Annotated in this window: 111 protein-coding genes, 1 tRNA gene, 1 pseudogene and 2 riboswitches (1 of these 115 cut by a window edge); of the genes and pseudogenes, 82 read left to right on the forward strand and 31 right to left on the reverse strand. The window is 42.9% G+C overall.

Translation table 11 applies throughout. The annotated features are described in order from the left end of the window. Positions 1 to 41: 41 nt before the first annotated feature. The 3 genes from JKM87_RS04275 to JKM87_RS04285 all read left to right on the forward strand — a co-directional run bounded on the left by JKM87_RS04275 (position 42) and on the right by JKM87_RS04285 (position 2,779). Positions 42 to 1,334 carry a hypothetical protein gene (locus tag JKM87_RS04275; RefSeq protein ID WP_202078316.1) on the forward strand — a complete coding sequence of 431 codons (1,293 nt, stop codon included), beginning with the start codon at positions 42 to 44 and terminating at the stop codon, positions 1,332 to 1,334. 150 nt (positions 1,335 to 1,484) lie between these two features. Then, positions 1,485 to 2,192, forward strand: coding sequence for a pseudouridine synthase (locus tag JKM87_RS04280; protein ID WP_202078318.1), 708 nt, complete (start codon positions 1,485 to 1,487; stop codon positions 2,190 to 2,192). A gap of 116 nt (positions 2,193 to 2,308) precedes the next feature. After that, positions 2,309 to 2,779 (forward strand): CotD family spore coat protein, encoded by a 471-nt coding sequence (locus tag JKM87_RS04285; protein ID WP_202078320.1) that lies wholly within the window; start codon positions 2,309 to 2,311, stop codon positions 2,777 to 2,779. 407 nt (positions 2,780 to 3,186) lie between these two features. Here JKM87_RS04285 and JKM87_RS04290 read toward each other — a convergent pair whose 3' ends face one another. Continuing rightward, complete coding sequence (locus tag JKM87_RS04290; RefSeq protein ID WP_202078322.1) at positions 3,187 to 4,446, reverse strand: helix-turn-helix transcriptional regulator; 1,260 nt, start codon at positions 4,444 to 4,446, stop codon at positions 3,187 to 3,189. Between the two features lie 313 nt (positions 4,447 to 4,759). On the opposite strand from JKM87_RS04290, the gene JKM87_RS04295 reads away from it, so the two are divergent. Further along, on the forward strand, positions 4,760 to 5,890 hold the full coding sequence (locus JKM87_RS04295; protein WP_202078324.1) for a S8 family peptidase: 1,131 nt from the start codon (positions 4,760 to 4,762) through the stop codon (positions 5,888 to 5,890). A gap of 88 nt (positions 5,891 to 5,978) precedes the next feature. Here the strand turns inward: JKM87_RS04295 and JKM87_RS04300 are convergent, their stop codons facing one another. Next, entirely contained in the window at positions 5,979 to 6,689 is a 711-nt protein-coding gene (locus tag JKM87_RS04300) for a gamma-glutamyl-gamma-aminobutyrate hydrolase family protein (protein ID WP_202078326.1), read from the reverse strand. A gap of 167 nt (positions 6,690 to 6,856) precedes the next feature. On the opposite strand from JKM87_RS04300, the gene JKM87_RS04305 reads away from it, so the two are divergent. From JKM87_RS04305 to JKM87_RS04315, 3 genes are all read left to right on the forward strand, one after another. Beyond that, the gene (locus tag JKM87_RS04305; RefSeq protein ID WP_202078328.1) at positions 6,857 to 7,648 is read left to right on the forward strand and encodes an HAD family hydrolase; all 792 of its coding nucleotides are present in this window, start codon (positions 6,857 to 6,859) and stop codon (positions 7,646 to 7,648) included. 77 nt (positions 7,649 to 7,725) lie between these two features. Next, a complete protein-coding gene (locus JKM87_RS04310) occupies positions 7,726 to 8,544 on the forward strand; it encodes a DUF2935 domain-containing protein (protein ID WP_236838589.1) in 819 nt (272 codons plus the stop codon). A 144-nt stretch (positions 8,545 to 8,688) separates the two neighbouring features. Continuing rightward, complete coding sequence (locus tag JKM87_RS04315) at positions 8,689 to 9,519, forward strand: SPL family radical SAM protein (protein WP_202078330.1); 831 nt, start codon at positions 8,689 to 8,691, stop codon at positions 9,517 to 9,519. Positions 9,520 to 9,589: 70 nt separating this feature from the next. On the opposite strand, the gene JKM87_RS04320 is transcribed toward JKM87_RS04315, so the two are convergent. From JKM87_RS04320 to cysK, 3 genes are all read right to left on the reverse strand, one after another. Then, positions 9,590 to 10,300, reverse strand: a complete 711-nt coding sequence (locus tag JKM87_RS04320) for an N-acetylmuramoyl-L-alanine amidase family protein (RefSeq protein ID WP_202078332.1) — start codon at positions 10,298 to 10,300, stop codon at positions 9,590 to 9,592. Positions 10,301 to 10,476: 176 nt separating this feature from the next. After that, on the reverse strand, positions 10,477 to 10,842 hold the full coding sequence (locus JKM87_RS04325) for a rhodanese-like domain-containing protein (protein WP_202078334.1): 366 nt from the start codon (positions 10,840 to 10,842) through the stop codon (positions 10,477 to 10,479). 81 nt (positions 10,843 to 10,923) lie between these two features. Then, entirely contained in the window at positions 10,924 to 11,862 is a 939-nt protein-coding gene (cysK, locus tag JKM87_RS04330; RefSeq protein WP_202078336.1) for a cysteine synthase A, read from the reverse strand. Positions 11,863 to 12,042: 180 nt separating this feature from the next. On the opposite strand from cysK, the gene trmB reads away from it, so the two are divergent. The 3 genes from trmB to JKM87_RS04345 all read left to right on the forward strand — a co-directional run bounded on the left by trmB (position 12,043) and on the right by JKM87_RS04345 (position 14,014). Next, positions 12,043 to 12,714 carry a tRNA (guanosine(46)-N7)-methyltransferase TrmB gene (trmB, locus tag JKM87_RS04335; RefSeq protein WP_202078338.1) on the forward strand — a complete coding sequence of 224 codons (672 nt, stop codon included), beginning with the start codon at positions 12,043 to 12,045 and terminating at the stop codon, positions 12,712 to 12,714. A 43-nt stretch (positions 12,715 to 12,757) separates the two neighbouring features. Next, positions 12,758 to 13,603 carry a YtnP family quorum-quenching lactonase gene (locus JKM87_RS04340; RefSeq protein ID WP_202078340.1) on the forward strand — a complete coding sequence of 282 codons (846 nt, stop codon included), beginning with the start codon at positions 12,758 to 12,760 and terminating at the stop codon, positions 13,601 to 13,603. Positions 13,604 to 13,711: 108 nt separating this feature from the next. After that, the gene (locus tag JKM87_RS04345; protein WP_202078341.1) at positions 13,712 to 14,014 is read left to right on the forward strand and encodes a hypothetical protein; all 303 of its coding nucleotides are present in this window, start codon (positions 13,712 to 13,714) and stop codon (positions 14,012 to 14,014) included. 104 nt (positions 14,015 to 14,118) lie between these two features. Here JKM87_RS04345 and JKM87_RS04350 read toward each other — a convergent pair whose 3' ends face one another. Continuing rightward, on the reverse strand, positions 14,119 to 14,307 hold the full coding sequence (locus tag JKM87_RS04350; RefSeq protein ID WP_202078343.1) for a hypothetical protein: 189 nt from the start codon (positions 14,305 to 14,307) through the stop codon (positions 14,119 to 14,121). A 190-nt stretch (positions 14,308 to 14,497) separates the two neighbouring features. Here JKM87_RS04350 and JKM87_RS04355 point away from each other — a divergent pair. From JKM87_RS04355 to JKM87_RS04370, 4 genes and pseudogenes are all read left to right on the forward strand, one after another. After that, a pseudogene (locus JKM87_RS04355) lies at positions 14,498 to 14,704 on the forward strand (SelT/SelW/SelH family protein); the annotation flags it as partial. Positions 14,705 to 15,153: 449 nt separating this feature from the next. Continuing rightward, positions 15,154 to 16,245: a 4-hydroxyphenylpyruvate dioxygenase gene (hppD, locus tag JKM87_RS04360; RefSeq protein WP_202078347.1), complete on the forward strand. Its 1,092-nt coding sequence runs from the start codon at positions 15,154 to 15,156 to the stop codon at positions 16,243 to 16,245. After that, entirely contained in the window at positions 16,245 to 17,198 is a 954-nt protein-coding gene (locus JKM87_RS04365) for a fumarylacetoacetate hydrolase family protein (protein WP_202078349.1), read from the forward strand. Before hppD ends, JKM87_RS04365 begins: the two co-directional genes overlap by 1 nt. A 40-nt stretch (positions 17,199 to 17,238) precedes the next feature. After that, a complete protein-coding gene (locus JKM87_RS04370) occupies positions 17,239 to 18,402 on the forward strand; it encodes a homogentisate 1,2-dioxygenase (RefSeq protein WP_202078351.1) in 1,164 nt (387 codons plus the stop codon). Between the two features lie 5 nt (positions 18,403 to 18,407). Here JKM87_RS04370 and JKM87_RS04375 read toward each other — a convergent pair whose 3' ends face one another. Both JKM87_RS04375 and JKM87_RS04380 read right to left on the reverse strand, forming a co-directional pair. Next, a complete protein-coding gene (locus JKM87_RS04375; RefSeq protein ID WP_202078353.1) occupies positions 18,408 to 18,731 on the reverse strand; it encodes a PepSY domain-containing protein in 324 nt (107 codons plus the stop codon). Then, entirely contained in the window at positions 18,728 to 19,840 is a 1,113-nt protein-coding gene (locus tag JKM87_RS04380; protein WP_202078355.1) for a GGDEF domain-containing protein, read from the reverse strand. Before JKM87_RS04380 ends, JKM87_RS04375 begins: the two co-directional genes overlap by 4 nt. Before the next feature lie 121 nt (positions 19,841 to 19,961). Between JKM87_RS04380 and JKM87_RS04385 the strand changes: the two genes are divergently transcribed. The 6 genes from JKM87_RS04385 to JKM87_RS04410 all read left to right on the forward strand — a co-directional run bounded on the left by JKM87_RS04385 (position 19,962) and on the right by JKM87_RS04410 (position 25,885). Beyond that, positions 19,962 to 20,738, forward strand: coding sequence for a 7-carboxy-7-deazaguanine synthase QueE (locus JKM87_RS04385; RefSeq protein ID WP_202078357.1), 777 nt, complete (start codon positions 19,962 to 19,964; stop codon positions 20,736 to 20,738). Between the two features lie 41 nt (positions 20,739 to 20,779). Further along, a complete protein-coding gene (gene queC / locus JKM87_RS04390; protein WP_202078359.1) occupies positions 20,780 to 21,454 on the forward strand; it encodes a 7-cyano-7-deazaguanine synthase QueC in 675 nt (224 codons plus the stop codon). Positions 21,455 to 21,676: 222 nt separating this feature from the next. Beyond that, positions 21,677 to 22,327, forward strand: coding sequence for a cell wall hydrolase (locus JKM87_RS04395; RefSeq protein ID WP_236838590.1), 651 nt, complete (start codon positions 21,677 to 21,679; stop codon positions 22,325 to 22,327). Positions 22,328 to 22,603: 276 nt separating this feature from the next. Beyond that, positions 22,604 to 23,674: a M42 family metallopeptidase gene (locus tag JKM87_RS04400; protein WP_202078361.1), complete on the forward strand. Its 1,071-nt coding sequence runs from the start codon at positions 22,604 to 22,606 to the stop codon at positions 23,672 to 23,674. Positions 23,675 to 23,807: 133 nt separating this feature from the next. After that, positions 23,808 to 25,127: a stalk domain-containing protein gene (locus JKM87_RS04405; RefSeq protein WP_202078363.1), complete on the forward strand. Its 1,320-nt coding sequence runs from the start codon at positions 23,808 to 23,810 to the stop codon at positions 25,125 to 25,127. Between the two features lie 200 nt (positions 25,128 to 25,327). Continuing rightward, positions 25,328 to 25,885 carry a DUF84 family protein gene (locus JKM87_RS04410; RefSeq protein ID WP_202078365.1) on the forward strand — a complete coding sequence of 186 codons (558 nt, stop codon included), beginning with the start codon at positions 25,328 to 25,330 and terminating at the stop codon, positions 25,883 to 25,885. Here the strand turns inward: JKM87_RS04410 and JKM87_RS04415 are convergent. After that, positions 25,864 to 26,310 carry a YtoQ family protein gene (locus JKM87_RS04415; RefSeq protein ID WP_202078367.1) on the reverse strand — a complete coding sequence of 149 codons (447 nt, stop codon included), beginning with the start codon at positions 26,308 to 26,310 and terminating at the stop codon, positions 25,864 to 25,866. The genes JKM87_RS04410 and JKM87_RS04415 overlap by 22 nt on opposite strands. A gap of 396 nt (positions 26,311 to 26,706) precedes the next feature. On the opposite strand from JKM87_RS04415, the gene JKM87_RS04420 reads away from it, so the two are divergent. Further along, positions 26,707 to 29,217, forward strand: coding sequence for a transglycosylase domain-containing protein (locus tag JKM87_RS04420; protein ID WP_202078369.1), 2,511 nt, complete (start codon positions 26,707 to 26,709; stop codon positions 29,215 to 29,217). Between the two features lie 149 nt (positions 29,218 to 29,366). Here JKM87_RS04420 and selB read toward each other — a convergent pair whose 3' ends face one another. Beyond that, a complete protein-coding gene (selB, locus tag JKM87_RS04425; RefSeq protein WP_202078371.1) occupies positions 29,367 to 31,292 on the reverse strand; it encodes a selenocysteine-specific translation elongation factor in 1,926 nt (641 codons plus the stop codon). 16 nt (positions 31,293 to 31,308) lie between these two features. Then, the gene (locus tag JKM87_RS04430; RefSeq protein ID WP_202078373.1) at positions 31,309 to 32,145 is read right to left on the reverse strand and encodes an alpha/beta hydrolase family protein; all 837 of its coding nucleotides are present in this window, start codon (positions 32,143 to 32,145) and stop codon (positions 31,309 to 31,311) included. 249 nt (positions 32,146 to 32,394) lie between these two features. On the opposite strand from JKM87_RS04430, the gene JKM87_RS04435 reads away from it, so the two are divergent. The 5 genes from JKM87_RS04435 to JKM87_RS04455 all read left to right on the forward strand — a co-directional run bounded on the left by JKM87_RS04435 (position 32,395) and on the right by JKM87_RS04455 (position 37,145). After that, positions 32,395 to 33,408, forward strand: a complete 1,014-nt coding sequence (locus tag JKM87_RS04435) for a GGDEF domain-containing protein (protein ID WP_202078378.1) — start codon at positions 32,395 to 32,397, stop codon at positions 33,406 to 33,408. A gap of 44 nt (positions 33,409 to 33,452) precedes the next feature. Beyond that, a tRNA-Sec gene (locus tag JKM87_RS04440) sits at positions 33,453 to 33,549 on the forward strand. A gap of 544 nt (positions 33,550 to 34,093) precedes the next feature. After that, positions 34,094 to 34,468 carry a BlaI/MecI/CopY family transcriptional regulator gene (locus JKM87_RS04445; RefSeq protein WP_202078380.1) on the forward strand — a complete coding sequence of 125 codons (375 nt, stop codon included), beginning with the start codon at positions 34,094 to 34,096 and terminating at the stop codon, positions 34,466 to 34,468. Next, entirely contained in the window at positions 34,469 to 35,752 is a 1,284-nt protein-coding gene (locus JKM87_RS04450; RefSeq protein WP_336885128.1) for a M56 family metallopeptidase, read from the forward strand. A gap of 241 nt (positions 35,753 to 35,993) precedes the next feature. Continuing rightward, positions 35,994 to 37,145 carry an endo-1,4-beta-xylanase gene (locus tag JKM87_RS04455; RefSeq protein WP_202078382.1) on the forward strand — a complete coding sequence of 384 codons (1,152 nt, stop codon included), beginning with the start codon at positions 35,994 to 35,996 and terminating at the stop codon, positions 37,143 to 37,145. Between the two features lie 87 nt (positions 37,146 to 37,232). On the opposite strand, the gene JKM87_RS04460 is transcribed toward JKM87_RS04455, so the two are convergent. Further along, on the reverse strand, positions 37,233 to 38,414 hold the full coding sequence (locus JKM87_RS04460; RefSeq protein ID WP_202078383.1) for an ROK family transcriptional regulator: 1,182 nt from the start codon (positions 38,412 to 38,414) through the stop codon (positions 37,233 to 37,235). A 213-nt stretch (positions 38,415 to 38,627) separates the two neighbouring features. Here JKM87_RS04460 and JKM87_RS04465 point away from each other — a divergent pair, with 213 nt between their 5' ends. The 6 genes from JKM87_RS04465 to JKM87_RS04490 all read left to right on the forward strand — a co-directional run bounded on the left by JKM87_RS04465 (position 38,628) and on the right by JKM87_RS04490 (position 46,819). Next, the gene (locus JKM87_RS04465) at positions 38,628 to 40,388 is read left to right on the forward strand and encodes a sensor histidine kinase (protein WP_202078385.1); all 1,761 of its coding nucleotides are present in this window, start codon (positions 38,628 to 38,630) and stop codon (positions 40,386 to 40,388) included. Further along, the gene (locus tag JKM87_RS04470) at positions 40,363 to 41,127 is read left to right on the forward strand and encodes a response regulator (protein ID WP_202078387.1); all 765 of its coding nucleotides are present in this window, start codon (positions 40,363 to 40,365) and stop codon (positions 41,125 to 41,127) included. Before JKM87_RS04465 ends, JKM87_RS04470 begins: the two co-directional genes overlap by 26 nt. A gap of 238 nt (positions 41,128 to 41,365) precedes the next feature. Then, positions 41,366 to 42,628: an extracellular solute-binding protein gene (locus JKM87_RS04475; protein ID WP_202078892.1), complete on the forward strand. Its 1,263-nt coding sequence runs from the start codon at positions 41,366 to 41,368 to the stop codon at positions 42,626 to 42,628. 135 nt (positions 42,629 to 42,763) lie between these two features. Then, positions 42,764 to 43,642, forward strand: a complete 879-nt coding sequence (locus JKM87_RS04480) for a carbohydrate ABC transporter permease (protein WP_202078389.1) — start codon at positions 42,764 to 42,766, stop codon at positions 43,640 to 43,642. Positions 43,643 to 43,662: 20 nt separating this feature from the next. Continuing rightward, complete coding sequence (locus tag JKM87_RS04485) at positions 43,663 to 44,559, forward strand: carbohydrate ABC transporter permease (protein ID WP_202078391.1); 897 nt, start codon at positions 43,663 to 43,665, stop codon at positions 44,557 to 44,559. 97 nt (positions 44,560 to 44,656) lie between these two features. After that, positions 44,657 to 46,819: a glycoside hydrolase family 52 protein gene (locus tag JKM87_RS04490; RefSeq protein ID WP_202078393.1), complete on the forward strand. Its 2,163-nt coding sequence runs from the start codon at positions 44,657 to 44,659 to the stop codon at positions 46,817 to 46,819. A 129-nt stretch (positions 46,820 to 46,948) separates the two neighbouring features. On the opposite strand, the gene JKM87_RS04495 is transcribed toward JKM87_RS04490, so the two are convergent. Beyond that, the gene (locus JKM87_RS04495; protein WP_202078394.1) at positions 46,949 to 47,893 is read right to left on the reverse strand and encodes an aromatic acid exporter family protein; all 945 of its coding nucleotides are present in this window, start codon (positions 47,891 to 47,893) and stop codon (positions 46,949 to 46,951) included. A gap of 606 nt (positions 47,894 to 48,499) precedes the next feature. On the opposite strand from JKM87_RS04495, the gene JKM87_RS04500 reads away from it, so the two are divergent. Both JKM87_RS04500 and JKM87_RS04505 read left to right on the forward strand, forming a co-directional pair. Next, the gene (locus JKM87_RS04500; protein WP_202078396.1) at positions 48,500 to 50,341 is read left to right on the forward strand and encodes a cation:proton antiporter family protein; all 1,842 of its coding nucleotides are present in this window, start codon (positions 48,500 to 48,502) and stop codon (positions 50,339 to 50,341) included. A 312-nt stretch (positions 50,342 to 50,653) separates the two neighbouring features. After that, positions 50,654 to 51,496 (forward strand): DUF116 domain-containing protein, encoded by an 843-nt coding sequence (locus JKM87_RS04505; protein ID WP_202078398.1) that lies wholly within the window; start codon positions 50,654 to 50,656, stop codon positions 51,494 to 51,496. Between the two features lie 63 nt (positions 51,497 to 51,559). On the opposite strand, the gene JKM87_RS04510 is transcribed toward JKM87_RS04505, so the two are convergent. Further along, on the reverse strand, positions 51,560 to 52,093 hold the full coding sequence (locus JKM87_RS04510) for an acyl-CoA thioesterase (protein WP_202078400.1): 534 nt from the start codon (positions 52,091 to 52,093) through the stop codon (positions 51,560 to 51,562). Positions 52,094 to 52,330: 237 nt separating this feature from the next. Further along, a riboswitch (cobalamin riboswitch) is annotated at positions 52,331 to 52,527 on the forward strand. A 268-nt stretch (positions 52,528 to 52,795) separates the two neighbouring features. Between JKM87_RS04510 and JKM87_RS04515 the strand changes: the two genes are divergently transcribed. The 3 genes from JKM87_RS04515 (at position 52,796) to JKM87_RS04525 (ending at position 57,433) form a co-directional block, all read left to right on the forward strand. Beyond that, entirely contained in the window at positions 52,796 to 55,051 is a 2,256-nt protein-coding gene (locus tag JKM87_RS04515) for a ribonucleoside-diphosphate reductase subunit alpha (RefSeq protein WP_202078402.1), read from the forward strand. A gap of 76 nt (positions 55,052 to 55,127) precedes the next feature. Beyond that, positions 55,128 to 56,165, forward strand: coding sequence for a ribonucleotide-diphosphate reductase subunit beta (locus tag JKM87_RS04520; RefSeq protein WP_202078405.1), 1,038 nt, complete (start codon positions 55,128 to 55,130; stop codon positions 56,163 to 56,165). Positions 56,166 to 56,365: 200 nt separating this feature from the next. Next, positions 56,366 to 57,433, forward strand: coding sequence for a WD40/YVTN/BNR-like repeat-containing protein (locus tag JKM87_RS04525; protein ID WP_202078407.1), 1,068 nt, complete (start codon positions 56,366 to 56,368; stop codon positions 57,431 to 57,433). A 67-nt stretch (positions 57,434 to 57,500) separates the two neighbouring features. Here the strand turns inward: JKM87_RS04525 and JKM87_RS04530 are convergent, their stop codons facing one another. Next, on the reverse strand, positions 57,501 to 57,821 hold the full coding sequence (locus JKM87_RS04530; RefSeq protein ID WP_202078409.1) for a winged helix-turn-helix transcriptional regulator: 321 nt from the start codon (positions 57,819 to 57,821) through the stop codon (positions 57,501 to 57,503). A 290-nt stretch (positions 57,822 to 58,111) separates the two neighbouring features. On the opposite strand from JKM87_RS04530, the gene JKM87_RS04535 reads away from it, so the two are divergent. After that, a complete protein-coding gene (locus JKM87_RS04535) occupies positions 58,112 to 59,005 on the forward strand; it encodes a metal-dependent hydrolase (RefSeq protein WP_202078411.1) in 894 nt (297 codons plus the stop codon). Positions 59,006 to 59,337: 332 nt separating this feature from the next. Here JKM87_RS04535 and JKM87_RS04540 read toward each other — a convergent pair whose 3' ends face one another. The 3 genes from JKM87_RS04540 to JKM87_RS04550 all read right to left on the reverse strand — a co-directional run bounded on the left by JKM87_RS04540 (position 59,338) and on the right by JKM87_RS04550 (position 60,836). Further along, positions 59,338 to 59,517 carry a hypothetical protein gene (locus JKM87_RS04540; protein WP_202078413.1) on the reverse strand — a complete coding sequence of 60 codons (180 nt, stop codon included), beginning with the start codon at positions 59,515 to 59,517 and terminating at the stop codon, positions 59,338 to 59,340. Positions 59,518 to 59,650: 133 nt separating this feature from the next. Further along, positions 59,651 to 59,818 carry a hypothetical protein gene (locus JKM87_RS04545; protein WP_202078415.1) on the reverse strand — a complete coding sequence of 56 codons (168 nt, stop codon included), beginning with the start codon at positions 59,816 to 59,818 and terminating at the stop codon, positions 59,651 to 59,653. 34 nt (positions 59,819 to 59,852) lie between these two features. Beyond that, complete coding sequence (locus JKM87_RS04550; protein WP_202078417.1) at positions 59,853 to 60,836, reverse strand: hypothetical protein; 984 nt, start codon at positions 60,834 to 60,836, stop codon at positions 59,853 to 59,855. Positions 60,837 to 61,304: 468 nt separating this feature from the next. Here JKM87_RS04550 and mgtE point away from each other — a divergent pair, with 468 nt between their 5' ends. Next, a complete protein-coding gene (mgtE, locus tag JKM87_RS04555) occupies positions 61,305 to 62,666 on the forward strand; it encodes a magnesium transporter (protein WP_202078419.1) in 1,362 nt (453 codons plus the stop codon). Between the two features lie 168 nt (positions 62,667 to 62,834). Here the strand turns inward: mgtE and JKM87_RS04560 are convergent, their stop codons facing one another. Both JKM87_RS04560 and gerPC read right to left on the reverse strand, forming a co-directional pair. Continuing rightward, the gene (locus JKM87_RS04560; protein WP_202078421.1) at positions 62,835 to 64,490 is read right to left on the reverse strand and encodes a peptide chain release factor 3; all 1,656 of its coding nucleotides are present in this window, start codon (positions 64,488 to 64,490) and stop codon (positions 62,835 to 62,837) included. Positions 64,491 to 64,534: 44 nt separating this feature from the next. Further along, complete coding sequence (gene gerPC, locus JKM87_RS04565) at positions 64,535 to 64,858, reverse strand: spore germination protein GerPC (RefSeq protein WP_202078424.1); 324 nt, start codon at positions 64,856 to 64,858, stop codon at positions 64,535 to 64,537. 83 nt (positions 64,859 to 64,941) lie between these two features. Here gerPC and JKM87_RS04570 point away from each other — a divergent pair, with 83 nt between their 5' ends. Beyond that, entirely contained in the window at positions 64,942 to 65,367 is a 426-nt protein-coding gene (locus JKM87_RS04570; protein WP_202078426.1) for an Hsp20/alpha crystallin family protein, read from the forward strand. A gap of 104 nt (positions 65,368 to 65,471) precedes the next feature. Here JKM87_RS04570 and JKM87_RS04575 read toward each other — a convergent pair whose 3' ends face one another. Next, positions 65,472 to 65,690 (reverse strand): hypothetical protein, encoded by a 219-nt coding sequence (locus tag JKM87_RS04575; RefSeq protein ID WP_202078427.1) that lies wholly within the window; start codon positions 65,688 to 65,690, stop codon positions 65,472 to 65,474. Between the two features lie 21 nt (positions 65,691 to 65,711). Next, on the reverse strand, positions 65,712 to 65,927 hold the full coding sequence (locus JKM87_RS04580; protein ID WP_202078430.1) for a spore germination protein: 216 nt from the start codon (positions 65,925 to 65,927) through the stop codon (positions 65,712 to 65,714). Between the two features lie 155 nt (positions 65,928 to 66,082). On the opposite strand from JKM87_RS04580, the gene JKM87_RS04585 reads away from it, so the two are divergent. The 20 genes from JKM87_RS04585 (at position 66,083) to JKM87_RS04680 (ending at position 83,719) form a co-directional block, all read left to right on the forward strand. Next, positions 66,083 to 66,385, forward strand: coding sequence for a hypothetical protein (locus JKM87_RS04585; RefSeq protein ID WP_202078431.1), 303 nt, complete (start codon positions 66,083 to 66,085; stop codon positions 66,383 to 66,385). A 193-nt stretch (positions 66,386 to 66,578) separates the two neighbouring features. Then, positions 66,579 to 67,475, forward strand: coding sequence for a phenylacetic acid degradation operon negative regulatory protein PaaX (gene paaX / locus JKM87_RS04590; RefSeq protein ID WP_202078434.1), 897 nt, complete (start codon positions 66,579 to 66,581; stop codon positions 67,473 to 67,475). 2 nt (positions 67,476 to 67,477) lie between these two features. Beyond that, complete coding sequence (locus JKM87_RS04595; RefSeq protein ID WP_202078436.1) at positions 67,478 to 67,906, forward strand: PaaI family thioesterase; 429 nt, start codon at positions 67,478 to 67,480, stop codon at positions 67,904 to 67,906. A gap of 151 nt (positions 67,907 to 68,057) precedes the next feature. After that, positions 68,058 to 69,026, forward strand: coding sequence for a 1,2-phenylacetyl-CoA epoxidase subunit PaaA (paaA, locus tag JKM87_RS04600; RefSeq protein ID WP_202078438.1), 969 nt, complete (start codon positions 68,058 to 68,060; stop codon positions 69,024 to 69,026). 11 nt (positions 69,027 to 69,037) lie between these two features. Next, complete coding sequence (gene paaB, locus JKM87_RS04605; RefSeq protein WP_202078440.1) at positions 69,038 to 69,367, forward strand: 1,2-phenylacetyl-CoA epoxidase subunit PaaB; 330 nt, start codon at positions 69,038 to 69,040, stop codon at positions 69,365 to 69,367. Between the two features lie 13 nt (positions 69,368 to 69,380). Continuing rightward, positions 69,381 to 70,211, forward strand: coding sequence for a 1,2-phenylacetyl-CoA epoxidase subunit PaaC (paaC, locus tag JKM87_RS04610; RefSeq protein WP_236838591.1), 831 nt, complete (start codon positions 69,381 to 69,383; stop codon positions 70,209 to 70,211). Between the two features lie 51 nt (positions 70,212 to 70,262). After that, positions 70,263 to 70,739 (forward strand): 1,2-phenylacetyl-CoA epoxidase subunit PaaD, encoded by a 477-nt coding sequence (paaD, locus tag JKM87_RS04615; protein ID WP_336885130.1) that lies wholly within the window; start codon positions 70,263 to 70,265, stop codon positions 70,737 to 70,739. A 174-nt stretch (positions 70,740 to 70,913) separates the two neighbouring features. Continuing rightward, the gene (locus JKM87_RS04620) at positions 70,914 to 72,371 is read left to right on the forward strand and encodes an aldehyde dehydrogenase family protein (RefSeq protein ID WP_202078897.1); all 1,458 of its coding nucleotides are present in this window, start codon (positions 70,914 to 70,916) and stop codon (positions 72,369 to 72,371) included. Positions 72,372 to 72,495: 124 nt separating this feature from the next. After that, positions 72,496 to 73,704 carry a 3-oxoadipyl-CoA thiolase gene (gene pcaF, locus JKM87_RS04625; protein ID WP_202078444.1) on the forward strand — a complete coding sequence of 403 codons (1,209 nt, stop codon included), beginning with the start codon at positions 72,496 to 72,498 and terminating at the stop codon, positions 73,702 to 73,704. A 42-nt stretch (positions 73,705 to 73,746) separates the two neighbouring features. Further along, entirely contained in the window at positions 73,747 to 74,517 is a 771-nt protein-coding gene (locus tag JKM87_RS04630) for an enoyl-CoA hydratase-related protein (RefSeq protein ID WP_202078446.1), read from the forward strand. 86 nt (positions 74,518 to 74,603) lie between these two features. After that, positions 74,604 to 74,909, forward strand: coding sequence for an EthD family reductase (locus tag JKM87_RS04635; protein ID WP_202078448.1), 306 nt, complete (start codon positions 74,604 to 74,606; stop codon positions 74,907 to 74,909). A 19-nt stretch (positions 74,910 to 74,928) separates the two neighbouring features. Then, entirely contained in the window at positions 74,929 to 75,702 is a 774-nt protein-coding gene (locus tag JKM87_RS04640; RefSeq protein ID WP_202078450.1) for an enoyl-CoA hydratase-related protein, read from the forward strand. An 8-nt stretch (positions 75,703 to 75,710) separates the two neighbouring features. Beyond that, positions 75,711 to 76,490, forward strand: a complete 780-nt coding sequence (locus tag JKM87_RS04645; RefSeq protein ID WP_202078452.1) for an enoyl-CoA hydratase-related protein — start codon at positions 75,711 to 75,713, stop codon at positions 76,488 to 76,490. A 4-nt stretch (positions 76,491 to 76,494) separates the two neighbouring features. Beyond that, positions 76,495 to 77,355 carry a 3-hydroxyacyl-CoA dehydrogenase NAD-binding domain-containing protein gene (locus JKM87_RS04650; RefSeq protein ID WP_202078454.1) on the forward strand — a complete coding sequence of 287 codons (861 nt, stop codon included), beginning with the start codon at positions 76,495 to 76,497 and terminating at the stop codon, positions 77,353 to 77,355. Then, on the forward strand, positions 77,342 to 78,100 hold the full coding sequence (locus tag JKM87_RS04655) for a 3-hydroxyacyl-CoA dehydrogenase family protein (RefSeq protein WP_202078456.1): 759 nt from the start codon (positions 77,342 to 77,344) through the stop codon (positions 78,098 to 78,100). The genes JKM87_RS04650 and JKM87_RS04655 overlap by 14 nt, the downstream gene beginning before the upstream one ends. Continuing rightward, positions 78,093 to 79,061, forward strand: coding sequence for an NAD(P)H-dependent flavin oxidoreductase (locus JKM87_RS04660; protein WP_202078899.1), 969 nt, complete (start codon positions 78,093 to 78,095; stop codon positions 79,059 to 79,061). The genes JKM87_RS04655 and JKM87_RS04660 overlap by 8 nt, the downstream gene beginning before the upstream one ends. A gap of 4 nt (positions 79,062 to 79,065) precedes the next feature. Continuing rightward, positions 79,066 to 80,223 (forward strand): Glu/Leu/Phe/Val family dehydrogenase, encoded by a 1,158-nt coding sequence (locus tag JKM87_RS04665; protein ID WP_272899173.1) that lies wholly within the window; start codon positions 79,066 to 79,068, stop codon positions 80,221 to 80,223. Positions 80,224 to 80,243: 20 nt separating this feature from the next. Beyond that, positions 80,244 to 81,296 carry a pyruvate dehydrogenase (acetyl-transferring) E1 component subunit alpha gene (pdhA, locus tag JKM87_RS04670; RefSeq protein WP_202078903.1) on the forward strand — a complete coding sequence of 351 codons (1,053 nt, stop codon included), beginning with the start codon at positions 80,244 to 80,246 and terminating at the stop codon, positions 81,294 to 81,296. Between the two features lie 2 nt (positions 81,297 to 81,298). Further along, positions 81,299 to 82,339 (forward strand): alpha-ketoacid dehydrogenase subunit beta, encoded by a 1,041-nt coding sequence (locus JKM87_RS04675; protein WP_202078458.1) that lies wholly within the window; start codon positions 81,299 to 81,301, stop codon positions 82,337 to 82,339. Between the two features lie 15 nt (positions 82,340 to 82,354). Next, positions 82,355 to 83,719, forward strand: a complete 1,365-nt coding sequence (locus JKM87_RS04680) for a dihydrolipoamide acetyltransferase family protein (protein ID WP_202078461.1) — start codon at positions 82,355 to 82,357, stop codon at positions 83,717 to 83,719. Between the two features lie 138 nt (positions 83,720 to 83,857). Here the strand turns inward: JKM87_RS04680 and JKM87_RS04685 are convergent, their stop codons facing one another. Then, complete coding sequence (locus JKM87_RS04685; RefSeq protein WP_202078463.1) at positions 83,858 to 84,376, reverse strand: gamma carbonic anhydrase family protein; 519 nt, start codon at positions 84,374 to 84,376, stop codon at positions 83,858 to 83,860. A gap of 160 nt (positions 84,377 to 84,536) precedes the next feature. Here JKM87_RS04685 and JKM87_RS04690 point away from each other — a divergent pair, with 160 nt between their 5' ends. From JKM87_RS04690 to tenA (JKM87_RS04750), 12 genes are all read left to right on the forward strand, one after another. Further along, the gene (locus JKM87_RS04690; protein ID WP_202078465.1) at positions 84,537 to 84,686 is read left to right on the forward strand and encodes a hypothetical protein; all 150 of its coding nucleotides are present in this window, start codon (positions 84,537 to 84,539) and stop codon (positions 84,684 to 84,686) included. Continuing rightward, positions 84,687 to 85,928: a dihydrolipoyl dehydrogenase family protein gene (locus JKM87_RS04695; RefSeq protein WP_202078467.1), complete on the forward strand. Its 1,242-nt coding sequence runs from the start codon at positions 84,687 to 84,689 to the stop codon at positions 85,926 to 85,928. A gap of 93 nt (positions 85,929 to 86,021) precedes the next feature. Beyond that, positions 86,022 to 86,741 (forward strand): 2,3,4,5-tetrahydropyridine-2,6-dicarboxylate N-acetyltransferase, encoded by a 720-nt coding sequence (gene dapD / locus JKM87_RS04700; RefSeq protein ID WP_202078468.1) that lies wholly within the window; start codon positions 86,022 to 86,024, stop codon positions 86,739 to 86,741. A gap of 394 nt (positions 86,742 to 87,135) precedes the next feature. Then, entirely contained in the window at positions 87,136 to 88,260 is a 1,125-nt protein-coding gene (locus JKM87_RS04705) for an N-acetyldiaminopimelate deacetylase (protein WP_202078470.1), read from the forward strand. Beyond that, on the forward strand, positions 88,257 to 89,423 hold the full coding sequence (locus tag JKM87_RS04710) for an aminotransferase A (protein WP_202078472.1): 1,167 nt from the start codon (positions 88,257 to 88,259) through the stop codon (positions 89,421 to 89,423). Before JKM87_RS04705 ends, JKM87_RS04710 begins: the two co-directional genes overlap by 4 nt. 121 nt (positions 89,424 to 89,544) lie before the next feature. Continuing rightward, a complete protein-coding gene (locus tag JKM87_RS04715) occupies positions 89,545 to 90,489 on the forward strand; it encodes a hypothetical protein (protein ID WP_202078474.1) in 945 nt (314 codons plus the stop codon). Positions 90,490 to 90,683: 194 nt separating this feature from the next. Then, positions 90,684 to 90,785, forward strand: a riboswitch (TPP riboswitch). Positions 90,786 to 91,005: 220 nt separating this feature from the next. Then, positions 91,006 to 92,295: an acetylornithine deacetylase gene (locus tag JKM87_RS04720; RefSeq protein ID WP_336885131.1), complete on the forward strand. Its 1,290-nt coding sequence runs from the start codon at positions 91,006 to 91,008 to the stop codon at positions 92,293 to 92,295. A gap of 28 nt (positions 92,296 to 92,323) precedes the next feature. Further along, positions 92,324 to 93,016, forward strand: coding sequence for a thiaminase II (gene tenA / locus JKM87_RS04725; protein ID WP_202078908.1), 693 nt, complete (start codon positions 92,324 to 92,326; stop codon positions 93,014 to 93,016). Between the two features lie 51 nt (positions 93,017 to 93,067). Next, positions 93,068 to 93,655, forward strand: coding sequence for an ECF transporter S component (locus tag JKM87_RS04730; protein ID WP_202078476.1), 588 nt, complete (start codon positions 93,068 to 93,070; stop codon positions 93,653 to 93,655). A 47-nt stretch (positions 93,656 to 93,702) separates the two neighbouring features. After that, positions 93,703 to 95,373, forward strand: coding sequence for an ABC transporter ATP-binding protein (locus JKM87_RS17845; protein WP_236838592.1), 1,671 nt, complete (start codon positions 93,703 to 93,705; stop codon positions 95,371 to 95,373). Further along, positions 95,358 to 96,158 carry an energy-coupling factor transporter transmembrane component T family protein gene (locus tag JKM87_RS04745; protein WP_202078478.1) on the forward strand — a complete coding sequence of 267 codons (801 nt, stop codon included), beginning with the start codon at positions 95,358 to 95,360 and terminating at the stop codon, positions 96,156 to 96,158. Before JKM87_RS17845 ends, JKM87_RS04745 begins: the two co-directional genes overlap by 16 nt. Before the next feature lie 77 nt (positions 96,159 to 96,235). After that, positions 96,236 to 96,919, forward strand: coding sequence for a thiaminase II (gene tenA / locus JKM87_RS04750; RefSeq protein ID WP_202078480.1), 684 nt, complete (start codon positions 96,236 to 96,238; stop codon positions 96,917 to 96,919). 18 nt (positions 96,920 to 96,937) lie between these two features. Here tenA (JKM87_RS04750) and uvsE read toward each other — a convergent pair whose 3' ends face one another. Then, positions 96,938 to 97,891 (reverse strand): UV DNA damage repair endonuclease UvsE, encoded by a 954-nt coding sequence (uvsE, locus tag JKM87_RS04755; protein WP_202078482.1) that lies wholly within the window; start codon positions 97,889 to 97,891, stop codon positions 96,938 to 96,940. A gap of 237 nt (positions 97,892 to 98,128) precedes the next feature. Between uvsE and JKM87_RS04760 the strand changes: the two genes are divergently transcribed. Further along, positions 98,129 to 98,494 (forward strand): AbrB/MazE/SpoVT family DNA-binding domain-containing protein, encoded by a 366-nt coding sequence (locus tag JKM87_RS04760; protein ID WP_202078484.1) that lies wholly within the window; start codon positions 98,129 to 98,131, stop codon positions 98,492 to 98,494. After that, entirely contained in the window at positions 98,494 to 98,895 is a 402-nt protein-coding gene (locus JKM87_RS04765) for a type II toxin-antitoxin system death-on-curing family toxin (RefSeq protein ID WP_202078486.1), read from the forward strand. Before JKM87_RS04760 ends, JKM87_RS04765 begins: the two co-directional genes overlap by 1 nt. Positions 98,896 to 99,219: 324 nt before the next feature. Here the strand turns inward: JKM87_RS04765 and JKM87_RS04770 are convergent, their stop codons facing one another. Further along, positions 99,220 to 100,545, reverse strand: coding sequence for a Na+/H+ antiporter family protein (locus JKM87_RS04770; protein ID WP_202078488.1), 1,326 nt, complete (start codon positions 100,543 to 100,545; stop codon positions 99,220 to 99,222). A 333-nt stretch (positions 100,546 to 100,878) separates the two neighbouring features. Here JKM87_RS04770 and JKM87_RS04775 point away from each other — a divergent pair, with 333 nt between their 5' ends. Continuing rightward, the gene (locus tag JKM87_RS04775) at positions 100,879 to 101,946 is read left to right on the forward strand and encodes a D-alanine--D-alanine ligase (protein ID WP_202078490.1); all 1,068 of its coding nucleotides are present in this window, start codon (positions 100,879 to 100,881) and stop codon (positions 101,944 to 101,946) included. Between the two features lie 165 nt (positions 101,947 to 102,111). Here JKM87_RS04775 and JKM87_RS04780 read toward each other — a convergent pair whose 3' ends face one another. Further along, entirely contained in the window at positions 102,112 to 103,479 is a 1,368-nt protein-coding gene (locus tag JKM87_RS04780; RefSeq protein ID WP_202078492.1) for a UDP-N-acetylmuramoyl-tripeptide--D-alanyl-D-alanine ligase, read from the reverse strand. Between the two features lie 89 nt (positions 103,480 to 103,568). Here JKM87_RS04780 and JKM87_RS04785 point away from each other — a divergent pair, with 89 nt between their 5' ends. Beyond that, positions 103,569 to 104,144 (forward strand): glycerol-3-phosphate acyltransferase, encoded by a 576-nt coding sequence (locus JKM87_RS04785; RefSeq protein WP_202078494.1) that lies wholly within the window; start codon positions 103,569 to 103,571, stop codon positions 104,142 to 104,144. 542 nt (positions 104,145 to 104,686) lie between these two features. Further along, positions 104,687 to 104,854: a sporulation histidine kinase inhibitor Sda gene (locus tag JKM87_RS04790; RefSeq protein WP_202078496.1), complete on the forward strand. Its 168-nt coding sequence runs from the start codon at positions 104,687 to 104,689 to the stop codon at positions 104,852 to 104,854. Positions 104,855 to 105,169: 315 nt separating this feature from the next. Here JKM87_RS04790 and JKM87_RS04795 read toward each other — a convergent pair whose 3' ends face one another. The 4 genes from JKM87_RS04795 to JKM87_RS04810 all read right to left on the reverse strand — a co-directional run bounded on the left by JKM87_RS04795 (position 105,170) and on the right by JKM87_RS04810 (position 110,506). Next, entirely contained in the window at positions 105,170 to 105,370 is a 201-nt protein-coding gene (locus JKM87_RS04795; protein WP_419761834.1) for a DUF378 domain-containing protein, read from the reverse strand. Between the two features lie 226 nt (positions 105,371 to 105,596). Beyond that, entirely contained in the window at positions 105,597 to 108,560 is a 2,964-nt protein-coding gene (locus JKM87_RS04800; protein WP_202078498.1) for a HAMP domain-containing methyl-accepting chemotaxis protein, read from the reverse strand. A gap of 128 nt (positions 108,561 to 108,688) precedes the next feature. Continuing rightward, positions 108,689 to 110,089: an L-seryl-tRNA(Sec) selenium transferase gene (gene selA / locus JKM87_RS04805; protein WP_202078500.1), complete on the reverse strand. Its 1,401-nt coding sequence runs from the start codon at positions 110,087 to 110,089 to the stop codon at positions 108,689 to 108,691. Between the two features lie 27 nt (positions 110,090 to 110,116). Next, a complete protein-coding gene (locus JKM87_RS04810; protein WP_202078501.1) occupies positions 110,117 to 110,506 on the reverse strand; it encodes a hypothetical protein in 390 nt (129 codons plus the stop codon). A 100-nt stretch (positions 110,507 to 110,606) separates the two neighbouring features. Between JKM87_RS04810 and queF the strand changes: the two genes are divergently transcribed. Further along, a complete protein-coding gene (gene queF / locus JKM87_RS04815; protein WP_202078504.1) occupies positions 110,607 to 111,032 on the forward strand; it encodes a preQ(1) synthase in 426 nt (141 codons plus the stop codon). A gap of 59 nt (positions 111,033 to 111,091) precedes the next feature. Beyond that, a complete protein-coding gene (locus tag JKM87_RS04820; RefSeq protein WP_202078506.1) occupies positions 111,092 to 111,919 on the forward strand; it encodes a DUF1444 family protein in 828 nt (275 codons plus the stop codon). A 169-nt stretch (positions 111,920 to 112,088) separates the two neighbouring features. Here JKM87_RS04820 and JKM87_RS04825 read toward each other — a convergent pair whose 3' ends face one another. Beyond that, positions 112,089 to 113,213: an SDR family oxidoreductase gene (locus JKM87_RS04825; protein WP_202078509.1), complete on the reverse strand. Its 1,125-nt coding sequence runs from the start codon at positions 113,211 to 113,213 to the stop codon at positions 112,089 to 112,091. 246 nt (positions 113,214 to 113,459) lie between these two features. Here JKM87_RS04825 and JKM87_RS04830 point away from each other — a divergent pair, with 246 nt between their 5' ends. The 3 genes from JKM87_RS04830 to JKM87_RS04840 all read left to right on the forward strand — a co-directional run. Next, entirely contained in the window at positions 113,460 to 114,344 is an 885-nt protein-coding gene (locus JKM87_RS04830) for a BsuPI-related putative proteinase inhibitor (protein WP_202078511.1), read from the forward strand. 148 nt (positions 114,345 to 114,492) lie between these two features. Beyond that, the gene (locus JKM87_RS04835; protein ID WP_202078513.1) at positions 114,493 to 114,837 is read left to right on the forward strand and encodes a hydrolase; all 345 of its coding nucleotides are present in this window, start codon (positions 114,493 to 114,495) and stop codon (positions 114,835 to 114,837) included. Positions 114,838 to 114,920: 83 nt separating this feature from the next. Beyond that, on the forward strand, positions 114,921 to 115,343 hold the start of the coding sequence (locus tag JKM87_RS04840) for a CBASS cGAMP-activated phospholipase (RefSeq protein ID WP_202078515.1). The gene runs 510 nt beyond the window's last position; 423 of the gene's 933 nt are visible here — the first part of the coding sequence; it begins with the start codon at positions 114,921 to 114,923; its stop codon lies beyond the right edge, outside the window.

The raw sequence follows: 115,343 nt of genomic DNA on the forward strand, positions 1-115,343 counted from the left end.
TAAAGATAGTCTTATTAATTAGAGTATGAGGAGGTACGATGATGGGACAAATTACCTTACGACCAGAGCTTGTCACATCGAGCGGTGAAGCTTGCGGCATTATGTTAGATGATCAATATGTTGGTTCTTTAACCTTATTGTATAGAGAAGCCGATCGCATTTGGGGAGCTGTACAATTAGATGAAGATGTATTAACCGTTGATGAGAAGGAGGAAGTTGATCTATTCATCCATCAATATGTGGAGAACATGATTGACGCTGCAGGAGCAGTTGAGTGCTTTATCACCACCACATACAGTCCGTATGATCATGTCATTTCCACTGATCAAGTGGGTCACGTAGAGGAGCTTGTAGAAGTGGAATCAAACGAGCTCCCTGACGGTTATGAAGATTATGAAGCATTAGAGGATGACGTTGATACGTTTTACGAATACGATGATCTCGGGGAAGACGATTTTGATGAAGGGATAGATTATGAGTACGTGGATGATTTGTCTGATGAGGATGAGTATGAACTTGATGAATACGACTTAGCTGAATTTGATAATGGCGTTTACGATGATGTGTACTTAGAGGAAGATGATGAAGACCTCGCTTTACAAATTGTAGGGGAAAGTCGAAATCGTGTTGAATACCAGCTCCTAGATCAGTACAACAATATTTTAGCCGAAGCGATTATGTATATTGACCGTACAGACGTGTTAGGAGATATATTCTTCCACGAAAATCCAAGTGAAGAATCGATCGATGAAGTGACGCATGTTCTCGTATCAGATTTTGATCAAGATCTCATCGATTCTTTTGAATTCCGTATGTTCTTTGATGACGTTGAAATTGCGAACATTGAACTCACACATGAAGACCTTATTGAAGAAGAAGACGTATATGATGATGACATGATGTTCGAAGAAGATGTGTACATTGATGACGGATACAACATTGAAGATGACGAAGGATATGAAACAGCTTATATCGATGGTGAACGTGATCTTTATGTTGATGTGTATGAAGATGAACGTGTTCGTTTACATTTTGAACTGATTAGAGATGACATCGATACGATCACCTTTGACATTTACGAGGATGGTCGTCGTCGCAGTACTCGTCTCGGAATGGCGACTGTTGATTTAGCAGGGGAACCTAGCGCATTGATTGATTTTATTAATCCGAGAGATGCTCACCTCAGACAACAGGTTGCATATCAGTTGATGGAAGAACTCGATAAAGAAACGGACTACAACACATTTGGGGTCACCATGCAGTATCAAGGAGATATTATCGACGAGTATACATTCGATATTGAAGATCAAAGAGAAGAACTGGTGTATACTTGATTGACTGTCATTAACATCTTTTACTCATGCTTAAAAGGCCAGGAACTCTTCCTGGCTTTTTACTTTTATCCTCACAGACCATCGTATACAATGGGGATATATTTTCGAAAAAGGCAGAATTATAAAGAATGAGAAACGGAGAACGATGACATGAGACTAGATAAATTATTAGCAAATATGGGCTACGGCAGTCGTAAGGAAATGAAAAAATGGCTAAAATCTGGTCAAGTGACCGTGAATGGTGAAACCATAAAAGATGGGAAAGTACAAATCAACACAGAATATGATGTGGTCATGTTTCAAGGAGAACAGGTCGTCTATCGGCAGCATGTATACCTCATGCTAAATAAACCGGCAGGTGTCATTTCCGCAACGGAAGATACGACAGAGGAAACTGTGTTGGACTTAGTGCCAATCGAGTTTCAACATTTTCAACCATTTCCGGTTGGCAGACTGGACAAGGATACAGAAGGTCTTCTAATTCTAACTAATGACGGACAACTGGCCCATCAGCTTCTCTCTCCAAAAAAACATGTCCCTAAGACGTATGTGGCATCCATCGATGGTCAAGTCACAGAAGCGGATAAAATAGCGTTTAGTGAAGGGGTACAACTCGAGGATGGCTATGTATGTTTACCTGCAAAGCTACATATTGAAGAGTCAGGTATGAATTCACACATCCGGATCACGATCTTTGAGGGTAAATTTCATCAAATTAAACGTATGTTCCAAGCCCGAGGGCACCAAGTGACGTACCTGCAACGCGTACAAATGGGATCACTTTCGTTAGACCATAACCTTGAGTTGGGAGAAGTAAGAGAATTAACAGAGGAAGAACTCGTCCAGCTTCAACAATAGACAGTAGACAAATAACTATTTATGAGGATATATATCTAAAATAGACCAATGTCTAGGACAAAGGTGGGGTAAATGTCATACATGTATAGTGACGACATGTAAAAGGAGGAATACATGTGAACCAAAAACGTCACCGGAGTGACATGGCTGGTTATGGTTCGAAAAAGCCAATGTTCCCCACCCAAAAGAAAAAGGGAGCTAAACACCCGACACAACAACAATTACCTCAACAACAACCCATGATGCAGCAACCCCAACCGATGCAACCGACACAACCGACACAAGTCGCACCAGCGACCACAGGACCTGGAACGCAACCGGGTACTATGGCACCTATGGGAGGCTTTCCACAGGGAGCGCCTGCACAAGTGGCCCCTGTTAGACGTGTTCAGCACCCGACTCAAGTACTTGAGAATCATACAGTGACACGTTATCCTGTCGTTAATGTCTATCCGACACACGTGCGCAACGTGAGACATCACGTATGTGAATATTATTGTGAGTGCCCCGTCACTCAAAGTGTAGAAGATTGCTATCATGTGGTAGACCATTGTAACCGGCCACCCAGACGCCCCTACAGACGCTAACAAGATTTGATAACTAGCCTGAGCGTCAATGTACTTTTAGCTTATTCGACAACGATGTTTGCTGTTTGTGTTAACGACTAAAATATGTGCCGCAAATGCGTAAAGGGCGACTTGAGCCACCGCCCTTTATTTTTATTATTTTCGCAATTTTCTTTACCACTTTTTATGTTATACTAAAAATGACTTTAAACTCTAGAGCATTTACTTACATAATGAAAAACAATATGTTTTAAAGGGGTGTAACAAATGAAAAAATTGATTATCTGTGCTGTTGTGGCGTTGTTGGTTGTAGCCGGAGGGCAAACAGCGACATTAGCTTCGGAAAACTTTCCTGTAGCCAAATCATATGATTACGAGAAGTAATCTCAAATAGAAAGAGTATCTGCATTAGCAGGTACTCTTTCTTCTTATGTGAGAGTTATATTCTTTCTGGATTCGTTAGCTAAGCGATAATACTGACTCGCTTGTTTATACTTGAATTTTTTATAGAAATAAACCGCTAACATTTCAGCATACTCCGCAACATGGAAGTGGATTTTTTTCTGTAGATAAAAAGGAATGACTTCATCTTTAAGTAGGCTTTCAAACTTTTCGTCATAACATTCGCGAGCAATAAAATCGAGCACTTTAAATTGATAAAGCATCATGTCATGGTCGCTATCTTTGGCTAATATATTTATACCAAGATCAATATAATACAATGCTTGTTCTTTGTCTTCTAATTTGAGGTGATTTTTCGCTAAACAAAGATATGTACGAGACAAATCATCAATATTCTCTTTATCCATATACTCTGTACTTTTTAAGTAAAAATCGTTTGATTTATTAATGTCTTCGTAGCTATAAGCCACACCAAGGTTGTGATAGATGATGGCAATATTTTGCGTATCATTATTTTCTTCAGCAACTTTTAAAGCGTTATAATAATGCTTCTCTGCCTGCTCTTTATTCTCAATTCTGCGACTGTTAATACCCAAGATAATCTCACATTCAATGCTCCGTTTAAAATCAAATTGTTTGTTAAATAATTCAAGTGCTTTATTCGTGTAATAGATGGAGTGTGAGATTTGATACAACTGGCTGAAGGTGATACCCAACATATAATATAATTCAGGATCCTCTATCCGGATATTGTTAGCCACTTCTTCCGCTTTACGGTGGTATTGAATCGCTTCAGCGTAATTGTATTTGTTATACAGTACGGTTCCCCAAAACATATAAAATAAGTATTTGATTTCGCCATCCAAGTGTTTAAGATGTTCCTTGATTTCTTTTAGGATAGACAGTGCCTCATCATGCTTGTCATTAATCATCAAGTATCTCGCGAAGAAAAGTTCGCATTTAAGCAATAGAGGTGGGGATTGTATGGTTTTCTTCTTCTCTTTAACAAGTTGATACACGCGGTCCATCTCTTGCTGGTTTCGTTTCATGATGACCCGATACCAGTCCTGAAGTAGTTGATCAAACGCTTGCTCTTCCTTTTCCATATCGATATCATCTAATGTGATACCTAGACGATTACACAAATGACCTAAAATATCCTGGCTTGGCGTTTCGTGGCCGTTTTCTATTTTACTCAGATGGGAAACTGAACAGATGCCGTGGGCCAACTGCTCTTGCGTCATGCCATTAGACTTTCTGAAATAATATATCTTTTGCCCGATCATCCTGTCACCCTCCAACATAGCTTCTCCGTCTCTGACTATCAAAACCATCGTTATAATTGTGTACCTTATTAAATGTATAAACTATTATACTATACTCATGATCAAAAATGATAGTATTCATCAGAATCGGACACGTGTGTGTTTCCTAAAAAGACAAATCCCTTAATTTTACAATAGTTTTGAAAGGTGGATAAACCTATATTTCCTTAGTGAGGATAAGACATTGTATTTTCCCAATATACAAAGTCATAGGTGGATGTTACTATAACTTATGATGTATTTATTATTCAGAAAATTCAAAGGAGGAAGATGATTGAGAAAATTTTTAGCGCTGTTTTTGTCTTTGACCCTTGTATTAGCGTTTGCCGTCCCATCGGCTAGCGTGGCGAACAACGGAGAAGAAAAGCTAGAGTATCTCGTTCAATTTGAAGGCCCAGTACAAAAAGGAGTACTAGAAGCTTTCGGTGTAGATGAAGTCCTCCATACTTACGATTTAATACCCGTGGCGTTAGTGGAATTAACTGAGAAACAGTACCGTGGGTTATCCCATCATCCTCAGATCAAAGCAGTTGACCATAATGCTGAGGTGCAAGCTCTAGGTCAGACGGTACCATGGGGTGTGCCGCATGTCCAGGGCACAGCTGCACACGAAGGTGGTCACACAGGAAGTGGCGTGAAAGTGGCTATACTAGATACGGGTATTGATAACGAGCACGAGGATTTAGCTGCGAATGTGAAAGGCGGGTATTCTGTTTTCACAGATGACGAAAACAGCGATCCTTTTTATGACGGTAACGGCCATGGTACACACGTTGCTGGAACTGTCGCCGCTGTCGACAATACTCTAGGTGTTTTAGGAGTGGCTCACCAAGCTGACCTCTATGCTGTGAAAGTCCTCAGTAACAGCGGCAGTGGTTCTTATGCCGGTATTGCAGAAGGTATAGAATGGGCTGTGAAAAATGATATGGATATCATTAACATGAGCCTTGGTGGATCATCGAGTTCTTCCGTATTAGAAGAGATGTGTAATGCTGCGTATGATGCAGGAGTACTCACGGTTGCTGCAGCAGGCAATAGCGGAAACAGAGGTGGAAAAGGGGATAGCGTTGGCTATCCTGCGAAATACGAATCCGTCATTGCAGTAGCAGCCGTCGACGCCGACAACCAACGTGCAAGCTTCTCTAGTACAGGACCAGCAGTAGAGTTGGCTGCTCCAGGTGTAGACGTATTAAGTACGGTACCGAATAATGGCTATGACAGATATAATGGAACTTCCATGGCTTCTCCGCATGTGGCGGGTGTGGCAGCGCTCGTTTGGGGTGCGAAGCAAGGCTTATCTAATGAACAGTTAAGACAGTTGCTGAGAGACTCAGCTATGGATTTAGGAGATCCGAATCATTATGGCTATGGTCTAGTGCAGGCAGTAGATGCCATACAGCAGTAGTCTAAGATTTCTTTGACATGTTTTTTCCTCAACAAAAAGGAAGAGCCGATTGTGCTCTTCCTTTTTTTGTTCTCTCATAAATAGACGTTTACACTTGTTGACAAGCGCCCACAAAGGACTGGAACATAGCTCGCGAGGGGTGGTGAGTCAAGGGCATACATTCTGGGTGCCATTGAACCCCGATAACGTAGGAGTGTTTAAGACTTTCAATAGCTTCAACGACCCCGTCTGTACTCTCAGCGCTAACGATAAAACCGGGAGCTGCATCTTTAACGGCTTGATGATGAAAACTATTCGTCTTCACCTTTTCTGAGCCCACGATCGCATGTAGCTTTGACGACGGTGTAATGGCTACAGTATGACTAGCATGCCAAGTTGGTGCCACTTGCATATGTTGAAGTAGACTTTTCTCGCCATACTGTGTATCTAGATCCTGATACATGTTTCCACCTGCAGCCACATTTAAGATTTGTATGCCCCGACAGATAGCCAGTATAGGGATGTCACTTTCTAAGGCGTGCTTAGCTAAGCTTAGTTCTAATGTGTCTCTTTCCGGTGTAATAGATCCTAGACCTGGGACGGGCTCTTCTTCAAATAAGGTAGGATCTATGTCACCCCCGCCTGCTAAAAGGAGACCGTCAATCTGTTCCGTGAGTGACTGTAATTGAGTTTCATCAGTCGTATACGGAATGATGAAAGGAATCCCTCCCTGGTTAAAGATCCAATCGGCGTAATAACGTTTGACTTTCACGTGTGCCTCTTCTAATGACGCTGTGATACCAATGATCGGTTTTTTCATCACAATTCATTCCTTGTACTTTGATTTTCCTTTATTATACACTATGAGAAGGGTGAATAGAGGTTCAAATATCATGTCCTGACATCAAATAAAAATATAACAAATGACAACGATGAAATGAGGACATACTGTAAAAAAAGAGATATGGATTGGGGAGTGGAAACCACATGACAGACATTAAGCTAGTGGCCATTGATGTTGATGGCACCTTACTGACAGACGAACATGAATTAACTGAACACACCAAAAACACTATTTTAAAGTTAAAGGACAAGGGTATACAGGTCATACTGGCAAGTGGCCGGGGGCCGACTTCTTGTATCCCGTTCGTCAATCAACTTAATTTAACGGAGCCGTTGATTACACACAACGGGGCCGTCATTTATCACCCTGTTACGGGGGAAGTAGAAAAAGAGATTGGCTTTGAAGCACAGGAACTGTTACCATTCATCGAGTATTGTCGGGAGCACCAGATCCAATTTGATTTAAACACGGCGCTTGATATGTATGTCGAGCAGTCGACGCCTGAGGCAGAGAAAGTATATGAAATATTTTATATCAATCCCACTCGTGTTGAAGACAGTAGTCAATTAGATGAACAAATTGTAAAATTCACAATCACAGGTCAACAAGAACAATTAGACGATATGATGCAAAAGCTCGCTCCTCAATTTCCAAACTGGAGTATTATCCGTAGCGGTGAGACATTTATAGATATCATACACCCCAAAGCAACCAAAGGTTTTGCTTTACAGCATATCTTAAAGGAGAAGAACATACAGCCTGAAGAGGTACTCGCATTTGGTAACTACTTTAACGACGTCGAAATGCTGCAATTAGCGGGCACTGGCGTAGCGATGGGAAATGCCCCTGATGGTGTGAAAGCAAAAGCTGACCGCATTGCCCCACCTAATAACGAGGAGGGCGTGGCGGCCATATTGCAGGAATACCTGAAGTAAAAATAACATGATCCCACGTCGTCATGAATACAATGGTTTTGAGAGGTTATTTGCGACAACGAGGAGGGATCAGCCTTTTGAGTTTCGGGAAGGTAAGTATGTTTGAACATACGTTTTGGCTCCAGGTCTTAGGAGATCATGCCCGGTTTATTTTTTACACCTTATCCCCCGCAGAGGCGGAATATATTCAACAAGCCCAGCATTTTATCCAACTGAATGACCATTTATTAGAGCAGGCACGCCAAATGAAAAACGCCTCAGATCAGAATTGGACTGAATTAGCTCAACACGCCTATAGTGCAGCGGAGTCTATACGTCAGTTTAAATTACAAATCATTTCGGTGCATTTATCCTGTGAGATCGATATAGCATTAACGCCTACATTTTTGAACCATATGGTGAATGAAGTTGAAGAGTATCTTCGTATTCTGACCTATCTCATCAGAGGAGAAGTCCCGCCCATCTTGCATCCTGTCCACCATCATAATATATGGTTGTTAGATGCTGCCGGTCACGCCGCGGCAATAAAAGGTGATATTGATCCCGTAGAGAAAAAAGTAGCTAAAAAGGCCGAAGCCTTTCAAACGACATTTGAGGATTTTTATATTAAGGCGCGAGAGATGGCAGGATTTATACGAGCCAGGCAGGATCTATTCCCCGCCTTACAGCAATTTAATGCTGATACATCATTGGAGATTACACTTTTCTACCACTTTTTAGAAGAGTTAGAGGAAATGCGCCTCGATTGTCGGCGTTTAGGGACGTTGATGCCCTTAATGGCCGACCACATGGCTCGAGAGGAGTGTTATTACTTAATCAAATTACATGAGGTAGATCCGACCAATGTAAAAATAACGGAGTGTGATCCGACGAAGCCCCGTACTCAGCAAGTCTAGTTCTTTTTACGGGGCTCACATATATATTTTTAAGGATAAATAAAAGGGAAGGGGACACAACGTTGGATGCTTATGACTCCAACATTTGACGTAGCCCTTACGATACGATAGGTGATGGAGAAACAACAAGGGATGAGATACGACATGAATCGGTCAATACAGTACAAACAACCCAAAAAATGGTTAACACCAGCAAGTGGGTATTTGCAAGGGTACAGTCATACGCTCAATCCTTACGTAGGCTGTGCTTTTTCCTGTGTCTACTGTTATGTACGGCGTATGCCCGTAGCCCTTTTCCGTCAAAAAGAGTGGGGGACATGGGTGGATGTGAAGGAGGGGGCCTCTGAAACGTTTAGAAAAGAACTTCGTAAAGTAAAAGACAAAGGGGCTGTCACAATTTTCATGTCATCGAGTACAGATCCTTATCAACCTATTGAATACAACACGCGTATCACCCGTCAGCTGCTAGAAGTGATGGTGGAAGAGGGCGGTCCTGATTTTCTTTTTTTACAAACACGTAGTCCCCTGGTCACAAGAGATATAGACCTCCTTCACGAGATGAGGGATCGACTATTAATAAGCGTGACAGTTGAAACGGATCGGGAAGACATTCGTCAAGTATTCAGTCCATGGGCGCCTCCTATACAAGGAAGAATACGGGCTTTACGTCAATTAAAAAAGGCGGGCTTACCAGTCCAGGCAGCCGTATCACCTGTATTACCTTGTACTGAACGGTTTGCAGACACGTTGGCTGATCACGTCGACCGCGTTTGTCTTGACGATTATTTTATGGGGGACGGAAGCAAAGGGAAACGAACAAAACAGTTAGGAGTGGACAAGGTGTATCGCTCCTTGGGACTTGAACACTGGTATACACCAGAAGCGTACCAACAAGTATGGTCGCAGTTTGAGACGGTATTCTCATCTGACCAATTATACTTAAGCCAGGAAGGCTTTAAACCAATGCTTAGATAATAAATGGTGAATTGCTACGCTAACAGTATAACGGTATCGTTGTTAACAATCTTGACACATCCACCCTTATCTATTCCTCATCGTACGGATACAGATGAAAGTACTGATCAATGGCATTGGCCATTTTAATTGCTATCTGTTGCTGGTATGCTGGGTCTTGTAAGCGTTTAGCTTCTATGGGGTGACTAATATACCCAATCTCTGCTATCATACAGGGGCATGGCACGGACTGCAGTAAGTAGTATCGACGACTAGGGAATTCTTTTTTGGGATACCCCGTTAAGTGATTAAGCTCTGACTGTAGTAACTGTGCCATAAGCGTACTTTTGGCTTGATCTTGGTGAATGATCATCGGGCCTTTCACACCACTGTGTGACGAATAATTGGTATGGAGACTGATGAAGAGGGCAGGATTTACCCCTTTAGCAATAAGCGCCCTTTGACGAAGATCTCTCTTATGCCTGCTTCCAACGCGTGGTTGGGGACTGTCATCACTTAAGGCATAATCCTGCAAGCGTGTGATGCCTACTTCGTACTTTCTTTTTTGAAGTTCGTCGTATAATGCCTTACCGACTTCTAGATTAATGTTTTTTTCTAAAAGCGACCCACGGTGAGTTCCCCCATCGATCCCACCATGTCCAACGTCGATGATAATATCATAATGTAAAAGCTTTTGTTGTAAGGGCCGTTCCTGAGTCACAGCCTGTACACTCGAGTTAAAACAATATGAAGTCATGATGAGCAGTCCTATTATTAAGACGGCCTGACGAAAACTGCGCATGTTGTTCCCTCCTCTTATTGATTCCTATTTTTTAACAAGAAGAGCTCAATTATCCTAGTAGTACATAAAAAAAACGCCAGCCTTCCATAGGGATAGGCTGGCGTTCTATATAAAATACCTGGTATACAGTCTTTAGTAAACTATATTTTCTTTAGCATCATACGACCCACTAAACCCTAGCGCCAACGTTGACCATCGTCAGTCGGAAGGTCCGCCGTATCTGTAGGTCCATCCCATTCCAACATACCACCCGCGTAATTCGCTAGCTCTTTGAATCCTTGATCTTGTAAAAATTGACATACAATTTGACTACGATTACCGCTACGGCAAACAACGACGTAATTTTTATCTTTATCTAACTCTTGTTCGTATCTGTGCATGAAAGCACTCGTGGGAATGAGTTTCACTCCCGGAATATGTGCCTCATTGTATTCTTCATTTTCTCTCACGTCTAAGAGAACGGTATCCTTTTCTTTATTCTCAAAGACTTCCTTCACTTCTTCTGTATCAAGTTGTTTCACACCGTCCATTTCAAACGCCATGACAAAACCACCCTTTCTCTTTGTGCTAAGTGACATTTTTCAATGTCTAAGCCTCTTTTCATTATCGTGCAGATTCCTACTTTATCTGTCAAATTGGAAAACGTCGCTAGAGAGATAACGTTCGCCAGTATCGGGGGCGATACATACCACTGTTTTACCTTTACCCAGGCGTTTAGCTATTTGGATGGCCGTATAACAAGCAGCCCCTGCTGAAGGGCCTACCAAAATGCCCTCTTTTCTCGCTAAAGCCCGAGTCACATCATAAGCGTCTTCATCGGTACACTGGATGATTTCCTTATACACGTCCTGATTGAGTATCTCTGGTATGAAACCTGGGCTTGTACCGACCAGTTTATGTGGACCAGGTTTACCACCGGAGAGAACAGGAGACCCCTTCGGTTCCACAACGTAGACGTCTAACTCTGCATAATGTTCTTTTAACGTTTCACCTGTGCCTGTAATCGTACCGCCCGTACCTGCTGTTGCGACGAAAGCGTCTAAATGGTCGACGCCCACACCTTCCATTTGAGCAATGATTTCCTTAGCCGTTGTCCGGCGGTGCATGTCGGGATTAGCCGTGTTTTCAAACTGCTGAGGCATGAAACTGTTTGGCGTTTCTTTTACCAATTCATGTGCTTTTTGTATCGCTCCTGGCATTTTCTTCTCACCGGGTGTAAGAACGACTTCAGCACCGTACGCCTTGAGCAGGTTAATGCGTTCTTGGGTCATCGTGTCAGGCATGACGAGTATGGCTTTATACCCTCTGGCAGCTGCGGCCATCGCAAGTCCAATACCGGTATTACCCGAAGTTGGCTCAATGATGACAGAATTGTCGTTTAATCGCCCTTGTTTTTCCGCTTCAAGTATCATATTATAAGCGGCTCGGTCCTTCACACTGCCACTCGGGTTAAACATTTCTAGCTTTATATATACAGTCGCATCCTCATCACCGACTAAATGATTAAGGCGGACCATAGGGGTATCCCCAATTAATTCTGCAATGTTATTCACTACACGCATGTGTTTCACATCTCCTTAGGTAATGTCGACTAAGTCTATAGGCATGATATCATATCCCCGCACTGATTCGCTATATTTTAATAGTTCCCTTCGGTGGCCATACATAAAGATAGAATTGAACAATTTTTATCCAAAGTGATAAACTAAGGACGGGTATGTTTGACATAAGGAGGATACTTCATGAGATTAAGAAAGAAGCCTTGGGCAGAAGATTACATAAAAGAACATCCAAGAATCGTCATACCAAATCCTGAAGAATGGAAGGGGAGATGGCACGAATTTTTTGGCAATCACCATCCGATCCATATTGAATTAGGAACGGGAAAGGGTCAATTCGTTGTTGGTATGGCAGCAGCAAATCCGCAACTCAATTATATTGGGGTAGAGTTGCAAACGAGTGTCATTGCAGTCGCCTTACGTAAGGTGAAGGACTCTGAACAATCGAACGTGACCTTACTAAGGCAGAATGTAGCTGACTTAGCGTCTTTCTTTGAAGTAGGAGAACTCGAGCGGGTTTACTTAAACTTCTCCGACCCATGGCCTAAAAATAGACATGAAAAGCGGCGACTCACCTATAAAAAGTTCCTACATTTGTACCATCATTTATTGGGAGCGGGTAAAGACATACATATGAAAACGGATAACGAAGGTTTATTTGAGTATTCCCTTAATTCCTTCTCTGCGAGTGGGTGTCGACTCAAAAATGTATCACTCGACTTGCATCGCAGTGATTTTCATTTCCAAGGTAATATTATGACGGAGTACGAAGAAAAGTTTTCTGAAAAAGGAATGCGGATCTTTCGTTGTGAAGCCGTTTTACCCGACAAAATAAGAGAGGATGACGAAGCTTAATCTTTCTTTTGTTTTTTACTATTTATACTAAGGAGGATGCAGCATGGAGACTTTACAAATCGGTCAGATAAAATTGACATGGTTGCGAGGAGGCGTCAATTACTTAGACGGAGGCGCGATGTTTGGGGTTGTGCCTAAACCATTGTGGAGCAAACGCTACCCTTGTAATGAGAGGAATCAGATCGAATTGAGAACAGATCCGATTTTGGTTCAAACCCCTCAGCGCACCATGCTCATCGATTCAGGTATGGGCAGAGGAAAACTGACAGAGAAACAGAGACGTAATTTTGGTGTTGATGAGGAAAGTGATATTGAGCAGTCCTTATCTCACTTAGGTTTAACCCGACATGATATTGATACGGTACTTATGACGCATTTGCATTTCGATCATGCTTGTGGGTTAACCTTATTAGAAGGAGATCGCTATGTGCCAGCTTTTCCTGAAGCCAAACATATCGTCACCCAAACGGAGTGGGATGAGATGAGAGCCCCTAATATACGTTCACGCAATACGTATTGGAAAGAGAATTGGGAAGCGATTATGGACCTCGTTTATCCTTTTGAAGAAGACATCCAAGTGACCGATGAGCTCAAGATGATACATACGGGTGGTCATAGTGCTGGACATGCGATCATCACCTATGAAAGTCAAGGAGAGAAAGGCATACATTTTGGAGACCTCATGCCGACTCACGCTCACCAAAATCCACTCTGGGTTCTCGCTTATGATGATTATCCCATGGATTCTGTGTTCAGTAAGAAAAAATGGGTACCGCGTGTGATGGAGGAAGAGCGTTGGATCACTTTTTACCATGATGCCTATTATCGTGCCATTAAGTGGGATGCAGAAGGACATGTTCGTGCATCAGTTGAAAGAAACAGAGAGTAGTAGGCAATAGGCAAGTTCTGAGTAGGGACCCTATTCTATTTGATAGCCTAGGACGTATCTCCATAAAGCATCTATAAGATTAATCTATTCACCCAAGGAGGGTGCCACGTGAATAACGAAATGCTGTTAATGCAGGCTAGACAAGATTTTATCGATGTACACAAAGATTTACTGACAGGACAAAAAGTGCCCCTCTATCGTTACGATAACATTGTGAGCGACCTGCAACGGATGGATGATATCAATATTCAGATGATACTGGATTTTGTGCAGCAAACCGAAGATATAGATATTGAAGTGATCTGGAAAGAAGTAGGGCGTTTTATTGAAGAAGTGAAATCAGAAGGGCGTTGGGTTGCCGAAAAAGAACGCTATATTAGCTGGCGGGATGGCAAAATACACATCACATGATAAACATCACATGATAAACATCACATAATACAGCCGTTGAGATGAGAGGGCTTAGTCTCAAGGATAACAATCGCCTAAGGGAACGAGTGACTCACCTTAAGGGCTTAGGGACTCTGTGTAGATTTTGCCTTGCGTTTTTTTCTTTTTTGTAAAAAAGACATGGCTATTTTAAATATCCACACAAACCAGCCTCGTCTTGATCCAATGACAGCCAGGGTCATATAGATGAGAACGAGTACCAAGCTTAAAAGTATCGTTTGTAACCATGGATGTTGTAATACGAATGTCCACATTTTTATACCTCCCTAGTATCACTATTTCTCTTTCATATGTCTTTTATACCCCATCATATTTCGCTAAGCGAAGCATTTGCTTTTTAAAAGCGGGGCAAGGTATAATGTAAGAAATATTCAAAGGAGGCGATACATAATGGATAAGAAAAATATCTCTATTGAATTCTGCATGATGTGAAACTATTTACCTAAAGCCGTCGGTTCGACGGAGGAGCTCATGGCAAACTTTAAGGATAGCATTGCAGGTGTGAATTTGATCCCGTCTGGTGGAGGCGTATACGAAGTCGTTGTTGACGGGCAATTGATATTTTCTAAAAAAGAGTTAGAACGTTTCCCTGAAGAAGAAGAACTAGTGAAAATTATTGCGGAAAGAGGACTTATGACAAAAGAGTCGTAATCGCTCTTTAACGTTGGTTGACACTTAATGGAGGGTGTATGGCCGTAGTATTATCAGTCGGGATCATGGCAGTGTATAGCGCATACATGTGTGATGTTTGATTTGCGTTTGCAGCATCCTTGAGCGGAGCTCGAGTTGCGAAGAAATGTAAATCAACATGACCGATATACAGGAGAGATTAAGCACCTGTATATGACGATCGCTTACATTGTTCTGATCCTCTTTTTATTGAGAGATAACATTATTTCCTCAAAAAAATAAGAACATCATCTTGGCCCTCTAGAAGGGGATAGCTCCCCTTGCCTAAAGTTCTCATGTTCAAACTCTTTATTGTTATAAAGCGGAAGAGCGTTAACGTACGTTCTTGCGCTCTTTTTATTTGTGTGACTAGAATAAAGTTAATATTAAAAAAATATAGACCTTTCAAACAACGAAGGAGGTTCATCCACATGCAAGATTTTTTTCCAATTAAAAAGATTGATTACATTGAGATGTACGTGGGGAATTCAAAACAAGCCATGCACTATTTCGCTAAGGCTTTCGGGTTTAAACCAGTAGCTTATTCAGGGTTAGAAACCCAGAATCGTGAGTTTACATCTTACGTGTTAAAACAAAAAGCAATCAGACTCGTTTTATCGTCAACACTGACACCCGATCACGCTATTGCTGATTTTGTTAAATTACATGGTGATGGAGCCAAAGACATTGCTTTTGAAGTAGAAAATGTTGAAAGGGCTTACAAAGAATCCGTCAGTCGAGGAGCCATCGCTATTCAAGAGCCGTATGAAGTGCGTGATGAACATGGTGTCCTCAAAAAAGCAGTTGTTGGGACGTATGGGGATACGGTCCATACATTAGTCGAACGTAGCCATTATAACGGTGTGTTCGCACCTGGGTATGCGCCTTACGAAGCTCAGATGGAGGTAGAGGAAACAGGCTTGCTCGGTATCGACCATGTGGTTGGTAACGTTGAGCTCAATCGCATGGAAGAGTGGGTTAAATATTATGAGCAAGCGTTCGGCTTTGAACAACTTATTCATTTTGATGATGATGCCATTAGTACTGACTATACGGCTCTCATGTCTAAAGTGATGCAGGGCGGGAACGGAAAGGTCAAATTCCCTATTAACGAACCTGCTGAAGGAAAGAAGAAATCCCAAATTGAGGAGTATCTAGATTTCTACCATGGACCAGGTGTTCAGCATATTGCCATCACCACACCGGATATTATCCAAACTGTAACCAAACTACAAGAGCGGGGCGTTGAGTTTCTAAAGGTACCACAGACATACTATAAGGAGCTAAGAGATCGTATCGGTGATATAGATGAGGAAATCAATGAATTAGAAAAGCTGTCTATATTAGTAGATCGTGATGACGATGGATACTTATTGCAAATTTTTACTAAACCTATCGTCGACCGGCCCACCTTGTTTATTGAAATCATTCAACGCAAAGGGGCGAAAGGATTTGGCTTAGGTAACTTTAAAGCTTTATTTGAAGCGATTGAAAGAGAGCAGGAACTAAGAGGGACGTTGTAATGAAGTGGGTGTCCTATTACGACACGAGAAATAACGTGCGCGGAGGACTCATCTTTCGTCATCATGTGGTGGATCTAGCATTACTGTTAGATTCACCGACAACAACAGGTGGTGTACAACTACTTGACATCATCCATTCCGTACAGGAACGTGCCTCTATATACCGTGTCGTGGAGCGTATGAGCAAGTGGGCAGAACAAGAGTGGGAGGGATGGAAAGCTGATCACCAAGCTCAGGTAATCCCTTTTGACCAAGTGTCACTCGCTGCGCCACTCCCAGTTCCTCATAGTTTTAGAGATTTTTACGCATTTGAAGCGCATGTCAAAACGTGTCGGGGAAAAAGAGGCTTAGATATGGTGGACCAGTGGTACGCCGCGCCGGCTTTTTATTTTAGTAATCATCAATCCATTACGGGCCCCAATACAGAAATCACTTTTCCAAGACTTTCGAAAAAAAGGGACTATGAGTTAGAAATCGGGATTGTGATTGGTAAGGAAGGTCGAAACATCACGAGAGATCAAGCGTTTGACTATGTATTCGGTCTCACTATTATTAATGATTGGAGTGCCAGAGACATACAGGCGGAGGAAGTGAAGGTTGGACTAGGACCGGCCAAAGGGAAAGATTTCTCTACAAGTGTAGGACCTTTTCTTGTGTCTGCGGATGAGTGGCGGGACCGTTTAACAGGCGAACAGATTGATTTGTCGATGGAAGCGTACATCAACGATAAAAAACAGTCTTCAGGGAACCTCAATCAGTTGTATTTTTCAATTCCTCAACTAGTGGAACAGGCGTCAAAAGATTGTACGTTATTTCCAGGCGATTTGCTGGGAACCGGTACGGTGGGGACGGGGTGTTTGCTAGAACAAGAGGAACCAACATGGTTACAAAGTGGGGACAGAGTGGCGCTCAAAGTGGAGCGACTAGGTGTGTTAACCAATACAATTAAATAGACACTATGATTTTTAAACTGAGGTAAAGGAGGAAAAGAGTATGCCTTTTTATCATCGCTTAGGCAAAATCCCAAAAAAGCGTCATACACAGTTCCGGAAAGAGAATGGGGACTTGTACTATGAAGAAGTAATGGGGACGAAGGGGTTTTCTGGCATTCAATCGATCCTTTATCACCATCAGCCTCCGACGAAAGTAAGTGAAGTCCAAGCGGGGCCAACCTTCCATCACGAAACAGAAGAGCAAGAGAAGCTACAACACCGGCATTTCAAGTCCCAGGATGTCTCTACAGGAGGAGACGCCATTAACGGGAGACAGTTTTTCCTTGTGAATGAAGATGTCCAAATAGGGGTTTGCTTACCACAAGAACAGATGGACTACTTCTATCGTAACGGTGTAAAAGACGAGTTGATCTTTGTTCACCAAGGTCGGGGGGTACTAGAAACTAATTTTGGCTACCTATCCTTTGTCCCAGGTGATTATATTGTACTACCGATTGGGACAACGTATCGTTTTCGTTTGGAGGGAGAGGGACATAGGTTTTTAGTGGTGGAAGCAAACAGCCGCATTGAAACACCTAAGCGGTATCGGAACGAGTATGGACAGCTCTTAGAGCACGCCCCATTTTGCGAACGCGATATTCGCGTGCCAGAGGAACTTCATACGTTTGACGAAGAGGGAGAATTTATCGTCAAAGTGAACATGGATAATCGCGTGACCACTTTTAAATATCAGCACCATCCGTTTGATGTTGTCGGTTGGGATGGGTACTTGTATCCTTATATTTTTAATATTGATGATTTTGAACCCATTACAGGGCGTATTCACCAGCCGCCACCCGTCCACCAGACATTTGCCGGGCATAACTTTGTCGTATGCTCATTTGTGCCAAGGCTATTTGATTACCACCCTGAAGCGATACCCGCACCATACGCCCATAGTAATGTGAATAGCGATGAAGTCCTGTATTATGTCGAGGGTAACTTCATGAGTCGTAAGGGTATTGACATCGGCTCCTTCACCTTACATCCGTCCGGTATCCCTCATGGTCCACATCCAGGTACTATTGAAGCCAGCCTAGGCAAAAAAGAAACGCATGAACTGGCCGTCATGATCGATACGTTTCGACCGCTTCGAGCGACGCAGTTTGCGCTTCAATTTGAAGACCAAAATTATATGCACAGTTGGAATCCTCAGCAGGCTTAGAGGCCTTACTGTTCATTTTTTTGGTCCGTTTCCACTTCTAATATCGTCCCCGTATCCGCATCAACTTTGAACTCTACGAAGGCGGGCTGATCGTTAACCATACCGGTCAGTCCACCTTGATAGACGTGATAGTGGATACCACTGCGCTCTTCACTTATAGGCTCTACGTGGATCCAGCTCCCGACAATCTCCATTTTATGCTTATACTTGCCTTTGATCTCTTGTACAATTTTCTCCGGCTTGACATACTGAGATTCACTTGCTCTGTTAAGTACATAACTAGCGGTTAAACCGGCTGCAACACCTAGTAGAAATCGTCCTAACTTCATCCTGCATAACCTCCTCGTTGCTGTTGAACAGCTTTATAAACGACAACCTTGTTTTTACCTGATTGTTTCGCTTCGTATAGGGCGCTATCAGCACCTGAAAACCACTCATCCTTACTCATGTTCTGTTCATACGTATGCAGCCCAATACTGATTGTGATTTGCTCTGCAACATTATCTAGTGACATGCTTTCTATTTCCTGTCTTATCTTTTCTAAAGCCTCGTATACCTCTTCTGATTGTTTATCGATGAAAACAATGACGAATTCTTCGCCGCCATACCTTGCTACGAAATCATCATGGCTCACATGCCTCTTCAGTCTTTTTGCCGTTTGTTTGAGCACAATATCTCCTTTTTGATGCCCGTATGTATCGTTAATTTTTTTAAAATTATCTAGATCTAAAACGGCCAGATGAAGCGTTGATTCATGGGCATGTCTTAATAAGTAATCCGTATACTCTTGAAAAGCACGGTGGTTGTTAACTTCGGTTAACGCATCAGTCTTGGATACTTTTTCAATGACCACTTTAGAAATCATCAATTCTTCAGAGGATTTAATAGAATCTTCTAGATGACGCAACAGTTCAACGCCACGAATCATGATGTTAAGCGCAATGACCCCACCGAAGAAGAGAATGGACACCATGGAAATAATATGTGTGAGTGTGACGTCGAGCATCCATGTAGGATGGGTAAACAATAACGCACTGTAATAGATAAGAGATATAAATGACGCATAGAGTACCTTGCGATGATTAAAATAAATGCATGAGAATAATATGGGTAGCAAAAAGATACTTTCAATGCCTTTGACACTGTAATGATGGTATACCAAGGCAAATGCTATGGCCCCACTAAAAAATATGATAAAATAAGAATTCAATTGCGGGGATAACAGTCGCGTGAACACTTCGACCATGAGTAATATGACAAACAACACAACACTAGGTAAAATAACATAGTTGATGATAAAACTGACTTTATCGTAGGTCGTTAAAATTAGATTAACATTGGCGACAAAGAAGGATATGAGCAAAATGAGCCATAGGTTGTTAATGATTCGTCTATTCCACTTCTTGATATTTAGGGAATCTAATTCATGTACTTTCAATACTTTGCCCGCCTCCTTCCGTGAAACCCATCACATTGTTTACCTAACGATAACACGACTTTATCAGTAATAAGTATAACCTATTATACCAGTCTGAGCATTAAATTTTGGAGAGAATTTCATGAGAAAGGAGTACACCCAATTGTCAGAAACGGGACTGTCAGAATTAGTGTGGAAAAAGCAAGCCATCCCTCATCAGGAATCTAAGGATTGGAAAATCCCGATGGTTGAGATATTTGAAACGGTTGAAGGAGAGGGGATGAAGGCTGGTTTCCCTACTGTATTTGTACGCGTATTCCATTGCAATTTACGCTGTACTTGGTGTGATACACCTTATAGTTATGCCCCTGCAAAGCCAGAATTTGAAGCCAGCTTAGATGACATTGTGCGTCAGGTGGCTACCTATTCGAGTCAACACATATGCCTTACAGGGGGAGAACCGCTTATACACCGTGAAAAATCAGCAGCATTGATACAGCATCTAGCTGAATTGCCGCATATACAAGATATTCACATTGAGACGAACGGGGCCATTGATATTCGTCCCTTTGCCAAAATCCGCAGTGCAAACCCACTGTGGAGAGATAAGGTCCGTTTTGTCATGGACTACAAACTCCCGGACAGTGGGGAAATGGAGCGCATGATTCATGAGAATTTTGATGTGTTAGCGCGTCAAGATGAGATCAAGTTTGTGATCGGTTCAGATGAGGATTTTGAGATTGCAAGGAAAGTCATACATGAGCACCATGATCAAGGACAAGTGTTGATGAGTCCAGTGTGGGAAACGATGCCACCTAGAAAACTGGTAGAGAAAGTTCTCGAACAGGATTTAGCTTATGTCAAAGTTAATATGCAACTACACAAGGTGATCTGGGACCCAGATCAACGTGGGGTCTAAAAGAAATGATATAGAGACTAAATACGAGAGGAGAGTTAAAAGTGAAGAAAGCAGTCGTTGTATTGAGCGGGGGATTAGATAGTACGACGTGTATGGGCATCGCTCATGAACAAGGGTATGACCTGTATCCTATTACATTTCATTATGGACAAAGACATGAACGGGAAGTCCAACAGGCGGAGCAGGTTGCGTCTTATTACGAGGTGAATGACCACCGGATCGTCGATGTGAGGTTTTTAAATGATATCGGTGGAAGTGCACTCACCGATGAATCAATTGAGGTACCTGCACAAGGGGGAGATGGAGACATCCCGACCACTTATGTGCCAGCTCGTAACTTAATCTTTTTATCTCTGGCCACAGCTTACGCGGAAGTCATCGGAGCTGAAAAAATTTATATTGGGGTTAGTGCCGTAGATTATAGCGGTTACCCAGACTGCCGCCCTGAGTTCATCAATAGCATGTCAAACACAATTCGTTTGGCCACTAAGGCTGGTGCGACGGGACAACACTTATCCATTGAGACACCGTTAATTCATATGACGAAAGCTGAGACGGTAGAAACAGGTATAAGGCTTAACGTCCCCTATCATCTCACAACGTCATGCTATAAGGGTGAGGAGATCGCCTGTGGTGAATGTGATAGTTGTAGACTGCGGCTAAAGGGGTTTGAGGAAGCGGGTTTTACAGACCCTATCGCTTACCATACTCGTTAACCGAAAGACAAATCTAAAGACAGATATACCAATGAAAATAATGGTTACCCTCCCACTAGGTTCCTATTGAATGGCGAAGCATCCCTGCGTATACTTATACTTGCTATAATTTACATTCATTTACTTTTCTACCTTGAAGGTCATGTGAGTGAGCTGTGTGAAGTATAAGCATGGTACATGCCCTGCTGCAAATAACATGAAACGTATGGGAGGGTTATTATTTTGACTCATCAAATAAAAACAATGATTGTTGTTGCCATATTAACAGTTGGATTGGGATTGACAATGCCAACACAAGTAGCGGAAGCTGCACCTGAATTAAAAGAGGGAGATGTTGGGGGCTATGTATGGGACCTACAACATCGTCTGCAGCAACTCGGTCACTATCAAGAACCCTTAGACGGCAAATTTGGTCCACACAATAAAGAGGCTGTCTACCGCTTCCAGCATCAGCAAGGATTAGTGGTTGATGGTGTAACTGGATTTAGGACGTGGCAAGCGCTACGACAAGTCACATTTACAGTAGAGGAAATTGAAATGTTAGCCAAACTTGTATATGGTGAAGCGAGAGGTGAAACGTTTGAAGGTCAGGTCGCTGTCGCGGCTGTGGCTATTAACAGACTGCATGATGATCGCTTTCCAAATAACATGAGAGGCGTTATCTTTGAGCCTCGTGCTTTTACAGCAGTCGATGACGGGCAGTATTATCAAGCACCTGATAAAGAAGCCTATCGTGCTGTCTATTACGCAATAAGAGGGTGGGACCCATCAGAAGGGGCTTTATTTTACTTTAACCCTGATGTTGCCACGTCAAGTTGGATATGGTCAAGAGATCAAATTAAAACCATAGGCAAGCACATTTTTGCCGTATAAATATTTTAATTCTTAACCTTTTGTTCGATGAATCTTACCCTGCCCAATGAAGATAAATTATCTTTATTGGGCTTTTTTGTGCTTTATATGTATGCTAGGTGGCAATAGTTTGTTTATAATGGAGTATATAGCACACTTACCACATATACAATGGGGAAAAGATGTCTAGCGTCATGTTTTTCATAACATGTGGTCATGCAAAAGGGCCACCTGTAAATAGGTTTGAGTGTACATAGGATTGACATTGATCAGCTCAAATAGAGAAGGGAGATTAATATGAAAGAGCAAACACGCCAACTATTCAAGAGGTTAACTGAAGCACCAGGTGCACCTGGATTTGAACATGAAGTGAGAAATATAATGAAGGAAGAACTGTCCCCGTATGCCGATGAGATTATTCAAGATAACCTAGGTAGCGTCTTCGGAGTCAAAAGAGGGGATGATAATGGCCCGAAAGTGATGGTGGCCGGGCACATGGATGAGGTTGGGTTTATGGTAACCCAGGTCACAGAACAAGGTTTCATACGCTTTCAAACGTTAGGAGGATGGTGGAGCCAGGTTCTATTAGCCCAACGTGTGCAGATTATCACAGACAATGGTCCTGTGGAAGGGGTCGTCGGGTCTGTACCGCCACATGTCCTTACACCAGAACAACGAAAGAAGCCGACTGACATTAAAAATATGTTCATTGATATAGGGGCAGACGACCAAGAAGACGCTAAGCGTATCGGCATTCGTCCTGGACAACAAATCGTACCTGTGTGTCCATTTACCCCTTTGGCTAATGAGAAGAAAATTATGGCCAAAGCCTGGGATAACCGCTATGGATGTGGGTTAGCGATTGAATTATTACAGGCATTACAAAACGAGTCATTACCGAATGTCCTTTACTCAGGCGCACATGTACAAGAAGAAGTAGGTTTAAGAGGGGCGGCAACCTCGGCTCATATGATTCAACCGGATATTTTCTTCGCCTTAGATGCCGGGCCTGCAAATGATGCACCAGGTGTAAAGGATGGGTTCGGCAAGGTAGGGAAAGGTGCCCTTCTCAGAATCTACGATCGCTCTATGATTGCTCATAAAGAACTACGCGATTACATCCTGGATACCGCTGATACCGAGGACATCCCATATCAATTCTTCGTATCGCAAGGCGGAACGGATGCCGGGCGTGTTCATATGAGTCAAAGTGGTGTACCTTCTGCTGTCATTGGCATTTGTGCCCGTTATATACACAGTCATGCTTCTATTGCTCATGTAGACGACTACGAAGCGGCAAAGCAATTACTCATCACATTAGTGAAGAAGATGGATCGCACGACAGTAGAAACGATTAAAAAAGGATAAGATTTCGCTTGGACACAAGAGAGACTAAAAGGCTGTTGACCATTAGGAGTCAACAGCCTTTTTTATGCAACTTTTTCCATTCTGCTGCGTCAATAATGGTTGGAAGACATTCAAGGGAGAGGAGAACAAATTGGTGAATCAGAAACTTATCTTCAATAAGAATTCGTGCATAGAATTTGTGAGTCAAATGAGTAAGCTCGGGTTGGCTTTGTTACTCGTGGTGTCATTATTGCTCCCAACTTCACAAGGGCAGGCGCAAACACAAATGAATGTTTATTTGGATCAATATCCACTCATTTTTGCTGTAGAGCCCCGAATGCTTTATACAGACAGAGGTGGACATACGATGGTCCCTTTTAGAAAGCTAGCGGAATCGATAGGCGTCGATGTTCGCTGGGACCAACAGACGAGAACGATTAATGCCCAAGGGTACGAGAAAACGGTCACGTTGACAATTGGCCAGTCACAAGCTCAAGTGGATGGAGAGCAATTACAGTTAGACGTTGCTCCTATTGTAGATCAAGGACATACACTTATTCCTTTACGCTTCTTTGTAGAAGTGTTTGGCGCCACAGTGAAGTGGGATGGAGAGAATCAAACCGTATACATTCAATCGCCTCCAAGGGATATGTATACCATGGCTTTTTATGGTTTAGGATCATTTGAAAAAAGACATTATGTTCCTATGTTTAACGGGATGGCCTATACTTGGTCAAGGATCACCACTGATGGCGAGTGGATAACGTCGCGTGAACAAGATAACGAATATTTTTGGCCCCAGCCGCACCCTGATGCAAGTGCAGAGGACATTATCGCCTCTGGGCAAGGACAGGGCGGAGAAGCATATTTAATGGTCGCTGCTTTCGAACATAGGGGCGAGGTTAGTGCAATTCTAGAGGATGCTAATAATACACAAACGGCCATTGACGGTATGGTAGAGAGAAGCGTTGAAAAGGGTTTAGACGGCATCCTTATTGACTTCGAGGGCATCCAGGATACAGAAGAACAAGCCAGTCTTAAGACAGCGTACACAGCGTTTATATCGTTACTGACACAGAAGGCACAACAACATGATCTGAAAGTGGTTACAGCATTACCTCCACCTAATAATGTTTATAGTGGATATGAGTATGCTAAGGTAGCGGACATGGTTGATGCGATCTATCTCATGGCCTATGACTACAACCCGCGGGGAGACGGGCTTGACCACCGCTTACCAGAACCGATGACGATGGTCGACCAGGGCATCAAGCAAACGTTAGAACAAGTACCAGCTGAAAAGATTGTGTTAGGCATTAACGTCATCTATGAAACGCCAGAGACGACAACGCATAAGATAGGGCTTTCTAAACGTTATGACCTCAAAGGGGTTGGGTTCTGGATTCTACCAGGGATGACAGATGAACATATAGAAAAAATGAATGAAACAGTGCCACTGCACAAGTCATCATGACTTGGATAAAAAATGGCCAACTTTCTAGTACAGAGATGTGCTAGACTATGGTTAGTTTCATTTTTAAATAAAAGATCAGGGCAGGCTCAATCCATTTTATACAGGAGGAAGCATGATCCTGATCTTTTCTAAGTGAAGTAGTAAAAGGAGACAATATAAAAAACACAGTAGAACCACACACACTTTAATGGAGGACAATGATGCATATATATGTTGGTAGTTTAAATCCTACAAAAATAAAAGCAGTTGAAATGACAATAGAGCAGGTTCAGAAAACGCCAGGGGGATTATGGTCTAATAGCCAAGAGGCGTGGCACATACAGGGTGAAGATGTCTCTTCGGATGTCTCCTCTCAGCCCATGTCGGATGAGGAAACGATAGAGGGAGCGATGAACCGCTGCCGACATTTACGAAGCATGTATGCCCAAGGGATTTGTATCGGTTTAGAGGGAGGCGTTCAGGACACGAGTCAAGGACTGTTTCTTTGTAATTGGGGGGCCATGCTTGATGAGCATGATGAATGGTACCTCGCATCGGGGGCTAGAGTTCGACTACCCGACGTTGTAGCTGAGGGCATAATAAGTGGAAAAGAATTAGGGGAAGTGATTGACCTATACGCTCAGAAGACTGAAGTGAGGAAAAATGAAGGAGCGATTGGCATCCTCAGTCACGGATCGCTCGATCGCTCCAGCATGTTTGCCCAGGTTGTAGGCTTACTGATAGGCCAAAAACGTCATTACGCCGTCTCAAAGATGTAAGAAAGAGCTTGAATCGCTTGTTGCGGCGTTTGAACAACAACTTGGGCCTTGTTTGAGATTTCCTTTAAGGCATGATGTAGCTCTTCAGGGCGAATGAGGATAAGGGGCTTACCTAACGTTATAGCGGTCGAAGCATCCATGGCTGTATTCCATTGCTTATACGTCTTGCCAAAAAGGGCAATGATGACGTCAGATTTATTCATAAGGACTTGTGTACGTAAGTTATTAATTTGAGAAGCCGCTTCGTCTTTTAAAATAGGGTTAGGCTGTTGGCCTAGTATTTCCTCACCAATGTCATCGGAACGGTCATGGTTTTCCATTGGTCCTACAAAGTCTATGGGTAAATGGTGCTCTTCAGCCAGTTTTTTGACCTCACTTCTCCAGTCGTCATGAATTTGTCCAGCTAAGTATACGGTTAATTTCATATAACATTCCTCCATTTCCATTATGATTGGTTTATTAGTCCTAGACTCGTTAACATCATACCCGTCCTATCATTTTTTCAATCTTTTTGTTAAAATCCCTTCAAGAGATTTTTTTAATAAACGCTAAGGTGAGGTTGAACAGTACCAGCTGAGGGGATAGACGGGATTGTGGGGGACATACGTTGACCTTTTTCAAATTCGTTTTCCAATTTAATACAATTAGGTGTGATCACTTGCAACTTTGGCCTTATTCATGCGTTAATATTAAAGGGCTTGAGAATTTATTATAGGACGATTGACATAAACGACATTTATCTAACGAAATAATAATATAGGGTCGTCTATCTTTATCGTTGATAGTCTCGTTATATGTTAAAAAACAGGAGATGAATCATCATGAGTAAAAATAAAAAGTTTAAACCAAACTGGAAATGGATCGCTATTATTGGCGTTAGTCTAGCATTTTTGGCATGTTTAGCTGTCATTGGCTTTATGGGACTTATCCTTACACAAAATTATCACGTTGATGAATCAAAGCTAGAAAACATGCGTCAAGCGACCACGTTATACGATAGAAAAGGAGAAGAAGTCGGTAAAATATTTAGGGAAAATCGAGAATATGTTCCTTTAGAAGAAATGCCTGATCTCTTAAAAGAGGCATTTGTAGCAGTGGAAGACCGGCGTTTCTATGAGCACAGTGGGGTGGACTTCCGATCCATTGCCAGAGCTTTATACCGAGATATACTAGCTCGAAGCGCAGTGGAAGGAGGTAGTACGATTACTCAGCAGCTCGTGAAAAATGTTTTCTTATCTAGTGAGAAAAAACTGATGAGAAAGACTGAAGAGGTTTTAATTGCCGTTAACTTAGAAAAACGTTATACCAAAGATGAAATACTAGAAATGTATTTAAACTATATCTTCTTTGGTGGGCATGAAAAATATGGTAGCGCCTACGGCATTGCCGCAGCTGCGGACATGTATTTTGATAAGGAAGTCCAGGACTTAGAGTTAAGCGAAATAGCGATGCTTGCAGCGTTACCGAAGGCACCTAACTCCTATGCCCCTGTTCGTGAAGAGAATTCAGAAAGAAGTGAGCAACGTCGTCAGGTTGTCTTAAACCTGATGTATGACCAAGGCATTATTACAGCAGAACAACGTAAAGAAGCTGCCGAAGCAGAACTTGACATAGCGGAGCCAGGAGACAGTGGCAACCCTGCCTATAACACGTATATTGATATGGTCATTGATGAGGCTAAGGAGAAATACGATCTTACAGGTGAGGAAATCTTAACTGGGGGATATAAAATATATACCTCAATGGATGCCGAAGCTCAACAGAGTATGTATGACGCTTTTCGCACAGATGGCCCGCACACAGATCTGTTCCCTGAAGGGGCTAACTCAGAAGGGGTCGTACAAGGCGGTATGGTGATGCTTGATCACCAATCAGGTGCTGTTTCAGCTGTCATTGGCGGGCGAAATAATAAGCGTGGTGACATGAATAGAGCGACGGTAAATTCAGCTTTCCAAGGTAGACAACCAGGATCAGCGTTTAAACCTCTGGCTGTTTATGCACCAGCACTTGAACTTGGATGGAATCCTTATGATCTCGTTAAGGATGAACCAATGGACTTTGGCGGATATGCACCTCAAAACTATGATCATCGTTTCCACGGAGATGTGACAATGATGAAGGCCGTGGAACAATCTTACAATGTCCCTGCCGTATGGCTATTGAATGAAATTGGCATCAATATGGGGACGGAATACGTGGAAGCCTTCGGATTTGATCCAGCCGAACGTGAACTGGGAATGGCGCTCGGTGGTGGAAACGTCATGGTCAGTCCGATGCAAATGGCTAGAGCTTACGGGGCTTTCGCCAATAATGGTGTCATGATGGAACCGTATCTGATTGATAGAATCGAAGACCGTAATGGTAATGTCATCGTGAACAATGAAATGGAGTTTGAGCAAGTCATTAGTCCGCAAACGGCATGGTATATGACGCGCATGCTGAAGAATGTTGTGGATGAAGGGACAGGAAGGCGAGCACAGATGGCACACGATGTAGCGGGTAAAACGGGGACAACTCAGGACCCTAATGGTTCAGGAAATGCCCGTGATGCTTGGTTTGTCGGTTACACACCACAATATGTCACAGCGGTTTGGTTAGGAAAAGATGACGCGACACCAATCATATCAGGTGGCAGTCAGCATCCAACAAGACTATTCCACCATGTGATGTCTCAAGCATTGGATGGTCAGAGTCCGCAACAGTTTGTAAGACCTGATGGCGTAGATGAGTTAGTACCACCTGTACGATTCGAAAAAATGAGTGACTTACAAGCTATCTTATCAATGAATAACAACTTTAGTGTCACAGTGACACTAGATTTCACACCTAACAGTGATGAAAGAGTGGGGTATAAGATTTACAGGATGAACGGCGATGACCGTGAGTTACTCGCTGATTTGCGCAGAGAAGAACTTATAGAAGGCAGACAGTGGGTGGATGAGAATGTAAATATCATGAACCTGCCCGATTATCAGGTTGTCCCTTACGACCTTACAACCGGTCGAGAAGGATCACCTTCTAACGTTGCACAAGTGAGTATGAGTCGTGAAAGAGGGAATGACGACGATGATGACGAATATGATGAATGGCTAGAGGATCTTGAGGAAGAATATCTAGAAGAAGGTAAAAAAAAAAGAAAAAACGAAAAAAAAGAAGAAACTGAACTAACAGATGAAGAAAACAGAAGAAACGAAGAGCCTTCAAATGAAGATGGTGACGATGAAGATGATCAAGATGAGGAGGCGTCTCGAGAAGACGACCAAGATGTAGAAGATGACGGTGACGACGATGTAGATGATGACGATGATGCCCAAAGCGAAGATGCAGCTTAATCAGTCATATACCGCCGTGATTGTCTCACTATAAGAAACTAACCAAAAAAACAAGGTGATCTCCCAACAGGGGAGGCACCTTGTTTTTGTTATGCTCTCATTGTTTTGATGTGTGGTTTCTCGCATCTCTGCAATGAAGCAAGCATACGTTATTCGCTATTCGAGCGCCATGTACGCTCATTATCACGTCTGACGGTATAACCATGAGCGTCGAGAGCTTCTAGAAACGGGATGAGGTATTTACGTGACGTATTGAAGACAGGTCTAACGTCTGCGATCGCGAACGTTTCAGGCGTCTGCTTTTGAAGGTCAGAGACCAGTCTTTCAAAGATCGGGGTGTAAAGCACGCGATCTTCGCCTAACGAGACAACCTCTCCTCTGCGCAGTAGCAAGCGTTGTAAGTCCTCCTGTCGCTCTGCTGGCATATCTGAAGGTAATAAAGATGACCAAACGGGTACCTCGATCGGATTATTGTCCATTTGGCTTTTTACATTTTCCCATATCTCTTGATCTTTAGGTTTCAGTACAGCTGTAAACCCATGTGAAGAGACGAGCTCTTGTTTAATAGCCACTTTTTCCTCTTGTTCAGCCACCTTCAAGACCAGATTCCACTGTGCTGTCGCGAGATTGCTGAAATAACGCTTTTGTAACTGGACACGTTCTATCCCTTCTCTTAATGGGTATCTCTTATGGTACTTATCAAGTTCCTCTTGGATGCCTTGCCATATGTTTTCCCAAAATGACAAGGTTGTGAGTAAGGTTTGTTGTCCTTTGTCATCGTCCAGTTGTTTTAATCCTTTTTCCTCAGGAGACGAGATGTCTTGCTCCCAATCGCTTTGAGATACACCGAGCTGATGTGTCAGTTCACTAAGGGGTATGACGCCTGATTGTTCTAGTACATGAGCAGCACGCGCCCCGATATCCCCCTCTTTTTTCATCGCAATCTGCTCAATTGTATCCGCTCCGAACTTGTGTTTAGTCGCGTAGGGGTCAATGACGCTCCCGCCACCGATGGTTGTCATCGGAGTGGGACGCCTAAGGACGAAACGTTCTTCAAATAGTGTCGTGATTGGTTCCTTTAATTCTAGTTGAGCGTAACAGGTGTCCCCGGGTTGTAACTCATTTCGGTCAAACAATATTAATCGGCTCAGCACTTCAGCTGTTCCTATGTGTAGACGAACTTCGCTACGTTGTTTCAATTCAAAATCAAGGTCGTCTAAAATTTTTAGCTCAATATCGATGCGTTGAGTGGGTTCCACCGTGTCTTTTGTCACAAGCACATCACCACGATGGACGTCGTCAACGTGCACGTCGGATATATTAACCGCGACGCGTTGCCCAGCGTAAGCACTGTCTCTTGGCTGGTCGTGTACTTGAATATTTCTTACCTTGACGTTTTTGCCAGACGGTAATAGGTCCAACTCATCTCCCACACTGACTTTTCCTTGATACATCGTCCCCGTCACTATAGTACCGAACCCTTTCTTGGTAAAAACGCGGTCTATAGGTAGACGGGCAATACCATGAATCGGGCGAGCAGGGACGTGGGCCATGTAAGCTTCAATTTCCTGTTTTAACAGGTCTATCCCTTTACCGGATAGACTATCCACTTCGTGAATAGAAGCTTCTTGTAGAAAGGTATGAGCCGTTTCTTCTCGAACAGATTCCCTGACCAATTCTAGAAACTCTTCGTCTACCGCATCAACCTTTGTCAGAACGATAAGCCCGCGTTTGATACCCAAAAGATTTAAGATATCAATATGCTCCTTGGTTTGAGGCATGACCCCTTCATCAGCGGCAATAACAAGTAAGACCATATCGATGCCTGCGACACCGGCCACCATTTGACGAATAAATCGCTCATGTCCAGGCACGTCGACGACGCCCACATTTTTACCGTTAGATAAGGGGAAAGAAGCAAAACCTAGCTCTATTGAGATGTTACGATCCTGTTCTTCTTTTAATCGATCCGTTACTTTGCCTGTAAGGGCTTTTGTCAGTGTTGATTTACCATGATCTATATGCCCGGCTATACCTAAAGTATAATGTTGTTCCGTTATCGCTTCCTGTGTCATACAAATGACTCCTTTTCTATTCTAACGTGTTCATGATGAATCGTTCGGTCGTTTCAATGGCTTCTTTTAATGGCGCTGTTTCAGATTCAAAAGGGTGAACCGCATTGAACGTATGTTGACCATCCTTTATCTTCACCCACTGTACGTTAGGATTCGCTGCCACTAATTGTTTGGATCCATCCAGTAATCGGGGCATATCCTCAGTTCCTTGAACCAATATAACAGGACAGGTCATCGACTTAATTCTTTGGAGAATATCATATCTATCTCTATTTTTCTCCATATCCTCTAGGATCACCCGATCGAGAGGCATTTGTTGTTTCGTCCGTGCGTTTTCCACATAAGTTCGACCAAACCGACGCATCTCTTCTTTCATCTCTTTCGTTAAGAGATCAACATGAGTCACACCGTTCCAGCTTATGACACCGTTCACGGTGTCAGGGTGATCTAATGCATATAGAAGTGCAATGCCACCGCCTCTGCTGTGTCCCAAGAGGAAGATAGACGCCGTTGAAGGGGGATCGGCATGTTTAAGTGGCAGGGACTGATCACGGATGTGTGTGATCAGTGTGTCCAGGTCTTCGAGGTCTTTAGTGTATGTTTGAGTTGCGAATTTTCCCAGCTCTGAAAAAGAAGTGAGATCTGGTCCAACACCATTATGAGAGTAATTAAATGTCATAACATCAAATGCCTCCGATAAACGTTGGGCTGTATGTGGGAAAAATCCCCAGTCTTTAAACCCTTTAAACCCGTGACAGACAACAATGGTTCCATTAGAAGAACCGCGAGCAGGATAAAGGTCCCCGCGTACCACTCTATCAGTATCCAACTGTAACTCAAAAGGAATGGCCATACTCTTTTACCTCCTTCTAAATAAATGTTTATTTTGTTCACATATCTATCACGATTATGTACACAATTATAGAAACAAAATGAGATTTCAATCGTATTCTATTCTAACAAGCTTTGTACATATTTTAAAATGTTATCAATTTAAATTACCAGTCATTGGCATCGTAAAACAACGTGTTTTAACGTGATTGTCCTTACGCACTAGATTACAATGATACTATAAGTCGCACCAAAGAAATGGGGGAGCAGCATGTGGGACATCTTAATATACGTCGCCTTTATGATGTTAACAGGCACCTGCGTTTATCTCTTGCTTGAGAATCGCACACTGAAGACCCTTGTGACGATCCGGGAAGACGAGAACAAGACAACGGAAGCATTTTTAGAAACCTTACTTGAAAACATGGAAGAAGGCGTTGTTGCGTGCGATGTCGATGGCAATATTATATACCACAATCAGGCTGCGACTCCATACGTGCCACTTAATAATATACTGGACGAAAGTCAAAGGTCACATGATTTTATCGATCATTTGGGCCAGCCGTTATCCCTTGATCGCCTCCCTTTGTCACGTGCCTTAAGGGGCGAATCGATCAAAAATGTGGAGATCAAGTCGATATCCAAGAATGACGGAACGCAGTCGACATTATTAATGAATGGTAGACCCCTTAACAACATTCAAGCACAACAAGGGGGCGCAGTCATCGTCTTTCATGATATCACTGAGTTTAAAGAAGCCCAAGAAAGAATGCGCTATCTTGCATATTATGATGCTTTAACAGAGCTACCCAATCGACATTACTTCAAAGATCAAGCGATGAATGTCCTGCACAATGCAAGGAAGTTAGGAGAGCAGTGTGCCCTATTATTTATTGATATAGATCAATTTAAAACAGTGAACGATACGTTTGGACACGACGCAGGAGATCAATTATTACGCGAAGTGTCACGCCGTATGTTAGACTGTATTGGGGATGAAGGTGTCGTTACGCGTTTCGGTGGAGATGAGTTTATTATTCTACTAGATCAGACAGAAGAAATAGCAGCTACCCAACGTGCTCAGTCACTCCTTCGTGCATTTGAAGCCCCTTTTAATATCAAAAAGACAAGCATATACGTCTCTCCAAGTATTGGCATTAGCCTATACCCTAGAGATGGACGAACCCTAGAAATTTTAGTCAAGAGGGCGGACCAAGCCATGTACCAAGCAAAACGCCAAGGAAAAAATACCTACGCTGTTTATTCGGTTAATCAAAACACTTGATTTCATATGTTAAATCTTATACAATATTAATTGCTTGTCAATAAGGGAGCGGATGCGAAACTGGTGTTCGCCACGGTCTTCAAAACCGCTTGAGGGGCACGTGCTGTCCCTGGTGGGTTCGATTCCCATGCGCTCCCGCCATACATACCTCGATAAAAACAGCCCTAGAGGGGCTTTTTTTTATGGCGCATGGGATGAGAAGCCAGCACGAGGGTTCGACCGACCGCATCATCAGAGAGAGTCAACAAAGGAAGGTCGCGCGTCCCATTTGTCCGCTAGCTGAGCGGAAGCGAAGGAAGTTGGAAAAAGGAAAATGGGAGTATTCCCATGCGCTCCCGCCATACATATATCGATACATCGAAATAAACAGCCCTAAACTTCTTTGAGATATTGGTGCATTTCAATACCAAAGGAGTTTTTTTATGTTCAGATCAACTATCGTTTCTATTATTGAGTGAAATCAATCCCATTAGATGAAAACGATAAAAAAGATTATTTGTCTTAAACCCAACGAGAAATACAGATCACAGTTTTGAAGCTCATCATAGGAGCCACATCATGTAGTTAAGTTCAAGCATAGCTTCTCTTGACATATTACTACGGGATGTAGTAATATTAAACCACTACAATACGTAGTAGTAAAATCGTTATGGACACATAACGAGAAGTAAAGAGGTGTACACCCGTGAAACAAGTTCAAAAGTTTTCAGAGACGGAAATGGAACTCATGGAGGTGATTTGGGAATGTGATCCGCCTGTCACATCGACCGAATTGCTGCGTATTTTCGCTGGGCGGGGCAAGGAATGGAAAGCACAGACGATTTCCACCTTTTTATCGCGATTGGTGGACAAAGGGGCGCTGGAAGCTACAAGGCATGGCCGAACGAACAAGTATATGCCCTTGGTCTCGCCGAAAGAATATAAACTGGCCGAGACGCAACATGTATTAGACGGGTTATACCAAGGTTCGGTAAAAAACTTATTCGCAGCCTTATATGACGGCGACAAGCTTTCGGATGAAGATATTGCAGACCTGAAGCAATGGATCGCGGAAAAGTAGGTGATTGATATAGGTAAACTTTTGGAACTGTTCGTTTCCTTATCAGTTGCAGGAAGTACCATTGTAGCTTGCATGCTTCTGTTGCGGCTGATCTCACCAAGCGTCTTGTCCACGAAATGGCGATATTCAATTGGAAAAATGGCCGTAGGGTTTTATCTTTTGCCCGTGGCTTTTGTTCTGCAATGGCTTTGGCCCCTCTTCATTCCGAAGCAAACGATGATTGTCCCGTTGCCGGAATTATCTTCGAGCCAACAACAAACGCTGCCAGACATAACCACGGTGGCTATACCGGAACAGATTCTTTCTGCTGATATAGCTATCGTTTTTCTGAGCGTGTGGGCAACAGGAGCTTTCTTTTTTGCCATATGGCAGGTGTATTGTTATCGAAGGTTTAACAAGACATTACAGCAAACCCGTTCACCCGTACCGGAAAACAGCGAAGCTGCCAAGCAATTAACCTTGATGAAGAAAACTCTTGGTATACAAAGCAACGTCCAGCTCGTCTACAGCTCTGCTGTTCGGAGTCCTGTTCTTGTCGGGCTGTGGAAACCGACCATTTATCTCCCTGTAAAGCATACCGGGGATGTGGACATGGGGATGGTGATTCGTCATGAGTTGATCCATCTAAAACAGAAAGACTTGTGGATCAAGGCATTCACGTTGGGAGCCAGCGTCTTACATTGGTTTAATCCCTTTGTTTACATACTTAGAAAAGACATTCATACGTGGTGTGAGTTATCTTGTGATGAAGAAGTTGTGCAGGAAATGTCCTATACCGAGCGTAAACGCTACGGCGCAACAATCTTGAACGTGATGGAGGATACAAAGGGAATCCCTGATCGCCTTTGCGCTTCCTTATCTGGCGACGGGAAACAATTAAAAAGGAGATTGGATTTGATGCTTAATGTTAAAAAAATGAAAAAACGTACAGTAATTATGGCTGTAGCGGTAATCATTGCTTTTGGAACTATTGGGACCTCTACAGCCATTTGGGCCTCCGAAAATGTGCCTGAAGTTCAAAATGAAACATCATCAAATGACAATCAAACCTTGGAAAGTGTCGATAGCTCTGCTTTGAACAAGAACACCAAGGTAACGCATTACTATGAATACGATGCTCTGCTACCTGATGAAAAAGAATTGGTATCAGAAGAAATGGCTCTGTATTATGTCGAAAATATTGATCACTTGGTTCCTTATGAAGAGCTTACACTGGACGAACAAAATCAGGTTACTAAAGAAGACGGCATTTACACTTCAGAAGTAATTGAAAAGATCAAATAAATTTAGGGTATTAAAAAGATGGAAAGACACTTAAAAGACCTCGATTTCCATTATAGAGTGGAGAGCGAGGTCTTTTTTATTCATCCACTTAATTTGTTTACTGTACAAACTAAGTGAAGCTTGCTATACTTAACCTAAGGGTTAGAACACCTTGACACCTGCATAAAATGTAAACCCTTCCAATAATGAAACAGGAGGGATACACTTGTTTACTTATTTATTTGGGAAGAGGGGGAAAAGCATGTTTAAGTTTGTAAAAGTCGCTTTGTCGGCAAGTTTGGTGTTAAGTTTAGCATTAGCTGGAATGAATCAGGCAGGTGCTAACGAAGAGTTGAGTGCGTTAGAGGTGACACCTTTAAGCAGTGTCTATGAAGACGTTTTTAAAATCGGTGCTGCAGTAGAGCCTTACCAGCTTGAGGGCATCCATGGCGAAATGCTGAAGAAACATTACAATAGTATTGTCGCAGAAAATGAGATGAAACCAGTGTCTCTGCAACCGAGGGAAGGTGAATTCCAGTGGGAAGAGGCAGACAAGATCGTTCAATTCGCTAAGGAGAATGACATGGATCTTAGATTCCACACACTTGTTTGGCATAGTCAGGTTCCAGACTGGTTTTTCTTAGACAAAGACGGTAATGAAATGATAGAGGAAACAGACCCTAAGAAAAGGGAAAAAAATAAAAAGCTATTACTGAAACGGTTAGAGGAGCACATAAAAACAGTCGTTAAACGCTATAGAGATGAGGTAGACGCTTGGGATGTTGTTAATGAGGTTATCGATCCGTATGCTTCCAATGACAAGGGGTTAAGAGAGTCTAAGTGGTACCAAATAACGGGTACAGACTATATTGAAACCGCATTCCTAACAGCTCGAAAGTATGGGGGAGAGGATGCCAAACTTTACATTAATGATTACAACACGAATGAATCGCCGAAAAGAGATTATCTCTATGATTTAGTCAAAGAGCTTCAAGCAAAAGGGATCCCTATTGACGGTGTGGGTCATCAAACTCACATTAACATCATGTGGCCTTCAATTGAGTCTATTCTTGAATCCATACAAATGTTTGCCGACCTCGGGTTAGATAATCAAATCACAGAGCTGGACATGAGCGTGTACCCTTGGCCGCCAAGTGGAGAGTATAAGCGTACAGATGATATTCCAGAAGAAGTGCTTTTACAGCAGGCTGAGCGTTACAGTGCTTTATTCCAGGCCTTTAGGGAGAATAAGGATGTAATTAGTAACGTGACGTTTTGGGGGATTGCTGATGACCATACATGGCTAGATGACCGCATTAGAGATGTCGGCGGGAAAGATGCCCCATTCGTGTTCAGCGAAGATTTTAAGGTAAAACCGGCCTATTGGGCCATTACGGACGCTGCAGAGGAATAATGGCTTTTATGGTCACGCATATGCTTGTGAAAGCGGAGTAGAGAATGTCTACTCCGCTTCGCATTTACGCATTTGCCGGGATCAAACCTAATGAAACCCATTGTTTTCTAGAAGATCCTGTTCCTTAAAGAAATGCTCAGTGGCAAAGGCAGACATCCCAATGGCCGTTGAGTGCATGGAGAGTGTTGAGAATGTCATCGTCAAACCCTCCTGATGAAAGGGCAGCGCTTGTTTTTGGATAGCGTGTTTAATCGGTTCTTCAATCCAGTCTCTAGCAAAGGCCAAACGGTTACCCACTATCACTTGTTTAGGATTAAAAGTATTGATGAGATTGGCAATACCACAACCTAGGTAATAGCCCACGTTTTCAAAAACAGAAATAGAGTCAGCATCCTTTTGGTTGGCTAATGATAGGAGGTGCTCTAATGTGATATCCTCTGATTGTTGGCCTCTTAATCTAGCGGACTCAAGTAAAGCCTGCTCCGAGGCATACGCCTCCCAACACCCTTTTCTCCCGCAACTGCATAATTTGCCGTTTAAGTCTATCGCCATATGGCCGGCTTCACCAGAAAAACCTTTATGCCCCTTATATAGCTGGTTGTCTAAGATGAGTCCAACCCCAATACCCATACCTGCACTCACATACATCAAATGATCGTAGGACTGACCTGCCCCTGCACGCTTCTCTCCATATGCCCCTGCATTCGCCTCGTTTTCTACGATGACTGGGAGGTGAAATTCATTCTCAAGTGCCTGATTTAACTGGGTGTCTCGCCACTTTAGATTTGGGGCATAAAGAACAGAACCATCATTGCTTACGATGCCTGGAACACCGATACCGATCCCAATGACGCCATAGGGACAAGAAGGTATCCTGTTTTTTAATGTGGCGATAATGCCTTTCACCTGATCGACGACATCAGGAAATGCTGTAGTCTTTAACCATTGATGAACTTCCGAGACGACCTTGCCCTGTAGGTTGGTGAGGACCCCCAAAACATAGTTGACCCCGATGTCAATACCGATGGCATACCCCGCTTGGTCGTTAAAGAGTAAAAGAACAGGTCGCCTTCCGCCACTAGACTCACCAGGCCCCGTTTCATAGACCAGTTCAGCATCGATGAGTTCGCTTACAAGTGATGAAACAGTGGCTTTATTATATCCTAGCCGCTGAGCAATATCTGCACGGGATAGAGGGGCTTGCTCTTTAATCACGTGGAAAATATGTGCTTTATTATTTCGTTTAACAGTTTGCTGATTCCATCTCATCATAACCTCTCCAGTGTAGTAGAATATTATGTTATTCTATGAATAACAACTATTATAAACTTAATTTAAAGGGGAAACAAATGGAAGCTGATTTGGGTATTAAGGAAATCATGGTCGTCAAACAGTACTTTATTTATTTAATAGACAAACAAAGTGGAGCGGTGCTATAATCTGAGTGAAGTAACAGTACGGGACATTGAAGGAGGGGTAACGTTGTTAAGATATCTGCGTCAACGCCATACCCTTCGCCAACAAATATTAATGACATTTTTGGTCGTTATGATCCTCGTGTTGGTTATTGTTGGTATGTCAAGCTATTATCTTGTCTCTGATATGATAACGGACAATGCAGAACAACAAATTTCACAGACAGCCGTAGAAGCCAGTGGCAGGATGGACTCACTGTATCAGCAGATCAATCAACTGAGCTTACAGGTGGCCACCCATCGACAAGTCCAACGTATGCTCTTAGAAGCTGAGGAAGGTCAAACACTCCACTTTGTGGATCGGCAGCATGTCATGCAAACCATACATCGTTTACAGGTATACACCAATGGTTTAACCACATTCGAGCTGTATACTAGGAATCTCGATAAAGTAGTACCATTGGACACAGGGTCTCTGGATGAACGGTTACCTCGTTACTGGGTCGAACAAGCTGAAAAGGAAAGAGGGCGACTGGTCTGGGTGGGAAAAGATCCCCAAATGCCTTCACATTTTCTGGCTGTTAGAAGAGTGAGTTTAATAGACCGTCATTTCACAAGTGGAGGTTATTTATTGACGCAGGTGACACCAGATTACCTTCAATTTAAGGAGCCTCTGTCACCCGGGACGGAGATGATCCTTGTCGATCAGTCACGGGATGTTATGATGGCAACAACAGAAGTTGATTCGGTTATGGTGGGTGCTATTCTAGACCATCAATCCTCATCTCTGAGAAAACTTGAAAACGGTTACATTGCCGTAAAGCATACCTCAGATATAACGGGGTGGACCGTTATCATTCTGACACCAAGGGATACTTTGACCGAAGGTGTCCGTGTTATTCGTGACGTCATTATGGTGTCAGCCGTATTAGGATTCTTTATATTTGCCATTCTTTCTTACTTCCTATCAGCCCTAATCACAAAGCCTATCCGGAGATTAATTGAGGCGATGAAAAAGGGGCAAGGGGGTCACCTCTCTACCAACAATGAACATGCGGCTACGGTCGAAATCAACGAACTAAACTTGACTTACAACAACATGGTTGAGGAGATTAACCATCTTATACAAGTTGTTTATGAAAAGGAACTTATACGTAGTAAAACCGAATTAAAAGCTTTGCAATCGCAAATTCACCCGCATTTCCTGTTTAATACATTAAATGCACTTTACTGGGCATTAGAAGAACATGGAGAGGAAGCTTTAGCTGAGTATGTTGTTGCCATGTCAGAACTATTTCGCTATACAATGGGAAACGATGAATGGGTAGAGCTCGATCAGGAGCTTCAACACATCGCACAATACTTACAACTAATGGAATTAAGGTTAGGTGACCGTTTTGAGTGGGAACTGAAGGTCCCCGAAGGATACTCAACGGTTAAGATACCTAAGCTTCTTATTCAGCCTCTCGTCGAAAATGCGTTAGTACACGGAATACGTGAGAATATGGGGAATGGTAAAGTCTCCATTATTGTAGCACACGTCCCTAGCCTTAATGCGCTTAGCATAAGGATCATAGATAATGGTGTCGGGATGGAAGATCACCAACAACAAAAAATGAAAAAAGCAATAGAACAGGGACGCTCTGTATCAACCAAAGGGAATGGTATGGCCATCGTTAATGTACATAAAAGGTTACAGCTATATTATGGCAACCATCGCTCTGTAGGTGTTGATATTTCAAGTAAACCGGGGCAAGGCACTTGCTGTGAGATAAACATTCCATTAAGCAGGGGGGAGTACGATGAAAAAGAACATCCTTATCGTTGACGATGAGCCTACGACACGCCAAGGGTTGAGGAAGACAATCGATGTTTGGGCGGAAGGGCGATTGCATATATGGAGTGCAGAGAATGCCATTGACGCGCTGACGATACTGGAGGAAAAAGAGGTTCATGTGCTGATTACCGATATCTCAATGCCCAAGTTCAGCGGTTTAGATTTGCTTGAAAAGATTAATCAGCAAAAGCGGCAACCAGTGGTCCTTATCATTTCGGCTTACTCCGAATTTGAGTACGCTCAAAAGGCGATTGAGTACGGTGTTACCAAATATCTCTTAAAGCCTTTGAATAAACGAAAACTGATTCAGGCGGTAGAGCAGGCTTTAGAAGCTGGTTCTCAACGCGCGAAAGTAGATCAATTAGAAAAAGTGGTGGACCGTCGATTAGTCGATTTCGATGTAGAGGCATCCTCTGATCATGACTGTATTCGTAAAGCAACGGATTATATTCATGAGCATATTGAAGACGCTTTGAGCTTGAAAAGGGTGGCCCGTCATGTTCACCTCAATCCCAATTACTTTAGTGTGCTGTTCAAAGAACAGACCCAAATGACGTTTAGTGAATATGTGGCCCGAAGTCGTTTACAAGTGGCTAAACATTTACTCCTCACAACAGATTTAACAATTGAAGACGTTTCAGAACGTGTGGGTTATAAGACGGCGAAATATTTTGTCAAAATTTTTAAAGATTACGAGGGGATGACCCCGGGTCGGTTCAGGAAAATATAACCTTCGTAACGTGGGCAAGACGTGTTGAAGATGTGGTCAAGAAAATGAAAATCTCACTGATGTAGAGAGTCAGATCTTAAAATATGAGAATTTTAGCTAAATTTAGTCACCTTACCTGTTTATAGCCCCGGTGCTAGAATAAAAACAACGGCTTATATAGCCTATCTAGTATGAAAAAGGGGGATGCGATTTGGTCAATTGGAAAGCGTTATCATTAGGACTCACAGTGCTGGTGTTTATGGGCATAACAGGATGCTCGGGTGCTGACCAAACGGGTACGGAGGGGACATCAGAAGAGATCAAAACGATCACATTCATGCATCTCTGGCCAGCAGGTAGCTCGAGACAGCATCATATGATTGTCAGCGACATTATTGAGGAGTATGAAGAAGCCCACCCAGATGTCAGGATTGAGACTGAGGTATTAGGCAATGAACAGTATAAAGAAAAGCTTAAGGTCTTATCGGCCTCCAATGAACTTCCTGATATCGGTATGACTTGGGCTGCAGGTTTTATGGACCCTTATGTTAAGGGGAATATGTTTGCCCCACTAGATGATGTCTTAGACAGTGGACTAGCAGACTCATTTATAGCTGGTACGACAGAAGCTTATGCTGTGGATCAAGTCACTTATGGATTGCCCTTAGAGTTGAATATTGCGCCTATCTATTACAATCAAGAGATATTTAATACGTATGAGCTAGAGGTGCCAACAACGTATGAAGCATTTAAAACCGTAGTTCGTACACTTGCCGATCATGGCGTGACACCGATCACGTTAGGCAATAGGGATCGGTGGACAGGTTCAATGTGGTATATGTATCTCGCTGATCGTTTTGGTGGACCGGAAACCATAACCAATGCGATTAATCGTACCGGTTCCTTCGAAGATCCTGCTCTCATCCAAGCGGCAGAGGAAATTCAAGCATTGGTTGACATGGACGCTTTTGTCAGGGGATTTAACGGATTGTCCAACGATGAGGCTAAGGCGCCATTTATGAATGGACAGGCGGGGATGTACTTAATGGGAACGTGGGAACTGCCAAACTATACAACGAATGAGGATGTACCCCAGGATTTTAAAGACGCAATAGACTTCTTTAAGTTTCCTACCGTTCAAGACGGAGAAGGTGACATTAATAGCTTTGTTGGCGGACCTGGTGTGGGGTTGTTTGTCGCAGAGGAATCTGAGGTAAAAGATGAAGCGAAAGCGTTTGTCGAATATTTTGTCCAACGGTGGGGAGAGCGCTCTGTTACGGACGCTGGTGTGATACCCGCCACTATCGTGGATACGGAAACGGTTGATCTTCCACAGCTCTATATTGATGTCCTAGACGAACTAGGCTCGGCAAGTCATATTACGTTATATGCCGACGTACAAATGAGTGCTTCCGTTGCACAAGAACACCTGAATTTAATTCAATCTCTATTCGGACAAGAAATAACACCGGAGGAGTTTGCTCAACAGCACGAGCAAGCCCTTGAGGACGAAAACGAATAAACGACCTCAGTTTCAAATGTTAAAAGTAAATAGGGTGTCGGGCAATCTAGTATAGTCACCTAGTATGTCTTAAAACACACCTCGTATAAGGTTAAATAGTTGATTTGAACAAACAGAAGAAGGGGACGAACGCCAATGGAAAAAGTCATGTCAAATAAGTTTATTATTGCGCTGTATATACTCCCCGCCCTGTTGCTAGTGCTGACACTGATTTATGTCCCGATCGCCTTAACGGGTTACTATGGGCTAATGGAATGGGACGGCATCGGTGACATGTCTTTTGTTGGATTAGAGAACTACATGGCGTTGTTACAGGATAAGAACTTCTGGAATAGCGCCTCCCATTCTTTTTTACTCGCTCTTTTTTCAACACTCAGTTTAGCAGGCTACCTTGTAATCGCACTCATCTTAGCAAGTAAAATCAAAGGTGCTCATTTTCTAAGAAAAATTTACCTCATCCCTATGCTACTCTCTTCCGTCGCGATTGCTCAGCTGTGGCTGAAAATCTATCATCCATCCAATGGTGTTGTGAACAGCTTACTATCGTCAATCGGGATACAAAATCCACCGGCTTGGCTCGCAGAACCACAGCTCGTATTGTACGCCATATTTGTTCCTATCCTGTGGCAGTACGCTGGTTTTTATATTCTGATTTACTACGCTGCTCTGAAAAACATCCCCTCCTCATTTATCGAGGCGGCAAAGATCGATGGTGCTAACCCTTTACAGATAGCGTACAAGATAAAGCTTCCGCTTATTTCCGGCGTCATCAAGGTTACTATCGTACTGGCTATTGTGGGTTCTTTGAAGTATTTTGACCTCATTTATGTCATGACGGGCGGGGGACCAAACGGTGCGAGTGAGGTCATGGCTTCATATATGTATCAAAAAGCGTTCGGGAGTTATGAGTTTGGTTACGGTAGTGCGGTCGGTTTTTATTTGCTATTGATTTGCCTCTTCGTGACTTGGCTAATACGTAAGCTTACGGTGACCAGAGAAGATGTGCAGTACTAAAAGGGAAGGAGGAATGAATAATGAATGTTGGAACTGATCAACGAACCACACATAGTCCCATATCATCTCAATTTCAATCTCGTAAGCGTTTATCAGAACGTATCGGCTACGCCTGTCTCTATGTCATTTTAGGAGCACTGGCCTTTTTACAGCTGTATCCGTTGGTGTGGTTATTCTTCTTCTCTCTTAAGGATAATCAGGAAGTCTTTAATCAATCCCCATTCTCCTTACCCTTAGACCCTAAGTGGGAAAATTATGCGAGAGTATGGACAGAAGGAAATATAGCCCTATATTTCTTTAATAGTGTGTGGATCACAGTGATATCCGTCATGTTGACCGTGTTTCTAGCGAGCACTGTGACCTTCGCTATTACACGTATGCGTTGGAAATGGAGTCGATTCGTCTTAGGTTTGTTTATGGTGGGATTGATGATTCCCGTTCACTCAACATTGATACCTTTGTTCAGCTTTTACTTGAAAATCGGCCTCATCGATCATCCTTTATCCGTTATTTTGACCTATACGGCTTTTAATCTTCCATTGACAATCATGATCTTACTGGGCTTCTACGCGACATTACCTCGGGAAGTAGAAGAAGCGGCCGTGATGGATGGATGTTCTGTGCACCGTATTTTTTTTCAGGTCACACTTCCGATGTCCTTACCCGTGATTTCAACAACCGTGATTATAAACATGATCTACAACTGGAATGAATTTGTTTTCATTAATACCTTTATTAGTTCTGATCGTTATAAAACGCTCACGCTTGGTATACAAAATTTTGTCGGTCAGTACATGACCGAATGGGGAGCAATAGGGGCGACACTCATGATCAGTATTATTCCTATTCTGATCGCCTTTCTTTTATTGAGTGATCGTATTGTCGAAGGTATTACGGCCGGTTCAGTTAAAGGCTAATGATGATGCTAGAATGCGTTTCGCTCATTGCGGCTATGGGGATATTTACGATTAAAACATGTCACACGACACATGGACACTAGAGGGAGGGCTATGAATGAAAAATATTTTCTTTAATGCACATCATGCCCCTATCGGAGCCTACGCGAGCTTTACACTTGGGTTTCCGGGTAGTGGCGGCGGTCTTGACCTAGAGTTGGGACGCTCACCGCGTAAAAGTGTTTTTATTGGTGTAGAGTCAGCCGAGAAGCAGGGACACTATGACGCTTTACCTTTTTTTGATGCGGGGGATGATGAAAGTAAACGCTACGACATTGAGAATCCAGATCCAGAGCCTGATAAACCCAAAATCGTTCGACCATTTACCGAGGAAGAAGTACACAGAGACTTTCAACTTGGCTCCGATACGTGGAAGGCGGGGGACTTGACCTTTACCCTTTATTCACAGGTCTCCTCAGTCCCAGATCCTTCAATGGCAGAAGATGAAGAAATGAAACTCACACTGTTACCAGCTATAACGGCCGAACTGACGATTGATAACACGGAAGGACAGCACCATCGTCGGGCATTTTTCGGCTATGAAGGAAGTGATCCTTATAGTGCCATGCGTCGCTTAGACGACACTTGTCCCGGTCTAGCCGGAATCGGTCAAGGCCGAATGACGGCAATTGTGTCTGCGGATGCAGATGTAAGGTCAGCGATGCACTTTAGTTTAGAGAATATTTTAACCACCCCCTTAGAGGAGAACTGGACATTTGGTTTGGGACCCGTCGGGGCTCTCATCATGGACGTACCGCCCGGGGAAAAAAGAACGTATCAGTTTGCAGTGTGTTTTTATCGCCAAGGTTACGTGACAACGGGTTTAGATGCCACGTATTACTACACCCGATTTTTTAAAGACATAGAAGAGGTTGCGAAGTACGCTTTATCACACTATCAAGACCTCTTGACACGCAGTGGCGAGGCTAACCAACTTGTTACAGATGCAAAACACTTAAACTCTGATCAACGGTTTATGCTCGCCCATAGTATACGGAGTTATTATGGCTGTACCCAACTACTCGACCTTGACGGGGAGCCTTTTTGGGTCGTCAATGAAGGCGAATACCGCATGATGAATACGTTTGATCTGACGGTTGACCAACTCTTCTATGAGCTTCATATGAATCCATGGACTGTTAAGAATGAATTAGAGATGTTTGTTCAGAGATATAGTTATGAGGATAAGGTCCGCTTTCCTGATGAGGATAAAACATACCCAGGGGGCATCAGTTTTACTCATGATATGGGTGTGGCCAATATGATATCCCGACCCCATTTCTCTTCATATGAGCTGTACGGTTTAGATGGATGTTTTTCCCATATGACTCACGAACAACTCGTGAATTGGATTCTGACGGCGAGTGTGTACGTCGAACAAACGGGGGACAAAGAGTGGTTGGCGAAGCGTTTGGACATCTTTGAGCGTTGTTTTGAGAGTATGCTAAACCGAGACCATCCACACCCTGACAAACGGAACGGTATAATGGGATTAGATTCAACGAGAGTGATGGGCGGCGCTGAAATCACAACATACGATAGCCTTGATGAGTCATTAGGGCAAGCGAGGAACAATATTTACTTGGCGGGAAAATGTTGGGCCTCATACGTTGCTTTAGAGAAAATATTCACGGACCAGGGGAAAAAGCACTTAGCTCAACAAGCTGGAGAACAAGCGGAACGCTGTGCAGCCACCATCGTTGACGCCGTTACCCGTGAAGGTTATATTCCAGCCGTTTTAGAAAATAACAATGACTCTAAAATCATTCCAGCTATAGAAGGTCTCGTTTTTCCTTACTTCACCAATTGTACAGAAGCGTTAGATCCTCAAGGCCGTTTTGGCGCTTATATCCAAGCGCTGAATAAACACTTCAATACCGTTTTAGTAGAGGGCTTGTGCTTGTTTGAAGACGGAGGATGGAAGTTATCCTCTACGAGTCAAAACTCTTGGTTGAGTAAAATTTACTTATGCCAATTTATAGCGCGACAGATTCTTGGAGTAGAGTGGGATGAAAAGGGTGAAAAAGCCGATGCCGCACATGTGTCCTGGTTAACGCATCCAACGCTCTCTATTTGGAGCTGGAGCGATCAGATCATCGCAGGGGAGATTAGCGGTAGTAAGTACTATCCCCGTGGGGTGACCAGCGTGCTCTGGTTATTGGAAAACCAGACTGAACGCTCACTTGTGCAGGGGAAAGGTAAGGCTGATGTCCGAATTTAGTCCAAGCAGTTTATGCCTTAAAGCGTTTAATGATTTAAAGCCGAGCATCCTATTATAAAAAAACAAACCAGATAAAAGACCTATTCTAGAAAAAAGACCTATTCCTTTGCTGTAAAGTGGAATAGGTCTTTAATCGTTAAGGTACCTGTTTTTAAGCTTCAAGTATAATTCGATTTCATTCATAAGGTGAAAAAGCTCCGCACGGGATTCAAACTCCGCTCTCGTGGCAGGGAGGGGGAGTGCTTTCATCATCGCTCGTTTTTGTTCTAGTCTGTTTAACATTGCGTCGGCATTGTTTTCAGAGGTCACTTCTGCACTCATATCGTACATAAATGAAGCAAATAGGTCTCTTTGGGGAATATCACCCTTGATCTGTGCAATGATCGGTAACATACGTTTTAGTATTTCGAATTGCTTGTCCCGCATATTGAAGTATGGCACGTATTCGTGTTCCTTGCGTAAAAACGTATTTTCCACATCCTGTAACGTCAAGGCTTGAGCTTCCTCTAATAGCGCCTCTAATTCTAACAACTCCTTACCGTTCCAATCGTGATCTGCTCTTTCTAAAGAAACAGCGTATTCGTATAGAATCACCTTGATCTTACCTTCAATTGCTTCCTGATAGTGTATCAGTTTATGCTCTAGGCTAGGAATATACACATTTAATAACAAGGCCATGCCGATACCAATCAGAATGATAGCGAGCTCATTACTGAATAGAGCTAAGCTGAAATCTCCATAAGCAAAAATGTGTAATACAATCACCGTGCTAGTAATAAATCCGTTTTGTAATCTAAATTGTACCAACAAAGGAATGAAACCTAAGATATACAAGGCGAATACGGCGGGGTGATAACCGAACAACTCAAACATCAGGCCACTGACCAACATCCCCATTATGCAGGCAATGATGCGGTCAATAGATACCCTGATAGAGCGCAATTTGGTACGTTCAATACATAAAATGGTGATAATGCCAGCTGATGTGGCATTGTCGAGGTTCAATATGACCGCCATCCATATGGCCACACCAGCACCAAGTGCTGTCTTTAACGTTCTAATGCCGATTTTCATTGTCTTGCTCCTTTACGTATCCCACACAAGGTGATGTATCTCATCCCGTTTGATATGATTAGCTTTTATGGTAACCAAGTCAGGCTTTGTCCTATACGGGCATGTGATGATGATTGAAAAAGGCGAATCAGCATAGACACTGATTCGCCTTTTCGTATATTTAAGAGAAAAGTCACTACCTTCCTCCTGTATGCCGCGGTAATAAACTGTGTTACTTTTAAAACCTTAAATAACGAAAGCCCTACCTCTCTTTCATCCTTACGGCTCCTAGGCCGCGCCAGTAAAATAAGGTGTGTGCAAAATTAGCACAGTTGCCAGCTTCATTTTACTTCACACTTTTCAAGTTTGAGTTAGGTTAGGATCTTGGGGCTAAAAAGATCTTCTTAGAAGTATAAAAAAACCTGAAGAAAAACCGAAGAAAATGGTTTGATATGCGTCTATTAGTGGGATATTAATAGACACATTTAAGAATTATACACTGTTTGTGTAAAATAAGCAAACATAGATGTCCAATTAATTGAATAATAATGCTTGCATTCATTGAATAGGAAAGATACTATAGGGGGCAGCTGTTTTTAAACATCAAGATATAGAAGGGGAGAGATGATGGAAGAACAATCAATACTCTCACTGATGATAGTGGTCACCATTGCTTTTATGGTGCCGATCCTTTTACACCGTCTAAAGTTAGATTTCATTCCCGTTGTCGTAGCAGAGATTATCGCAGGAATTATTATTGGTAAAAGCGGCTTCAATATCATCTCTGAAGACCCATGGCTCGATTTACTTTCATTACTTGGACTCATCTTTCTGATGTTTTTAAGTGGGGTTGAGATTGATTTCCGTGCCCTACGTTCGTCTGGAGGTAACGGAAAACAGGATAAAAATAAAGCCTACAATCCCTTTGTCGCAAGTACAGCTGTCTTCATTGGGATATTCATTTTAGGGTTCGTGTTATCCTTGGGACTGCAAGCCTTTGGATTAATTGATAATCCATTTTTGATGACACTGATCATTTCAACTATTTCGTTAGGTGTTGTCCTACCTGTACTGAAGGAACGTAAACTGACAGAAACGGCTTACGGGCAAACGATATTGCTCATTGCCATTATTTCTGACGTTGCCACGATGGTACTACTTGCAGGCTATATCATGTACGTGGATCAGAACACGATGAAGCTATTCTTCATCATTTTACTGTTTATACTCGTGTTTGTTAGCTATAGATTTATTTTATATTACTTCAAGTTTAAAATTTTTGAACACCTTTCTAGTGGCACTGTGCAACTAGGAACAAGAGGTGTTTTTGCACTGATACTCGTCTTTGTCGTCGTATCAGAATCGATGGGGGTCAAAAGCATACTCGGGGCCTTCTTGGCAGGTGTCATCGTCTCACTCTTGGCACCTAGTAAGGGCTTCATGCGACAGCTTGACTCCTTTGGATACGGTTTTTTTATACCCATCTTCTTCGTCATGGTTGGGGTCGAGATTGATCTGTGGTCACTATTTGCAGACGCTAGTATGTTTGTGCTGATACCCGTTCTATTTGTTATGCTGTACGTGTCTAAAATGATACCGATCCTTTACTTGCGTAAGTGGTTTTCATTCCATGAAACCATAGGGGCAGGGGTGCTACTCACATCCACTCTTAGCTTAGTGGTTGCCGCTGCTGCCATCGCCTTAGAAATGGGTCTCATTAGTGAGAATATGAACGGTGCACTTGTCCTTGTCGCTGTGATGACCTGTTTACTATCCCCAGTTGTCTTTAATCGCTGGGTGCCTAAAACGGAAGAAAAACCAACCCGTGTCACAATTATTGGAGCTAATAAACTGACGCTACCGGTGTCCATTGATTTCGAACAGGATGGCTATGATGTCAAACTGTTTGGTCGGGCACAAAGTAAAGTGGCATTAACCGTAACGGCAGAGCAAGTTGACTTCCCGTTAATTGAGCTTGATAGTATTACGGAACAGAAGCTGGAAGAGTATGATGCGTTTGACACAGACTTTCTTATTCTAGGCACGAGCTATGATGAATTGAATATTCAATTGGCTCACTATGCACGCGAGAAAGGGATTAAGAACATTATTATTCATGTAGAGGAGCCTAAGCATCATGCAGCCTTGACCAAGGAAGGTTACACAGTCTTCTCTACTCTGTTTGCTTCGCGGACGTTGTTAAAAACATTGGTCTTACAACCAAAAGTTGGCCGGCTAACGTCACAGCATCATAACTGGGTCAGAGAGATTGTGGTGACCAACATGAACTACAACGACTTACCTATACGCCGCTTGCCTTTTGTGGGAGATGCTTTAATTTTATATATTATACGGGATGAAACGTACCTGGTTCCAGACGGTGACACACCTTTGAAAGTTGGGGATCGATTACTCATTAGTGGACAGAAAGACAATGTGAAAAGAATGAGGAAAGAGTTAGAAGCTTAAATCTGTGTGTGACGGCTTTTGTTACACCAGTGTATCAACGCTAAAAGAAGCGGCCTAGGGTTAGTAGGTCGCTTCTTTTTTCTTTACTCATCAACTGTTCGGTCAATGTGTCATTCTTGAACGGGGGGTAACTCCCCTTTGCGGATGTCCTCCTCCGTTGCTGCAATCTCTCATTCGTCATGCTCCATCATCAGGGCTATGGTAGGTTCCATTTCAATTATCAGAACCAGTACTGATATCCACCTGAATAGGGCGCGTTATACCTACACAACCTAAGCGTAAATATAGACGACCTTTAAAGGAGGAAGTAGATTGGGAGATCACAACAAAGCTGAGCGCCCTCAGTTGGACCGTCCCCGTAAGTTGGGTGGAGATTATGAAGGCTGGGACGGTAATTTAGAAGAAAATAACGGAGACCTAGACACCAGCCCATGGCTATTTCTAAGCTTAAGTGCACTTACAGTCCTAGCTATTTTCATCTCTGTGTTTGTTTTTCTCTACATGATTCAACCTCGTCTTGAGGGGATCCATCCTTACATGTACAGTACTGTGAAATGGGCTTTTGTCCTTCTCAGCGTAACTGTCATTGGCGGTTATATGTGCATCATGCTCACGGTACAGACCGAAAAACCGTTCGCCTTTTTTCTCAAACGTAAAGAAGTGGCCAATAATCCATTGGTTCCAGTCACTTTTATGATCGGGAAACGGTTGGGTTTTTCTAAGGATCGCTTGAAAAATTCTTTACTAAAGATATCCAATGCAGTCAACCGTTCTTTATATCCCAAGGTCCACCCAGATGATTTATTAATTCTTGTACCTAGATGCTTGTCACAAATCATGCGCAAAGAATTAAAGGACCTCACAGAACGCTATGGTGTTAAGTTTCATACGGCGAGTGGAGGAAATAAAGCAAGGGAACTGTTGGTGACTGAACAACCGAGAGCGGTTATCGGTGTGGCTTGTGAACGTGATTTATTTTCGGGGATGCAGGATGTGGATGGACAAATGCCAGTGCTGACCATTGCAAATAAGAGACCGGACGGCCCATGCTTTAATACCTATATTAATCTACAAGAGATGGAAGAGGCTATTAGCTTCTTTTTAGGGCATGAACAAACGGTACCGGACCACTTAAAAAGCTTGGAGCCATCATAGGCCCAAGCTTTTGTGTGCATTTTGTGCCCATATTGACTGACACTCTCAAATGACCTACTCAGATCACTCCCAAGGCTTTCTGATAGTCAGGAAGTCTGCAAGTAGACGACTCTCTTCTCGACGTTGTTTACGTATCTCTGCTCGTTGGGGAGCCGTTTCATGTAACTTCTTTTCTTCTTCCGTCTCAGGGACCACCTTGGGAACCGGAATGGTCTTTTTATTTTCATCAAGGGCAACAAAGGTCAAAAATGACGTCGCAGCAATTTGACGTTCCGCTGTGATGAGATTTTCTGCTATGACCTTCACAAAAACCTCCATGGAACTTTTTCCTGTATAGGTCACGAAAGATTCGAGACAGACGGAGTCGGTCGGTTTGATCGGATGAAGGAAGTCTACAGAATCCATGGATGCGGTGACCACCTGCTGCCGGCAGTGTCTCATCGCCGATATAGACGCAATATCGTCTATGTAGGACATTAATTTCCCTCCGAATAACGTGTCATGATTATTCGTATCGTTTGGAAATACATGACTTGTCTTCACACATCTTGACTCTTTGCATGTTTTACTCTCCACTATTTGACGCTCCTTTTCCATATGAAACTGGTATTGTATCTCTAGTGTTTCTCTATCCTCTGTGATTTAATATATCTCACTTAAGCATAGGCATCCATTAAAAATTTTCTTTGGTTTGTGAGACTTATTATAGACATAAAAAAAGAGGATGTGCAAATGGTTCGCTTAAAATACTATTGATTTAAAAGTTTGAGACTGATAAGATAAATATACGCTCTATAATACAATATTTAGTTTTTATTTAGTTAAAAAACACTATATATAGTTCGGTGTCAAGGTGTCCATGCTCGGACTTAAAAGGGAATTTGGTGTAAAACCAAAGCTGCCCCCGCAACTGTGAGTGCTGACGATTGGGTATGACCACTGTATGTATGAGGTATATCGCCCTATATACGGGAAGGCCCCAAAAAGGATGACGCACAAGTCAGGAGACCTGCCTTAACACGAAAGTTTTCTGTTCTTCGGGGATGGAGAGTTGAAAACGACACACCTATTTCATACAAAGTAACGGTGACAACCCTGCGACGCTCTAGTCAGTAGAACGAGTCAGCTCTCTTCGTATGTTGGGTATTCTATTGTGTCGTTTTGTGAACATACTCTCATCCCAGGACGGGGATGAGTTTTTTTATTTCCCACAGTTTTTGAAACGATTGGGCGCATAAAGAGGACTTATATAACAAAACTTGGCCCTATACAAGTGCCCAAGTGATATAAAAGGAGGAGATGTCAGTGACCCTTACATACGCCAAAGAGAGCTTGATACCTGAAGCCTTACAAACATTTATTGCCTTTAGTTGTCAGTCACTCACCCAAGAACACATAGAGCGAATTTGCACAGATATCCAGAAAGAGTGTGCGGGTAACCTGTCCACAACGGAGGCGATGGCAGCGATCACTCAAAGCACGCTTGAAAAAACATCTGTCGAGGAACCATTCTGGCAATACGTGGCTGCCAGAATGCTAAGGTATCAATTGTATCTTGAGGCAAGTCACCAACGTGGTTACGAGTTAGAGAAAGAGGCCGATAAGATATCGGGCTATGGTTCACTCGTATCTTTAGTCGAACATTTAGTGGGCGAAGGCAGATACGGGCGTTACCTCATGGACTATTACACGAGGGAGGAAATAGCCGAACTCGAAAGGAGTATCAAACCTGAGAGAGATGATTTATTCAACTACGTAGGGCTAAAATTACTAGCTGATCGTTATCTGACAAAAAACAAGCAGGATAAGGTAGAGGAACTGCCACAGGAACGGTTCATGACGGTTGCCATGCACTTAGCTATGAAGGAAAACGATAAAGTCTACTATGCCCAACAATTTTATGAGGTATTATCCCAACATGAAGTGATGGTAGCTACACCGACTTTGAATAACGCAGCTAAACCGTTCCACCAGTTATCCAGTTGCTTTATTGACACAGTAGACGATAATTTGTGGAGCATTTATCAAACGGACCAATCCTTTGCCCAGGTGAGCAAACATGGAGGCGGACAAGGCATCTATGTGGGCAAAATCCGAGCGAGGGGTTCATCTATTAGAGGCCATGATAATAAGAGTGGGGGTGTCATCCCTTGGATTAAAAACTACAATAACACCGCATTGGCGGTCGATCAGCTCGGTGTGAGAAAAGGGGCAGCGGCTATCTATCTAGACGTTTGGCATGCTGATATACTAGACTTTCTCAATATTAAGACCAATAACGGAGATGACCGTTTAAAGGCCCATGATATTTTTCCAGGGGTTTGCATTCCAGATTGTTTCATGGAAGCGGTGGAACAACGAGAGGATTGGTATTTATTCGATCCTCATGAGATACGTGAGGTCATGGGCTTCTCTTTAGAGGATTTTTATGACGATGAAGAGGATAAAGCCTTCTCTGAGCGTTATGCCGCATGTGTTAAAAACCCAGATTTGAAGAAGAAAAAGGTTCCTGCCATTGACATTATGAAAAAAATCATGTCTAGCGCATTTGAAACAGGAACGCCATTCGTCTTTTACAGAGATACAGTCAACAAGGCTAATCCCAATAAACACCAAGGGATGATCTATAGCAGTAATTTATGTACAGAAATTATGCAGAATATGAGTCCGACTGAGTTGATTTCTGAAGAATTAGAGGACGGTGTCATCGTGACTAAAACGAAGCCTGGAGATTTTGTCGTTTGTAATCTGTCCTCGATTAACTTAGGAAAAATGAAAACGAAGGAAGACCTGGCACGTGTGATCCCCATTCAAGTGAGGATGCTAGATAACGTAATTGACTTGAACTTCTATCCTCTTAAGCAGGCAGAGAAAACGAACCAACGTTACCGAGCGATCGGTTTAGGTATCATGGGCTATCATCATTTTCTCGTGAACCATGAAGTGACATGGGAGTCCGAAGCGCATATGGCCTTGATAGACGAATGGTTGGAAGAAGTGGCTTATCAAACCATAGACGCCTCTATGTCACTAGCCAAAGAGAAAGGAAGCTACCCGCTGTTTGAAGGATCTGAATGGCAGGACGGCACGTACTTTGAGCGTCGACAGTACCACTCTCAACGCTGGCAGGATCTCAAAGAAAAGGTACAGCAACATGGTGTCCGAAATGCCTGGCTGATGGCGACGGCACCTACGAGCTCAATCTCGCTTATCACTGGAACAACGGCGGGTATCGATCCTATTTATCGAAAGTTTTTTATGGAGGAGAAGAGAGGCGCGTTCATTCCCCAAACCGCACCAGATTTGACAGAGCAGAACCAATGGTATTACAAAGAAGCGCATCATATTGACCAGCAATGGAGCATTAAGGCCGCTGGGGTACGCCAAAGACATATCGATCAAGCACAAAGCTTTAACATCTATATTACACCAGATATTAAGGCCAAGGCTTTCTTAGAGCTTTACGTACAAGCATGGAAACAACAAATGAAAACCATCTATTATGTTCGTAGTTTAAGCACTGAGATAGAAGAGTGCGTCTCTTGTGCCACGTAAAAATTGCGTCACATAAAGAAAAAAATAATAACACCAAAGACATAGACTCATAGCAATGAGGGAAGGAGAAACAAAAATGGAACTATCGAAGAAAAAGTTATTTAACGAACATGGAGAACGTGACTGGGGAAAGAGGAGAATGATCGGGGGAAATACGACCAATCTTATTGAGTTGAATAACGTTAAATATGAGTGGGCGTATAAAATGTATCGTGCCATGATGAATAATTTTTGGATACCAGAGGAAATTCCGCTCGCGCAAGACGCGAAGGATTATGAAACACTCACAGAAGCAGAGCGGACAAGCTACGATAAAATTCTGAGCTTCCTTATATTCTTAGATTCTCTACAAACGGCTAATCTACCGAATATAAATGAGTACATTACAGCACCTGAAGTCAATCTATGCTTAACGGTACACACGTTTCAGGAGGCGGTTCACTCCCAGAGTTACGGGTATATTTTAGATAGCGTGTGTCGCCCTGAAGTGAGAGAGAAAATTTACAACGAATGGCGTGAAGATGAGCATCTCCTCAATCGTAATCGTTTCATCACAGATTTATATGAACAGTTTATCGCAGAACCCTCCGATCGGAACCTAGTGAAAACGGTCATGGCCAATTATATCTTAGAAGGTATTTATTTCTATAGCGGTTTTTCATTCTTCTACGCCTTAGCTCGTCAGGGAAAGATGAACGGAACAGCAACGGAGATCAAGTACATACAACGAGATGAGCTCACACACTTAGCCTTATTCCAAGGGATATTCAGAGAACTGCGTCAGGAGAATACGACGTTGTTTACACCAGATCTGATAGAAGAGCTAAGAGACATGATGCACACGGCCGTTGAGCATGAAATCCGCTGGGGTCAGTATATTATAAATAATCAGGTACAAGGATTATCAAATGAGGCGATTGAGTTATATATTAAATACTTAGCCAACCAAAGATTAAAACGTCTTGATCTTGAGGTTTTATTCCCCGAGGTACAAGAGCATCCCCTTCAATGGGTGGAAAATTTTAATCAGTTAAACGGAACGAAGACAGACTTTTTCGAGTCTAAGGTCACAAACTACTCCAAAGCGTCTAACCTTGATTGGGACGATTTATAATACCACACACTGTTTTCATAAATAAGAATGGGGACACATAAAAGAGCATTCCTGCTGAATGCTCTTTTGTCTTAACCGCCCCTTTACATACAAATAATTGAAAAAATTTAAATATTCATCACATTATCATAGCAAAAAGAGTAGGTATTGGACATATTGTACTCAAAGAGTGTCTTAAAAAGATTGGAGGAGACATCACATTGAGAACATTTTATCTAGGCATGGAAGATGAACTTTACAAGATCGAAGAAACGGCAAATGGATATGTGACAACTTCCCACTTGCAGGGAACACAACCCACGAGCGTCGCACAAGACCCTCAAAACAAGAATCGCATTTACTGTGCCACCTTCGGACATGGTCTATGGAAAAGTGAAGACGGGGGTGCCAGCTGGCGAGCGATTGGAAAAGTGAGCCCGTACTACGAGCCCGTTTCAGGTGATGGCATTCGATCGGCACATGTGACTGCTGTAGCTGTTCATCCTTATAAACAATCGAACGGCAATAGCATTGTGTACGTCGGTACGGAGCCGAGTGCTCTTTACTATTCAAAGGATAATGGCGAGAGTTGGACGGAGTTTAAGGGCATTCAAACCTTACCGTCAAAAGCCAATTGGCAATTTCCGCCACGCCCACACACTCATCATGTTCGTTGGATCACCCCAAGTTATGTGGACGAAAACCATTTAGGTGTGTCCGTAGAATTCGGTGCATTTATAAGCACGAAGGACCATGGAGAGAGCTGGAATGATCGTCCTATTTTTAGTCCATTAGATACACATACCCTCCTTGCCCATCCTCATTGCCCAGGTCGTCTGTACGCCGCCTGTGGAGATGGTCTGATAACTGAAGGGCACGCTTATGCTGAAAGTGAGGATGAAGGGCAAACTTGGACGTTTATGAGCGAAGGGTTAGACAAACATCCCTATTTGTACAACATGGTTCTCAATCCAAACGACCCCAATGATCGTCTAGTGTCGGCGTCAGTGCATGCGAGGGAAGCTCACCATGCTTCTCTACACTCTACGGTATATCGTAAAAAAGGGGAGCGACCATGGGTTGAAATAGCAGATGGATTACCTTGTGAAGGGTCTTATAGTCACGTACTAGCATCAGACCCCGTTGATGAGAACGTATTTTACGCAATGAGTAATAAGGGGTTATATCGTTTAGATCAACAGGCAACAAAATGGATGAAGGTAGAGATAGAGTGGAAGGCGTCTTTTGACAATCAGCATCCCTCTTGTTTACTGATCACAGCGCAATAAAATCTCTATCAAAAACTTTGGCGACCATCCACATGGTCGCCAAAGTAATTTTATTAGTGTCTTATTTTTAAACATCTGTGGACATCCATTTTTCTCCCCAGTCCTGAATGGCAGCGATAACAGGTTCTAAGTCGCGTCCTTTTTCAGTCAGTTCATATTCTATCAAAACCGGTGTTTCGGGGTATACGTGTCTTTTTAAAAGTTGATTATTCTCAAGTTCTTTCATCCGCTCTGTTAAAATACGGTCACTCATATCAGGAATTTGTTCTTTTATTTCTTTAAAGCGTTTAGGCCCCCCAAGCAACACCCGAACGATAAGCCCTGTCCATTTTTTTCCTAAAATTTCAACTGCTGATTCATACTTTGGGCACATCTGTGATAAATCCATCAACGTCACCTCAAATCTTGGCCTGCGTTTTAACTTTATTTTACCATAATCCTAAGTATCATTTCACATCACGCTTTATATCTACAAGTATAAAAATCCATTTTTAATCGTGTGAGAGCGGAAATGAACTTATGCAAAAACATAGGAGATGTTGCAAGGAGCATGATATAATTAATGGCCATAGAGATATGTTTGAGTACATTATTATTTTTACAATTGCTTTATCTTAAACATAGGGAAACGAATGCCAAACCATAACTGATAGGATAACTAATAAAGGAGCAAAACCCATGGATACAGTAACACATACACTCTTTGGCGCCACACTCTACGCGGCAACGAATAAAGAAAAAATGGATAAGCCCACTAAACGTGCTTTGCTGTTCACATGTCTGGTTGGAAGTCAAATACCCGATATTGATGTTGTTTCCCAATTTTGGGATAGTGAGGGGTTGTACCAGATGTGGCACCGTGGGATCACTCATTCCCTGTTCATGGTCCCTCTTTGGGCAGCTTTGTTATATGGGATCGCCTCTCTGGTTTGGAGAATAAAGGATAAAATGATATTCTACATGGGGTTACTCGCTGTTTTTATACATAGTACTAGTGATTTGTTTAATGCTTGGGGGACGGGCTATGTTGAACCGTTCTCTTCAATGCGTGTCACCTTTGGTACAATCCCCATCATTGACTTTGTCATATGGTTTATCATCTTGATCGGTTTTGTACTCTCAAGTATCAGAAAAATAGGGCCAATATCCATGCCACGTCATCGTATTTATAAGTGGGTTTGGGCCGTTATTGTGCTGCATGTGGTCATTCAGTCTGCTCAGGGATATGTCTTATATCAAAAAGCAGCGCCATCCTATGAGCAACACACACTGGCGGCAAGCTTTGTACCGGGACATTTCACAGTTATAGGTAAAAATGGACATACCGTAGAGATTACTGAGGGGACTGCTTGGGGAACGCTAGACTTGCGTGAGACCTTGCATTCAGCGTCTGAGACAGATTTGGATCAGTTATTCGAACAGAACCCAGCGGCTGAAACACTATATCAATGGTCGCCGTTCGTGGTCGTCGTTGATAATGACGAGACCTTAGGCATTTATGATCCGCGTTTTTATCAAGATGGACAGTCGTTTTTATTCGAGTATATCGATAAACAAAGAAGCGATCCTTAGTTCATAACATGACCTTCATCCGTCTGGTCTGTTGCTACTGTTATCATTGAACAGTCGTATTTTTTGGTCATATATTAGTTGTCGGGGCCTTTATAGCGGGACACGCTTGTATGAAGGGAAGGTCACTTATATTTATTATTTTGGACTATTTTGAAAATTTATATTATTGTGCTTAAGTTTTTAAACAAACGGGTAATAGAGAAGTAGTGGAAGATTGGCCTTTACATTAGTGAAATCGTGCAGGTCTATCTCTGTCCTAAATGAGAGGTGTCAAAACTCAGGCAAGGGTTGTCCACGGTTTAAAAGGCTACCGTGTCTGGCAGCCTTCCTTTTTAAATATCTTTGAACTTATTTTGTAGCCTTTTGACCGCCGGGTTATCCTTCATGTCGTATTTTCTGTTGGCCAGCCTTTTAGCTAGTGCTTTTAAGTTTGTGTCCCCTGTAGCTGATCCCTGTAATTTGCCTTTATCAAGGTTAACACCGGGGGTTTTAACATACTTGTTATTTTTCATTTTACACAACTTCTTTTCTTTAAAATCGATATATAAAACCATATGAAAAGACAAGGATACAGTCACCTCGATTGTCGAAATCTTACTATATTCCTTGCCTTTTTATGTATGCAGTAAACACTGGGAGGTTATATTAAATTTTCTCGAAGCGTTGTTGTAATCGCTTGATGGACGGGTTCTCACTAGATGATACCTTTCTTTGTGCTAATTTCTTGGCTAGTTCTTTTAGATCAGCGTCTTGATGATCAATCGGAGACTTAATTTTTACACAAGGATGAAAAGAATCTGCATGTCTAGACAACCTATAAATCCCTCCTCTAGCACCATATATAGGATTATTGTACCATATCTGATTGAGATGTAGTACCAAAATTTTTACAATCCGACAATCTAATATAATTTTCGATCAAATTTTTTAGAATGACGAATTGTTTTTCTGTGAGATTATTGAACTCAATCTCATAACTACTTAAATATATGATATAAAATACTTCGTCGTCGTCAAGAAAAGATATAGGGGTCACAAAAGTATAAATCTCGCCATGATTCCATTTCTCCGACGTTTTTGATTTCATCACGTAACGAATATCTTCTTTCAGGTACTCTGGTAACTTCATAAACTCTTCATAATCAGAGACGGAGATATCGTTATGGTGAATGGTGTAAACCCCAAAACGTATAGCAGCGTTGAGTTTGCTTTCTCGGTACAGAATAGAGTATGAATCCAGTAACTCTTCTAAAGCATCCTTACCATTAAACTGACGATTTTCTACATCGATATGCTGATCAATAATATGGTAGGTCAGAGTTGAGGAAAAGAGCTCAATCGTATCTAAACGCAGATGTTCTGTCATGAACATATAGTCCAATTCTTCCTTTGCTTGTCGCTCAGCTTTCTCTTTAATGACAGTCTTCGCTTCAAGTCCTAATAATTTTATATGCTCCCATCGGATAAATGGTGCCTTAATCAGGAGCAAAATAATCATTAAAAATAAGAGTAAGAAGACCACATTGACTAAGTGATGCAAAACAGGGCTAGAAAAAATAATATAAAACACCATGGATGAGAGGTCGAGACTCGCAGGTAATGTTTCCGGAATTTCTCCCACAGTTTTAATATATTTAAAATTATCAAAGTCATGCCACTGAATTAAATAAAGAACAACGCCAGTAAAAAAAATACTAAATATAAGGAAGGCATTAACAAAACTTTTCCATTTTTGCCTGTCAATGATTGACAAATATTCATCATCCACACATTTGGCTAATCCTGCACCCAGAAACACACCGATTAAACTGCCTAAGACGAACCAACTCATGTGGTGGCCCCCTCCTCTACTGTGCCATGAGATAACATTCGCCATTAATTGGTAAACTCCTTGTTCAAAACAAGGCATTTCAGTTCAATTGAAAAATATGGGAGAAAAGTCCCAAGGCTAGCTTTGCAAGGTGGCTAGGGTGAACACTGAGGTCTTAACCAAAGCTCAACCAAAAGCACAACCTTGAAACAGAAGACCATAGGTTGAGGACATGTAGACGCATACATGCATAAGATACTGCAAACTATCCCTTGACACTCTATATGAAGTTAAGTATTCTCGTATATGTTATGTTAGATTATCCACAGATAGTTAACTGAGAGTGGGTCGGAGGTGATGCGAAATGGATACGGGTCCTGAAGCTAGTAGGTCTAGCAAAGGTTATGATACACAGCGAAAAAAATACAAAGGGAGTCCATTCTCGCTATTACTTCCAAGAGGAGAGATTCCCGGTTAGGAGGAAGCTTTATGGTTAAACTCAATCAAGATAACCGTGAACAGTATACGAATGCTATTTTGCGGGCCTTAACAGATCATAATATCCATGACTTCCGAGAACAGTTTCTCTCTCTCCACCCAACTGATCAGATTGAAGTCACGTTGCATTTGTCCAAAAAGCAACGCGGGCTTGTATATAAGTATCTTGATCCCTCTGAATTTGCAGAGATATTCCAAGGGTTAGAGATTAACGACCAAAGACAAATATTTAATGAGTTAGCTCAAAATTATGCAGTAGATATGATTGGGCACATGTATTCTGATGACCTCGCCGATTTTTTAGCTGAATTACCTGAAGAGAAGAAGCGCTTGTTCCTCAGTAAAATGAGTAAAGAGGACGCAGAGGAAGTTCAGCACTTATTAAAGTATCCAGAGCAAACAGCCGGTGCTATTATGACAACAGAGTACATCTCCATTTCTGTTAGCGATTCAGTCCAAGACGTTTTGAATCTTTTACGGTTAGAGGGACCAGATGCCGAAACCATCTACTATCTGTATGTCACTGATGAAGATCGGAAGTTAGTCGGGGTGCTATCCCTGAGGGACCTGATTATTTCTCCGTTGGAAACAAAATTAGAAGACATCATGAGTACGCGAGTGGTATCCGTTGATGTTAAAGAGGACCAAGAAAACGTTGCATCAATGATACAAAAATATGATTTCCTAGCCATACCTGTCACACTCAATCAAAGGCTGGCGGGGATCATTACGGTTGATGATATTATTGACGTTTTAGAAGAAGAAACGACAGAAGACTTTGGTGAAATCACAGCCGCCAAAGGGGCGGTCGACTTAGATATTGGTCCTGTTGAAGCAGCGAAGAAACGGGTACCTTGGTTAGTCATGTTGTTATTCATCGGAATGTTCACAGCGGGTATTATAGGACAATTTGAAGAAACATTAAGTGAGCATACCGTCCTTGCCTTCTTTATTCCATTAATTGCTGGTATGGCAGGGAATACGGGGACCCAATCACTCGCCGGTGTGGTACGGGGCCTTGCGTTAGGAAAACTAGACCGGCCCGGTATTGTTAGATTATTAAAGAGAGAACTTGGAACGGGTGTCATTATAGGGATCGTGTGCGGAATTGTCGTGGCCATTAACTCTCAATTTGTACCGAATACAGGTCTCACGTTTGGCTTTATTATCGGTTTCTCTTTGTTTGTGACATTAGTGGTTGCCACGTTAGCAGGCTCTACTATCCCTTTAATCATTAATAAGTTAAAAATAGATCCGGCTGTGGCCTCTGGTCCTTTCATTACCACGATCAATGATATCGTCGCCTTGCTTATTTATTTCTCAATCGCCACGGCCTTTCTCTCGCATTTATAGGCCCTAGTGCTTGAGGCGTACACTGATTAAGGCATCAAAAATAGAATAAAGACCACCACACGACGTGAAAGATAGACGGGGTGAGGTGGTCTTTTTTTATTACATTAATTATAGATTTAACACTAGTACTTAAAGTCAACGTGAGTCACATACTCAACCGAAACGTGATTATTTTTTACCGTAATGAAAATGAGATTGACTGTAGAATGCGAGATCAGGAAAACGTTCACTGGCCCACCTTAGGTTAAACTCATTTTCAAATAGAACGACCGGGCGACCTTCCTTATCTTTAGCCGGTTTGGCATTCGATACTTGAAATGCAGACGGCTTAAAGTCACCATCCACCCAACGAGCAATTTGGTAGGGTAAGCGCTGCAGAGACATGTCGACGTTATATTCATGTTTCATGCGATACTCAAACACCTCGAACTGCAACTCCCCAACGACACCAATCATCATTTCCTCTATACCAGTCGTCCCTTCAAAAAATTGCACTGTTCCTTCTTCTGTTAACTGTTGTAAGCCTTTTAAGAACTGCTTTTTCTTCAGTGCGTTCTTAATAGAAACGCGCGCGAAATGCTCTGGAGCAAAGTTAGGCATCTCGTCATAAGTGAAGGTTTGTCCCTCACATAACGTATCACCGATTTGAAAGATACCCGGATCAAACAAACCGATGATATCGCCGGCATAAGCGTCCTGAACAATATTCCTTTCTTGGGCCAGAAACTGCTGGGGCTGAGATAATTTAACGGACTTCTTTAGCCGTGGATGTTTGACACTCATCCCTCTTTCGAACTTGCCCGAACAAATTCTTAGAAAAGCGATACGATCGCGGTGAGCCGGATTCATGTTCGCTTGTATCTTAAAAATATAACCTGAAAATTTTTGATCAGCAGGGTTAATCGGTCCGATACTACTCACCCGTTCGACTGGCGCTGGTGCTATGTTCAGGAAATGCTCAAGGAAGGTCTGCACACCGAAATTAGACAAGGCACTGCCGAAGAAGGAAGGCGTCAAATCACCTTTCTGAATTTTTTCGTCATCATACGCGTCTCCGGCAATATCCAGGAGTTGAATATCTTCGATGAGTTTTTGATGAGCTTCTTCACCTAATAAATCTGTTAATAAAGCGTCCTCAACATCCTCTACTTTGTGCACGCGTACTTTTTTGGCATCATCTGAGTCAAACAGTTCAACGTATTTATTTTTGCGGTCATAAATACCCTGAAAATCAATACCAGAGCCTATGGGCCAGTTCATAGGATAAGATCTCATGCCGAGGACCTCTTCAAGTTCCTCCATCAGCTCAAAAGGATCGCGCGTCTCACGGTCCATTTTGTTAACAAAGGTAAAGATCGGTATTCCTCTTTGACTACATACCTCAAACAATTTCTTCGTTTGAGCTTCGACCCCTTTAGCCCCGTCTATGAGCATGACCGCACTGTCTGCAGCCGTTAAGGTACGATAAGTGTCCTCACTGAAGTCTTCGTGTCCTGGGGTATCGAGAATATTAATGCGGAAACCATCATAGTCAAATTCCATGACACTAGACGTCACTGAAATACCACGTTGTTTCTCAATTTCCATCCAGTCTGATGTGGCGAATTTAGAATTTTTCTTACCTTTGACCATACCAGCTTCATGTATGGCTCCACCAAATAAAAGAAGTTTCTCTGTTAATGTTGTTTTCCCGGCGTCCGGGTGGGAGATAATAGCCATTGTTTTTCGTTTATCTACTTCCGTTTTTATCACGTTGCATATCCTCTCTTTTCCTTCAAATGTTTCTCTCTCTGTTCCTTTTATAACCTCATGATAGTGTAACATAATTTAACACAAAACTCACCCATTGGCGCCTCTTAAGCGGTTCCTTAGTCCTGATGATTGTGACTCATGCCATCATCCTGTTCGCCATCATCTGTGGCATCATCGATGTCACTGAGTTGAATTTCTTCACCCTCAGCTTCCTGTAACCATTTTTGAATCTCTTTTGGATCACTTAACGCTGTCATGCCGATGTTTAGTGTACCTTTCAGCTCTTTAACGACGAGTTCCTGTATTTTATAATTGATATTCTCAATATGCAGGGGTTTGATTTGTTCAACCTGTTCTTGTAGCACTTTATTCTCCTCTTCTAATTGCTGTAGCCGTTTCTCAAGCTCTTTAAAATAATTGGGGTTGTCATAGTAGTACAAGACTGTCACCTCCTACACTATCACCAAAAAGATCTGGGCTCATATGATAACCTATGTAAGTTTGATAAAGGAGGTTCATTCTGATGAGACCAGATCAAGTGGACTTAGATCAGTGGCGTTCTTTTGCTCAGCAGATATTAGGAGATGATTTTTTTGACGATTTTTACAGTAGTATGGAAAAAGAAGGACCGGCCTATAACGTGTACACGAACGCTTCAGAAATCATGGTCCTCGTTAGTCTTCCGTACATTACTGACCTTTCTCAGGTGAAACTGACTGTTAAGGAGCAGGAGGTATACTTAAAAGGTCACATCGATCTTGGGTTTGAACATATGCAACAGGTTGCTGAAGGGATATTCAGTGGTCATTTTGAGATAACGGTCCCCTTACCTCAAATCGTGAATCAGAAGAAAGTAAACGCGCAGTACAAAAAAGGGATCCTACAGATTCAGCTTTTTCCCAAGTTAAGAAAAGACGGTAAGAGTGTACAAATAGCAGACACGGAATAACAGGGTACAAAACATCTTTATCATAAATAATACAAACCATAGCGACGGGGCTATGGTTACTTTTGCTCATCCGTTTTTCTTACGCTGAGGTCTTGAGCACCCGGTTAGCTAGATGGAGAAGGAGAGGGAGAAGGAGAAGGAGCAGCCTGAGCAGGTGGGACGAGTTGTTCGTCTGGTCCAGCCTGAGCAGTCTGTTGTTGCCCTGGGGGACCTGAGATATCTGTACTGGTTGCTTTATTGTTAGATAGGATCGTCTTGCCTATATTAAAGGAGCCGATGTTACTAATCGATTGGACTTTAATGTTCCCAATAGAGATTTTCACGGGCCTTCCCCCCTCTGTGACCTAAAATTGTTTTTGTGGCTGATCAAGCACATCCGGGTCTTTTACAATATTTTTATCAAAGTTTGCGGCGGGACTAGCATCCCCGATGACCGTTTGCCCTCCAACAGATTTCGAGTCGGCTTTATGACCTTTATGGATCGTATTGCCAAAGTTAATGGACCCGTTACTCGAGACATTATTTACCTTTATATTAAAAATATTATTGACGTGCGGCATAAGATCATCCTTTATGACCGTTTGCTTTATTTATATGAATAGTCCACTTATCCGTGACAATCACCTATTTTGACTGAAATGTGCGGTTGTCTAAAGCATCAGCTTATACCATACATAGAATAAATAGACCAATGCCACTCTTTAGGAGGGAATGTATGTCACAGTCACATGATCAAGCTTTGAATCAATACATGGGGCAAGCGGTGGAAATTCAAACGGTCGATGGTAGAGTTGTTCGAGGTGTCGTACAGTCTGTGGATTCGTCCGGTGTTCACTTAACACCATTAAGTGCTGAACAAAATGAGCGCTATCATCCTTTTATTGTTCCGCTAGCCGCTATACTGGGACTAACGGTTATTGGGTCATGTCTCACACCACCCTGTTATGCACCTTATCCAAGGCCACCATACCCTAGACCACCTTATCCACCTAGACCGCCTTATGGCCCCTACTATTAAAATAGCGGAATAAAGCATCAATAATGGTGAAACGTAAAAAAGGCTCATGAACCACTTTCGTGACACTTTTTAAACGGGAGTGGTTTTTTTGTGACAAAAAATCCCCAATCGTTAAATTTACATGATATTATTTTTTGGATATAATGAAAAGTAATTTATTGGGACGGTGGTGTAATAAAGGATGGAACAAGGCATGAATACGAGATCAATGATTTTTACCTTATATGGAGACTACATCCATCATTATGGCGGAGAAATCTGGATCGGAAGTTTGATTCGACTGTTAGAGGAGTTTGGTCATAATGCGCAGGCGATCAGAGCGGCCATCTCCAGGATGAGCAAACAAGGCTGGGTTGAAGCCAATAAAGTGGGCAATAAAAGCTACTATTCACTCACCCCACAAGGGCAGAAGCGTATAGAGGAGGCTGCGACGCGGATATTTAAATTGAAAAGTTCTAAATGGGATGGTCAGTGGCGTATGCTTATTTACTCTATACCGGAGGAAAAAAGGAACCTGCGTGATGAGTTACGCAAGGAATTAACATGGAGTGGGTTCGGTTCCTTGACGTTTAGCTGTTATATTTCTCCAAATCCACTTGAGGAACAGGTACAAGCACTGGTCAAGCGCTACGATATTGAACCTTATGTTGATTTCTTCACTTCAGATTACATTGGCCCGCACGCGAATCATGATTTGGTTCAACGGTGCTGGGATTTAAATGAAATTAATGAACGTTATCAATCATTTATTGACGTCTACAGTAACAAGTACGTGATTGATCGTAACAAATTGGAGAAGGAAGATATGACGGATGGAGAGTGTTTCGTTGAGCGTACGAAACTCATCCATGAATATCGTAAATTTTTATTTATTGACCCGGGATTGCCTGAGGAACTCCTCCCTAAAGACTGGTTAGGGGACCACGCTGCTGCACTATTCAGGGATTACTATCAAATATTAGCCCAACCTGCTAGCCGCTTTTTTGAACAAGTGTTCCAAGAAGGTAACGAGTTGGATAAAAAGGCGTCATATAACGTGATGGAGCACCCGCTGATGGTAGGAGAGACAGAGAGCAGAAGGGGAGAATAAAGATGAAAACAATATACTCAGTTAAGGACTTACTAGGCGTTGTCAGTGGAGAGGTTGCTCCGCCTGCATGTGATCAGACTTTAGGAGTAGAGATTGACGAAGCAAGTGAAGGTTACGCAAAAGGGACCTGGCACCTTGACGATCAAATGCTGAATGGTCATCAGGTCGCCATGGGCGGTTTTGTTTCTGCGGCGGCAGATATCGTCATGGCTTATGCGATTGCTTCCGTGTTAACGGATAAGCAAGCATTTTCAAGCATTAATCTGAACACGACATTTCACAGGCCAACGCGCCCCGGTCAGGTTCATATTACGGCAAAGGTTGAGAGGGCAGGCCGAACGACCGCCTACCTTACAGCTGAATTAACACAACAGGGCAAGCGAGTCGCCTCCACAACATCATCTCTTATGGTCTTTAATGAGATTGACTAATATCCTGCCCATCCCTCCGCTTAGGAGGGGTGTTTTTTTATAAATAAAAATGATATCGTTTACAAATTATATGACACTATTATATAATGACGTTATACAAACGTAATATAATATAATAAAGACAAACATTAGCGTTGAGAGGGGGAACGTCATGACGATGGATACAACTTTTCAAGGTTTATCAGAGGAAGAGAAGAAGGAAGCGTTTCTAGCGCGAATAGACCGCGGTGAGAAAATTGAAGCGGATGATTGGATGCCAGAAGATTATAGGCAACAGCTTGTCAGACTTATTGCGATGCATGGCATCAGTGAGATTATGGGTGCCTTACCTGAAAAGGAATGGGTCCCTAAAGCCCCTACCTTACATCGTAAATTAGCCATTATGGCTAAGGTACAGGATGAAATGGGGCATGGTCAGCTATTATTACGAGTGGCTGAAGATTTAATGGCTTATTGGGGAAAAGGTCGAGATGATATTTATAGAGATCTCATCTCTGGGAAACTCAAGTTTCATAACGTTTTCCATATGAAAGCACCAACATGGGCCGATGCGGGTATGATTGCTTGGCTGGTCGACGGAGCGGCCATCATCACACAAAAGATGTTATTGGACACTTCCTATGGACCTTATGGTCGAGTATTACAGAGAATCTGTGCGGAGGAAGTTTTCCATATGCAACACGGAGAAAGTATTATACTCACGCTTGCTGAAGGAACGCCTGCGCAACGTCAATCATTACAAGACGCACTAAATCGTTGGTGGCCAGCCCTGCTTATGTTCTTCGGGCCACCGGAAGGCAACAACATCTCCAAGCACCAACAAACGAATTTGCGTTACAAAATTAGAACCGCCACTAATGAAGATATGAGGCAGATGTTCCTCGATAAATATATGCCAAGAATCTTGTCTCTCGGGCTCACGGTACCAGATGAAAGTATTCACTATGATAAAGATCAAAAGCAATGGATATACGAGCAGCCGGATTGGGATGAGTTTAAACAAATCGTGGGTAACAACGGACCGAAATCTCAAGAAAGACTACGTCTAAGACAAATGAGCTTTGAGAATGCAGAGTGGGTCCGTGACATCTTAGCCGCTCGTACGTTAGCAACAGGATAAGGGGGGAGACGATGAGCGAAAAAAATACAAACTATCCTGTCTTTGAAGTCTTTGTACAGCGTGATGCCAACAATCAATTTATTCACCACGGAAGCTTGTTAGCACCTAACGCTGACGTGGCATTATCTTTAGCGAAGGAGAACTTTACCCGCCGTCAGTCCTGCTACAACTTATGGGTTGTTGAGAGAAACCATATTTCACAGTTATCTCCAGAAGAACGTAAATCCTTAGACAAAATTGAAGATAAGCAGTATCGGGAGACAAAGGGATACGGTTACCTTAAGAAAAAGTGGCGTCAATATGAACAAGAACAACTAACAGAACGCAATCTGTTGAGATAAGGGAGGGATGATCATGAACAAAATGATGATTCAAACGGCTAAAGATGCACAAGGGCATGCCGATTTCAAAGACGCACTCGTCTCCCTCTTATTTCAACTCGCGGATGATAATTTTATCGTCGGTTATAGAGGGTCAGAATGGCTTGGGCTGGCCCCGCACTTAGAAGCGGACGTCGCTTTTTGTTCCATCGCACAGGATCATACAGGGCATGCGGCATTATTCTATCAACTTTTAGAAGATCTAGGTCAAGGGAAAGCGGATGACCTCGCTCATTTGAGAGAGGCTCAAGCCTTCAAGAACGCTATACTTGTTGAAAGACCGAATGGGAAAGGCGACTATATTGTTAACCCGCAGTATGATTGGGGCTATGCGGTCATTCGTCAGTATTACTTTGATCTTTTTGAAATGGTTCGTTTACAAGCTCTTAAACAATCTTCATATGAACCATTAGCACAGGCGGCAGAGAAACTATCTAGAGAGAAATATTATCACGTTTTACACGGTCAAACATGGTTGAAGCAAATGGCTCTGACCACAGATGAAGCAAAGCAAAGACTTCACAAAGCTTTACAGCAAGTGTGGCAGGATCTAGATGAATTGTTTGACATGGGGCCTTTAGGTGAAGACCTCACAAAGTATGGCATCATCGAGAGTCGAGACCTGATTCGTCAACGTTTCATCTCTAAAGCCAAAGAGGACTTAGCCAGCGTCAATATGAACTGGCCAGGGGAACCAAGCAGGCCAAAAGAAAAAGGACGAGAAGGCGAACATACGTCAGATCTAGACACAGCTCTAGAAAATATTTCAGAGGTATATCGTCAGGACCCAGCTGCGAACTGGTAGGCGTTCGGGAGGGCAATCAGAAACGAAAAGGGTGACAATATGGATGTAAGTGTGAACGTTGAACAGGAGATATGGCGTTGGCTAGAAGAAGTTAAAGATCCTGAAATTCCTTCTGTCAGCGTTGTCGACATGGGCATGGTTAAGAGCGTCTACGTCACAGAAGTAGGGCGTGTTCAGCTTGACATGATACCAACTTTCGTAGGGTGCCCGGCGTTAAATTTAATCGAGAAAGAGGTTAAGAACACGCTACAATCCAAACCAGGTATTAAGGATGTAACCGTCACGTTCGTGATGGATATCCCTTGGACTTCAGATAGAATCAATGAACAAGGGAGACAAAACCTCAAAAAATATGGTATAGCACCTCCGCCAAAGGACTATCAGGAAGGCGATCCTTGGGTAGCGGAATGTCCCTACTGTTCATCACCAAAAACAGTAATGGAAAACGTCTTTGGCCCAACGGCTTGTCGCAGTATCCTATACTGCACAACATGTAAGAACCCTTTTGAAGCCATTAAACCGGTGTAAAGTAAATCTAGTCTGCATTATGAAGGTATTATACCTTCGATTTTCCTTGACTGACTTTTTATAAAAGAATGAATAATGCATCTGCAACAATGAACGAACCCATATAAAATTCTAAAAAATGGAGGGGTCATCTTGTTACAAGAAACAAACGTACAAGTCCAAGAGAAATACCAAATGCTCATTAACGGAGAGTTTGTTGATAGTTCATCAGGTGAGACGTTTGAAACGTATAACCCAGCGACGGGTGAAGTGATTGCACAAGTAGCCAAAGGTGGAAAAGAAGATGTGGATCGTGCTGTAGAAGCAGCAAGGCAGGCGTTTGATCACGGTAAGTGGAAGACAATGCCGTTTAACAAGCGCGCTAGAATCTTGAACAAAGTCGGTTCCATTATGAGAAGTCGCTTTAATGAACTTGTTGAGCTCGAAGTGCTGAACTCTGGAAAAGCTTTATCTGCAGCGCAAGGGCAAGTGATGCAAGCGATCGAAGACTTTGAGTTCTATGCGGGATCAGTGGTCTCCAACACAGGAGAAACCAAACCTGTACCGCCAGGATTCTTCAACTACACACAGAAGGAACCGGTCGGTGTGTGTGCACAAATTATTCCTTGGAACTACCCTATGATGATGGCTGCTTGGAAGCTCGCACCAGCGTTAGCGGCTGGATGTACGATCGTATTGAAGCCAGCAAGTTTAACACCTATTACGGCCCTTGTCTTAGCCGATATCTGTCGTGAAGCAGGTGTGCCTGAAGGGGTCTTGAACGTTGTCACAGGACCAGGCTCTACTATCGGGGGTTATCTCGTTGATCATCCCGATGTAAACAAAGTGGCCTTTACAGGTGAAACCTCCACAGGAAAGGATATCATGGCCCGAGCATCTGAAACAATGAAGCGCGTGACATTAGAGCTCGGCGGAAAGTCAGCCAACGTCGTGTTTAATGACGCTGATATTGATGCAGCGGTTGACGGGTCCTTATTCGGTATCTACTTCAACACAGGACAGTCGTGCGAAGCGAGATCCAGACTATTCGTACAAGAAGACATGTACGATGCATTCATGGAAAAATTCATGGATAAAATCCAGAAATTAAAACTCGGTAATCCCCTAGCAAAGGATACGCATGTGGGGTCTATCATTTCCGCACAACAGGTAGACGTTATTGACGGCTATGTTCAGGAAGCGGTCAAAGAAGGCGCCACACTTGCGTACGGAGGGTATAGCCCAGAATTTGAAGGCTTTGAAAACGGTCACTGGTATATGCCAACAGTCCTGACCAACGTGACAAACGACATGAAGGTCGCTCAAGAAGAAATCTTCGGTCCTGTTGTTGTCGTGATGCCGTTCAAAGATGAAAAAGAGGTCGTCAAATTAGCGAATGATTCTAAGTACGGATTAGCTGCATCAGTGTGGACAAAGGACCACGGCAAAGCGCACCGTGTCAGCAGTCGTTTAGAGGCGGGTGTCATTATGGTCAACTGTCCATTCTCTGCCTTCCCTGGCTTGCCTTTCGGAGGATATAAAGAATCAGGTTTCGGACGTGAACTAAGTCTAGAGACATTAGATTTATACACTGAGACGAAAAGTGTCCTTTCCTATGTTGGACCTAAGCCGCTCAATCCATTTGGCATCTAGATGCATTGAGGCATAACCATTGAGGTATAAACATAGCGAAAAGATTAACATATTTCAGCGTTGAGTTATAAAAAATTTTTGCTAGAGTACCACAACGATATGAGACAGGACGGGGGAAGCGAGTATGTCTAGGGAAGTTGTAATTGTGGATGCAGTGAGAACACCTATCGGACGGTATAAGGGCGCTTTGAAGAACGTAAGACCGGATGATCTGGGTGCCATTGTCGTTCGTACACTATTATCTCGGAGTCCTGCCCTTGCAGCTGATGACATAGAAGATGTCATTTTCGGCTGTGCTAATCAGGCAGGTGAAGACAATCGTAACGTAGCAAGAATGTCGTTATTACTCGCGGGTTTACCACAAGAAGTTGGCGGGACGACCGTCAACCGCCTGTGTGGTTCTGGACTGGATGCAGTCAATATGGCCGCTAGAGGGATTGCCGCTGGTGAGGGAGACGTCTATATTGCTGGAGGAACGGAGAGCATGACGCGTGCCCCGCTTGTGATGGGCAAACCGGACGTTGAATTCCCAAGAGGGAACCGCGAGTTGTTTGACACCACCATCGGGTGGCGTTTTGTCAATCCACAGTTAGAGCAAGATTACGGAACATTGTCTATGCCTGAGACTGCTGAGGAGGTGGCAAAACGCTATCGTATTTCCAGAGAAGACCAAGATCAATTCGCTTATGAAAGCCAGCAGCGCTATCGACAGGCGTTTGAAGCAGGGAAGTTCCAGGAAGAAATTGTACCTGTGACTTGGAAAGATCGTAAAGGGCGTGACATGACGGTGAGGGAAGATGAGCATCCGCGTCCAGATACTTCAATAGATAAGCTACGACAGCTAAAAGCACTGTTTAACGAGGGAACGGTAACCGCTGGTAACGCTTCAGGAGTGAATGATGGCGCCTCTGCGCTTCTCCTGATGAGTGCAGAAAAAGCAAAGGCGTTAGGGCTCAAACCACTGGCCAAGTATGTGACATCAGCTGTCGCTGGTGTAGAACCCAATATAATGGGGATAGGTCCAGTGCCGGCAACGAAAAAAGCTTTGAGTAGAGCAGGACTTCATACAGCAGATATCGATCTTGTTGAGCTGAATGAGGCGTTTGCCGCTCAATCTCTGGCTTGTCTAAGAGAACTACAGCTGCCAACAGAGCGGGTGAACGTGAACGGTGGGGCCATCGCCTTAGGTCACCCCTTAGGTGCGAGCGGTGCACGTATTCTAACGACACTTCTATACGAAATGAAGCGTCGCAAAAGTAAACATGGCCTAGCCACAATGTGTGTGGGTGTCGGGCAGGGCATCGCAACCGTTGTGCAAAGCCTCGATGAGTGAGTGTCGTGAAAATATAGGTCTTATGAAGAAGAGGAGGGGAACATGAAACACCTTCAATTTTCTAAAGAAGATTATATAGGTACTATTACCTTGCAACGCCCAGATGTAATGAACGCTTTAAATTACGAAACGCTTCAAGAGTTGAGTGACTTAGTGGAACAGATTCACCATGACCGGGATATTCGAGTCGTGGTGATCCGTGGGGAAGGTAAAGCATTTTGTGTCGGTGCCGATTTGAAAGAACGGATGAAACTAACCGAACAAGAGGTACGCCGCAATGTGCATAAGATTAGTCGCGTCTTTGAACAGATTGAGAACCTACCACAGCCTACCATTGCTGCCATGCACGGTTACGCGTTTGGGGGAGGATTTGAACTCGCGCTCGCTTGTGATCTCAGGTATGCACAGGACACAACGAAAATGGGTCTAACGGAGGTTAGCCTAGGGATTATTCCGGGTGCAGGTGGGACCGTCCGTCTCACGCAATTAGTAGGAAAAGCCAAAGCGAAGGAACTCATTTTAATGGCGCAACGTTTTGACGCTAAAGAAGGTGAAGCGTTAGGGATCATTCAAGCTACAACGAATGAAGACGTCCACGATTTTGCCGTAAAGCAAGCCCAGAAAATGACAAAGCTCGCACCATTAGCCGTTGTGCAAGCGAAGTATGCCATCAACCGGGCGTTTGATACAGACACTAGAACGGGGGCAGACGTGGAGGCCAAGGCTTATGAAGTCCTCATCCCTACTGAAGATCGTATAGAAGCGTTACGCGCCTTTCAGGAGAAGCGTGCGCCTCATTTTAAAGGTCAATAATCTGACAAAAACCTGAACATAAAGTCAAAAAATGTCGATACCCTTAGTAAGGGGATTTATTGGAAAAAAGAGGAGGAATGTCTCGCATGGTAAAGTTATTAGCGCTTTACAAACAGCCGGAAAATAAGGAAAGCTTTAATGATCATTACTACAACGTGCACACACCATTGGCTAAAAAAATGCCGGGTCTAGAAAAGGTAGAGGTCACAGAGATTTTTGGTGCCCCCACGGGAGAAAGCGATTATCATCTATTAGCTGAACTTTATTTTAAGGATAAAGAGACGTTAATGAGTTCTATGAATTCACCAGAAGGTAAAGCGGCAGCAAAAGACCTCATGGGATTTGCTGGTCCATTAGTCACCATGATGTTTGGTAAGGTTGTTGAGAATTAAATAAGGGAGATGCTTGCTCATGAGTGACGCACTGCTGTTAGAAAGAACGGAAGGGCCGGTTGCCATATTACAACTCAATCGGCCCCAGGTCATGAATGCACTTAATCTCGCCATCATCGATGAACTGGTTGAGAAACTCAAACAGCTTCAAGATCGGGAGGACGTGCGCTGTGTCGTCCTTACAGGTCATGAAAAAGCGTTTGCTGCTGGTGGGGATATTGAAGAGATGGCGGACATTCCTTTGGCAGAGATAAAGCAAAAAAATCAGTTTTTGCCTTGGGACCAAATCCCCCGCTTTAACAAACCTCTCATCGCCGCCGTTCAAGGGTATGCCCTAGGAGGTGGGTGCGAGTTGGCGATGGCCTGTGACATGATTGTGGCTTCGGATCAAGCTCAATTCGGCCAACCGGAAATTACCTTGGGTATTATGCCTGGCGCAGGTGGGACACAACGTCTTACCAAAGCATTGGGAAAAGCACGAGCTATTGAATTACTGCTAACAGGTAAGAATCTTTCAGCTGCTGAAGCGTATGAAAGAGGGCTGGTGACTAAAATCGTGCCCCATGAGCTTGTCCTTAATGAGGCTATTAAACTTGCAAGACAAATAGCTAACCAACCGCCCGTTGCAGTAACGTTGATTAAGGAATCTATTTATAAAGCGCTAGATACCCCTACTCAAACAGGGATGGATTTTGAAAGAAACGCTTTCTATATGTGCTTTGGCACCGAAGATCGTTTGGAAGGGATGCAAGCTTTTAAAGAAAAAAGACAACCGCGCTTTAAAGGAAGGTAGGGTGTGCCATGTTTGAAACGATTAAATTAGACATGCAGGATCATGTTGCTATTTTAACTTTAAACCGACCTGATAAGCTAAACGCCTTCACTGAGCAAATGAATACAGAAGTGGTAAAGGCTTGCAAACAAGTAACCAAAAATCCGGATGCACGAGCCCTATTGATCACGGGCGAAGGTCGTGCGTTTTGTTCTGGAGAAGACCTGGCCAGTGTGAGTGACCCTGAGGCGATCAACCATGGGGCGTTTCTACGTCAACGCTACAACCCTATGATACAGGCCATTAGTCGATTAGAGATTCCGGTTGTAGCTGCTGTGAACGGAGCAGCGGCTGGAGCAGGATGTAGTCTAGCCTTGGCTTGTGATTTTAGAATTGCCTCTACCAAAGCAAGTTTTATAGAAGCCTTTATTCATATTGGATTGGTTCCAGACTCAGGTAGTTGTTACTTTCTACCACGCATTGTCGGATGGGCTAAGGCGCTAGAGCTAGCCATTCTTGGAGAAAAGATTAAGGCTGAAAAAGCACATGATCTCGGTTTAGTTACTCAGGTAACCGAACCGGCGCAGTTAATGGAGAATGCTATTGCGTTTGCAACGAAACTATCGCTCATGCCTACAAAGGCCATCGGGTTGATCAAACGGACAATGGCTCAAGGATTGCAACAAGATTTAGATAGCACATTAGAGCTTGAAGCCTATGCCCAGGAAATAGCAGGAAAAACGCAGGACCATCAAGAAGGCGTCGCAGCTTTTATGGAGAAAAGAACACCACGTTTTGAAGGGAAGTAATCGTATGTCTAGATTTGAACAAGGCATCATCGTTATTGGTGGGGGTACGATGGGAAGGGGAATTGCCCAGTTCTTCCTTCAATCTGCCTACCCTGTTACGCTCGTGGATCTAAACAAAGACATTCTCGTGCAAGCGGAGGAAGATATAACCAAACGTTTAAATCGCTTGGAGGAGAAAGGAAGACTTGAGCAGGGGCAGGCCGAACAACTGTTACAGCACTTACGCTGTTCAACTGAAGTAGAAGGCCATCACGGGTGTTTAATTATTGAAGCAATTGTGGAAGACATGGCCGTGAAACAAAAATTGTTTAAACAGCTAAGTGCTGCCTACCCTGAGGATACTTGCTTCGCCTCCAATACGTCATCACTATCCATTACAGAGCTGGGCAGCGTAGTCAGGCAACCTGAGCGAGTCCTCGGCATGCATTTCTTTAACCCGGCACCCCTGATGCCACTTGTCGAGGTTATAAAAGGGTTAGACACGTCTGAACCGCTAGTAACAGAGATCGTTGATTTGCTTAAAGCGCTCGGTAAAAGTCCAGTTGTCGTCGAAGACACGCCAGGGTTTATCGTCAACAGAGTGGCCCGTCCTTTTTATAATGAGGGATTAAAAATAGTCTCTGAGAAGACGGCGAACATTGACCAAATGGACCGTATCATGAAAGCAGCCGGTTTTAAAATGGGACCTTTTGAACTACAAGACCTTATCGGTATCGATATTAACTTTGCCACAACGTCATCATTGTACAGGGCCTATCATCAAGAGCCTCGCTTTCGTCCGAGTCCATTACAAGAGATGATGGTCAAAAGCAAACGTTTAGGTCGGAAGACGGGAAAGGGGTTTTACAACTATGAAACCGAATAACATCCTCATCCTAGGTACCGCTCCCATCAATGCCTATGTGGCCCAATGGTGTCAAACTCACCAAGTCCAGTGTCAACATACTACGATTGATACAGACACCCTTCCTGCAGATGACACGGCATTTAAGGATGCGATAGAGTCAGCCGATGTGATCTTTGATACGATAACCGGTCCTATTGATATAAAGAAAAGATGGACACAGGCGATCGATCAACTGTCTCGTCCGGATGCGATTATTTTGACGTCGTTCCTGCACCATACCGTAACGGAAATCAGTAGTTGGTGCCAAGACCCCTCCCGTTTGATCGGGTTTCAACCTTTACATTTTGATTCGATGCCAGTATTAGAAATCGCACCAGGTCTGCGTACCGCACAAGATCACCTAGATACCATGCTGACTTTTTTCGAACAGCATCAAAAACAGGTTGAGATCATTCAAGATCAAGTGGGCGGCGTATTTCCTCGAACCCTTTCGTTAATTGCCAACGAAGCCATATACACCTTGAGTGAGCAAGTGGCCACAAAGGAAGATATCGATACAGCGATGAAAAAAGGGACGAATTATCCTTTAGGTCCTCTAGAGTGGGTGGATAAAATCGGGCTAGATCATGTTTTATGTATCCTCGATGGCTTGTATCGAGAATGTGGAGACGACCGTTACCGCCCTGCTCCCCTACTAAAGCAGATGGTTCGTGCCGGTTACGTAGGTGAAGTCAGTGGAAAAGGATTCTACGATTATGCGTAACCTTCTGTGCAAACAGTTAGATATTCAATACCCTATCATCCAAGGGGGGATGGGGAACATTAGTCCCGTCTCGTTATGTATCGCTGTCTCCCAAGCGGGAGGGCTTGGACAAATCGGTGTGGGTACCTCTTCTCTAGAAGTAGTCGAAGATAAACTCAGCAAAGTAAAAGAAGCGGTATCCGAGCGGCCGTTTGGGGTCAATATACCCATCAGTGTACATCCTGACGTGAGTGGTGTCATTGAACTGGTTAAACAATATAACGCCCCCGTCGTCTCTCTGTCAGCCGGTAACCCAAAACCATGGATACCTTCTTTGAAAGAGCAGGGCGTCAAAGTATTAGTGGTGGTGTCAACCGTATCTCAAGCGAGAAAGGCGGCACAGGCTGGAGCGGACATCATTGTGGCAGAAGGATTTGAAGCAGCGGGGAAAAACTCGCCAAAAGAGCTCACAACGATGACCCTTATTCCCCAGGTTGTAAGTGCAGTTGAGGTCCCCGTTATTGCTGCTGGTGGCATTGGTGACGGCAAAGGATTACTGGCAGCCCTCTCTCTAGGCGCATCTGGTGTGCAGCTAGGGACGAGGTTAGTAGCCACACAAGAAGCACAGGTTCATCAAGCCTATCAACAAGCGATGGTAAAGGCAAATGACGAAGACACTCTAGTTTTAGGACGATCTTATGGATTTGTGACAAGGGTACTCAACGTCCCTTACACGAGCGCCCTATATCAACAAGAACGTACAGGTCTATCAAAGGAAGAGTGGTTAGAGTATTTAAACGAAGATCGCCATCATCGAGGGGCCATATTAGGTCACTTAGATCAAGGTCATGTCAATGCAGGACAAATCGTGGGAGAAATACATGATGTACCAACCGTAGCAGAACTATTTGAAAGAATGATGCGTGAAGCAAAACAACAGCATCATCAGCTTCATGCCTTCTTAAACAAAGAGGAGGAGTAAAAACATGAGTACATTTCAAGAAGTTGTGACGCACAAGGAAAATGAATCGAAATCAATATCAGTATTTCAAAAGATGAGTCAGCACGAACAGGTGGTTTTCTGTAATGACGAAAAAACGGGATTACGGGCCATTATCGCCATACACAATACGACGCTAGGCCCCGCTTTAGGTGGGTGTCGCATGCGTCCCTACGAAAGTGAAGAAGAAGCGCTAGAGGATGTGTTAAGACTCGCTAAAGGCATGACATACAAATGCGCTGCAGCTGACGTTGACTTTGGTGGAGGAAAAGCGGTCATTATCGGTGACCCCCGAAAAGATAAGTCACCAGAACTGTTTAGAGCCTTAGGACAATTTGTTCAAAGCTTAGGGGGACGTTTCTATACAGGATGTGACATGGGAACGTTACCGGAGGACTTTGTCCACGCTAAGAAAGAAACGGAATATATCGTTGGCGCGCCCGAAGAGTATGGTGGAAGTGGAGATTCCTCAGTCCCTACGGCGCACGGGGTGATACAAAGCCTTAAAGCTGTGAACCAATTTTTATGGCATACCACAACGCTAACAGATAAAACATTTGCCATTCAAGGCTTGGGTAAAGTAGGTTACAAGGTGGCAGAAACCCTGATTACAGAAGGGGCGAACGTTTATGTGACAGATATCTATGATGAGGCCATTGATGAATTGATCGCCCAAGCTAAGGATAAGCAAGGCAACGTGACTAAGGTGACGGGTGAAGAGATCTATAAAGTGGACGCAGATGTGTTCGTCCCTTGTGCAATCGGTGGTGTCATTACAGACGAAAGCATCGAACAATTAAAAGTGAAAGCCGTTTGTGGTGCAGCGAATAACCAACTCCTTGAAGACCGTCACGATAAGGTGCTACAAGAAAAAGGTATTTTATATGCACCAGATTATATCGTTAACGCGGGTGGTCTCATCCAAGTGTCTGATGAACTATACGGGAGTAACAAAGACCGTGTGCTAAGAAAAACGGAATCTATCTTTGAGACCCTATCTCAAATCTTTGAAAAATCAAAAGCGCAATCGATTCCAACCGGTGAAGCGGCTGATCAGCTCGTGGAACAGCGTCTTACGCAACGGCAACAATTTAATAGCTTTTTCACTCACCACCGTAGACCGAAGTGGGACATTCGTTTTTAGGAGGGAGCCATATGACGACAATGGAAGCGGAGTTTCCTGTGGTGCAATATATCTCACCAGAGGGACAATTGAATGCCGATTATGCCCAGACGTATGATCGACAACACCTAATGCTGAGTTATGAAAATATGCTCAAAGCGAGGGTATTTGATCGTAAAGCCGTAAATTTACAAAGACAAGGGCGCATTGGAACATATGCGCCTTTTGAAGGGCAGGAAGCAGCCCAAATTGGGAGTGCGATGGCACTGGAAACATCCGACTGGATGTTTCCATCCTACCGTGATCATGCGGCCACTTTGACTTTTGGACATTCACTGATGAATGTTTTACTTTACTGGGCAGGACGTGTAGAAGGGTGTATGCCACCCGAGGGCAAGCATATTTTTCCACCTTCCGTGCCGATAGCAACTCAAATTCCTCATGCCGTAGGGGCGGCTTGGGCTGAGAAACTTAAGGGCCGTACAGGCGCATCGATCGTATACTTTGGGGATGGTGCAACGTCGGAGGGAGACTTCCACGAGGGATTAAATTTTGCTAGTGTCTTTCATGCCCCTGTCGTATTCTTCTGTCAAAACAATGGATTTGCCATTAGTGTGCCCGTGTCACGTCAAATGAAATCCAAAACGATCGCACAGAAAGCGTTGGCGTACGATATACCGAGTGTTCGTGTGGATGGTAATGACGTTCTTGCCGTTTATGAAGAGACGAAAAAAGCCCTTGATCGAGCTAGAAAAGGAGAAGGACCGACGCTAATTGAAGCCGTTACGTGGCGTTATGGGGCACATACGACGGCCGATGATCCAACGAAATATCGAGACCAGAGTTTAAGTGAAGAAAAACGCGTAGAGGACCCTCTTACGCGAGTGGAACGCATGCTCCGGCACAACGGGGACTGGGATGAAGAGTGGGCTCAGCGTGTGTCTGAGGAAATGTCTGACAGAGTAGACAATGCCGTGAAAGATATGGAGCAATATCCAGCAGCTGAACCTACGTTCATGTTTGACCATATTTTTGAGACGCCGACTTGGCACATACGTGAACAACGAGACTCAATTGAAAGGAAGGAGGGATAAGAATGGGGATGAATACGCTTCAGCACCAACCTAGTGAGACGAATGCAAAACCTGTAGGTCAAACGGAGAAAATGACATTAGTTCAAGCGGTGACAGACGGTTTGAGAACCATGATGTCTGAAGATGAACAAGTCTTAGTCTTGGGTGAAGACGTGGGCACCAATGGGGGGGTATTTAGAGCAACCGATGGTCTCATCAATGAATTTGGTGATAATCGTGTTGTCGATACGCCCCTTGCGGAAGCAGGCATTATTGGCACAAGTATTGGGCTAGCCATGAACGGATTCAAACCAATTGCCGAAATACAGTTTCTAGGGTTTATTTACCCAGGTTTTGAGCAAATTGTGACGCATGCAGCGAGGATTCGTATGAGAACGTCAGGACGCTATACAGTACCAATGGTCATCCGTGCGCCCTATGGTGCGGGTATTCGTGCTCCAGAGATACATTCCGACAGTACAGAAGCGTTCTTCGTTCATTTACCTGGCTTGAAAGTGGTCGCGCCGTCAAGTCCATATGATGCGAAAGGATTACTCATTGCCAGCATTGAAGATCCTGACCCCGTCATATTCCTTGAGCCTATGAAGAGCTACCGAGCTGGAAGAGAAGATGTACCTGTAGAAAAGTACACCGTTGACATTGGTAAAGCGAACGTGGTCAAAAAAGGAGAAGATGTGACTCTCATTTGCTGGGGGAACATGGTGAAACCGACGATGGAAGCGGCTCAAAAAGCGGAAAAAGAAAAAGATATTCAAGCAGAAGTAATAGACCTACGTACCTTATACCCACTGGACAAGGATACCATCGTCCAGTCGGTTGAAAAAACGGGAAGAGTGGTCGTCGTACATGAAGGACATCGCACTGGTGGCGTAGGTGCAGAAATTATTGGACTTATTAATGATCATGCACTCTTTTATTTAAGATCACCGATCGAACGTGTCACAGGTTACGATGTTCATGTGCCACTATTTGCCTTGGAGGACCACTATCTCCCTTCCATTGACCGGGTTTATAAGGGAATTCAAAATGTCCTTGCGTATTAAGGGGGGAAGCGAACAATGTACGAAATGAAATTACACGATATTGGTGAGGGAATGACAGAGGGCGAAGTGGTCCAGCACCTCGTGCAGGTCGGAGACGATGTAGAAGTTGACCAGCCTGTAATGGAAGTCCAAACGGATAAAGTGTGTGCAGAGCTACCTTCTCCTGTGGCAGGGAAAGTGTCTGAGATTACGGTACAGGTGGGAGACATTGTCTCTGTCGGAAGTACCATCTTAGTGATTGATGAGGCTGCGGCAGGATCACAACAACCAGAGCAAAATACCGCTGATTCCCCACATCATATAGCTCAAGATGACCAAGATAGTCATTCCAATCATCAACCACCAGGTGACGCAGCACTCAACAGCCAGGAGCGTTTACGCAATGTGATGGCTGCACCTTATACACGTAAAGTCGCTCGAGATTACGGCATCCAAATCGAACAGATCAAAGGGACAGGACCCAAAGGGAGAATTACCCTTACAGATGTTGAACGGCATGCACACGCATCTGACTCTTCTCATTTAGAAGTGGCCAGTGCACAGGAGGCAGTATCATTACCTCTGAACGATGGGGCGCAAGTAGGGAATAATCAAAACCCATCACCTGACCATACAGTTGGGGAGACTGTACAATCTGTCCCTTCAGAAGGAAAAGTCATCCCGTTTAAGGGACGTCGCAAGCAAATTGCGAACAAAATGACACAGTCTATGTTTACAATCCCGCACGTGACACACTTTGATAAAATTGATATGACACACCTGCTAAAGATCAAGCAAGAATTTGAAGCACAAGCCACAACACAAACGACGCACAATCTTATAGAAGAAGATGTGAAACCGACTAAAATCTCTATTATGGCATTTGTTTTGAAAGCAATTGCTGTCAGTTTACAGCAACACACCATATTCAACGCCAAGTTAAACGAAGATAAAGAGGAAATATACCTCGAACCCCATGTGAATCTAGGGGTGGCGGTCGACTCGGAGGAAGGCCTCATCGTGCCTGTCATACCCGAAGTAGAATCCAAGTCTATCTTAGAAATCAATGCGCTAATGAAACAATTGACCAAAAAGGCGCAGCAGAATGAACTGTCCCCACAGGAGCTTAAAGGGGGAACCTTTACGGTCAGTAATGTTGGCCCTATTGGAAGCATGTTTGCCACCCCGATCATCAATCATCCGGAAGTAGGCTTATTGGCCTTTCACCAAATGGAAGATATGCCGGTCGTGAGGAATAATGAGATTGTGATCCGCTCAATCCTTAACTTTTCTATGTCCTTCGACCATCGAGTGGCAGATGGGGTAGCAGCCGTTCAGTTTACCAACCAGATTAAGCATTTGCTCGAGAATCCGATGCAACTGTTTGTCCATTTAAAATAGATAGAGCGGTGATGGTGCTAATTATAAAAACTGTTGGAGACATGTTTCTCCAACAGTTTTTTTTACTAAGATACGGCAACCTAGATCTTTTAGAACTAAAGGAAAGATACGCCTATACCAAGCGTTTTCCCTGTTCCACTATTCTGTAATACCGTTCGCTTTAAAGGTTTTGGCATTTTCAACGTAAGTGTCTGAGGACATTCTTAAGATCTCAAGATCCTCCTCTGTGCATTCACGAACCACTTTACCAGGGCTCCCCATCACAAAAGAATAGTCGGGTATATGCTTACCAGGTGGAATGAGGGTATTGGCAGCAATAAAACATTTTTCACCAATGGTGACACCGTCCAAGATAGTCGCCCCCATCCCGATCAAGCTTCCACTTTTTATTTTACAGCCATGTAGTATCACATTATGTCCGACAGTGACATCATTCTCAATCTCGAGGGGATAGCCTTCATAGAGATGACAAGTCGTGTTATCTTGAATGTTCGTCCGTTCACCGATCCTGATCGGTCCTTCATCTCCTCGTAATACCGCGTTAAACCACACCCCTGAATCCTTTCCAATATGAACGTCCCCAATCACTCGCGCACCTGGCGCTATGTAAACGCTGTCATGCAAGGTTGGTTTTTTTCCATTCAACTTGTAAATCATATAAATGTGCAGGCCCCTTTCATGATAAGTTGATTCATAATTAAAAATGATTTCATTGTGAAAAAAAAGATCTTAATATAGCCTTCAACTATGTTTCATTATATCATGTAAAGGATAAGAAGAGAGTATAGAATCCATGGAATAGGGAGGAGTGAAGTCAATGTCTACTGCTGAACATTATGATCTCATTATCATTGGTGCTGGAACTGTTGCTTTTGATGGCATGCGTGAAGCGAAAGCCTTAGGTGCTCAGAAAATTATGATGGTTGAAAAGGATAAACTCGGTGGCACATGCCTGAACTGGGGATGAATGCCGAAGAAGGCCTTGGTAAGGTCTTTGGAGGTTTTTAACACAGTCAAACGAGCGGACACATTCGGTGTATCGACACAAGACACGAAGCTAGAATGGAAAAAAGTGTTAGAGAGACAACGGCATATCATCGGTCAATTCGTTGATTCAAAGACACCTTATCTAAAGGAACGCAATGTAGATGTCGTTGAAGGGACAGCAACTTTTACAGACAGCCATACAATTAAAGTGGGTGAGCAGGCTTATAGTGCAGATAAATTTCTCATTGGGGTTGGTTCCAAGACGCGCGTCCTTCCGATAGAGGGATATGGTCACACGATAACAAGCCGAGACATATTTAACCTCGAGGTGCTACCCGCCTCGATGGTCATGATTGGGGGCGGTGTCATCAGCATGGAATTTGCCCATATTCTAAATGCCGCTGGTGTGGACGTGACTATTGTGCAAAGAGGGCCACATTTATTAACCCACCTTGATACCGAAAGTGCTGAATACATTGAGCGCATCTCAGAGGAAAAAGGCATGACCGTACTGACTCAAGCGACCGTCACGAGAATTGAGAATGTAGGTCATCAGAAAACAGTACATATTCAGAAAGATGGACAAGACCATCAGCTCAAAACGGATATGGTCTTCATGGGAACAGGTCGTGTCCCAAACGTTGAAGGTCTCGGACTAGAACAAGCGGGTGTGGCGTACACAGAACAAGGAATAGAAGTCAACGCGTTCCTTCAAACCAAAGCAGAGCATATCTATGCAGCAGGTGACTGTATTGGTGACTTAATGCTTACCCCCGTAGCAGCATATGAAGCCAAACTCGCCATGAGAAACGCCTATAAAGGAAACCATCAAAAAGTTGATTACGCTATTATACCGCATGCCGTATTTACCATGCCGTCTGTTTCAGGCATCGGACTCACAGAAAAACAAGCCAATGAACAAGGTATCGACTACCATGTGAACAAAATGCCCTTTAAACACAGTGGTACAGCTATTATTCTCGGGGAAAAAGCAGGATACGCCAAAATACTCACCGATAAGCAGACGCACAAGGTTATTGGCGCCCACATCGTTGGTCATAAAGCGGATGAGATGATTCACGAGTTTGCCATAGCCATGAAGGGTGAACTGACGATTCATCAAATGGCTGAACTTGTCCAAGTACACCCGACGTTGTCCGAAAACCTGATCGAACTGACATTCCAAGGCTCCCAAGATTTAAACACAGGACATGACATCTAATCTATGATAAAATAATGGCACAAACATTGTAGTAGAGAGATGACTATCCTCTAGGGGTGGTCATCTTTTATAAAGTTTAGGGAGGAATTTATCATGAAAATGATGGACGCAAATGAAATTATCTCTTTTATACAGAACAGTGAAAAATCAACACCCGTTAAAGTACATATTAAAGGTGACCTTGATAGTATTGATTTTGGGACTAACACCAAAACCTTTATTACAGGTCAAGTAGGCACATTGTTTGGAGAATGGAAGGACATCCATGAAGCGATTCAAGCGAACCAAGACAAGATAGAAGATTTTGTTGTCGAGAACGACCGTCGTAATTCTGCTATACCCCTTCTAGACATGAAAAATATTCATGCCAGAATTGAACCGGGTGCCATCATCCGCGACCAAGTTGAAATCGGAAATAACGCTGTCATCATGATGGGAGCATCCATCAACATCGGTGCTGTCATCGGTGAAGGAACCATGGTGGATATGAACGTTGTGATCGGTGGACGAGGCACGGTTGGTAATAACTGTCATATTGGCGCTGGTGCTGTGATCGCTGGGGTTATCGAACCCCCTTCCGCTTCACCCGTTGTCATCGAAGACGAAGTTGTCATCGGTGCAAACGCCGTTATTTTAGAAGGCGTGCGCGTTGGAAAAGGCTCCGTCGTGGCAGCCGGAGCAATCGTCACCGAAGATGTCCCTGAAAACGTTGTAGTCGCAGGTACACCTGCCCGCGTCATCAAAAAAATCGATGACCAAACCAAAAACAAAACAGAAATTAAAGCAGAACTTCGCCAACTCAACCAAGACTAAATCAACCTCAAGGCAAAAGGTCCTTCAAAAGGAGGGCCTTTTTTCAAATTACCAAGTTGGAAAGCAACTGGTACCTAATGAAGCCAAAGTAGCATTCTTCCTTTAAACGAAGCCATGGTGGCCCTGCGTTCTTCCTATGAGCGAAGCTCGAGAAGAAAAGGAGGGCTACCATGGAAGGTGCTAGTAACGAGCTGAGCCAAGGCAGCCCTGTTCTTCCTATGGGCGAAGCATGAGAAGAAAAGAGTGTCTATAACAGATTTCAAAGTATTGAACCATGGTAGCCCCGCGTTCTTCCTATGGGCGAAGCTCGAGAAGAAAAGGAGGGCTACCATGGAAGGTGATAAGTAACGAAAGTAAGTAACGAAAGTAAGTAACGAAAGGAGGGGCCCAACACATGAACCCTTTCATTAAAATCAGACGAGACCTACACCAAATTCCTGAACCAGGATTCCAAGAACATAAAACCCAAGCCTATCTTTTAGAGTATATACACAAACTCCCCCAGGACCACATCGAATATACGACATGGAAAACAGGCATCTTAGTGCGAGTTAGAGGAAAAGCGCCAACTCAAACGATCGGTTATCGCGCAGACATGGACGGTTTGCCCATTCGGGAAGAGACAACTTATGATTTTCCTTCCCAGCATCAAGGGATGATGCATGCCTGTGGTCATGATTTGCACATGTCAATTGCACTCGGTGTTCTCACACATTTTGCCTCAAACCCTGTTGATGACCACCTCCTCTTTATTTTTCAGCCGGCGGAAGAAGGACCTGGTGGTGCGGAACCGATGTTGTCCAGCGAAGAGTTTAGAATTTGGAAGCCCAACATAATATTTGCCTTACACATTGCACCTGAGCTACCCGTCGGTACGATTGCGACCAAGGAAGGCATTTTATTTGCCAACACGTCCGAGTTGTTTATCGATTTGCACGGGCGGGGAGGACATGCAGCTTACCCCCATTTAACGAACGATATGGTGGTGGCGGCCAGCCATCTTGTGACTCAGCTACAAACGATTGTGTCCCGCAACGTCGACCCTTTAGATTCAGCCGTGGTGACAATTGGTACGATAGAGGGTGGAACAAAACAGAACATTATTGCCGAACATGCTCGGATCGAAGGGACCATTCGCACGTTATCGATGGAAGCGATGCAAAAGGTGAAACAGCGTATTGAAACAATCGTTCATGGGCATCAACTATCTTTTCACTGTCAAATGAACATCGATTATGGCGCAAATTATTGCCAAGTATATAACGATACAACGTTATCTCGGGAGTTTATAAAATGGGCGCAGGAGCAATCTAACGTCAAGCTGATTGAGTGTAGAGAAGCTATGACAGGTGAAGATTTTGGTTACTTTCTAAAAGAGATTCCGGGCTTTATGTTCTGGCTAGGGGTTGAAACACCGTTTGGTTTACACCATGCCAAATTAGAACCTCAAGAGGAAGCGATAGACGTAGCAATTAACACGATCACTGAGTATCTACAATGGAAAGGGACATCAACATGAATCGTTTAGAACAATTAATAAACGAAAATGTACAAGGGATACAGATCTCAGGCATTCGGCAATTTTTTAATAAAGTGGCTGCATACCCAGATGCTGTTCAGCTGACGATTGGTCAGCCAGACTTTCCAACGCCTGAGCATGTCAAAGAAGCGGGCAAAAAAGCGATAGATCATAATCACACTACCTATACACCTAACGCAGGTCTACTGTCCTTAAGGGAAGCGGCAGCACAATTTATGCGTCATAGATACGACCTTCATTACGATGCTAACACGGAGGTCATTGCCACTATTGGGGCCAGTCAGGCTATTGATATCACCTTTAGAACGATTTTAGAACCAGGGGCAGAAGTGATTCTACCGGCTCCTGTGTATCCAGGTTATGAACCGATTATTCACTTATGTGGGGCTACTCCTGTTTTTGTCGATACATCAGCCACAGACTTTAAAATCACAGCAGAGCAAATCAAAACGCATTTAACAGAAAAGACGAGAGCCATTGTCTTACCATACCCGTCTAACCCGACTGGGTGTACGCTCGACCGGGATGAAATGAGCGCGATTGTCGAGGTCCTACGTGATAAGGATTTATTCATTCTCTCAGACGAAATATATTCAGAACTGATATATGACCAGTCCCATGTGTCTATCGCCCAATATCCAGAATTACGGGACAAAACCATCGTAATTAACGGCTTGTCTAAGTCACATGCAATGACCGGTTGGCGTATGGGTTTTGCATTTGCACCGGCATTTCTAGCCAAGCATATGCTTAAGGTTCACCAGTATAATGTCAGCTGTACGAGTTCAATCAGTCAACATGCAGCGATTGAGGCGCTAACCGTGGGAGAACGAGATGCAGAGGAAATGAAACGTGTATATGCACGCAGACGAGATTATATGATCAAGCGACTAGAGGATATGGGCATCGACTTTGTCAAACCGAGTGGTGCGTTCTATATATTCCCCTCTATTAAAAAGTGGCAGAGACCATCTTTTGATTTCGCCTCACAATTACTAGAAGAGCAGAAACTCGCCATCGTACCAGGCAGCGCTTTTTCAAATTACGGGGAAGGCTATGTCCGTATATCGTATGCTTATCATGATGACATTTTAGAAGAGGGTGCTGATCGATTACAACGTTTCCTCCATTCGCTATCTTAGGCGGAACGATAGAGATCATATCGGGGCTAAGGACCTATTATGATCAAGCACACGGAATATACCCCTGAAACTTGGCACGTGATGTATCGTACTATTAAGAATAGGAAAGGAGGAAGCACTCATGTTGGCAGATCTGAATGAACGGTTAGAAACGGTCGTAGATCAGAAAAGACAAAAAGCAAAATGGACGGCAATGTATCGGGAACTAGAAGCGCAATTGAAGGAAGAAGAGCAGAAGGAAAAGCGCCTAGGACATCTCTTGGAAAAAGAAGAGGAAGATGTTAAAAAGCTAGAAGGGTTGTCGGTGTCTAACTTCCTTTACACGGTGATTGGAAAAAAGTTAGAGCGTCTAGAAAAAGAAAGACAAGAGGCGGTGGCCGCAAAATTAAAGTATGATGAAGCCGTACATACGGTGGAAGATATGAAATCAGAAATGATTGAACTCTCATCTTTACTGGCCCCACTTCATCATGTCGATCAAACATACGAGACACTATTACAGGAAAAAGAGGCGCTGATTAAGGATACAGCCACGGTTTGGTCGGAAGAATTATTTGCACTTTCAGAGAAAAAGGCAGAGTTGAGCTCTGAATTAAAGGAATATGATGAAGCGATTCAAGCGGGACAATCTGCCCTATCGAAGCTCTCGCATGTGATAGAATCTCTGGATAAAGCGAAGGGATGGTCGACCTTTGATCTATTCGGCGGGGGATTAATCTCTACAGCGATAAAGCATGATCATCTCGATACGGCGAAGGGTGAAATACACAGCGCACAAAATGCCCTAAGAAAATTTGAGTCCGAGCTCAAGGACATCCAAAGACAGTTTGGGCATGTACATATTGACATTGGTGAATTTTTATCATTTGCCGATTACTTTTTCGACGGTTTTATTGTGGATTGGACGGTGCACGGAAAAATAAATGATTCCCTTGAACAAGCAGAACAGGTCTATCACCAAGTAGACGATGTGGTAAGAGAGATTAATAAAGAGCGTGAAAAAATACACCGTGAACGTGAGCAAACGGAACATCGTAGAATTGATACTATAAAAAAGGCGCAATAATATTTTATTAAAAATACGGGATAGGTAAAAATGACGTCTATCTCCGGCTCCTTCAGATGTCATATATGAATGGTGTATCGCTTTACAACTTGCACATTTTCACCTTTTATGATAAATATGTATTAAGCTTGATTTATCTAACATGCGATTTAGAAGCGACGTCTATAAGAATTAAAAACAGACAACAACATACGTTTTACCGCTAGGGGTGCTCTTTGTAGCTGAGAGAGGCGTTGGCCTTAACCCTTGAACCTGATCTAGATCATACTAGCGTAGGGAAGTGGTGGTCGAACCGGTAGTTGTTTATCCCAAATGAGCCAAGTGGTTCAAGTGTAAGTGTATAACTAAAAGAAACTTGAACACTTTTACTGGCATTATTGGGATATCATCGACGGAGTGACGTCTATACATTAGAAGTTAACCACTTTCCTTTTACGGAAGGTGGTTTTTTATATGTTTGAAACGTTTAGGGTCAGATTAGAGGGAGGTCGACCGGAAAGGAGGCAATAAGTCAAAGTGTCAATACAAATTAAACAGCAAACGTTAGACCACTTAATGCAGCAGGTGGACACACGGAAGGACGAACTTATCGAGTTACTGAAAACACTCATCACCTTTGAGACACCTAGTCCGCCTGCAAGAAACACTTCAGAAGCGCAAAGGTTTATCGCTCAGTATCTCAGAGATATGGACTTTGAGACCGATATGTGGGAGGTATATCCTGGAGACCCAAATGTGGTGGGGGTTAAGAAGGGCATACACTCACAGACGTATCACAGCTTAATCATCAATGGACATATTGACGTGGCCGAAGTGGATGATGAAGGGTGGACGTCCTCCCCTTTTGAGCCGTTGGTGAAGGATGGCAGAATTTACGGCAGAGGATCAGCTGATATGAAGGGGGGCATGGCTGGCGTCCTTTTTGCGCTAAAGCTACTAGAACAGAACGGTATTCAATTGCCAGGCGATGTCATACTGCAATCAGTTATAGGAGAAGAGGTTGGAGAAGCGGGGACGCTTGAGTGTTGTCGCAAGGGCTATGGTGCTGATTTTGCAATCGTGGTCGATACGAGTGATTTGAACATTCACGGTCAAGGGGGTGTCATAACCGGGTGGATCACTATTAAGAGTCCAACTACCTTTCACGACGGCACACGGCGTCACATGATACATGCTGGTGGTGGCCTTTTTGGGGCTAGTGCGATTGAAAAAATGGCAAAGATCATTCAAGGCTTACAAGAACTGGAGCGTCACTGGGCGGTGACAAAATCTTATCCCGGTTTTCCTCACGGTACGAATACAATTAATCCCGCTGTCATAGAAGGTGGACGCCACCCGGCCTTTATTGCAGATGAATGTAAGCTGTGGGTGACGGTACACTTTTACCCGGATGAGTCACACCAGCAGGTTGCACAGGAAGTAGAAGACTATATACGGCAAGTCGCCGCAGCAGATCCCTGGCTCAGGGAGCATCCACCTACGTTTGAGTGGGGGGGAACCTCTATGATTGAAGACAAAGGTGAAATTTTTCCGTCATTGGACATCGACATCGAACATCCCGGTGTGCAATCACTCATGTCTGCCCATCAGTCAGTTGTAGGAGAAGCACCAAAGGTTGGCATGTCAACGTCAGTTACGGATGGAGGATGGCTGGGAGAAGCCGGTATACCAACGGTTATCTATGGCCCTGGAGAGATGCGTGAAGCACACTCTGTTAACGAAAGTTTAAGCATTGCGCAACTGATCCACTTTACCAAGGTCATGGTTCAAACGATCTACACCTGGAGCCACCAGAAAAAAACATAGATACATAATGAAAGGGGATAAATGTGTGATGACATTTACAGATCGCTTACATCAAAAAGTTCACCCCATATGGGAAGCGAATCATCAACATCCGTTTGTGCAAGAGATAGGTGAGGGCACTTTAGATGTAAAGAAGTTCAGATACTTTATGATTCAAGACTATTTATATCTTAAAGACTTTGCCAAGCTATTTGCCTTAGGGGCGGTTAAGGCTGACGATGTGCGCACCATGGGGGAGTTTGCCAAATTGCTAGACGCTACGCTCAATGTAGAGATGGATGTTCACCGTCAATATGCCAAAAAGTTTGATATTACCGCTGAGGAATTAGAGGAAGCAGAGCCGGCAGCGGTGACGCTTGCTTACTCTCATTACATGCTTCAAGTCGCACAAAACGGGACCCTACCTGAACTGATTTGTGCTCTTTTACCCTGTATGTGGAGTTACTCTGAAATAGGGAAAGCGTTAAGTGAGATCCCTGGTGCGAGTGAGCATGAGTTCTATGGCGAATGGGTCCAAATGTATGCCTCTGAAGAGTTTGGTCAACTAGCGAATTGGCTTATTGATGAGCTTAATCTTCTAACTGAAGGGAAGCCTGAGCAAGAGTTGGCCCACTTAGAGAATATATTCGTGCGCACGAGTAAGTTTGAGTACATGTTCTGGGATATGGCGTATCAAGAACAAACATGGCCTGTGTCTAACGAAGGGCTTGTCACAAAATAAAAATGGAACGTGTTTTACGCGTCGGCTAGGACACGGGAAGGAGTTATGACAATGAAAAAAAGATTAACACTCACAGATATCCTGGTCACCATTGTTATCTCTGTGGTTTTTGCTATTATTTATAAGCTTTGGGGGCCCGTTTCAGATTTAGTGTCTCCCCTCGGTTTACACTTCGATGAACTGATATACGGTATGTGGTTTATTGCAGCTACGGTAGCATTTCTAATCATACGCAAACCGGGGGTGGCCCTTCTAGCCGAAACGGCGGCTGCTTCTGGGGAATATATTGTAGGTTCTCAGTACGGCCTAGAAGTCTTACTGTACGGTGTATTGCAGGGGCTTGGGGCAGAAATTATTTTCGCGCTATTCCTTTACCGCTCGTTCAGCATATTTACTGCATCGCTCGCAGCGTTAGGGGCCACAGCAGGGTCCTTCGTCATGGATGTCCTGAGGGGCTATATTACAGATCTCGAGCCTTGGAATCTTGTGCTATTAGTCACTGCCCGAAGTGTCGGTGCGATTGTTATTGCGGGAGTGTTTGCATACTATCTGGTGAAGGCAATAGAAAAGACAGGGGTCACCGACTCGCTGCGTCCAGTGTCATCTCAAGATTATAAGGCGCTCGATGAAGATTTGTAAAATGGCCATGGCAGGCGAAGGATGACATATAAAAGGGTGAATCTAACATGTCTCAAGTAATAACAGAAGTACAACAATTGCGTTTGAAATTTCCTGGGCAATCACAGCTGTTGTTTAAAGATATGACGCTCTCAGTTGAAAAAGGAGAAAAGGTTTTACTTCTGGGACCAAGTGGATGTGGAAAGTCAACCGTCTTACAAGTGCTATCAGGATTAATTCCACACACCATTGAAGTCCCCTTCAAAGCAAATAAGATAGAGACGCCTCAATCGTGGGGTTATGTGTTTCAAGACCCTGATACGCAGTTCTGTATGCCCTATGTTGATGAAGAAATTGCTTTTGTCTTAGAAAATCTCAACGTCCCTCATGAGAAAATGGAGGGTTATATCTCACATTATATACACAAGGTTGGGCTCCAATTAGGCGATCTCCATACAGGAATTCAAACCTTGTCCCAAGGTATGAAGCAGCGTTTGGCCCTGGCATCGGTACTTGCTTTAGAGCCTGAGGTTCTCTTTTTAGATGAGCCTACGGCTTTGTTGGATCCAGACGGTACGAAACAGATTTGGGAGACATTGAAAAGTGTCACAGAAGATAAGACCGTGATTATTGTAGAACATAAAATCGATCATATTATGGGTTATGTCGATCGTGTGATTCTCTTTAATAATCAGGGGGAAATATTGGCGAACGATCGACCTGACACTATTTTTGAACAATACAGAGACGCATTGGATACGTACGGGATATGGCACCCTGCTGTATGGGATCATTTTAAGGCCGCATCTTTAGATAAAGGGGCTCCGCTCTTGGGTGCAACCTTAGATGAGACGGAGGATGGGGAATCAAGCTTTGTAGAAGAGCCAGATCTACGTCGTACCAATCGAGGTAAAAAGACACGTGATACTATGTCAAGTCTTGGATTTGATCAACATGACACAACTCAAGTAGAAATCTCACATTTAACAGGCTTTCGAGGGAAACACCCCAAAATCAAGATACCAGAAGTTGATATACAAGGTAAAGAATGGATCTGTGTCGTCGGCGAAAATGGGGCGGGTAAAAGCACGTTGTTGCACGCCCTCATGCAACTGATTCGAACAGAAGGAACATACCGCTTGAACGGTCAAGACATCTCCCAATATCCTAATTTAGCTACTGAATACGCTTTTGTATTTCAAAACCCAGAATTTCAGTTTGTGACGAATACCGTCTACGATGAGATGGCTTATGGGCTACGCCAAGAGAAACAGGCGGAAGAACAGATCGATCAGACCGTGCAGGCATTTCTTCGTTTTTTCTCACTTGAGGGTAAAGAGAAACAGCACCCATATCAATTATCAATGGGACAGAAACGTCGCTTAAGCGTCGCTTCTGCTCTCGTTCAAAATCAAGGTGTGCTCCTATTAGATGAACCGACTTTTGGTCAGGATGCCAAAAATACGTTTAATATGTTAGCGCAATTTGAGACACTACGACATCAAGGAAAGACGATCATCATGGTGACTCACGATGAGCATATAATAGAGCACTTTGCTACTCGTTTGTGGGAAGTAAAAGACGGAGTCCTTGTATTAGACCAAGTTCTCAATCCAGATGAACAGCGACACCAAGAGGAAGAAAAAGAACATAAGGAAAACAAACAGTATGGGGAAACGAAAGCGAAAGTGAGTGAACAAAATGAGGTGGAGGGAAGTACGGGATGTCTATCGACTTAAGCTATCAAGAAACATGGATGCATAAAGCTAACCCTAGCTTAAAACTGGTGCTGTTCCTTATCCTCATGGTGACATTACTATTTATCCACCGTTTGGACTATTTAATATACTTTACGGTATTCCCTTTAGCTTTACTCTTTTTATTCACAGGCCACCCTATAAAAAGGGTCTTACTGTTCTCCATTCCATTTGTCCTACTGTTTATCTCCACGTCGACCTCTATGATTTTCTTTGGCAAAGGAGATACAACATGGTTTCATTGGGGACTCGTGCACATTACAGAAGAGAGTTTCTACCGAGGGATACACTTAGGATTTCGTGCTCTAAACTATGCCATAATAGGTTTGGTTTTCGCCTTAACCACTAGACCGGTCAATCTCTTCTATTCACTCATGCAACAGATGAAGTTAGCCCCTCGGTATGCGTATAGTTTCATGGCCGCTGTACGTCTGTTACCCATCGCCTTCGAAGAATTTCAAACGTTACGTTACGCGTATAAGGTACGAGGGGTGCAACATGAGAAGGGCTTGAAAGGGATGTATGAGAAGCTGAAGTTTTACGCTATCCCACTCCTTGCCCAAAGCATACGACGAGCTCAAAGAATCGCTTTGGCTATGGAAGCCAAACAGTTCACTAACGGCAGACGTACCCATTATTATCGTATCGGTTTTAGCAGACATGATCTCACATTAGTGCTATGCGTTATGATGAGTATTTTGTCAGCCTACTTATTCAGTCAATATTTACCCTATACAGGGGTTGAAGACGTCAGGTACTACGATTAAATCCCAATTTGAATAGAGAAAAAACCACACCATTTGAAATATTAAGGACAATTTGAAATATTAAAGGAGGAAGACATATGACATTTACACAGAAAATAAGGCAGGATGCAGACCCTATCTGGCAGGCGAGCTTTGACCATCCCTTCGTTAAGGGAATTGGAGACGGGGGATTACCACTCGATCGTTTTCGTTTTTATGTCCTTCAGGACTCATACTATCTCAGTCAATTTGCACGCGTTCAAGCCCTCGGTGCAGCGAAGACAGATGATTTTTACATCACTAAGAGAATGGCCGTTCATGTTCAAGGGACGTACGAAGCTGAGCACGCCTTACATGATACATTTATGAAGAAACTCGATATCACTAAAGAAGAAATCAAACAGTTCAAACCTGCACCAACCGCGTATGCCTATACGTCGCATCTTATGAGAGCAGGATATAACGGACACTTGGGCGATATCATCGCCGCGCTATTACCTTGCTATTGGTTGTATTATGAAATCGGAGAAAAATTACAAGGGGCCACACCACAAGAACCGATTTATCAAGAATGGATTGCGGCTTACGGAGGAGACTGGTTCCGTGAACTTGTTGAGGAGCAAATCAACAATTTAGACACAATTGCCGAACAAGTCACGCAAGCTGAACGCGATCGAATGCAGGAACACTTCATGATTAGTAGTCAGTATGAGTATGCCTTCTGGGATATGGCTTATAAAAAAGAGCAATGGCCTGTCAATGTGGGCATAACGGTATCATAACGATCGTTCTTTAATAAATTATACTTCTATCATGCCACCATCAAGTCGGCGGAAATGACGCAAGGATGCTAATTCCTCCACAAACTTGAGGGTGGCTTGATCTTTCGATTTGGCTTCAATCATGATGTCTGCGTCACGTCCAAAGGCAACCAAATCCTTGATAAACGGGAGAGCAAAAGTGAGATCAACATCTTCGGCGTGTGATCGATACTCTTTCTCAGATTTGGGTGAGGATAAATGGAATTTAGGCCTGTCATGAAAGCCTTCCCAAGAGTCGTAAATACGAGGCAGAAGATCTTCCACTTCCTCTTGGCCTGGATTTGCCCAGTGGTGGTGATAATCAAAAACAATCGGAAAACCGTGTCGTTCGCAAATGTCCAGCGTCTCTAACGCCGTGTAAGTTTTATCATCGTTCTCAAGGGTTATTTGCCGTCTGATAGTCTCATCAAGCTTCACAATGTTCTCATCAAACCTTGACACAGCCAGAGCCTTATCCCCATACACCCCACCCACGTGGATGTTAATATTCCCTTCCTTATGTAATCCCATCGCTTCAAGCATGTCATAATGATAAGTCATATCGCTAATGGCATTCTCTGTGATGTGTGGTTTATCACTTGTAAATACTGTAAACTGATTGGGATGAAAACTCACACGTAAACCAAATTGGCGTACAACGTCGCCAATCTCTTTAAAAAGATGTCCAAAAGGCGTGAGATAATCCCACCGAGCTTCAGGATGTGTGGCCAACGGAACGAGAGAAGAAGACATACGATAGACGTCAATACCATGAGCAATATTATAGTACAAAGCTCTGAGCGTACTCTTCAGATTTTTCTCCGTAGCTAAATATAACTTTTCCTTTCGCGACTCGTGATCAAGCTTTTTCCACTGCGTAAAAGTCAACGTCCGCGAAGGAGACGCTTCCCATAAGGATAAAGCCCTCGACACATACCCAAAACGCAGAATCATGAAAGTCACCCCAGTTAGTCCTTCATTGATTAGAAATCACCATTAGCTTACTGTCAAAGTGTCAAAATTTATACGTTAAGAAACTTAAGTGTAGGAAAAACTCGTGAAGGATATGTTAGCCATTACTCAGTACGATGTTACTTTCCCCATCGATGAATGTCTGATATGACGATAATAGACGCCAGTTTGTGAACATATTATAATGGCAATAATAATATAATAGGGAGGATTCAAGAAATGACAGTCAATTACTCAAAAGGGCGTTTAACGAAAGGTAGAAGAAAAGCGATTGGTAAACGCCGGAGAGTGAGTGCAAGTCAAAGTAAAGGTGTGTCGGTGAAGCCCATGGAGAACAAAGCGATTAGGCGTAAAAACTTTCGGGTAGGAGCAAAAAGCGGTTTTACACTTCCTATCGATCTACTAGAGCGTAACGGGATTAAAGTGGGAGACCAAGTGGAAGTGACCGAGAAGGATGGTGAAATCAGCATCCGTAAAGTTAAACAAAAACCGCTATCAAAAGGCATTAGCCCAGATTTCTATGAGACTTTAGAGCGCAATTCCAAGCGTTATGACGAAGCGTTAAAAGGATTAGTGGAGAGGTAATGCGTTATGTCACCATTGAGGAAGTAATCACCATTAACAAATTTGTTATTAAAAATTATTCACCTAATGAACCTATTGGAGTTCAATCACAGGAGTTACTGGAATCGGCGGTGTACCGACCACAGCAAACGTTGTTTGAGCAAGATGCGTATCCGGATATATTTCAAAAGGCAGCTGCCTTATTTGAATCTTTAGTCAAAAACCACCCTTTTCTAAACGCAAATAAACGGACGGCTGTTCTAGCTATGACACAGTTCTTATCATATAATGGGTATGTTTTTAAAATGGCAACTCAAAAAGAGATAGAGGATTTTACAGTCGATGTCGCTAACAGAAATTTGTCGTTTGAGGAAATCACAGGTGTAATTAAGAGGTCATCTAAAAATGAGGATGAAAGGTGAATCATTCTAAAAGTAGGGTGGGTGGAATGCTTCACCTCATTGTGTCCCACCACCGTTATCCGTGGTACATGTGTTGGAGGTAAAGTTAGCAATCTTCCCAACGGTACAACCTTTGAGCGAAGCTCGAGTTGTGAAGTTTGGGGTAGCACCTCAAAGTATCGCAGTTTAAAAAAAGGTGCGCCTTAACGGAGCAACCTTTGAGTGAAGCTCGAGTTGCGATGTTTTGAAGAGCACCCCAAATCGTCTCAAATAAATGGTGCTCCTTAACGGAGCAACCTTTGAGTGAAGCTCGAGTTGCGGAGTTAGAGGAGCACCTTGTTGCACCTATAACACCATCGCCGCAATCAACCCGAAAATAATCAACGGTATATTATAATGGATAAACGTTGGCACACACGTGTCCCAGATATGATCATGCTGCTTATCAGCATTTAGACCCGCGGTCGGTCCCAGGGTACTATCAGATGCCGGGGAACCAGCATCACCAAGGGCACCCGCCGTGCCAATGAGGGCAATGATCGCCATGTGACTAAACCCTAATTCCATAGCAAACGGAACAAAAATGGTGGCTAAAATAGGAATCGTTGAGAATGAAGAGCCGATCCCGATCGTGACAAGCAAGCCAATGAGAAGCATGAGCAATGCAGCAAGGAATTGATTGTGACCGACGAGCTGTACACCATGCTGCACAAGTGCATCAATGTCCCCTGTTTCTCGCAACACCTCAGCAAAACCGGCTGCGGAAATCATTACAAATCCGATAAAGGTCATCATTTTCATCCCATTTGTCAGGACTTCATCAGATTCACGGAAACTAAATGCCCCGCTAAAGTATAACAACAGAATCCCACTTAAAGCGCCAAAGACCATTGAATCCGTATAGACCTGGGTGAACAGCGCCAGCATAATGGCTGCAAAGGCAAAACCAATAGAACGCCCCGTATAGGATTTTTCAGATTGTGATGCCTCATCGTTACCAAGCTTGGCTTCTTGGTACTGGCGTGGCTTGCGGTAAGTAACAAAAACAGCCACTAATAACCCTATTAGCATTCCTAACGCTGGAAGGACCATCGCACGAGGAACGAATGCCATATCAACACTGACCCCATTACCCCCTATATTACTGGCAATGATATCATGGAAGATCAACCCGTAACCGAAGGGTAACCACATGTAAGCCGTGACCAATCCAAATGTGAGAATACAAGCCACAACACGTCTATCTAATTCTAGTAGGTTAAGCACCTTAAGTAACGGCGGAACTAAAATCGGAATAAAAGCGATATGAACAGGAATCACGTTCTGAGAGAAACAAGCCATAATCAATAGAATAAGAAGCAATAAGACCTTTGTATACGTACTTTGTTTCGTTTCTCCTTCCCGCCCCACTAACTTCGTGCACATCTTAACAAAGAGTTGAGGAAGTCCAGTTTTGGATACGGCAAAAGCAAAAGCGCCCAACAGAGCATAACTCAGTGCAATATTGGCACTTGCGCCTAGTCCCGATGTGAACGTGTTTAACGTTTCGCTAAGCCCCAATCCTCCAAATAAACCTCCGACGACGGCACCGATAATGAGTGCAATCACAACATGTACACGAGCCAAACTTAAGCCTAGCATGACCACTACGGCCATTAATACTGCATTCATTAGTATCCTCTCCCATCGTAATCATATCGTTCATGACATGATGTTTTTCATATAAAACGTAATGACAACAAGATGTACAATTAAATGCTTTAGTTTGTTAAATTGCTAATGAGTCAAAGCAACAATAAATTTAACATAGCGCCATAGGACTGTCAATTGCAATATATGACAGTCAGTTACGTGAAGAAGAACTCATGGTATAATAGTAGGCATATACATAAAGTAAATCCCGTGTCTCACTAGCTAGACACTTTTTATTTTTCTATTTTTTCTAGGAAGAATAAAGCTGCAGCAGGAGGCGCGTATATACGTTATAAAAAGGAGAGGATCGCAGTGAGTGAGAAGTGCACCTTAGGTATGATTTATGGTGGAAAATCAAGTGAGCATGAAGTCTCTTTATTAACCGCTTTTTCTGTAATGGAAGCTGTCGATTACAATAAATACGATGTCTTACCTATATACATTCAACTGGACGGTACATGGGTGAGAGGACAACGTTACACTTCCAAGCCGTCTTCTTTACAGGAAGTGAGACTGAAAGCAGGGGAGACGGTGTCTTTATTTGACCTCAAACAGGATATAGATGTTGCTTTTCCTGTTATCCACGGTCCTTATGGTGAAGATGGGACGTTACAGGGGCTTCTTGAGATGATCGATGTGCCCTATGTCGGCTCAGGCGTTCTCGGGTCCTCGCTCGGGATGGATAAAGTGATGATGAAGCACATGTTTGCTCATTTTGACTTACCACAGTGTAAGTACTTGTCTTTCACGCGTCATGAGATCAAAACAAATGAAGCACAAGTCACCAATGAAGTGGAGGAAACATTAGGATTTCCTTGTTTCGTCAAACCTGTTAACCTAGGTTCAAGTGTGGGAATATCCAAGGCCAAAGACAAAACGGCATTAGTGAAAGCTTTACAAGAGGCAGCGAAGTATGATCGCAAAGTGATTGTCGAGGAAATGCTAGTCGGACGTGAAGTAGAGGTTGGCCTACTTGGGAACGATGAACCGCTGACATCTGTGGTGGGTGAGATCCGTTCTGTTAATGAGTTTTATGATTACTCAGCGAAATATAAAAATATCGGGACCGAGCTAGACATTCCCGCAGATCTTCCGGAAGATGTCGTCCAGCGGATTCAGAGCGTGGCTAAAAAAGCGTATCAGGTTTTAGAATGTTCCGGGCTGTCCCGAGCCGATTTCTTTTATAATGAAGACCAGGATCAGGTTTGGATTAACGAAGTGAATACGATGCCTGGTTTCACACCTTATAGTATGTATCCAATGCTCTTCAAATCGACTGGCATTTCTTATCCTGAACTTATAGAGAAACTGATCTCGTTAGGTTTAGAACGATACGAGGAGCGGAAACAGAATCAGGTAGAAGCGGAAAGTCTAGAGTAAATAGAGAGCATGTTTTATTAAACAAAACTACGAAGGAGCGTTCACCTGACAAAGGCAATGCTCCTTCGTTTTGGATGGAGGGTATAGGATGGAGGGAAAAGGAAAAACGGTCAAATCGCTAAGGTCTTTATGTGCGCTGTATGACTCACATTCAAACCAACCTCATTAACCTTCAGTTTCCTCCGCTTTGACTTGATCGACGATAGCTTCAAGTTTCATTCCACGAGAGCCTTTAAAAAGGAGGGCATACTCTGGTGATAGATACGATTGAAGGCTATTGAGCGCTTCCTCTTTCGAATGAACATGTGTGCCTTGGCAGACGTCGGAGATATGTTTAGAAAGATCTCCAACCGTTATAACTTTGACATCATTATCCTTAATCGCGTGACCGACGTCAGCATGTAACTGTTCAGCGTTCTCACCTAACTCAAAGATATCACCTAGAACGACCACCTTTTGCCGGTCAGGATAAATGTTAGCGAACGTTTCAACGGATGCTTTCATAGACGTTGGACTCGCATTATAGGCGTCATTGATAAGGATGCTGCCGTTTTTCCCTTTGATCGTCTGGAATCGCATGTCAGAGATCGTTAATGTGAGCAATGCTTCCGTTATATCTTTTAACGTGTATCCGAGCTTATAAGCGACGTAGGCTGCAGGTAAAACGTTAGCCACATTGTAATGACCAAATGTTGGGATAAACGCTGCTATTGCTTTTTCGCCAATATGTAAGTGAAAGGAAGTACCATGCTCATGATAAGCAATGTTCGTTGCGTATATATCTGCTTTCTTTTCAATACTGTAATACACTTTATCTCCTTGATAGCGTTCAGCCTGAGAACAAACGTAAGAATCATCTAAGTTTAGCAAAGCGAATCCTTTTAGTGAGATATGAGGCAATAATTCACCTTTGGCTTCAGCAATTTTGTCCTTCGTACCAAAAAACTCAATATGAGCGTCGCCAATGTTAGTAAGCACACCAATATGAGGCTGGGCCAAATGAGCTAAAAAGTCAATTTCTCCGGCATGATTCATCCCTAGTTCAAGTACAGCAGCCTCATCTTGCTTACTGATGTCCAAAAGGGAGAGTGGGACGCCGAGATGATTATTATAATTCCCTTTTGTCTTAAAAACCTTTTTCTTATGGGACAGTACGTGTGCCATCATGTCCTTCGTGGTCGTTTTTCCGTTACTACCCGTGATAGCGACAACGGGAATATCTAAAGTGGCACGATATGCGGCAGCCAACTGTTGAAATGCTTTCTCTGTATCTGCCACACGAATGAGCCCTAAGGATTTCACCTCTTGCGGTTTTATCACATCTGTCGTTGATATGAGGGCCGCAGCGGCACCCTGGTCCGCAGCATCTTTTAAAAAGGTATGCCCGTCCCGAACCCCTGACGTTAACGCGATAAAAAGTCCGTCTGAACACAGTTTGCGTGTGTCGAAATGAACTGAACCGATCATTTGCGTATCATCGCCTTGCACAAGCTCGCCGTCCGTTATAGATAAAATTTCATTTATTGTAAACATTTTTGTCCCCTTTTCTTCACTTTTCTTTTATAATTAATATAACAGAACTTTTTTTCATATGATACTAAGGTAGAGAAGGAGATGCCATCATGACATTTTTCCTGTTTTGTGTGATTGCCTACATCATAGGGTCTATCCCTGTAGGAAAAATTGTTGCTAAATATAAGGGGATCGATATTCAGGAAAAAGGAACTGGCAATATTGGTGCAAGTAACACATATTTAGTGCTAGGTAAAAAAGCGGGTATGTTTGTCCTTATTTCCGATGTTGGTAAAGCTTTTTTTATGATGCAATTGTCATTGTACATGTTACCCATAGGTCAAGCCATCGTATCCGGTATGTTTTTATTAATGGGCAATTTAAGATCAATGTTTCTAAAATTTTCAGGTGGAAAAGGCGTGGCAACAGTACTCGGTATATTTCTAGCAACTGAACCTATTGCAGCATTAGTCTGCGTCGCTTTTTGGGGTGTCACAACCATCTTTATCAAATACATATCTCTCATGAGTATTGTCGGTTCTCTAGCTGTTCCCTTTACTTACTATCGCTATGATCACGATCTATTCACAGCTGGATGTGCGTTTTTGATGTGCGTCCTTGTACTATTAAAACATAAAACGCATTTTCAATTAAAAACAAGGGGGACTGAGGTTCAGAAAGCGTAACGTTTTCTGAATCTTTTTTTTATATGTCGCTTTGATACCCAAGTTTTATGATTAACATGCGAAAAATATTTTAGTAAGAGAAAAATTTAAAAATCAAGGGCATAAGGCATGTTGAAAGCGGGTAAGGTGTTAGTAGTTACTCAAAGAAGGCAACTATGATGCCGTTATGTTATAGGCAACTTCATAAACAGTAGTATATACCTAAGGGGATCTTTATTATTGAGAAAGACCTAAGTTCACATCGCTCTTTTTAAACAAAAGGTCTATAATGGAACATTAATTTAATCTTTCTATGTAATGTTTTGTCGAAAAAAATTTTTTATTTGTCATTTTGTGAGAAAGTTCATCTCATTTCAACGTTCTGTGGATAAAATTATACACAGTATATTCATTGATCTATTACAATTAATGGCATTTAACCACAATCTACTCACATAAAATTCACAATTTAACCACAAAAAAGTGTGGATAACCGAGCGGTTGTTCTTTGTCATATAACGTGATACCATCCTAAATATAAAAGTTTGGAAGGGAGAAAAACAATGAAACGTTTAACAGATGCAGAACTTGTTGAAGCGTACATGAGAGCTAAAGAACTCAATTGCTCCCCAGACTTTATCGATTTACTTTTTGAAGAAATCGAGAGAAGAAATATAGAGCAGACCAAATACGAGTTACGTTCTGTCCAACTAAAATTGTCGAATTCCTAACTCGTAACAAAATGAACACCGACATCCTATGTCCTAGTTGAGCTTTTAGCCCTTATTTTCGACAATTGTATGTTAGAGTCCATTCCATCATTTTTCCTCTAGTGCACTGATATAAACATTTTGGGCACCTTGTAAACGTGTATGAATGATATCATGGTTTAAACTTAATTAACTGTATAATATATCATATATATAGCTGTTATAATAAATATTATCATATAGGAACAAGATATAAAAAGAGGCGAGCACCACAAATTGGTTGGTGTGTCGCCTCTTTTCAATAATCTGTAAAGGAATGTTGTACGTGATTAACCTTTACGCTCCTGCCTTTTCACGTTCTCTGAATAGAAGTGAAATGCTATATAAACCTGCAAGTCCGACTAGGGAATAGATAATGCGGCTTAACCAGCTATCTTGACCGCCAAACAGCGTTGCGACAAGGTCAAATTGGAATAAGCCGATAAGACCCCAGTTGATAGCTCCGATGACAACGAGCAGTAGAGCCAAACGATCCATTCTGATCATCCTTTCTTTCACGTATTATTGATGATGATGGTACTTTTTATAATATGTGCCAAACTCGCTTTAAACATACAAGTTTTAATTAAAGTGTATGCAAGTGGTGGTATATTATGATTGTCATTCCTATTCGTATAATGTCTTACTCATCACTTACTAATACATAAAAGAAAAGAGAGGCTAAGGACGTTAACCTTAGCCTCTCTTTTATATTTGCTATTTATTAATCTCTACGGATGTTTCTGAGATTTTGTTTGAAAGAATGTGAGCGACCCGTTTCTGAGTCGTCTGCACTGTATCCAGATGTGGTCTGATCACGAGCGTCCGTCTTATGGTCTGGCTCTTTTGTTTGATCATGATCTGAATCCTTGTATATGTCTTGGGTCGACGCAACGGATTCGGAAGCTTGCTCTTGTTCTCTTTTCTTAATTCGTTCCATTAAAGAGCTTCCTTTTTTCTTTTGAGTAGATCTTCTGCCAAAGGTTTCTTCTACCGTTTGCTTTCTCGGCTCAACCTCTTTTTCCTGTACAGATTTTTGTTCAGTATGATTGTCTAATGAATCTTGTTGTTGCTGTGTAGGCGAAAGCTGACTGAATGGATCCTTAATCTTAGGCTGATTGTGATCCTCTTGAGACTCATCCTGACTCTGAGGCTGACCTTGTTCTTGATCACGATCCGTTGTGACTTGATACAAGTCATGCTTTTCTTGTGAACGACGTTGTTGGCCAAACAGTGTAGGTTGTGGCTTATCTTGTTGTTGTACTTGAGGCTCGTCTTTTGCAACCTCGCGTTCGTGTTCTAATTTTTGAGTGAGCCCCTCATGTGTGTCTGGGGTGTCGCTTTCTTCTGAGTCCGTTCGCATCGCGACTTTTTGTTCTGGGCTACTGTCCTTATCAAGATTTTCTTGAAAGTGGTGTTCTTGCCCATGCTCTTGAGTAATCTCTAGAGAGCTTTGGTCTTTGTTTAATTTTTCATTCTCAGTTAGAACTGATGGGTCTTCGACTGATCGTTTATCATCAGAAGGCATATCACCTGAAGGATGATCAGTTAATGCTTTTTGATCCTGATCAGACGACATAGCACTTGCCCCTGTATCAGCTTGCTTATCATTATTTGTCTTTGAGCTTTTATCTGAATGTTGCCCTCTTTGTTTATCTGCCTTCTGCGCTTTTCTATGGGCCATAGTTGATGTATACACCTGCTGCTTACGTTCGTGTCCCAGATTAAACTTATTCACTTCCCGTAGCAGAAGTTGTGAAATGTCCTGTAGTTGAATAGCAGCATTGTTGACCTCTTCAATGGCTTTTAAGTGATTTTCACTTGATGCGGCCACTTCTTCAGCAGAAGCAGCGGATTCCTCAGAAATCGCACTGATATCCTGCATAGCGGAATTAATTTCTTGAGACGAATGATTTAACAGAGAAACAGACTTTTGGACATGATCAACTTGTTCTTCAATTTGCTGCACCTGATTAACAATATCATCGAAAGAGGAGCGGGTTAATTTTACGGCTTCACCCTGTTTAGAGCTATAAGAGGTTAATGTTTCAGCCTCACTAGATAAGCTGTTAATTTTAACCCCAATCTCTTTTAGGACATTGTAAATGTTAGTGGTTTCCTCTTTTGTCTTCTCAGCTAGTTCTCTAACATCACCGGCAACGATGGCAAAACCTTTTCCAGCTTCTCCGGCACGAGAAGATTCTATCGCCGCATTCAAGGCGATCAGGTCAGTGCTGTTAGAAATTTCATCGATGGCCTCCACAATGTCTGATATCTTTTGAGAGCTTTGAGCGACGTCTTTTACGTTAGAAATCAGGTTGTTGGCTAAACGTATGAATTCATTAGACGTTTGATCAAGCTCCGTCATGACACCAAGTCCTTGGTTACCTTTACTTGAAGTCATCTGGGCTTGTTCAGATATTTTCTGTGTTGATTGATTAACGTCTTCTAGTTTCGTCACCATTTGCCCTAACATTTTTATACCACGTTCTAAGTCTTCTGTTTGACTCTGTGCTCCTGTAGATACCTGCTCAATGGCATTGTTCACTTCGTGTGTTTGTGCTGTTGTTTCTTCGGACACGGCTGCCAACGTTTCAGAAGAAGAGGAAAGGTCACGTGCCACACGTTGAACTTCTCTAAAAGAGCGCTGAACTTGGTCTGCCATTTCATTAAAGGTAGAAGCAAGATCCCCCATCTCATCATCCGTTCGCAGATGAACACGGAATCCCAGGTTACCAGATCCAATAATTTTAGCGCCATCTTGTAAAGTATGTACCGATTTAATGATGGAACGTTGTATCCAAAAACCACCAATCAAAAGGGCGGCCAGAATACTGCCAATTGTGACGAATAAAATAACATAGAGGGTGGCTGTTAGTCTCACTTTACTCGCTCCGATGGCATCCATTTCTTTGCTAAGCTCAGTTGAGATGGCTGCGACATCAGCTTCCATCACGCTTGTAATGTCTGTAAACTTGCTAATCAGTTCGTGTTGAGAGAAGGTTAATTCAGAGACCTGCAGAAATGATTCTCTGTAATTTTCAAGGTTTCTACTCAAAGTTTCAGCTTGTTGCTGTGATAATCCGCCACTCGACTGAACAGCTGACTCAAGCGTATCAGCCTGAGTGTTAAAATCCTCTACAAGATCTTGTCTTGGGCGATTAATGAAGTCTTTTTCGATATTACGGAGACTGGTCATCTCATTTAAAACACTGATTTGATTAGCATCGCGTGCAAGCAATTGGAACGCTGTAGCATTTTGGACCATCTGTCCGGTGAGCCCTTGGGACGAGCTAAGCCCTATCTCTTTGCTGTACTCGACTAGACGGCTGAACTCATTTAAATAACTGTTTGTTGAACTCTCTAACGATTCTGCTTTAACCCCGATGACAGAGTTATCCGTCATGTTCTTTAAGTCTTGAGCTTTGTCTTGCATGAGTTGGACGTGCTCTTCAACCTCTTCAACTCGATCAATCTCATTATTAGAAATAAAGTTCAATTCATTAAGCCTTGCTTCATGCATGGACCCCACAATCTCTGTTCCGAGATTATGTGCGTGGTGGATGCGATCCATTTTCTCATCCATGCCATTTAATTGTGAGACGATAAAAAAAGTAATGCCTCCAATTACGAGTAATCCAACGACGGAAAATAGTACTCCCATGCGTATTTTGTTTTTTATAGTCATCTATCCGCCCCTCCCATTGTCCACAAAAATAAGCTTATCTTATGATTAAGACAAGCTTACATTAATTCCATCATATATTAAAAAATAGTCTCAGTTCAAATCATTCTTCGAAGAAATCTCCAATTATTCTACAAATTTCTCAAGGTGGTTTGAACAATCCCTATTTCTTCCTTATCAATAGTTCTAAAGTCTAGTGTGAAAGCGTCTTGCACGATACGTCCAACGACAGGAAATGTTGAATTACGCAACGTTTTGGCAAAATGTGACACATTTCTGTGACTTTCGGAGCAAATTTTAACGCCCCAAGACGGTATTTTCACTTCCGGCATGGTTCCTCCACCAACTTCAGATTCAAGCGAGACGAGTTCGCAATCATAGCGAGGGTCGTTTAGCGTATTTATAAATTGGACTGCTTTATCCTTGACTGTCTCAGGTTGATCTAGAATCATGCGGAGTGTAGGAATCGTTTGCTTGGCCTTTTCTTCATCTAAATATGCTTTTAATGTGGCATGCAAGGCTGCAAGTGTGAATTTATCTACACGAATAGACCTCATCAACTGATTTTTTTTCAAGCGTTGTATATACTCCTTCTTACCAGCAATAATACCCGCTTGAGGACCACCTAAGAGTTTATCTCCACTAAAGGAGACGAGGTCGACCCCATCACGTAAAACTTCTTGAACAGTAGGCTCACGACCAATACCATACGGTCGTAAATCAAGGAGGACACCACTTCCTAAGTCTTCAAATACGGGGACCTGGTGTTGGTGTGCGAGAGAGACGAGGTCAGTTCCGGGTACAGTTGCTGTAAAGCCTTGTATTACAAAATTGCTGGTGTGCACCTTTAGAAACATGGCTGTCTCTTCTGAAATAGCTCTTTCATAATCGTATAAATGTGTTTTGTTGGTCGTGCCAATCTCTCTTAGTGTTGCCCCGCTTTCACGCATAATTTCGGATACACGGAAAGAGCCGCCAATTTCAACAAGCTCCCCCCGAGAAACGACCACTTCCTTATCTTGAGCTAACTCTCTCAGGACTAGAAATACAGCTGAAGCGTTGTTATTACAGACAAGAGCAGCTTCAGCTCCTGTTAGTCGGCAGATGAGATCCTCAACAAGAGCGTGACGAGAACCTCTTTCTCCGCTATTGAGATCGAATTCAAGATTGGAATAATGGGCTGCGATCTCTGTTAAAGCGGCTTGGGCCTCGTGGCTGAGGCGCGCACGTCCTAAGTTTGTATGCAGGATCACGCCTGTCCCATTTATCAGTGATTTAAGTGTTGTTTGAGTTAGACTATTCACCTTCTCACCAATACGTTCAATGATATAGGGAAGGAGAACGGTGTTCTCGCTGAGGTGACCTTCTAGTATCTGCTGTCTGACTTCTTCTGTCACTTCCTGACAACATGCCGTTAAATTTTCATCACTGATGCCTTCGTCACGAATGAGCTGTTGTAAGGATGGCTGATGAACGAGTTCATGAACAGCTGGAATCTGACGTAATAACTGGCGTTGAATGTTTGTAATCATAAAATAACTCCTTTTACAACGACGAATTTATGATTGCACTGGTAATCCTGTGAGATCAGTATACTGGTTCACTTTCTCTAAAAATCGATCACTTAGAGGTAAAATAATATCTGTATCCTGGCGGAGATAACGACCGTGTCTGTTCAGAACAACCATTTCTGAAACCTTCACTTTATATAATTCTTGACTAAATTGGCTGTGAACTTTCAATTCATCTGCAATATGAAACGTATCCTGAACAGCAGCTGTTCGATATGGGACAATAGAAACGATATCATCAAACAGGATATGATACGTATGGTTCGGTTTCTGAAAATAGATTTCTTTGGTAGTGATGGAGGTTTTGAGATGACCCTTACGATGGGACAGCACTAACTCACCAAGCAGGTGCTTTACCTTTATAAAATGTCGGTTCATCTGTTATACTCCTTTTAGAATAGTTTATTATATTATATAATAAACAAAGTTCCAATGGAAAAAAAGAGAACGAGGGAATACAAGGAAAGGATGAAAATGAATGGCGAAAGACACAAATATAGACCATAGTAAATACGCTGATATCCGCTTTGATATACAAGATAAGAGTGTGATTTTAGAGGATATTTTAGAAACGATTCCTTATGAGTACCCAGGGAAAGATATAGAAGTCAGTATACCGACATCTGAATTCACTTCCGTATGCCCGTGGTCTGGATTACCAGATTTTGCTGATATTAATATCACATTCACACCGAATGAGAAGCTTATAGAGATGAAATCACTGAAGTACTACTTAACTTCTTACCGAAATGTGGGCATTTATCAGGAGCACGCCACACAGAAAATACTAGATGATCTCGTTGCTTTATGTGAACCTAAGCACATGCGTATCGAAGCGTTATGGAATTCGCGTGGTGGACTAGGGACAACCGTTATAGCAGAGTACCCGAAGAAGGATGAGTAAAGGAGATAGAAAGAAGAACAACAGAGTCTTTAGGACATTAAATTAACTGAGGTGAGATTGTGCGCGCAAAAGAGCTACAAGAACATTTACAAGCCGCGTTTGAAACACGTGGTTGGCAAGCACAATGGGACCGAGAACAAGATCAGTTTACCATAGATATGGCAGACAAGTCGGAGCCGATCCGAATATCCGTCCCAAAAATGCTCGAACGCATCAATAAAGGAAAAGAAGACGTAGATACAATAATAAATGAATCCCTAGACAATGTTGAATCCATGATACAGGCGGTGGAAGAACGCCGCAATGTAAGCCTAGAAGGAAATGATACGAAGATATTCCCTGTCATGAGGAGTACGTCTTTCCCCACAGAAACAAAGGACGGAAAACAACTCATTTATGAAGAGCATACTGCAGAGTCACGAGTGTATTACGCCATTGACTTAGGTCAAACGTACATTTTGATAGATGAGGATATGATGTACGCATCCCATTGGGAGCAGCAAACCATCAAGGAAAAAGCGTTGTTTAATCTTAGAAGATTACCTAACGAGGCAAAACAAGACACAGTGAGCGGGAATGTTTTTTATTTTATTAACGTACCAGATGGTTATGCGGCTAGCCGTATTCTCAATCAGGCTCTGATAAATGAATATGCACAGAAGGTGGAAGGAGATCTATGTATCGCCATTCCGCATCAAGATGTGCTCATATTAGCTGATCTGCGCAACACATCTGGGTATGATGTGATGGGCCAAATGGGTTTCCATTTCTATGCTAACGGTCCTATGCCAATTACAGCTTTACCTTTCAAGTATGTAGACGGTCAGTTAGAACCGATTTTCATCCTTGCGCGTCGCAAAACGGATAAGAAGGACGGAAAGAAATAGGACAAGTCTATCTGTGTCAAAATGAGATACACACTCACGCGATAGTGTAAACCTGACTTTAGGGAACGGTACCATTAGAATAAGCATCATAATAAAAGGACGACAAAAGCTACCACTTTGTCGTCCTTTTTTACTTTTTCACTTCATACTGTCCTGCTTTTATAGGTCGTTAAACTTGAACGGCAGCAACAACGTTATCTTGATGATCTCCGTGCGCTAATGCAGGTTTGAAGATACGAATATAATCTTCTTTTTGTAGATGGAGTAAATTTTTCTTGGCAGCTGTAAGAAGGTTTTTCGTATTTTCTATGGCAAATTCAGGGTCGTTTTGCATATAAGGCTTATAAACGGACATGAACTTTTCAAAACGCTTGTCCCACATATTTTTGTGATCAATGCTATTCACTAAGGCCATCCCTTTGACCTGAAGAAGCTCAGCAAACACTTCTAAGAGTAACTGCTTCGTTGGTGCAATGGGGTTAGTCAAATGGTAGATATCGTGCTTACATTCGTTCTCTAACGCAGTCAACATCACTTCAGCCACATAGTTCACAGGTACAAGGTTGCTTAATCCCTCTGGGTCTCCTTGAATGCTCAGAGGAAAGTAAAACGGATGTTCACAGTTATCCTTTTTTATTTGTTTCTCGGCTTTACGCTTAAAAAGAGATAATCCTCTCAAGAACCCGTAGATACTGAACTGTGTATCTGCTTCTCCTGTGACAGAATCACCGATAATGATACTCGGACGGAGAATTGTAGTCTGAAAATGCTCGCAACGGCTTGAAATGACAGTGTGCTCAGCTAAACATTTCGATTCTTCATAAGGGTTATTAAAACCGTTGTCTAAAGGGTGAAGAACCTCTTCTGCTTGCCGTTGGACGCCAGCTGTATAAGCTGTACTCACATAAAAGAAGCGCTCTATTTTTAATTTTTTCGCCAATTCAACAGCGTGTTTAGTGCCTATGACGTTAACACGATGCAAGGTATCTTTCAGTTCTGTATCAAATTTGACGAGCCCTGCTATATGGTACATGGCCTCGATCGGACCTAATTGATGCCATTGATTCGGAATATTATCAGGTTCTATATCGGTTAAATCGCCTTCTAATACAATCATTTGTTTGACTTCTTCTTGGTTATATAAATCATTCACTCTATCTAAGGCTGATAAGGAGCCACTTTCTCGGACAAGCAGTACAGGCATATACCCAGCTTTAATGAGTAAGCGTACAAAAAAACGACCTAAGAAACCAGTCCCTCCAGTCAGTAAAATCTTCTTTTTACTTTCATTCATTCGTGATAACATATCATGCTCCTTTTTGTACATTGATAGTATCGGCTATATTAGTGTAACATGCTTTCTAGTGCTTGAACATAAAAATTGTGACAAAAATAGAGAATATGTGACAAGACTATTAACGGCTATTTTGAAACATTTTTGTAACGCACACCGTCTAGTATTTGTGGTTGTGTTTAAGATTTAGTCTCTCGTGATATGAGAACAATAAAATCACTGTAGATAACGGAAAGGGTGGAGATGATGAAAAGATTAAAACTATGGATAGGCGTCACGCTATTATTAGGGAGCATGGTAATGGCCTCAGCATGTGGGCAAACAAATTCCACTATTGGAGACCCTGGTACAGGAGAAGGAGACGATAGTGAAAATAAAAACTTACCTGTTGAAACGAGCTTGAAAGTCTCCCAGGAGGAAAATGTACTCCAATTTGAGATTGAGCTTGTTAATAATAGTGGAGAGAGCATTGAACTCCCATTTTCCTCAGGGCAACAATTTGAAGTGATCGTCTACGATGAGAATGACGAGGTCTTGTATCAATATTCTGAAGGTAAGAGCTTCACGATGGCTTTAGAAAATTTACAGTTAGAAGCTAATGAAAGTGAAGTGTGGACTGATGAATGGACGATCGAAAATGATGTGACGGCTGGCGATACACTTACAGTTGTAGCCGATGTGGTCATTGCAGAACAAGAAGATTATGCTATATCAGCAGAACAGCTTCAAGTTACTGAGACTGTGATCTTTGAGGATACCCTTGATTCTAATGCTGGAGTAGAGGAGGGGACTGAACAAGAACAGGAATCAGATACCGCTTTGCAAAATGATGCCTTTCGTCATATAAAGATTGAGGGAGATCATGGAAAGTATACGATTACTGGAGAAGCGAGAGTATTTGAAGCTCAATTTCATTACGCAGTAACGGACGGTCACACGTACTTCGCAGAAGGGACCACTCAAACAACGGACGGGGCACCTGCCTGGGGTGAATTTAAAATTGATATTGAGTTAAAAGAACAGAACCTACCGCTTAATGGTACTTTAACATTAGAGCTCTATGAGGAAAGCGCCAAGGATGGTTCACCGACGAACCAACTTGCGATACCGCTCGAAACTTTTGCACCATAGCAGAGAAAAAAGATAGCCTGTTTGTATATCAACGATGAAAGAGGTCAACAATAGACAGATATTGTTGACCTCTTTTTTATTTTGTATAGATCACGCCCTTATATGGGAACGATAATGATTAAAAAGTCATGCTGGATGGTGAGTATGGATGGAGAAAAAGAAGTATTATGTCGCTGTAGAGTCAGGACAGATTTTAGAAGACCAAGGCGCTTCCTCCTATGAGCTTGAAATCGAAGCCACTGAGGAAGAACGACAACAGTTAGAAAAACTATTCAGTAAGAAAAACACCGAAAATATTGATTTATTTATAGATCCGCATGCCCCTAACAAATGGGACGAAATCGAGTCTGATGTACAGAATTACAACGACTTTATGATGAATATATACGCCATGATATACAGATTAGGGACGCCAGAGACGAAGGATTTTATTGAGCGTAATGATATTTTAACGAAGCTTAAAAATCAATGGCAGGACTATGATTTTAGCTAAACAAGTCTCTTTTAAACCTTAATCACAAGTTATGCGATAGCTTGCTAACACCATTCAGGGCATGAAGGAGCGGAGGAGCATCCATGAAGATACTTGCACTAGACGGTGGAGGGATAAGGGGAATATTCACGGCCTATGTGTTACAGCTTATCGAGGAAAAAACGGGATCTCATATTGGTCACTATTTTGATATGATTGGTGGAACCAGTACAGGTTCGATTATTGCTGCGGCGATCGTTAAGGGAAAACCTATGCGTGAAGTTGTGAAATTCTATGAACGTGAAGGAAAGAAGATTTTTCATAGACAAGCAGTCTTCGGTTTCTTTCAAACCATTTATAGCCACAAGCGGTTGAAACGTCTACTGCATCGTGAATTAGGAACAACACGATTGGAACAGATTAGCCAATCTCTCGTATTACCCGCCGTTGATTTAAAAAGATGCCAACCTATTGTGTTTCGTTCTAGAGGTAACAATGTAAGTGAAGACATGTACCACTATCATACT

Origin of the sequence: Caldalkalibacillus salinus (assembly GCF_016745835.1) — a bacterium.
Classification (GTDB): Bacteria; Bacillota; Bacilli; order Caldalkalibacillales; family JCM-10596; genus Caldalkalibacillus_A; species Caldalkalibacillus_A salinus.

What these genes read in the sequence shown, in the direction of transcription:
- JKM87_RS04275 (WP_202078316.1), top strand. Translation starts at nt 42, where the DNA reads ATGGGACAAATTACCTTACGACCAGAGCTTGTCACATCGAGCGGTGAA.
- JKM87_RS04280 (WP_202078318.1), top strand. Translation starts at nt 1,485, where the DNA reads ATGAGACTAGATAAATTATTAGCAAATATGGGCTACGGCAGTCGTAAG.
- JKM87_RS04290 (WP_202078322.1), bottom strand. Translation starts at nt 4,446, where the DNA reads ATGATCGGGCAAAAGATATATTATTTCAGAAAGTCTAATGGCATGACG.
- JKM87_RS04300 (WP_202078326.1), bottom strand. Translation starts at nt 6,689, where the DNA reads ATGAAAAAACCGATCATTGGTATCACAGCGTCATTAGAAGAGGCACAC.
- JKM87_RS04305 (WP_202078328.1), top strand. Translation starts at nt 6,857, where the DNA reads ATGACAGACATTAAGCTAGTGGCCATTGATGTTGATGGCACCTTACTG.
- JKM87_RS04315 (WP_202078330.1), top strand. Translation starts at nt 8,689, where the DNA reads ATGAATCGGTCAATACAGTACAAACAACCCAAAAAATGGTTAACACCA.
- JKM87_RS04320 (WP_202078332.1), bottom strand. Translation starts at nt 10,300, where the DNA reads ATGCGCAGTTTTCGTCAGGCCGTCTTAATAATAGGACTGCTCATCATG.
- JKM87_RS04325 (WP_202078334.1), bottom strand. Translation starts at nt 10,842, where the DNA reads ATGGCGTTTGAAATGGACGGTGTGAAACAACTTGATACAGAAGAAGTG.
- cysK (WP_202078336.1), bottom strand. Translation starts at nt 11,862, where the DNA reads ATGCGTGTAGTGAATAACATTGCAGAATTAATTGGGGATACCCCTATG.
- trmB (WP_202078338.1), top strand. Translation starts at nt 12,043, where the DNA reads ATGAGATTAAGAAAGAAGCCTTGGGCAGAAGATTACATAAAAGAACAT.
- JKM87_RS04340 (WP_202078340.1), top strand. Translation starts at nt 12,758, where the DNA reads ATGGAGACTTTACAAATCGGTCAGATAAAATTGACATGGTTGCGAGGA.
- JKM87_RS04350 (WP_202078343.1), bottom strand. Translation starts at nt 14,307, where the DNA reads ATGTGGACATTCGTATTACAACATCCATGGTTACAAACGATACTTTTA.
- hppD (WP_202078347.1), top strand. Translation starts at nt 15,154, where the DNA reads ATGCAAGATTTTTTTCCAATTAAAAAGATTGATTACATTGAGATGTAC.
- JKM87_RS04365 (WP_202078349.1), top strand. Translation starts at nt 16,245, where the DNA reads ATGAAGTGGGTGTCCTATTACGACACGAGAAATAACGTGCGCGGAGGA.
- JKM87_RS04370 (WP_202078351.1), top strand. Translation starts at nt 17,239, where the DNA reads ATGCCTTTTTATCATCGCTTAGGCAAAATCCCAAAAAAGCGTCATACA.
- JKM87_RS04375 (WP_202078353.1), bottom strand. Translation starts at nt 18,731, where the DNA reads ATGAAGTTAGGACGATTTCTACTAGGTGTTGCAGCCGGTTTAACCGCT.
- JKM87_RS04385 (WP_202078357.1), top strand. Translation starts at nt 19,962, where the DNA reads ATGAGAAAGGAGTACACCCAATTGTCAGAAACGGGACTGTCAGAATTA.
- JKM87_RS04400 (WP_202078361.1), top strand. Translation starts at nt 22,604, where the DNA reads ATGAAAGAGCAAACACGCCAACTATTCAAGAGGTTAACTGAAGCACCA.
- JKM87_RS04410 (WP_202078365.1), top strand. Translation starts at nt 25,328, where the DNA reads ATGCATATATATGTTGGTAGTTTAAATCCTACAAAAATAAAAGCAGTT.
- JKM87_RS04415 (WP_202078367.1), bottom strand. Translation starts at nt 26,310, where the DNA reads ATGAAATTAACCGTATACTTAGCTGGACAAATTCATGACGACTGGAGA.
- JKM87_RS04420 (WP_202078369.1), top strand. Translation starts at nt 26,707, where the DNA reads ATGAGTAAAAATAAAAAGTTTAAACCAAACTGGAAATGGATCGCTATT.
- selB (WP_202078371.1), bottom strand. Translation starts at nt 31,292, where the DNA reads ATGACACAGGAAGCGATAACGGAACAACATTATACTTTAGGTATAGCC.
- JKM87_RS04430 (WP_202078373.1), bottom strand. Translation starts at nt 32,145, where the DNA reads ATGGCCATTCCTTTTGAGTTACAGTTGGATACTGATAGAGTGGTACGC.
- JKM87_RS04435 (WP_202078378.1), top strand. Translation starts at nt 32,395, where the DNA reads ATGTGGGACATCTTAATATACGTCGCCTTTATGATGTTAACAGGCACC.
- JKM87_RS04455 (WP_202078382.1), top strand. Translation starts at nt 35,994, where the DNA reads ATGTTTAAGTTTGTAAAAGTCGCTTTGTCGGCAAGTTTGGTGTTAAGT.
- JKM87_RS04460 (WP_202078383.1), bottom strand. Translation starts at nt 38,414, where the DNA reads ATGAGATGGAATCAGCAAACTGTTAAACGAAATAATAAAGCACATATT.
- JKM87_RS04470 (WP_202078387.1), top strand. Translation starts at nt 40,363, where the DNA reads ATGAAAAAGAACATCCTTATCGTTGACGATGAGCCTACGACACGCCAA.
- JKM87_RS04475 (WP_202078892.1), top strand. Translation starts at nt 41,366, where the DNA reads ATGGGCATAACAGGATGCTCGGGTGCTGACCAAACGGGTACGGAGGGG.
- JKM87_RS04480 (WP_202078389.1), top strand. Translation starts at nt 42,764, where the DNA reads ATGGAAAAAGTCATGTCAAATAAGTTTATTATTGCGCTGTATATACTC.
- JKM87_RS04485 (WP_202078391.1), top strand. Translation starts at nt 43,663, where the DNA reads ATGAATGTTGGAACTGATCAACGAACCACACATAGTCCCATATCATCT.
- JKM87_RS04490 (WP_202078393.1), top strand. Translation starts at nt 44,657, where the DNA reads ATGAAAAATATTTTCTTTAATGCACATCATGCCCCTATCGGAGCCTAC.
- JKM87_RS04495 (WP_202078394.1), bottom strand. Translation starts at nt 47,893, where the DNA reads ATGAAAATCGGCATTAGAACGTTAAAGACAGCACTTGGTGCTGGTGTG.
- JKM87_RS04500 (WP_202078396.1), top strand. Translation starts at nt 48,500, where the DNA reads ATGGAAGAACAATCAATACTCTCACTGATGATAGTGGTCACCATTGCT.
- JKM87_RS04510 (WP_202078400.1), bottom strand. Translation starts at nt 52,093, where the DNA reads ATGGAAAAGGAGCGTCAAATAGTGGAGAGTAAAACATGCAAAGAGTCA.
- JKM87_RS04515 (WP_202078402.1), top strand. Translation starts at nt 52,796, where the DNA reads ATGTCAGTGACCCTTACATACGCCAAAGAGAGCTTGATACCTGAAGCC.
- JKM87_RS04520 (WP_202078405.1), top strand. Translation starts at nt 55,128, where the DNA reads ATGGAACTATCGAAGAAAAAGTTATTTAACGAACATGGAGAACGTGAC.
- JKM87_RS04530 (WP_202078409.1), bottom strand. Translation starts at nt 57,821, where the DNA reads ATGGATTTATCACAGATGTGCCCAAAGTATGAATCAGCAGTTGAAATT.
- JKM87_RS04535 (WP_202078411.1), top strand. Translation starts at nt 58,112, where the DNA reads ATGGATACAGTAACACATACACTCTTTGGCGCCACACTCTACGCGGCA.
- JKM87_RS04540 (WP_202078413.1), bottom strand. Translation starts at nt 59,517, where the DNA reads ATGAAAAATAACAAGTATGTTAAAACCCCCGGTGTTAACCTTGATAAA.
- JKM87_RS04550 (WP_202078417.1), bottom strand. Translation starts at nt 60,836, where the DNA reads ATGAGTTGGTTCGTCTTAGGCAGTTTAATCGGTGTGTTTCTGGGTGCA.
- mgtE (WP_202078419.1), top strand. Translation starts at nt 61,305, where the DNA reads ATGGTTAAACTCAATCAAGATAACCGTGAACAGTATACGAATGCTATT.
- JKM87_RS04560 (WP_202078421.1), bottom strand. Translation starts at nt 64,490, where the DNA reads ATGTTACACTATCATGAGGTTATAAAAGGAACAGAGAGAGAAACATTT.
- JKM87_RS04570 (WP_202078426.1), top strand. Translation starts at nt 64,942, where the DNA reads ATGAGACCAGATCAAGTGGACTTAGATCAGTGGCGTTCTTTTGCTCAG.
- JKM87_RS04580 (WP_202078430.1), bottom strand. Translation starts at nt 65,927, where the DNA reads ATGCCGCACGTCAATAATATTTTTAATATAAAGGTAAATAATGTCTCG.
- JKM87_RS04585 (WP_202078431.1), top strand. Translation starts at nt 66,083, where the DNA reads ATGTCACAGTCACATGATCAAGCTTTGAATCAATACATGGGGCAAGCG.
- paaX (WP_202078434.1), top strand. Translation starts at nt 66,579, where the DNA reads ATGAATACGAGATCAATGATTTTTACCTTATATGGAGACTACATCCAT.
- JKM87_RS04595 (WP_202078436.1), top strand. Translation starts at nt 67,478, where the DNA reads ATGAAAACAATATACTCAGTTAAGGACTTACTAGGCGTTGTCAGTGGA.
- paaA (WP_202078438.1), top strand. Translation starts at nt 68,058, where the DNA reads ATGACGATGGATACAACTTTTCAAGGTTTATCAGAGGAAGAGAAGAAG.
- paaB (WP_202078440.1), top strand. Translation starts at nt 69,038, where the DNA reads ATGAGCGAAAAAAATACAAACTATCCTGTCTTTGAAGTCTTTGTACAG.
- paaC (WP_236838591.1), top strand. Translation starts at nt 69,381, where the DNA reads ATGAACAAAATGATGATTCAAACGGCTAAAGATGCACAAGGGCATGCC.
- JKM87_RS04620 (WP_202078897.1), top strand. Translation starts at nt 70,914, where the DNA reads ATGCTCATTAACGGAGAGTTTGTTGATAGTTCATCAGGTGAGACGTTT.
- pcaF (WP_202078444.1), top strand. Translation starts at nt 72,496, where the DNA reads ATGTCTAGGGAAGTTGTAATTGTGGATGCAGTGAGAACACCTATCGGA.
- JKM87_RS04630 (WP_202078446.1), top strand. Translation starts at nt 73,747, where the DNA reads ATGAAACACCTTCAATTTTCTAAAGAAGATTATATAGGTACTATTACC.
- JKM87_RS04635 (WP_202078448.1), top strand. Translation starts at nt 74,604, where the DNA reads ATGGTAAAGTTATTAGCGCTTTACAAACAGCCGGAAAATAAGGAAAGC.
- JKM87_RS04640 (WP_202078450.1), top strand. Translation starts at nt 74,929, where the DNA reads ATGAGTGACGCACTGCTGTTAGAAAGAACGGAAGGGCCGGTTGCCATA.
- JKM87_RS04645 (WP_202078452.1), top strand. Translation starts at nt 75,711, where the DNA reads ATGTTTGAAACGATTAAATTAGACATGCAGGATCATGTTGCTATTTTA.
- JKM87_RS04650 (WP_202078454.1), top strand. Translation starts at nt 76,495, where the DNA reads ATGTCTAGATTTGAACAAGGCATCATCGTTATTGGTGGGGGTACGATG.
- JKM87_RS04655 (WP_202078456.1), top strand. Translation starts at nt 77,342, where the DNA reads ATGAAACCGAATAACATCCTCATCCTAGGTACCGCTCCCATCAATGCC.
- JKM87_RS04660 (WP_202078899.1), top strand. Translation starts at nt 78,093, where the DNA reads ATGCGTAACCTTCTGTGCAAACAGTTAGATATTCAATACCCTATCATC.
- JKM87_RS04665 (WP_272899173.1), top strand. Translation starts at nt 79,066, where the DNA reads ATGAGTACATTTCAAGAAGTTGTGACGCACAAGGAAAATGAATCGAAA.
- pdhA (WP_202078903.1), top strand. Translation starts at nt 80,244, where the DNA reads ATGGAAGCGGAGTTTCCTGTGGTGCAATATATCTCACCAGAGGGACAA.
- JKM87_RS04675 (WP_202078458.1), top strand. Translation starts at nt 81,299, where the DNA reads ATGGGGATGAATACGCTTCAGCACCAACCTAGTGAGACGAATGCAAAA.
- JKM87_RS04680 (WP_202078461.1), top strand. Translation starts at nt 82,355, where the DNA reads ATGTACGAAATGAAATTACACGATATTGGTGAGGGAATGACAGAGGGC.
- JKM87_RS04685 (WP_202078463.1), bottom strand. Translation starts at nt 84,376, where the DNA reads ATGATTTACAAGTTGAATGGAAAAAAACCAACCTTGCATGACAGCGTT.
- JKM87_RS04690 (WP_202078465.1), top strand. Translation starts at nt 84,537, where the DNA reads ATGTCTACTGCTGAACATTATGATCTCATTATCATTGGTGCTGGAACT.
- JKM87_RS04695 (WP_202078467.1), top strand. Translation starts at nt 84,687, where the DNA reads ATGCCGAAGAAGGCCTTGGTAAGGTCTTTGGAGGTTTTTAACACAGTC.
- dapD (WP_202078468.1), top strand. Translation starts at nt 86,022, where the DNA reads ATGAAAATGATGGACGCAAATGAAATTATCTCTTTTATACAGAACAGT.
- JKM87_RS04705 (WP_202078470.1), top strand. Translation starts at nt 87,136, where the DNA reads ATGAACCCTTTCATTAAAATCAGACGAGACCTACACCAAATTCCTGAA.
- JKM87_RS04710 (WP_202078472.1), top strand. Translation starts at nt 88,257, where the DNA reads ATGAATCGTTTAGAACAATTAATAAACGAAAATGTACAAGGGATACAG.
- JKM87_RS04715 (WP_202078474.1), top strand. Translation starts at nt 89,545, where the DNA reads ATGTTGGCAGATCTGAATGAACGGTTAGAAACGGTCGTAGATCAGAAA.
- tenA (WP_202078908.1), top strand. Translation starts at nt 92,324, where the DNA reads ATGACATTTACAGATCGCTTACATCAAAAAGTTCACCCCATATGGGAA.
- JKM87_RS04730 (WP_202078476.1), top strand. Translation starts at nt 93,068, where the DNA reads ATGAAAAAAAGATTAACACTCACAGATATCCTGGTCACCATTGTTATC.
- JKM87_RS17845 (WP_236838592.1), top strand. Translation starts at nt 93,703, where the DNA reads ATGTCTCAAGTAATAACAGAAGTACAACAATTGCGTTTGAAATTTCCT.
- JKM87_RS04745 (WP_202078478.1), top strand. Translation starts at nt 95,358, where the DNA reads ATGTCTATCGACTTAAGCTATCAAGAAACATGGATGCATAAAGCTAAC.
- tenA (WP_202078480.1), top strand. Translation starts at nt 96,236, where the DNA reads ATGACATTTACACAGAAAATAAGGCAGGATGCAGACCCTATCTGGCAG.
- uvsE (WP_202078482.1), bottom strand. Translation starts at nt 97,891, where the DNA reads ATGATTCTGCGTTTTGGGTATGTGTCGAGGGCTTTATCCTTATGGGAA.
- JKM87_RS04760 (WP_202078484.1), top strand. Translation starts at nt 98,129, where the DNA reads ATGACAGTCAATTACTCAAAAGGGCGTTTAACGAAAGGTAGAAGAAAA.
- JKM87_RS04765 (WP_202078486.1), top strand. Translation starts at nt 98,494, where the DNA reads ATGCGTTATGTCACCATTGAGGAAGTAATCACCATTAACAAATTTGTT.
- JKM87_RS04770 (WP_202078488.1), bottom strand. Translation starts at nt 100,545, where the DNA reads ATGAATGCAGTATTAATGGCCGTAGTGGTCATGCTAGGCTTAAGTTTG.
- JKM87_RS04780 (WP_202078492.1), bottom strand. Translation starts at nt 103,479, where the DNA reads ATGTTTACAATAAATGAAATTTTATCTATAACGGACGGCGAGCTTGTG.
- JKM87_RS04785 (WP_202078494.1), top strand. Translation starts at nt 103,569, where the DNA reads ATGACATTTTTCCTGTTTTGTGTGATTGCCTACATCATAGGGTCTATC.
- JKM87_RS04790 (WP_202078496.1), top strand. Translation starts at nt 104,687, where the DNA reads ATGAAACGTTTAACAGATGCAGAACTTGTTGAAGCGTACATGAGAGCT.
- JKM87_RS04795 (WP_419761834.1), bottom strand. Translation starts at nt 105,370, where the DNA reads ATGGATCGTTTGGCTCTACTGCTCGTTGTCATCGGAGCTATCAACTGG.
- JKM87_RS04800 (WP_202078498.1), bottom strand. Translation starts at nt 108,560, where the DNA reads ATGACTATAAAAAACAAAATACGCATGGGAGTACTATTTTCCGTCGTT.
- selA (WP_202078500.1), bottom strand. Translation starts at nt 110,089, where the DNA reads ATGATTACAAACATTCAACGCCAGTTATTACGTCAGATTCCAGCTGTT.
- JKM87_RS04810 (WP_202078501.1), bottom strand. Translation starts at nt 110,506, where the DNA reads ATGAACCGACATTTTATAAAGGTAAAGCACCTGCTTGGTGAGTTAGTG.
- queF (WP_202078504.1), top strand. Translation starts at nt 110,607, where the DNA reads ATGGCGAAAGACACAAATATAGACCATAGTAAATACGCTGATATCCGC.
- JKM87_RS04825 (WP_202078509.1), bottom strand. Translation starts at nt 113,213, where the DNA reads ATGAATGAAAGTAAAAAGAAGATTTTACTGACTGGAGGGACTGGTTTC.
- JKM87_RS04830 (WP_202078511.1), top strand. Translation starts at nt 113,460, where the DNA reads ATGAAAAGATTAAAACTATGGATAGGCGTCACGCTATTATTAGGGAGC.
- JKM87_RS04835 (WP_202078513.1), top strand. Translation starts at nt 114,493, where the DNA reads ATGGAGAAAAAGAAGTATTATGTCGCTGTAGAGTCAGGACAGATTTTA.